This is a genomic window from Bizionia myxarmorum (genome assembly GCF_008086205.1).
Lineage (GTDB): Bacteria > Bacteroidota > Bacteroidia > Flavobacteriales > Flavobacteriaceae > Algorimicrobium > Algorimicrobium myxarmorum.
On record NZ_VSKK01000005.1, the window covers coordinates 57,672 to 143,403 of the forward strand.

Genomic DNA, 85,732 nt, shown 5'->3' on the forward strand with positions numbered 1-85,732 from the left:
GATGGGTTACGTGAATAAAGTACATGTAAACGTTGGTGATAAAGTAAACAAAGGTCAATTATTAGTATCTATTAATAATGCTGATTTGCAGGCTAAACAAGCCCAAGTTAATGCCGGTATTACAGAAGCAACAGCTGCTTTTAATAATGCTCAAAAAGATTATAACCGCTACCAAAGTTTATTTTCAAGTGCCAGTGCATCACAAAAAGAAATGGATGATATGACAGCTAATTTCGAAATGTCTAAAGCACGTTTGGAAGCTGCAAAACAAATGAAAAATGAAATTAATGCACAATTCGCTTATAGTAATATTACAGCACCTTTCAGTGGAACGGTAACCAGTAAAAGCATTGAAACGGGCGATATGGCCAATCCAGGCGTTCCATTAATTAGTATTGAAACGCCAGGTAATTTTGAAGTGATGGCTATGGTTCCGGAAACAGAAATTTCACAAATCAAGAAAGATTCAGAAGTTGCTATTTTGGTTAAATCCATTAATAAAAACTTAAAAGGAAAAGTGACCGAAGTAAGTAGTTCTGCCAAAAATACAGGTGGACAATATTTAGTAAAAATTGCTTTAGATAAAACGGATGTCAATATTCTTTCTGGCATGTTTGTTAGTGTTCAATTTCCAGTTGAAAAACAAGGAACAACAGAATTGGTATTAATTCCAACGGAAGCCATAGTTACAAACGGGCAATTATCCGGTGTTTATACGGTAACCCAATCTGAAACCGCTATGCTACGTTGGTTGCGTTTAGGAAGAACGTATGGCGATCAAGTTGAAGTATTATCCGGATTATCAGCTGACGAAGCTTATATCGTTTCATCAGAAGGAAAACTTTATAACGGCGCGAAAATTAGTATTCAGTAAACAGTCGCAGTCGCAGTCGCAATTTTAAAAAAATATTAACTAAAAATAGCCCATAAAATTTCTCTTTCCTTTGGAAAGGGTTAGGGATAGGAATATGAAAGAAGGTATCGCAGGAAAAATTGCCAAAGTCTTTATGCAGTCCAAATTAACAGTATTGTTAATGATTGTGTTTATGGTTGTTGGTGTCTATAGTTCGTTTTTAATTCCACGTGAAGAAGAACCACAAATTGATGTGCCCATGGCCGACATTTTTGTGGGGTATCCAGGTGCAAGTCCTACGGAAGTGGAATCACGTGTTATCAAACCTTTGGAGCAGTTAATTTCCAATATTAAAGGTGTGGAATATGTGTACTCTACCTCCATGAAGGAACAAGGTATGGTGATCGTACAGTTTTATGTGGGCGAAGATATTGAGCGTTCATTTGTGAAATTGTACAACGAAATTAATAAGCATATGGATCAAATGCCGGAAGGCGTAACGTTTCCGCTGGTAAAAACCCGTGCTATTGATGATGTTCCCATGCTAGGTTTAACCTTATGGAGTGAAAATTATGACGATTTCCAATTAAGCCAAATGGCCCAAGAATTGGAAGACGAAATCAAGAAGGTAAATGATGTGGCTATTACACATAAAATTGGTGGTAGAGATCGTCAATTGCGGGTGGTTTTAGATAAAGATAAATTGGCTGCAAGCGGTTTGGATTTCCTATCGGTTTCTGAAATGATTAAGGCCAATAATAGCCAATTAAGTTCTGGAAGTTTTGATAAAAATGACACTGAATTCCTCGTTACTACAGGTGAATTTTTAAAATCTGTTACCGATGTTGAAAACTTGGTAGTTGGTGTACAACAAAATCAACCAATTTACTTAAAACAAGTTGCAAGTATTATTGATGGTCCTGAAGTACCCCAAAACTATGTGAGTTTAGGTTTTGGTCAAGGGAGCGTAAAATCAAGCGATTATAAATCAGATTATCCAGCTGTAACCATTTCTGTTGCGAAACGAAAAGGTGCCGATGCTATGAAAATTGCAGAAGTAATTTTAGATAAAGTGGAACATTTGCGTACCTCTTTAATTCCAGATGATGTACACGTAGAAATTACAAGAAACTACGGTGAAACAGCGTCCGAAAAAGTATCGGAGTTACTATGGCATTTAATAGGATCTATTTTTGCTGTAACACTTGTTGTGATGCTGGCTATGGGATGGCGTGGCGGATTAGTGGTGTTTTTATCCGTTCCAATTACATTCGCATTGACTTTGTTAAGCTATTACATGCTAGATTACACACTTAACCGAATTACCCTTTTTGCTTTGGTTTTCGTAACCGGAATTGTGGTTGATGACTCTATTATCATTGCCGAAAACATGCATAGGCATTTTAAAATGAAACGACTGCCCTTTAAACAGGCGGCCTTATATGCGATTAACGAAGTAGGAAACCCAACCATTCTGGCAACCTTTACAGTCATTGCATCTGTTTTACCAATGGCTTTTGTTTCTGGACTAATGGGACCTTATATGGCTCCAATGCCAATAGGCGCGTCTATTGCCATGATCGTTTCACTGTTTGTTGCCTTAACAATAACACCTTATTTAGGGTATATTTTCTTAAGAGAAAAAGAGAAAAAAGGACAACCAATAAAAGTTGAAAAACCTTTAGAGGAGACGCGCATCTATAAAATATATAACAAGTTTGAGCGTCCATTAATGGAAAGCAAAGCTAAACGCTGGATATTTTTAGGTGGTACTTTCGCCGTATTATTAGGAACTATGGTTTTATTCTTTACCAATTCCGTAGCCGTAAAAATGCTTCCTTTTGATAATAAGAATGAATTTCAAGTGGTTATTGATATGCCAGAAGGCACCACTTTAGAACGTACAGGTGTGGTTACTCAAGAAATTGCGCAGTATTTATCAACGCGTCCGGAAGTGGTGAATTACCAAAATTATATTGGAACCTCTGCTCCTATTACATTTAACGGTTTGGTGCGTCATTACGATTTACGTGGTGGGAGTAACACGGCCGACATTCAAGTCAATTTAATTGATAAAAATAGTCGTAAAGCGCAAAGTCACGACATTGCTAAATTATTAAGACCAGACATTCAAAAAATTGCGTCTAAATATAATGCTAACGTTAAATTAGTTGAAGTTCCTCCTGGACCTCCTGTATTATCAACTATTGTGGCTGAAATTTATGGACCAGATTATAATGAGCAAATGAAAATTGCCAACAGCGTTCAAGATATCTTGAGAAACACAGATGATGTGGTAGATGTGGATTGGATGGTTGAAGCCGACCAAACCGAATATCAGTTTGAAATTAATAAAGAAAAAGCCATGTTGTACGGCGTTGCGCCACAGCAAATTGCTTATACCATGAATATGGCTTTATCAAATAGAGCCATAACCTCTTTATATGATGAAGATGCAAGTAATCAAGTGGGATTGATATTAACTTTAGATGAAAAAGAAAAATCTACCATTTCTGATATTTCCCAACTTAAAGTGACATCCAAACAAGGAAACATGGTGCCGATTGCGGATTTAGTTACTATAAATGAAACTACTAGTGCAAAAAGCATTTATCGTAAAAACCAAAAGCGTGTGGTTTATGTTTTAGCGGATATGGCTGGTGAATTAGAAAGTCCGGCGTATGCTATTTTAGGAATGGAAAAGAAATTAAAAGAAATTCCATTACCACCTGGTTATGAGCTTAATGAAATGTATTTAGGTCAACCCGATTTTGAAGATAATTACACCGTAAAATGGGATGGTGAATGGCAAATTACATTAGAAGTATTTAGAGATTTAGGAATTGCCTTTTTAGGTGCCATCATTTTAATATACATCCTAATTGTAGGTTGGTTCCAAAACTTTAAAGCTCCCATTGTAATGATGGTAGCTATACCGCTATCCTTAATCGGAATTATTTTAGGCCACTGGATTATGGGCGCTTTCTTTACAGCTACGTCCTTTATCGGAATGATTGCTTTAGCAGGAATTATGGTGCGAAACTCGGTTTTATTAATAGACTTTATAAATATAAGAACTGCCGAAGGTATTCCGTTAAAAGAAGCAGCTATTGAAGCTGGAGCTGTAAGACTTACACCTATTCTATTAACAGCCGGAACGGTTGTAATTGGAGCCTTTGTTATTCTATTCGATCCCATTTTCCAAGGATTAGCCATTTCGTTAATGGGTGGAACCATTGTATCCACAGTCCTAACTTTATTGGTAGTGCCGTTGGTTTATTATATGATAGAAAAGAAAAATTATAAATAAAAACTATAACACAGATAGCGCAGATTAATGTAGAATTTAGACATAAATCTGCGAGCTCTGCAGGAAATAAAAAAATATAAAATGAAATTAGTAATTGTAACTTCCGTAGAAGAATTTCAGAAGGATGTTTTGCAGCTCTTTAAACTAGCAAATATTGAAAACTTAAGCACTTCCGACATAGATGGTCATAAAAATAGTGCATCCGTTTTAATGGCATCTAGTTGGTTTGCCAATCAGAAATTCGGGAATGAATCGTGCTTATTTTTCTCCTTTACAGAAGATGAAAATATTCATTCACTATTCGATTTAATAAAAGAGTTTAATACCAATTTAGAAACAAACAATCCTATAAAAGCGGTTGTCGTTCCTATTGAAAAATTTATATAACCTTAAAATTTACTAGCTATGTTAAACACATATTTCAGAATTATCGTTGGCACAATGGTGCTAATAAGTGTATTATTAACGCAATATGTAGATCCTAATTGGATGTGGTTTACCATATTTATAGGCGTTAATTTAATACAATCAGCCTTTACCAGATGGTGTTTATTAGAAACTATCTTGATGAAACTAGGCCTTAAAAAAGGAGAAGACATTAGTTGTTCAGCCCCAATAAAACGTAAAGCATAGTTTAAAATAATATATCACATAAAAAAAAACCCTAATAAAATTAAGTTATTAGGGTTTTTTTTATGTGATATATTAATATTTGTATTAAACTTTAATCTTCGATAATCGGCTCATTTTCATAACCTTCTTTCAGTGGACTCAATCGAAGCATGACGTATCCTAAAATAGCGGCAATCAGCGAAGCAATCAAAATCCCAATTTTCGCCGAATCAATATATTCTGGAGAACTAGCAAAAGCCAAACTTGTAATAAAAATGGCCATGGTAAAACCAATCCCCGCTAAAAACGAAACACCTATAATTTGCATTTTCGTAATACTTTCAGGTATGGTTATTAGTTTAAATTTCTTCGCTAAAAACACAATCAATGGAATACCTATTCCTTTACCAAGCACTAAAGCAATGATAATATGAACAGTTAAGGCGACATCTAATTCTACATCACTACTAATCATAACGCCTGCATTAGCTAACGCGAAAACAGGAATAATAAAATAGGCCACCCAACCATGTAAACTATGCTCTAACTTCTGCAATGGAGATTTGAATTTACTAGACCAATCATCCAAGGTATGAACTTGCCTAAGTTGCTGTTTGGATAGAATTGGTTTAGATAACACATTCGCGTCCTTTATATTGCGGTATACATCTTCCAGATTCTTTAAAAATGTTTCTGTATGAATTTTTTGCCTAACAGGCACTGAAAACGCTAATAGAATTCCAGCGACGGTAGGATGAATTCCCGCTTTTAAAAATAAGAACCATACCGCTATTCCTACTATAATAAGGAAGACTGGTGAATAATAACCTTTATAAGAAATAAAATATACAAGTGCTAATAAAGCCGCCGCAATTAGCAGCAGTGTTAAGTTAATGGTGCCACTATAAAAAATAGCAATTACTAAAACAGCTCCTATATCATCGACAATTGCAAAGGCTGTTAAAAATATTTTAAGACTTAATGGTACGCGGTTTCCAAGTACATTTAAAACGGCTAATGAAAACGCAATATCTGTAGCCATTGGTATTCCCCAACCTTTTAAAGTCTCTGGGTTTTCATTCATTAAAACGAAAAATAATACCGGTACAATCATACCACCCAAAGCACCAAATAGCGGAAATGCTATTTTCTTCATGGAGTTTAATTCACCAATAAGTAATTCACGTTTAATTTCAAGACCAATTAGAAAGAAGAATATGGCCATTAAACCATCATTGATCCATAGAATCAGCGGTTTTTTGAATTCAAAGCTTTCCGTAACAATTCCTAAATCATATTGCCAAAGTTGCTGATAACTTGAACTGAAACCGGAATTTGCCCAAATAAGAGCCACTACTGTAGACATTAGAAGTAAAATACCACTAAAACTTTCTATTTTAATAAACTTTTGAAGTGGGGTTAGCAGTACTTTTTTAAGCATACGTTGGGTTTTGGTGAATATTTATTGATTTCAAAGATAAAGTATTGAATTTTCTTAAAAGAAAAAATGCGTCTATTTTAATATATATTTAAGAAATAAATCTCGAAAAGCTTTTATACATAAAGAGTTTTAGATTATTAAACGCTAAAATGAAACGATTTTTGCAAAAACACAATCATTTGACAACTTTTTGGAAAGAATAAGGTATAAATTATAAGATCGTTTTCTTGTGAAATAATAAATGCACAACAGCAATGGCAACACTTAATGCAATTCCTAAAATAGAAACGCCTGTCCAACCATAATACTGCCAAGCTACAGCACCCAAACTAGTACCAGCAGAGCCGCCAATAAAGAAACTAACCATGTATATAGTATTTACACGATTTCTAGCCTCTTCGTTCTTGGAGAAAATGATATTTTGATTTGTAATATGCAAGCCTTGCATTCCTAAATCAATTAAAATAACGCCAATAACTAATCCAATAATAGAATGTGGCGAAACCAAAAAGATACCCCAAGAAATAATCATTAAAACGATACCAAAGAGGATTAGTTTATTCTTACTGACTTTATTGTTCAATTTACCAATAACAGTTGCTCCTAAAGCGCCCACAATACCAAAAAGACCGAAAAGCCCGGTAATGCTGCTTCCGTATCCAAAGGAATCCTCCATTAAAAAAACCAAGGTTGTCCAGAATACACTTAAAGCGCCAAATGCTAAAGCACCCCGCAAAGAAGCCAAACGCAATGCGGGTTCTGTTTTAAAATAAAACCATAAGGATTTCATTAAAGTGCTATAACTATCTTTATATGTAGGTTTAATTTTAGGTAGTTTCCATTTTAAAATCACGAATAGGATAATCATCATAACAGCGGCTCCATAGTATACAACACGCCAGCCAAATTGCTCACCAATAAAGCCACTTAAAACCCGACTTCCTAAAATACCAATTAAAAGACCGCTCATAACAATTCCAATAGCGCGACCTCTCCCCTCTTTATCAGATAATTGTGCAGCTAAAGGCACAAAAAGCTGCGGAATTGAAGATGTAAATCCAATAGCAAAACTACTTATAATTAGCAACCACAACGCATTTGAAAGTGCTGCGGCAAACAAAGAAACAACCAAAATTAAAAAATCTATTTGCAGAATTTTGTGATTGGAAATTTTATCACCCAAAGGAATTATAAATAATAAACCAAAAGCATAGCCCAATTGCGTGGTCAACGCCACATTGCTAACCGCCGATTCGGTGACGTTGAAAGTAACCGAAATCAAATGCAATAACGGCTGATTATAATATAGATTTGCAACGACAAGTCCTGCCGAAATACTCATTAAATATAAAACAGAATTTGATAGAGATGACTTCATTTAATATACTAGTAATTAATTGATTATATGTATTAATTTTATGAATTTGAGCTACAGTAATGTTTATGATATCCTAAAGGATCTTTATTATTAATCTAGATTAATAATTTTGAGTTTTAGTTGTTCATTATAAATGTTAGGGAACTGATTGAAATGAAAATCCACAGAATTATACCCAAAGCAAATGGTTTAAATCCTGTTTGCTTTATTTCTGAAATGGATAACGTTGTTCCAACCAAAAACAAAGTCACTATTAATAATCGTTTTGAAAGCATAGTAATCCTGGTAGTTAAAAACTCTGGCAATGGTAAATAACTGTTTAATAAAATGGCTGTAATAAAAAATAGAATAAACCATGGAATTTTTATTTTCCCATCCTTGGATTTAAACATAAACATGGATAAAATAGAAACTGGAATAATCCATAATGTTCGTGCTAATTTTACAGTAGTGGCAATACGTAAAGCTTCATCTCCATATGATAAAGCAGCTCCAACCACGGAACTCGTATCATGAATAGCGATGGCAGCCCATAAGCCAAATTGATTTTGAGTTAATTCAAAAAAATGACCAATACTTGGGAAAATAAATAAGGCTACAGAATTTAATAAAAAAACCACGCCCAACGCTACCGAAATAATTTTTGGTTTAGCCTGGATTACAGGAGCCACGGCAGCAATGGCACTTCCGCCGCAAATGGAAGTCCCGGTGGAAATTAAATGACCCAATTTTAAATCAATTTTTAGTAGACGGGTTAAAATCCATCCCAATCCTAATGTAGCAATAATAGATAATACAGTTAATATTAAACCTTCTCGTCCTGTTTTTAAGGTTTCCATGAAAAACATGCCGAAACCAAGGCCAACAACAGAAATTTTGAGTAAATACTGAATGCCTAATTGTTTTAATTTTTCAAAAACGTTACCAAAAACTAATGTAAAAATAAAACCTAAAATGAGAGCAAACGGACTGCTTAAATAGCCACTTAAACATAGCGCAATACAGAGTCCGAAAACTACTTTTTTCATCTTATTTCTAAAATTATAAGGATTTATCGGACAAAGGTATTCAGTTTTGTGGAGCTGAACGTTATTTTACCTTCAAGATTATTTAAACTTTAATGTTCATTTGTCTAAATTAAATGAGAAACTATTCTTTTAAAATGTATAATTAGCAAACAAAATTTCAAAAAATCAGGAAATAGATTTTTAGTTAGTAAATAGTGATTATTCTAAATTAATTACTAATTCGTGAAATTTCGAATTAATAAAAATCACAGAAATAAGTTTTCCAGCCCCTTTAAAAATTCGAAATGATTAAAATATAAAATATGCCTTAATCTTTAAAGGCCAACATTAAAAATGGCACTTTAATGTTATAAGCAATTTGCTCTGTTTTATGATTTAGAAATAAATGTTCTAAAAAGCTATGCTGTTTGCGCATCATGCTAAATAATTCAATATCATTTTCTTCAATATAACTTGTTACCGTTTTCAAATAGTTAGCACCCGTTTTAAAAACAAATTGGTGATTTATATTTCTAAAAAAAGTCTCCAATTCTTCTTGAACAACTTTCTGTTTGGCATCCATTTGTTCTTTTTCGGTAACATGAAGCACATCTAGCTTATAATCGTAATGTTCGGCTAGGTCAATTAAAATCCCTAAATCTTCTAATTTGTAAGTCGATTGATATTTAGTAGTAAAAAGCACATTTTTAATGCGTTTAACGCCACAATCAGCAGGAATAGCCAAAACAGAAACATGACAGCGCTGAAAAACGCGTAGCGTATTACTCCCAAAAATTATTTTCTCCAAATTGGTGGCACCTTTAGTACCCATAATAATAAGGTCTATTTTATTTAATTCCACCGTTTGATTGATAGCTGCAACCAAATTATCATAATCTACAACTGGTTTAAAACTATGAAGAAGGTTGTGATGTTTATTTTCTAAAGTGCTGATTAGTTTTTCCACTTCCGTGTTTGACGATGCAATTAACTCTGAATACAAGGATTCTCCGGGCTTGCTTTGCATGAGATTGTCAGAGATAAATGTGGAGGATTTAACGACGTGCAGCAAATGAAACTCGCATTCGGTATAAGTAAATAATTCTAATGCATAATTGATAGCATGAATAGAATTTTCTGAAAAGTCGGTGGTCAATAATATATGTCTCATTTTCTGCTTTTATTTAAAAAATTACAAGATAGCATTTGAGAGTCATATTTAAAATGACAATTATCATTTTATTTTCTTAAAAATATTTTAACAAAAGTAATTATTTTCTTACAGAATAAAATTTTTTTTATTGCATTTCATCGATTAAAGTCATTTTTCTTTGATGAATTGCTATTTTTCGTATACGTTTGTTTAATCGAAATGTTAAAATTAACACATGAAACAACTTTAAATTATCAACTATTTGAAGCTGAATGAAAAAACAAATCCCAAATCACGTTTTTTCTGAAATCTGAAAATATCATAGCCTTAAACTAGCTATTTACCTATTAAAAAAATGAAACCACTTAACCTACTACATAAAAATAGTAATTATGTTATATGCCTAATGTTGGCATTCATAATGGTGTCGTGGGTTTCTAACGCTCAAATTACTATTTTAAAACCCAATATTGGTTTTCCACAAGCTTGTGCATCCCAGAGTTTTAATACTTACAATTTTACCTTTTCGTTTTATCCTACTCAAAATTTAGGTTCTGGCAATCAATTTATAATTGAAATGTCTGATGCTTCAGGAAGTTTCAGCAGTGCTACAACCGTTCAAACCTTAACAAACAATACATCGCCTATTTCAGGAAGCTTTGCAATTCCCACAGATACTTCTGGCGAAAACTATAAAATACGCGTTCGTAGTACAAATCCCGTTCAAACAAGTCCGCCTAGTAACGTGTTTTCCGCATACTACGCTATTCACAATCAACCTTATGCCATAAACAATTATAACAGTTCTGTTAATTTATGCGAAGGAGAATCCTTTTTAATTGAAGTGGATGATACCGGAACATCAAGTTCGCCCGTTTTTTATCCAGACTTAAATTATATTTGGTATAAAAATTTTGTTGAAATTTCCGGAGAAACAAGTTCTTCTCTTTCAGTCACCCAATCCGGTTCCTATTATAGTATAGTAGATTATGGCTCCTGTGTTATGGATTCTTATTCCAACATTGTAACTGTTAATGTAGCACCAGAAATTACCCCAACCATCCAAACTGCAGATGGTTTTTCTACGATATGTCCTGGAAGTACAAAAACTTTAATTAGTGTTTTGCAAAATCCAAATTACACCTATACCTGGTTTAAAGATAACATCGCTATTACAGGTAGTAATGCACCAACTTATATAGCTTCTTTGGAAGGTATTTATCATTTAGAAATAGAAAATGGTGGCTGCGTATTTACATCTAATGCTATTTTTCTAGAAGTAACGGATGTCGATTTATATTTAGATGTTATTTCAAACATGATGTTGGTTCCAGGCGAATCTCTTACTGTAACCGCAACTACAGATGCACAAACACCTACCATGCAATGGTATAAAGATAATATAGCCATTTCTGGAGCTACTAATTTAAACTATACTATAATCCAGCCAGGTGCTTATAAAATTGTGGTATCTCAAATAGTTCCTTGCGTTATTCAAAAAGAAGCGAGCGTAATTGTTATTTTTCCAGACACCATGAATATTGTTATCAATCCTGATGCCTCTTATGTAGCTTGTTCAAGTACTGCGACCAATTTATCGGCAACTGTTTTTGAAGCGATTTCGGTTTTAGAAACGCTGAACATTTTAAATAACAGTTTAGGTTATATTTATCAGTGGTATTATTATGGTTCACCAATTTCGGGAGCAGAATCTACAAATTATAATGTTTCAGGTCCTGAAGAAAATGGTCCTTACTTTTTAGAAGTTACCATTCCTGGTTTTGGTGTTATTTATTCAAATAATATTAATGTGAATTTAGGAATAGATGCTATAACCATTGGTAATGATCAAGATTTATGCAATGGACAAACCGTAACTTTTTCAAGTAATATAAACGCGCCAGAACATACGTATCAATGGTATAAAGATGGAATTGCTATTTCTGGTGCTACCCAAACAACTTATGCTACCTCGGATTCTGGAATATATTATTTAGAAGTTATAAATGGTACGTGTCAAAACACATCTAATTACATTAGCATTTCTAGTTCTAGCATTACCGTTACGCCAACTGCCGCTTTAATAGACCTAATTATTCCGGGTCAAACCAGAACTTTAAGTGTTTTAACTTCAGCAGCTACACCTACTTATACTTGGTTTAGAAATAGTGTATTAATTTCTGGTGCAACAAACGCTAACTATAATGCAACTTTAGATGGAAGTTATAAAGTAGTTGTGAGTCAATCAGGTGCCTGTTCTTTACAGGAAGAAGTTACATTTCAATTGGATTATCCTACAGGTTTTGATATTCAAATAACTGCCGATGCTTCTTATACTGATTGTTCTAGCACTTCTGCCCTACTAACTATTAACCAATTTTTAGCACAAACCAATGGTGCACCAATAAATATTCTTAATAACACGTATAGTTACGGCTACAAATGGTTTAAAAATGGCATCGCTGTTTCAGGTGCAACGGCAACGAGTTTAACTGTTAATAATGCCAGCGATAATGGTATTTATAAATTAGAAGTTACTATTCCAGATTTTGGAATAATTTCTACAAACACAGTAATTGTTAATTTAGCATTGGCTCCTATTACAATTGAAAATAGCGGTTCACTTTGTCCAGGGCAGTCCACAACACTTTCGGCTAACGTTTCAAGTGCAAGTTTTGCATACCAATGGTTTGTTGATGGCACCGTAATTTCAGGAGCTACTTCTCCTATATATGTTACAAATTTAGAAGGAACTTATCACCTAGAGGTTCAAAACGGAAGTTGTAATTCAACATCTAATAGCTTATCACTTGTTTTTGGTCAAATTAATATTTTTAGCTCCAATCCAGTTGCTGATGTTATTCTACCTGGCGAAAGCAAAATAATTACTGTTACTACAGATGCTTCAAACCCAGCTTACGAGTGGTTCCATAATAATGTACTTATTACCGGAGAAACTTCGGCAACATTCACTGCTGTAGAATCTGGTGATTATAAAGTAGTTGCTAGCCAAACTGTAGATTGTACGCTATATGCTGAAAAAAACTTCTTATTAGAAGATCCTATTAATTATAATATTGTAATTGCCATAGATCCGACTTATGATTCTTGCACAAGCAATAGTATGCCTATTCAACTAACCGTTTTTGAAGCAATTACTAATACGGGAACTATAGATATTATAAACAATCCAGACATCACTTTTACGGCGCAGTGGTTTAAAAATAGCACGAGTGTTTCTGGAGAGACCAACACTAGCATTAATTTATCGGATAACACAGATAATGGTAACTATTACTTACAATTAACAATTGCAGCCTTCGGAACTGTTAATTCCAATACTATTGCAGCAAACCTGAATACTAACCAACCATTAATTATTACATCTAGCGGCTTATTTTGTACTGGAAGTCCACAATTAGACATTAATAGTAATATAAACAATAGCCTTTACACCTATTCTTGGTACCATAATGGAGTTTTATTAACTACTAATAATAACGCCACATTAACGATTACTGAAATAGGAAGCTACAAATTGATATTGGATACAGGAAGCTGTATAAAAGAATCTAATAATCTGGTAATTGAAGAATCCTTTATCACCGTAACGCCAGTAACGGCATTAAACGTAACAGTTGTTCCAGGAAGCACAACCGATTTAACGGTAACGACCAACGCGCTTCAACCTAACTTTCAGTGGTATAGAAACGGTACCATACTTCCTGGTGCTAATATGGCAACATATACTGTAGATATTTCAGGAAGCTACCAAGTAATTGTAACCCAAACTATAGGTTGCATTATGGAGGCTGATGTTACCTTTACAGTTAGTCACCCAACTAATTTCCAATCGCTTATTTCTGCAGATGTTTTCCAAGATTGTGTTAGTTTAAATACAACCTTACGCCTTTCTGATTTTACAGCGGATGCTGCTAACGGCTTAATTGATTTAACTAACAATCCTTACAATTACGCATTCCAATGGTTTAAAAATGGTTTGCTAATGTCTGGTGAAACAGCATCAACTATTTCATTAGCGGACTATAATGCTAATGGCGATTATTATTTAGAAATTGATGTGCCAAATATGGGAGCTGTTCAATCCAATACCATCAGCATTAATTTAGGATTTTTAGATGCTGTTACTATTAGTTCATCTGATATTTTATGTGAAACCAATTCCGTAGCAACTATCTATTCCGATGTTACCGATCCACAATTTACCTACCAATGGTTTAATGCGGAAGACAATTCTACTTTAGGTACTGCAACCGAACAAGTGGTTACAGATGCCGGCAGTTATTACTTAGAAATTTATTTTGGAGAATGTTTAGTAAGGTCCAATACTATTGGCATCTCCGTTTTAAATGGTGACGATATAACTTTAAGCCATCCAGATGCCATTAACCTTATAGAAAACACAACTATTATAGTTACTGCTGAAGGTGCTGATAATTTTGAATGGTTTTTAAATGGTATTTCTGTTGGCATAACTAATTCACTAGTAATTTCTCAAGCAGGAACGTATACGCTAGTTGCACAAATTGGTAATTGTGAAGTAACAAAAACAATTGTAGTAACTGAAGTTGAAAATAATGCTGTTGCCATCCCGAATGTGGTAACCTTAAACAATGATGGAATAAATGACACTTGGGGATTACCTAACAAGTATGTAGCTAAAGAAAATGTGGATGTAATTATTTACGGTCCTAAAGGAGAAATCGTTTTCAGACAACGCAATTATATGAACAACTGGCCAGCAGCTGATTTTGAATTCTCTAATAAGCAACCTGTTTACTATTACACCATTTTAGAAGATAATATTATCACTGAAAAAGGTGCTATAACACTAATTAAATAATATGGTAAAAAACTACTTTTTTTTACTTCCTATTTTTTTATTAGTCGCTTTTTCAACCTTAAAAGCGCAAGAAATGCCTGTGTTAAGTTTTAGCATACCAACACAAAACCAAATTAAGTTTAACCGCTTTATACAAAACCCAACCTACTCATTTGTAGGAGAAGACAATACTTATATTTCCATGTACCACAGGAACCAATGGATAGAATTTAACGATTCACCAAAAGCTTATATGTTAAGTTATACCGGCCGTTTTAATGAAAAAACGGGTTTAGGTATTGGTATCTATCAACAAAACACTGGTGTCATCACTAGTTTTGGTGCTATTGGAAACTTTGCTCAAAATATCCGATTAAATGACAATATGAATTTAACACTCGGTTTCAATTTAGCGTATTATAGCAGTGGTGTGGACAACAACCGCACAATTACGGCTGAAGATGATCCGTTATTATTATCCTTCCGAAATACCTCTTTAGTAACTATAAAACCGGGACTTAATATTTCATATAAACAATTTGATTTAGGTGTTTATGCCGAAAATTTAGTGGATTACGATTTTAAAACCAGCCAAATGGCTTCGGAATATATAGATCGTACCTACTCTTCTCAATTAATGTATACGCACGATTTTAATGCAGCTACTGGTTTGTTTGAAGGCACCGATATGCGTTTAGCTATAAAAGCTGAAATGACGGAAACCTTCGGAACCGGTTTTGGAGGCTCCATTTTAACCAACTTTCCAAGAATGGGTTGGATTCAGTTAGGAGTTGATAATTATTACGGAATTGGCGCTGGTGCTGGCGTTCATATTAGCAAACGTTTATCCATAGGTTACACTTATGAGCGCACTATCAAAGAAGGTTTGGTAAATTTAGGTCCTACGCATGAAGTAAATATTGTTTTTGCTATTCAAGATGCTAGAACATCTCAAAAACCTGCAAAATCTGTAACGAAAACTAAAGCAACTAAAAGAATAACACCTGTAGTTTCTGAAACTGTAACAACTGGAATGGATGAAACAACTACAGTTACCACTACAACACAAACCACGCAAACCAAAACACAAACAAGTTCCAGCCAATCTGAAACAAATGGTCATGATAACGGATTAGAATCTCTTCGTAAAACGCAGCAAGAGCGAATTGCTCAATTACAAGCCCAATTAAAGGATGAAAATCAGTATTTATTGGATATTCTATTACAAGAAAATGAACTTAATAAATTAAAAAAGGCTGATTTAGAAACACGTATTCGTAATTTAGAAATGTATGTACAACGTCAGCAACAATCTATTTTAATTCCTGTTGAAGACATTCAGACTATAGTATTACGCTCCGCCAATCCGGTTACTATAAAAATTGACCCAAGAACTATGGACGATTTAAAATCTGCTAGAAACGGGTACTACTTGGTTTCAAAACCAAAAAATAGCACATCGAATAAAGATTTTAAAATCATTAATGGTTTCAGCCAATTGCCAGATGCTGTTTTAGCTTATAATATAAAATATGCTGAAGCTAAAAATGAGGATTTATATATTATCCACGTGGACAATCCGGAGTTTACAAATGCACCAACTAATTTTAGAGACCAACAAGTTTCAAATGCTTTAGCGGGCAATGCATCTGCTAATCCTCACTCTGACAATGTAACCTTTAGTGGTTTAGGTGAATTAACACCTCGTGCAACAAAAAGCAATGCAGGTACCGATGGAAATTCGCCCCGCCAAGAAGATGCTATTTCAAGAGATAAAGTTTTGGGTACACGTTTAATAACCACTTTACCGATTAATCAAGATAATTTGAATCAACTACCTGAAGTATCGCAAGATCCAATTGCGGTTACCGAAAAACCTACAATAAAAGAAAACCCTGAAACTACAAAGGAGAATACGATTAAAAAACTCTCTAACACCATTAAAAATGAAGAACCTAAAAGCCCACCTAAACCTAAAAAGGTTATCAAGCAGTACGATGATGATTATGATTTGGAAACACGCCGAAATACAATTAACCTAACATTATTAGGTGTGGAACCTGGTTATTATATAGTAGCCAATGTGTTTTCGCAATTTAGTAATGCTGAAAACTTTTTAGAGGATTTAAAGTCTCAAGGACTAGATCCATCCTATTTCAAAAACCCAAGAAACAAATATACCTACGTTTATTTAAAACATTTTAATGAATGGCGAGAAGCATCAAAGTCTTTTCACTCTAAATTAAATAAATCTTACGCCGGTAAAATTTGGATAATGAGTATCAATATTGATTAATTAATTATGACTAAATAAGCATGCCCCAAATGCTACAAAGCCTACAGTTATGAAAAACCCTATGTACCTCAAAATAACATTAAGTGTGTTATTTGCTATGTTCTACTTTACCAGTATAGCACAAAATTACGAACCTTTTACGCCACGTTTTGATGCGGATACTAAAGGTGATATTCTATTAATTGGAAACAACATCGTTAATAGGAGTACAAACTCTTATGGCCCAAATGTTCCTTATAACGGAACCAATAATTACAATTCCGATTATAGTATGCAGTATATTGATATTGATGGTGATCCTACCACCTTCAGTTCAAGTAGTGCCAATTTGGAAGCGCCTGGAAGTTGCTACAGCATTTTATATGCTGGTTTATATTGGGGGGCCATTTACCAAGAATCGGATAGAAGTCCTATTAATCAACTTAAATTTAAAATGCCGGGAGGTACTTATAGTGATATTACGGGGGAAATAATTTACGATGCCGCTACAACCCCTATAGGTGGTGATAACTCTAAACCATATGCGTGTTATGCGGATGTAACGGGCTTGTTACAAAGTTTAGCAGATCCTGCAGGAACTTATACTGTAGGAAACATGACCTCTAGTTTAGGTTATCACGGTGGAACAGGTTTATGTGGTGGATGGTCACTATTTGTGGTTTATGAAGATCCAGCATTACCAGGAAAAGCTATTGTGTCCTTTGACGGATTTAGTGCTATTGGTGGTACGACAACTCTAGATGTGCCAGTTTCAGGATTTAGAACAATTCCTGTGGGACCGGTTCGTGCTAAGTTTGCTTTTTCAGCTTTAGAAGGTGATTTTAAAATTACTGGAGATCGCTTGCGTATTAATGGAATTTCCATGAATACACCAGAAAGACCAGCTAATAACTTTTTCAATAGTAAGATTACAAATTTAGCTGGGGAATTTACGAATAGAGAGCCAAATAGTTTAAATACATTAGGCTTCGATGCAGGTATCTTGAATGTACCAAATGGTGGAAATAGCGTTATAAACAATGGTGACACTGCAGCAACCATACGATTAGCGAGTACAGGAGATGTCTATTTTTATTATTTCAATGCCTTTGCTGTTGATATTATTCAACCAAATATAACCTTAACAAAAAACGTTGAAAATACCGCAGGAGTTAATATCAATGACGGCGATGTGACGCTGGGGCAAGAATTAGATTATATCCTATCTTTTGAAAATATAGGGAATGATGACGCTATAAACTACACCATTACAGATGTTTTACCAATTAATGTAGATTTAATGTCTGTTAATTTAACCGGTGCGCCAGGTGTAACATACACCTATGATGCCGTGACGCATGCATTAACTTTTACAATTCCTAATAATTTAATAAACGAAGGTGATCCAACTTATACCATCAGAATTCGAGTAAAAGTAATTGAAGACTGCAACCAATTACGAGATGCTTGTTCTAATATAATTCAAAATCAAGCCTATCAAACCTATAGTAGTTTTAACTCTGGAAATGTAGTTGCTAATCAAGTACCGAGTGTTTCTGATATTGATGTTTGTGGTTTTCCAACACCAGGATCCACCAACTTTTTAGTAAATGTTGATGGTTGTACTTTTATTAGAGATGAAGTGCTTTGTGGAAGCAGTATTCAGCTTACCGCTGGAAGTGGCTATACAGCATACCAATGGTACCAAGGTGATGAAATGACAGGAACTCCAATTGGAGCAACTCAAACTATAACAATTACAACACCTGGTGTTTATACCAGTGTAAATACGGCAGCACAACCTTGCGTTTCTATCGTTGAAACTGTTAATGTCATTTTGTTTGGTGCAGATTTGCCAAATCCAATAACACCTTACGCAAACCAAGTGGTTATTTGCCCTATAAATGAAAAAGAATTACCAGAAATTTTCCTTTGTGGAGCTGGTGATGCGCAACTATTAGAAACCAATATCACGGATGCCATTAGTATTTCTTGGGCACTTTTAGATGAAGGAAGTTGTGGCGAAGCGCCAGCTAATTGTCCTAATACAAGTGCATCATGTACTTGGAACCAAGTTGCAACAGGACCTACTTATAATCTTATTGCTGCAGGACAATACCAATTAACGATTACTTATCAAAATGGTTGCTTTAGAAAATTCTATTTCAATGTATATCAGAATTTATTCACACCTACAGAAGTTCACCGCGATATTGTGTGTTCAACTGATGGTGAAATTACCATTAATGGCGTTCCTGCAAGTTATGAATACAGCATTAACGGTGTGGGCGGTCCATACCAAATTAGCAATGTTTTTCCTATAACAGTTGCAGGTGATTATACTGTTCATATCAGACCAATTGGTATTACTAATCCATGTATCTTCACAATAATAAATATTCCAATTCGTGCAAGAAATTTCACGGTAGATGTTATACCAAATCAACCCTTATGTTCTGGTGATAAAGGCGGCATAACAGTTCAAATGAATGATGTTACTGCTCAATATTACTATGAAATTTTACAAGGTGGTACCATTATTAGTGCAGCTGGACCAATTGCCGAAAGCGACTATACCTTCCCCGATTTAAACCCAGGGACTTATACTGTTAACGCATCAAATGACGCCGGTTGCACTTACACTGAAACGATAACGCTTGTAGAACCAGATCCTATAACTTTAACTGCCAATTTAACCCAACCGTTAACGTGTACAGATGGTGAAATTACTATTGTTGCTAATGGTGGCACACCTCCTTACTTCTACTATATTAACAGTACAACAGAATTCCAAACCGTTCCAGAATATGAAGTACTTACGGCAGGAACTTATGATATTACCGTTATAGATTTTAATAACTGTACGCAAACAACGCAAATAATAGTGGAAGCTTTAGAGCCGCCAACTTTTAACGTAACACACACGGATGTTTTATGTTATGGAGATGAATCTGCCGAAATTAATTTTAATGTTACCGGTTCTAATGGTTATACGTTAGCTTTTAGTATTGACGGTGGCAATACATATAGTAGTAATCCTATTATATCCAATTTACCAGCTGGAACTTATGAAACTTTAGTTCAGTATTCTATAAATGGTGAAGATTGTTTAACCACTGCTGAAACGGTTGTTATAACGCAACCAGATACGGCATTATCTGCTTCTGGAGGCGTTTCGGCTTTAGCAGGTTGTGGTCCTAATGGCGAAGGTGAAGTGCGTATTACAAACCCACAAGGAGGTATTGCACCATATCAATACAGTTTTGATAATGGTGTTACTTACGGTTCTGCAAATTCAGCTTATGTAGCACCTGGAACTTACACCTTATATATTCGTGATGTCAATGGTTGTATTTTCCCAATGGAAGTAACTATTAGCCCAGCTCCAACTGCCCCAACTATTGATATTAGTGATACAGATTTTAATTGTGATGGTTCAGGAAACTCGACAGTTACCGTAAATAACAATGGTGGAAACTTTGCATATACTTACGTTATGGATGGTGTTGAAAATACCAACGTACCGGACAATGTATTCGTAAATGTTCCAAGCGGAAACCATACAATTACCGTTCAATATGAAAACTTAAACATTCCTACCTATAGTAATTTGTTGTTTGAAGATTTTGGTCGTGGTGGAAACACTACAACTCCAGGAATTGCAGCTGCTTATTGCTTCCATGATCAAACTATATCACCATCACCTTGTGGACCAAGTGATTTGTTACAGGACAACCAATATGCTGTAACAAATAGAATTTTCCCTATTTACGGAACGTGGTTTGACTACCGCGATCACACATCAGGAGGTTCAGACCCTCAAGGTCGTTTTCTTGCTGTAAATATTGGTTCGGCAGCCGGTCCTTATGGCATTTTATATAGTAAACCTATTAATAATGTTTTACCAGGTCAAGATGTTATTGTAGACTTATATTTAGCCAACTTATTAAGTGTTGGTAGTGCCGGTGGTGCACCAGATTTTATTTTGGAATTAGTAGATGGTTCTGGAAACGTAATTGCTTCGGAAGCAACTGGCCCTATCTTGAATACTGTAAATGCATGGCAATTAAAATCAGTTCAATTAAACCCAGGAGCAAATACCGAATTAATCTTTAATATTCGATCTGGAAGTGTTGTATACAACGGAAATGATGCGGTTATTGATGATATTAATGTGTACCAAATTCCAAGAGTTTGTATCACGGAAGTAGAATTCCCAATTGTTATTGACTCCAATCAAGCATTTTCAGCGCAAGTTTTAAATGCATTTGATGTAAGCTGTTCTGGAGCTGCTGATGGGCAAATAACTATTGCAGCTAATAACTTTCAATTACCATATGGTTTTGATTACTCCACTGATGGTGGAACTACTTGGATAAATTCTGCTACATCGCCAGTGATAATTACAGGATTAGCGGGCGCTACATACGATGTTCAAATTCGTTACGACGATACAGCTGCAACCTGTAGTTTTTCATTTACCCAACCCGTATTAGAACCTAATGCTTTAATTGCAGGTGCTGTTATAGCAAGTCCTGCAACCTGTTTAAGCGGTGCCACTATTGAAGCTTCCGCTTCAAATGGAACCCCTAATTACACATTTCAATTAGAAAATTCAGTTGGGACCGTAATTGTACCATTCCAATCGGGAAATACGTTTAGTAACGTTATTCCAGGTGATTATATAGTGGTGGTTCAAGACGCTAATGGCTGTCAAGACCCAATAGATACTGCATTAACTATTGCAGCACCTACTACTCCAATTGCAAGTATTGATGCATCATCAGATATTTGTTATGATGCTGGAAACCTAGCAACTATTGTTGTAGGGGTATCAGATGGAACTGCACCTTATACCTATAGTATAAATGGCGGTACATTCCAATCCAATAATACATTTACCAACTTAACGCCAGGAACTTATTCCGTAATTGTTCGGGATGCTTACGGTTGTGAGTCAGACGCTATTTCGCAAACCATTGGTGGGGCATTAATTGGAACTGCCATATTAACCAAAAATTTAGATTGTCGCACGAATCCAAATGCGTCTATCCTTACAACTATTGCAGGCGGTATTGCACCTTATACATATGATGTATCGTATAACGGTGGACCATTTGCCGGAAATACAACCGTTGTTGGAAATGCCTTTGTTTATTCAACAGGAACCGATGGCACTTACACGTTTCTAATTACAGATTCATTAGGTTGTACCACTCAAACTTCGGTTATCAATATTATTCCTTTACCATTATTAGATGCACCAACGGTTACCGTTACGCAAAATAATTTATGTTTTGGGGATAACTCGGGAGCTATAACGGTTGTACCTTCTGGTGGATTATCACCTTATACTATTTTAGTTGAAAACACGACTACAGGAACTAATTATGGTTCTCAAACTACAGGTTTGGAAGCTGGTGTTTACACTATTACAGTAACGGATGCCAATACCTGTTCTATAACTGAAACAGCAACTATTACACAACCTGATGCCATTGCGTATGATGTTGTTAAAGTAGATATAACCTGTGATGTATCAGGAGGAACTTCTACTGGAACTATTACAGTAGAAAATGTTTCAGGAGGAACTCCAGAATACACATATTATGTGTCTAATAACTTTGGTTATTCGGCTAGTTACCCAACAACCTCTGGCGGGGAAGACCATACATTTACCATAATAGATTATGGTATTTATACCGTAGATGTCGTAGATGCTAATGGTTGCTCGCTTGTAACACAAAACATTACAATAGCATCTCCTCCAGGTAGTTTAGTTATTGATATTACGACACTTACCTCCGATTGTAGTACAGGGGGAACTGCTGTTATTACGGTGACGCCTGTAGTTAGTAGCGGAAACTATGAATTTGCTGTTCTGGAATATAATACAATTCCATACTCAAACAATTATCAAAATGCTGATTCAGGAACACCAGAAACATCAACTTTCACAGGTTTAACGCCAGGTGTTACCTACACTTTTGTAGTGCATGATATGTCAAACGATTGTTATTATTTTGAAACTGCAACAGGACCAATTGATTCATTATCCAATTTATCAGTGGTCTCTTATGATGTAAACAATGTAACCTGTACAGGTAATGGCGATGGAAGTGTGTCCTTTACTATTGATAATTATGATACAGGAGCCACAGGTGTTGCTTATGAAATATTTAATTTTCAATCAAATGTATCAACGGGAATTACAGGTACAATTTCTCCCCTATCAGGCGGTGCAGAAACGGTATCCAACGTTGGGCCTTTAGCATCTGGACAGTATTATATTTTACTATCAGAAATTGGTGGCGCTTATAATGATTGTTCCGCTGCTACTTCTGATTTTAATATTACGGAATCATCCAATTTATTAGCAATTTCAGCAAATCTTACAGCTAGTGATAACTGTAATGTTGATGCAGGTGTTATTACAGCAACTGGACAATTTGGAACACCGCCTTATGAATTTCAATTAAATGTAGCAGGTGATCCAGCTCCAGATACAGCAACATGGACAGGAGCTTCAACAAACATTTTTAATGTGGAAGGTGGGAACTGGGATGTGTATGTGCAAGATGCCTATGGTTGTATTCAAATGGCTTCAGTTTTCGTGCCAACGGATACACCACCGGCTATTACTTTAGCTATTGATGCCACTACAACTTGTAATGTTGAAGGAAACTTCAGTATGGTAATAACACGAGATAATACAGTTGGTGTCGCACCTTTCACCTACAGTGTTGATGGCTCTGCGTTTAATACGTATACCGAAGATGCTTCAAACTCTTTCACTATTACTGGATTAAACTCGGGTGCACATACGGTAACTGTTCAAGATGCAAATGGTTGTACAGACATCCAAAATATAATCATTTTAACCCCTATTTCTGGTTTATCAGCAACTAGTATTTCTGCTTCTCCTGATTGTGGAGCTTCAGACGGTATTATTACTATGACTGTTGATGGTGGTTCTGGAGTCTATGCCTATACTATTTTACCTAACGATCCTAGCATCACTTTAACAGGAAATATTTTTGAAAATGTGCCTGCTGGAGATTACACTATTACAATTACGGATTCTGGAACTTCATGTTCTATTGATGTTCCTGCTTCTATACAAGTGCCGGTTGCACCAAGTATAGCACCAGTTGCAACAGATGTTACTTGTAATGGAGGAACCAATGGTACTATTACAGTTAACCTAACAGGAACGAATGCAGATCCTGTATATTCTTATGAAATCACATCTCCTATTATCGTAGGTCCTCAAAGCACTAATACGTTTACAGGTTTAGCTGCTGGTGTTTATACCGTAGCAGTAACTTCTGGTCGTGGATGTGTGACTTCTGAAACTATTACTATTAATGAACCAGCTGTTATTGCAATAGCCACTACAACAGTTGTAGACTTTGCGTGTATAGTAGATACAAACACTGTTAACAATGCAACTATTACAATTAGCGGTGTTACGGGCGGTTCTGGAACTTATATAAACTATGAGTTTATTCAAGGTGCCACTACCCTACAATTTGGAACTAACAATGTTTATAACGAAACCAATCCTTTAGGTGGAACCTATACCATAAATGTATATGATAATAATGGTTGCGTTGGAACAACAACAGCCACAATTAATCCGTACACTGAATTATTAACGTCTACAATTAATATTGATAGCCCAATTGACTGTAATACTGGTGAAACCATAACAATTACAGCTAATTTTAACGGTGGAATACCTGCCATATTAAATTATACAGTAATTGGATTAAATGGAAACCCTTATAACCTAACACAAACAACGCCAACCTTCACAGATTTGACTGTAGGAAACTATAGTATAATTGTTGAAAATCCAGTTACGGGTTGTCAAGTTGAAACAGTTCATTATGTTTCTGACCCGAATACATTTGATGTGCTAGCGACAGTAGTTTCAAATGTTACCTGTTTTGGAGTTGCAAATGGAATTGTGCAAATTACATTTATAGATCAAAATACAACGCCAACAGATGACGCTGGCCCTTTTTACTATGTAATTCTTGATAATACAGGAACATCTGTTCAAACTGGATCAAGTCCAACTGCAGGCCCATTAACTATTACTAGTTTAGCAAGTGGCATTTATACTTTTGAAGCCACTTTAACAAACAACCCGTTCTGTCCTGCAAGTATTAATTTCACCATTACAGGGCCATCGGCAGCTTTAATGCTACAAATAAACAGTGCTCCTGTTACTTGTGTTCTTTCTGCCAATGATGGAAGTATTTCAGCATCGGCTAGTTTGGGTTGGGGCGCTCCTTATGAGTACCAATTAGAATTAGGCGCTACAGTTATTTCACCGTGGTCCGCAACCAATATATTTAATGGTTTATCTGCTGGAACTTATTTAGTAAGTGTTCGTGATGCTAATGGTTGTGTGGTTTCAGCTAATGAAACTCTAGTAGTTCCAACATCAATCAGTGGAACTTTAACTGCAAATCCTACAGATCTTGCCTGTTTCAATGATGCCAATGCAACATTAACAGTAAGTGCTATTTCAGGCGGCGCCGGTTCAGGATATTTATACACCTTAATTAATGAAGTGACTGGTGCTACTTCAGGACCACAAACAAGTCCTATTTTCACAGGAATTCCTGCTGGGACCTATCATGTTGATATTAGCGATGCATGGACTTGTAGCAATCCAACAAATATCGTAATCATTACACAACCTTTAGATATTGCAACGGGGATTGTTTCCTATGTAAATACCGCTACGTGTAATAATGATGCTGAAATTCACATTGAAGTATCAGGTGGAACACCGCCATACACGTACAGTACAGATGGCGTAAACTTTACGATTTTAAGTCCTACAAACTCATTTTTTGTAACAGCTGGAACCTATCAATATTACATTCAAGATTCCAATGGTTGTGATATAACATTAACGAATTCAATTACGGTAAACCCAGTAATACCTGTATTTGTTAATCTTGATTTATCAGGTTCAACTATAAACTGTAGCGGTGGTACAAACGGGACAATTTTTGCAACGGCTACCGATGGTTTAGGTAACTATTCTTATGAATTAATTGATACAGTTACTAACACTACTGTTCAAGGTCCACAAGCTAGCGGAACTTTTATAGGTATTGGCGCTGGAAACTACCAAGTGAATGTTTCAAGTGGAATAGATTGTACTGGAGTATCAGAACCTATAATTATTACAGATCCAGATCCGCTTATCGTTTCAACGCCTAAAACTGATATTAGCTGTTTCGGATTAACAGATGGTAGCATTACTATTGACGCTTCTGGAGGAACTGGAACTTTCCAATATGCTATATCTCCAAATTTAGATCAATTTCATAATTCAAATGTATTCGACAATTTACCAGCGGGTATCTATACCGTTGTTGCACAAGATGCAAATGGTTGTTTTGAAAGTTTCGAAATAGAAATTATCGAGCCAGATCCATTGCAAGCAACATTCGGAACCATTGGTAACGAGTTATGCTTAAATGATGGAAATGGAACCATTACCATCAATATTACAGGTGGTTCAGGAAGTTATTTAGTGAGTTTGGATAATACCAACTTCACACCGGTTGTTGGAAGTGAATATACTTTTACCGATTTAAGTGGAGATACGTTTTATCAAATATTCATCGTAGATTCTAACAATTGTTATGTGAATCCGCCTTTAGAATATTATATGCCACCTGCTGTTGAGGTTATTCCTAGTGTTGTAATTGATGTAACATGTATCAGCAACACACCAGGAAATATAGTTACTTTAAGTGTTAATCCAGAAGTAGATGGTGACGTTCAATATAGTACGGATTATATAACATTCAGCGCAACTAATGTCTTTACAGATTTAGCGCCAGGTATTTATACCTATTATGTGCAGCATACTAATGGATGTACTAAAGAAATTGAATTTACAATTCAGGACTTGGATCCAATCACAGCAAGCGCAGATGTTAGCGCAGATGTATTATGTTTTGGTGAAGCAACTGGAAGTATTACAGTTACTGCAACAGGCGGAACAGGGACTTTAGAGTATGCTATTTCACCTAGTTTCACATTCCAAACTGATAATATCTTTACAGGTTTAGAAGCTGGATCATATGACGTAATTGTGAGAGACACCATTACTTGTGAATTAACTATCTCTAATCTAATTATTTCGCAACCCGTTGCTGAACTTTCAGCTACCATTTCTGGAACAGTTGAAACTTGTTTAAACGCAGCCGATGGAACTATAAACGTTGTGGTATCGGGCGGAACACCGCCATACTTTACCAGTACGGATGGTATTAACTTTACGCAAGATGTGTTTGATTTTACGGGTCTTGCCGGTAATCAAACCTATACCATTTATGTAAAAGACGCTAATGATTGTGAAATCCTACCACTAACTTACTTCATTGATGAAGGTGTGGATATTCAAGGTGCTGTGGTTATTGTTGATAATTGTACAAATAATGTTGTTGGCAACGACGTAACCGTTACGTTTAACGCAACTTTGGCTGGCGACTTACAATTTAGTACAGACGGTGTAAACTATGTAACAGGAAATGTATTTACAGACTTTGCTTCTGGTAACCATACCATTTATGTACAACACACAAATGGTTGTATTCAAGAAATTGATTTTACAATTGATAACCTGGTTCCAATTACAGCTTCTGTAGGATCTACAGTAGATGTTTTATGTTTTGGTGAAGCAACTGGAAGTATTACAGTTTCGGCAACAGGCGGAACAGGGACTTTAGAGTATGCTATTTCTCCTGACTATGATTACCAAACTAGTAATACATTTGATATTTTACCAGCAGGAACCTATGACATAATTGTTAGAGATACCATTACTTGTGAAGTAACACTATCTTCAATAGTTATTGCAGAACCTGCAACCGCAATTACCGCAACAATTCAGGCAACTGTGCCAGAAACGTGTATTAATGCAGCCGATGGTGAAATAACCATTACAGTGTCTGGTGGAACAGCACCGTATTACACAAGTTTAGATGGTATAAACTTTACACAAGATTTACTAACTTTTACGGGTCTTAATGGTGGACAAACCTATACCATTTATGTAAAAGATGATAGTGATTGTGAAATAGTACCACTTACCTACACCATTGTTAATGGTGTGGATATTCAAGGTGCTGTAGTTATTGTTGATAATTGTACGGCTAACGTGGTTGGTAATGAAGTAACTGTTACCTTTAACGCTGCTTTAGCTGGCGATTTACAATTTAGCACAGACGGTGTAACCTATGGTGCAGGCAATGTTTTTACAGATTTTGCTCCAGGAAACCATACTATTTATGTGCAACACACCAATGGTTGTATTCAGGAAATCGATTTTAACATTGATAACTTGCTTCCCATAACCGCTTCTGTAGGGTCTACAGTAGATGTGTTGTGTTTTGGTGAAGCAACTGGAAGTATTACAGTTACTGCCACAGGCGGAACAGGTACTTTAGAGTATGCTATTTCTCCTGACTATGATTACCAAGCTAGTAATACGTTTGATGATTTACCTGCCGGAACCTATGACATAATTGTTAGAGATACCATTACTTGTGAAGTAACTATCAGTAGTGTTATTATTTCGCAGCCTGCTGCTGAACTTTCAGCTATCATTTCTGGAACAGCAGAAACCTGCTTGAATGCAGCCGATGGAACCATAAATTTAGTGGTATCTGGCGGAACACCTCCATACTTTACAAGTACGGATGGTATTAACTTTACGCAAGATGTATTTGATTTCACTGGTCTTGCCGGCGGACAAACCTATACCATTCACGTAAAAGATGCTAATGATTGTGAAATTCTACCACTAACCTATACAATTGAAGCTGGTTTTGATATTCAAGCAAGCGTTTCTATTGTAGATACATGTGTAAACAATGTTAACAGTAACGAAATTACTATAAATGTCAGTTCAACAGTAGTTGGCAATGTGCAGTATAGTTTAGATGGTATTTCATACGGAAACTCTAATGTCTTTACAGGTTTAGCTGATGGAAATTACACGGCTTATGTTCAGCACATCAATGGTTGTATAGACACGGCAGCATTTACCGTTACAAGTTTAGCAGCCATAACCATGAACTTAACTCCTACCAACGTTTTATGTAATGGTGAAGACTCTGGAAGTATTTTAGTTAGTGCAAGTGGCGGAACAAATAATTTAACCTACGCGCTTTCTCCAAACTATGTACAAACAGCAAGTAACGTTTTCAATGATTTAGTAGCTGGAAACTATACAATTCGTGTGTATGATGAAACAGGGTGCTATATAGAAGACAGTACTACTATTTCTCAACCAAATGCACTTCTAGCAACTTTAATTTCTACTTATGAAGAAATATGTGTTGAAGATGATAATGGTGAAATTGAGATAAGCATTCCTGCAGGTGCTGGAACAGCTCCTTATTTTACGAGTTTAAATAATGAAAACAACTATGTTCAAGACCAGTATATTTTTGATGGTCTAGATGGTGGTCAAACCTATACTATTTACATTAAGGATGGGAATGATTGTACAACTACTCTAGATGTAACATTACAAGCACCAACTTTTATTGATGCTTCTCCAGAGGTTATCTATACCTGTGATGACAATGTGGTTACTATCAATGTAGATCCAAGTGTCGCTAATGATGTGATGTACTTTTTAGATGGTGGAATCGGACAAGCTAGTAATGTTTATAACGGCCTGTCTGCAGGAAATCACAGTGTAGAAATTATACATGCAGCATCAGGTTGTTCAGAAACTGTTCCGTTCTTTATAAACACCGTTATTCCTTTAGGTTTAACAGTGGTTGAAACAGGAATTAATCAAGTTACGGCAACAGCTTCAGGTGGATCTGGTGGATATACCTACTTCTTTAACGGTTATGATAATGGAAGTAACAATGTTTTCACCTACTACGAATCTGGAACTATTGTAGTTCGCGTGGTAGACCAGAACGGTTGTGAAATTACACAAACCCTACAAGTTGTATTTGTAGATATTGAAATTCCTAATGTATTTACACCAGATGGAAATGGTCAGAATGATGAATGGGGTCCTGGAAAAACTGAAAATTATCCAGATATCCGCACACTTATTTATGACAGACATGGTCGTGTTGTAGGCACCTTAAGACAAGGACAAACTTGGAATGGTGAGTATAACGGAAATCCATTACCAACAGGTGATTACTGGTATGTTATCAATTTAGGAAGCGCTAAAGATAACCGTGAATTTGTTGGACACTTTACATTATATAGATAAACACTAAATCATGCCACAACTACCCCCAAACGGTTGTGGCATAATAAAACAAAGTTTTTAAAACGATACCTATGAAAAACTTATACCTACTTACTGCCTTGCTCCTTTGCTCCATTTTTGGATACAGTCAGGAATTAACAATACCTACTTATACGCAATACTTGGCTGATAACCCGTTTATTATTTCACCTGCTTATGCTGGTATTGGCGATTATGTGAAAATTAGAGCCAATGGTCTTACCCAATGGGTTGGCATCAAGGACGCACCAGATATGCAATCTCTAGCTGCCGATATGCGTTTAGGCGAACGCTCTGGTGTGGGCTTATTTCTATATAATGATAAAAATGGTTTTACAGAACAACGCGGATTTAGAGCCTCATTTGCACATCATTTAACGTTGGATAAAGGTCGTGATCAATTTGTTTCCTTCGGAATGTCCTATAACATGAATATCTTTCAATTGGATATTTCTAAATATAATGTTTCGGATATTTCAATAGAAAATGATCGAAAAATGATAAATCATAACTTTGATGTTGCCGCTTTATATCGTTTGGAATCTTTTTATGCTAGTTTCACTGCTAGTAACATCTTGGATAAAGATTTAGATAAATTCGGGATTAATGAGCCAGGTAAACTTCGAAATTACCAATTATACACCGGTTATGTTTTTAATAGAAGTCGAAATAGCGATTATGAAATAGAACCTTCACTTTACATTCAGTATTTTGAAGGTGATGGAAGATCAACTACCGATTTAAACCTAAAGTATAGAAGATTATTAAAAAATGACAACTATTTTTGGGCGGGACTAAGCTATCGTTTTTTAAATGATCAGATAATGGAACCTTTAAATATTGGTCCTATGGCGGGCGTTAAAGTATCTAATTTTTACTTTGCTTACTCCTACCAAATTATTACCAATGAGTTAATTAATAATAACAGTGGCACGCACATGGTTACCATTGGTCTTGATATTTTCCAAGGCGTCAGTAACTGTCGTTGTACCTTATAGGTATTTGGAAATCTTTGTTTTCTAGCCATAAAGTTATGCTTTATGGCTTTTTTTTATCCACTAATCATATTATTAGTATAATTTTACAGTCCAAAATATTTACGGCACAATAAATGCAACATCAGCCGTTATATAACCTAATTTTTAACTATGCGCTATTTATTAATTATTTTAAGTTTGGTGTTTTGCCAAATGGGCTTTGCTCAAAATACAGCCGTTTCAACTAATGAAACTTTAAAATTCACGGCAGCTTATAACATGTCTGGTATTATGACGGATTTGGCTGAAGTTTCTATGGAAACTGGTTTGGTAAAAACCTCCAAAGCCACCTTATTACGATTGAGATTAACGGCGACAACTTACAGTAAATGGGATAGCTTTTTTAAAATACGCGATTTATATGAAAGTTATGTAAGCCCAACTACCCTAACGCCATATTTGCATAAACGTGATATTAATGAAGGTGGCTATTATAAATTTATGCAATATAAATTTCAACATAAATCTAAAACCATTGCTAGTACCAAGAAAAAACGTCGTGGAGATGGCACTATTTGGGAGGAAAATAAAAGTCTTTCTGTTGGAAGTTCTACCAATGATATTGTTACCAGCATTTATAAAATTAGAAACTTAAATTTAGATGAAGCTGTTAAAGGAAAAACCTTTCCTATGACTATTATTTTTGATAATAAAGAATTTAAAGCGTCAGTTGTTTATTTAGGAACTGAAACCATAAGTACAGGAATTGGTAAAAAATTATGTCATAAATTAGCTATTTCTGTTAATAATAGTACTGTTTTAAAAGGTTCTAATGACAATTTATTGTGGTTAACGGCCGATGCTAACAAAATACCTGTTCATGCCAAATTTAAAATTGCAGTTGGTAATGGAGAATTAAAAATCAAATCGGCTTCTGGTTTAAAAAACTAATTATTTTATGAGAATTCTTTTTATAATTTTAAGTGTTATTTCAGCGGTATTAGCGGTTATTCTAGCTGTTTTACCACTATCTAATTTGGCTTTTATTCCGGCTTTATTAGCACTCATTTTTGGCGTTTTGGCATTCTATTTATCCAATAAACAGGAAAAACCGAAGCACACCATTAAATTGGCTTTCTTATTAACACTAATTGCAATTTCTTTTTCTACTTATAAAGCTATTTTTAATACCTCTGAAGTTGGAAATATTGAAAAGCTTGAAGAAACCCAGAAAAAATCGGAAGCTGAAGCTATTGAAGAATTGGAAGATTTGGATTTAGAAGATTTCGATTTGGAGGAACTTGAGATAGAAGAAATAGACATTGAAGAAATTGAGATAGAAGAAATAGATATACAAGATATAGACTTGGAAGATATTGATATAGAAATATAAAGATCATAGGTTTCAATCATTTAAAAAAGATAATACGTTGGTAATATCTTTTTTTTGTTTAATTTGAATGTAAAATTGCTATTAATGAAAGGACTTTTTATTGCTTCGGCATTGGCATTGGTTGGATCTTGTGCCAATACGCGCTATTCAACAAAAATTGAAAATATAAAAAACAATATCCAACTTTCGGATAGTACAACCGTTATGCGGTATGCCCAAACTATTACGTCCAGTGAATTAAAAACGCATCTTTACGCCTTTGCCTCGGAAGATTTTCAAGGTCGAAAAACAGGTGAACTTGGGCAAAAAAAGGCATCCGATTTTATAAAAAACTTTTACATTTCACAAGGAATTACTTCACCTATAAACGATAGTTTATATTTTCAAACCATTCCAAAAAATTTCTTACCAAATAATATAAATGCTTCTGAAAATGTTTTGGCATTCATAAAAGGATCTGAAAATCCAGAAGAAGTCCTTATTATTTCGGCACATTTAGATCATTTAGGTCTTGAAAATGATGAGATATTTAAAGGAGCAGATGATAATGGCTCTGGAACAACGGCTTTAATGGAAATGGCACAAGCCTTTAAAATGGCTGAAAAAGATGGTTTTTCTCCAAAAAGAAGTATCCTTTTTTTACACCTAACGGGTGAAGAAATTGGCTTGTATGGATGCGAATATTATATAGCAAATCCTATTTTCGACCTTAAAAAAACCATCGCTAATTTAAATATTGATATGATTGGTCGTGTGGATAACAAACATAAAAACAATCCAGATTATCTCTATGTTATTGGTGCGGATAGAATTAGTAAGGAATTGCATTTTATCTCTGAAAAAGTTAACGAGGCCTATTTCAACATAAATTTAGATTATACTTATAATAATGAAGAAGATCCTAATAAATTTTACTTTAGATCGGATCATTATAAATTCGCATTAAAAGATATTCCTGTTATTTTTTATTTCAATGGTGAACACGAAGATTACCATAAGGTTTCAGATACGCCAGACAAAATTGATTATGATTTATTAACCAGAAGAACCCAACTTATATTTGCTACCGCTTGGCATTTGGCCAATCAAGAAAATCCCTTAATCCGCAACGAGAACATCTAATCACTTGTTAAAGTTTGTTAAATGTAAATGCGGTATCCATTGAAATGCTAGGTTTTTTCGTAATATCGCATATTACACTAAAGTTATTTATATATTAACATTACTTACAAATAATTATGAAAAAATCTGTCATTCTATTAAGTGCTACCCTACTAGCATTTAGTTGTGGTTCCACACAGGAAAAACAAACTACAGCAAAAACTCCAGAACCTGCAAATCCTATTGAGTATGGAAACACCATTACATCAGCCGAATTAAAGGAAATGCTATACATCTATGCTTCAGATGAGTTTGAAGGCAGACTTACAGGTGCAAAAGGTCAAAAAATGGCTGTAGAATATTTAAAGCAACAGTATATTAATATGGATGTAAAAGCTGCCAAAGCGGACGGTAATTACTTCCAAGATGTACCATTAGAAATAATGGAAGCTCCAAAAGTAAACTTTACGGTTAATGGAAAAACTTTTACAATGGTAGATGATTACGTTTCGGCTTCATCTTCTAAAAATGGTTCTGTTTCTGTTAATGAAATTGTCTTTGCCGATTATGGTATTGACGATGAAAAATATGATAGTTACGCTAGTTTAGACGTAAAAGGTAAAGTGGTTTTAATTAGATCTGGTGAGCCAAAAAGCGCTGATGGAAACTATGTAATTAGTGGTACAGATGAAAGCTCAAGCTGGTCTAATTTCAGACAAGAATATTCTGCAAAACGTGACGCAGCTGAAAAGCGCGGTGCAGCAGCCGTTTTATTTTATTACCCAGAAGTATACGAAATGGCTTCTAAACGTTTTGGAGGTTCAAATGGTCGTATGTCATTAAAAGGCGAAGGTGAGAGTATGTATTATTTCTTAATCAATACAGATTTAGCCAAAGCTATTATGCCAAGTATTGAAACAGCTACTAAATCTAAAACTATTTCAGTTCCTATGAATATGGAGTATGTAAATTCTGCAAATGAATTTATGTCTGAAAACGTAGCGGCATTTATTAAAGGATCCGAAAAGCCAGATGAAATTATAGTTATCTCTGCGCATTTAGATCATGAAGGTATTAAAGATGGCGAAATTTACAATGGCGCTGATGATGATGGTTCTGGTACCGTAGCTATAGTTGAAATTGCTGAAGCTTTTAAAACAGCCGTTAAAAATGGACATAGACCTAAGCGTTCAATTTTATTCTTGCACGTTACTGGTGAAGAAAAAGGACTTTTAGGTTCTCAATATTATACCGATATGGAACCACTTTTCCCATTGGCAAATACCGTTGCAAACTTAAATATTGATATGATTGGTCGTACGGATCCAAAACGTACGGGTGCAGATAATTATATTTATTTAATTGGAAGTGATAAATTAAGTACAGAGTTGCATAACATTTCAGAAGAAATGAATGAAACGTACATGAATATTGAATTAGATTATACGTTTAATGATGATAATGATCCTAACCGTTTTTACTACCGTTCTGATCATTATAACTTTGCTAAAAACAATATTCCTGTTATTTTCTACTTCAACGGAACACATGATGATTATCACCAGCCAAGTGATACACCAGACAAAATTCGTTATGATTTATTAGAAAACAGAACACGTTTAGTATTTTATACGGCTTGGGAATTAGCCAACCGTGAAAATAGAATCAAAGTGGATAAGGCAGTAAAATAATTTACCACTCAATAATTTATAAAGCCTAATACGGAGAGCCATCTCTGCATTAGGCTTTTTTTTTGCTGAAGTATTTGCAGGTCGAACCATGACCGAACTGCACAAAAAAAGCCTTCCAGAATTCTGAAAGGCTTTTCAATTTTGGGTGGAAGACGGGATTCGAACCCGCGACCCTTGGTACCACAAACCAATGCTCTAACCAACTGAGCTACAACCACCATTTTAAATAGGTCTGCAAATGTAATTCTTTTCCTATTTGTTACAAACTATTTTTGAAAAATTATTTTAAATCAAATAAACTATTTACAGCCGGATACCGCTCCACGGTAAACCCTTCAGCGTAATTAACACCAACTATCCGCCCTAAATCTCGAGCCCTATAGTCCACACTATCAGTGAAATTCTTACTAGAAATAGGGGTTTCTGGCTCGGTACTTTTAGCGTCATAAAATTGGGTTTTATAAGCATAAACAGCCGCTATTTTCTTTTCCATAAAACCAGAAATATCTACTACAAAGTCCGGTTCCAGGTATTTCCATTGAATATAATGATAAACTTGCTTCGGTCGCCATGGTTTTTGCGGCGTATCAGAACCGTCTAAAGTGGTTTTCACTTTAATCAAACCACTTAAAAAGCACGCATCACTTACGGCACTACTCCCCTTTCCATGATCAATATGTCGATCAGTAATAGCGTTACACAAAATTATTTCGGGTTGGTATTTACGAATGACTTTAATAATTTCAAGTTGATGGGCTTTATCGTTACTAAAAAAACCATCGGCGAAGCCTAAATTTTCCCGTACAGAAACGCCTAAAATGCGCGCTGCTTCTGTGGATTCCGCGTCCCGCGTTTCTGCAGTTCCACGGGTTCCTAATTCACCACGGGTTAAATCAATAATGCCTACTGTTTTACCTTGGGCAATTTCTTTCGCTATAGTACCACCACAACCCAATTCTACATCATCAGGATGGGCGCCAATTGCTAAAATATCTAGTTTCATATATTAATATATTATGTAATATTTTTAAGAGCTTGTTCAATATCAGCCTTTAAATCCTTTATAGATTCTATTCCTACTGAAAAGCGTATAAGTTGATTGCTGATACCTATGGCATCACGTTCTTCCTGCGTTAAAAGTGCATGAGACGTCAAATAAGGCGATAAAACCGTGCTTTCTACACCAGCTAAACTCATAGAAGATTTAATTAGCTGTAATTGCTTTTGAAATTTTAAAGATTCAAGTCCGTCGCGCAATACAAAAGACATCATAGCGCCAAAACCGTGCATCTGTTTTTTAGCTAATTTGTGCTGTGGATGCGCTTTTAAGCCTGGATAATAAACCTGTTTCACATCGGGATGTTTATCCAAGTATTTGGCTAATTTTCTAGCATTCTTTGTTTGTACCTTTACACGCAATGCTAATGTTTTCATACTGCGTTCCAACATCCATACAGTAAAGTCACTTAAATTACCTCCAAAGTTTTTAGCTACGTGCCAAATTTCACCTATTAATTCATCAGAAGCTGCTAACGCACCAGCTAAAATATCACTATGTCCACCTAAATACTTAGTAGCCGAATGCATCACAATATCGATGCCGAAATCTATAGGCGTTTGGTTAATTGGGCTAGCAAAGGTATTATCAATACTGCTTAAAAGATTATGAGCTTTGGCCAATTTAGCAACACCTTCAATATCTGTTATCGTTAATAAGGGATTTGACGGTGTTTCAATATGAATTAACTTGGTGTTTGGCTGAATTGCAGCTTCAAAATCTGAAACGTCATAACCATCTGTAAAGGTAAATTCAATACCATATTTAGGAAATTCCTCCCGTATAAAGTGACTTGCACCACCATATAACGTATTCTGCACTACTAAATGGTCGCCAGATTTTAAAAAGGTCAAAAACATGGCACTTAAAGCAGCCATACCAGATCCAAAAATTAAAGCGCCTTCTGTATGTTCCAAAGCGGCAATTTTTTTAACCAAATGTTCTTGGTTTGGTGTATTAAAATAGCGTGGATAACGCTTGACATCTACACCCTCAAACTCATAAGAAGTAGACAGGTAAATGGGTGATACAGCGCCTTTAAACTGTTCATCGGTAACTTCACCAACATGGGTGCAAATAGTGTTAATACCGAATTTGGAATGCTTCATAAACTTCAATTTTTTGAGTTACTAAATTACGAATAATCTACTACTTCAACAACGCATTAATCAGTGCATTTTCAAAAAAGATTGAAATATTGTAGGAATTAATTTTAACGTAAATTAAATATAATATTGACTATCAGTCATTTAACATATTATTAAAAAATAATTGTAAAATTATAACTATCTTTACAATTATGACGACAACGGAAAAAACAGAAAGCGCGACCTTTTTAAAGGAATCCTTAAACTATCTCGAGAATTTAGGTTATGACAACATCAAAGCGGATGTTGAAGGCTATGAATCGCCAAAATCTTATCACAAAAAAGGTTCTGATATTACCATTACACCTAATATCGTTGCTGAAAAAGCAGGTAGAAAACATTATTTTGAAATCAGTTTAAAATCTGATGAACCTATTCTTCTTAAATCAAAATGGCGCTTTTTAGACGTTTTAACACGTATGAAAGATCACCGTTTTAGAATTATAACCCGTCGTGGTCATTATAAATTCACACAAGACATGCTTGATGATTTAAATATGGACAAAGATCCTATTAAATTATAAGCCCTTACTTTTAGATTTTAATAACGTATTCTGCTCTTCCACCAAATCAGTTAATTTGGTGAGGAGCTCTATATCTTTAGGCGTAGAAACAGTTTTGTTCTTTGGGTCTTGAGATTTGGTACGTAATCTATTGAGAAATTTCACTATTATAAAAATAGTAAATCCTACAATTAAAAAGTCTAAAAGCGCTTCACTGAAGGCGCCATATCCTATAGCCACTTCATCACCAATCTTTTCACCACTACTATTTAAAACCTCTTGACGCAGAATAATTCGTTTGTTGGATAAATTAACGCCTTCTACTAATAATGACAAAGGCGGTAAAAACACCTGTTTAACAAGCACATCTACTAGCTTGTTAAAAGCGGCACCGATAATTATACCGATAGCCATATCCATCATATTACCTTTTACGGCAAACTCTTTGAATTCTCTTAAAAACTTCACAGCTATAGCCTTTTATTTTTTATAGAACTTGGCATATTTTCTATACGCAAGAATTCCTAAAACACCAACAATAGCAAAAGCAATGGCTATAAATTTAACACTCACAATTTGATCTCCACTAGCATAAGAGTGCAGTCCAGCCAAGTAAAAGTTAACACCAAAATAAGTCATCATGATACTAGAAAACGCGATTATAGAAGCGAAATTAAAGCCAAAGCGACTACGTAATCCAGGAACTAAACGCATGTGAATTACAAAAGCGTAAATCATAATACTGATTAAGGCCCAAGTTTCTTTTGGGTCCCAACCCCAGTAACGTCCCCAACTTTCATTGGCCCACATACCTCCTAAAAAGTTTCCAATCGTTAGTAATACCAATCCAACGGTTAAAGCCATTTCATTAATAATGGTTAATTCTTTAATGTTGATTAGTAATTTATCCTTATTATCTTTTGTTGTAAAAATCATTAATAATAGCACAACTACACCTAATATCATACCTAATGTGAAGGGTCCATAACTAGCAACAATTACGGCTACGTGAATCATTAACCAATAACTATCCAATACAGGTTGTAGGTTGGCAATAGCAGGATCCATCCAGTTCCAGTGCGCCACCATTAAAATCATGGCAGTTACAAAAGCAGTTGCTGCAATGGTTAAATCACTACGTTTTCCAAAAGCCAATCCAAAGAACATCGTAGCCCAAGCTACATAAATCATAGATTCATAAGCATCACTCCAAGGCGCGTGACCCGAAATATACCAACGTACCGCTAAACCTAAAGTATGCAGCACAAAAAGCAGTACCATGATAACTTTGAATACATTTACTGATACATTGATGTACTTATTATTCTCCTTAAAAATTTGAATAATTAAAATAATGAACATCAACGCAGCCGCATACATATACCAGCTGTACAGGTTTTTAAAAATATCGTAATGGTTGTATAAGATTTCTGTTTTAACCTTCTGTTCAGAAAGCATAACATCACTTCCGTATTTTTGTTGTGTTTTAGTAAATGATTCTAATATTTCATCTGCCTGCTTAAAATTTCCTGACTTCTTCGCCATATTTAAGGTCATTAAATAGGCACTAAATCCGTTGTTAATAAAGTTTCCGTAAAGCGTATCCTTGATGTTTTCGCGGTGATTATCGCGTCTGAATTCTACAGAAGAAATCCACTTGTTATTATAATCATCTGGAATTGGGAAAATACGCAAAGCATAACCATCTATCGTGTTGTATAATAAATTTACACGCTGATCTGTTTCTTTAAATTCTTTTTGAAAACCATTCGGAATTTGCGCTTTGTATGCTTCTTCCAAATAAGGCGCTAATTTATAATCGCCTTCTGGTGTGAAAAAATCTACTAAAGGAATATAATTTTGATCTTTAGGAACGCCAATTAAGGTTCTTATGGAATCACCTTTTTGAGACTTTAAATATATGATTGGTACATTATACCATAATAATGGACTTTCCTGAATAGAAAGAAATACTTGATTTGCATCAAAATCTTCATAAGTATCATGTTTACTTAATTTACGAAGCATTTCTGATGCGAAAGTATTTACAGGCATCATTCGACCTCCAATATCCTGAATAACTAAATGTCCAAATTTATCGGCATGTTCTTTGGGCGTAATGTTTGCTCTTAAAACCGAATCAATTTGAGTTTTTGTTGGTCTTCCATCATTGTGACCATGTCCGTCATTTGGTGAATGCTGTTGCGCAAAACCAGTTAAAGTAAAGGCTAAGACTAAAATACTAGCAACTTTAGTTTTCAATCTATTTTTCTTCTTATTTTTTATGGCAGTAAGTCGTTTTTCTAAATCGCCAAAACGGGTGTTTTTATCAAATAATATAGCCATTAATCCTAAATATAATAACATGTAACCAATGTAAGTTACCCAAGTTCCAAGCATATCATGGTTTACAGAAAGTTTTGTTCCTAATTCATCAGGATCAAAACCAGCTTGGAAAAAGCGGTAACCACGATGATCTAATATATTATTCATAAAAATACGGTAATCAAAATCGCCATTTTCTTTGTCTATTATAGTTACTTCACTCGCAAAGGCAGAATAACTTTTATCTGTTCCTGGATACTTATCAGCAATAAAATCGTTTAACTTCACGCTAAAAGGAAGTTCTAAAACTTTAGAACCATATTTTACGGCTATATCTAAACCAGCAATATTAACTTGTTCAAAAGGTTTACTATAACCTTGACCACCTAAAAGTTTTACACGCTGCGTTTCGCCTCCTGAAGTAATTTTTAAAACCACACCATCTTCATCACCACGAAGCATTTGCGATTTTTTCACAATATCAAAATCACCTTTAACTACAGGTTTTGGAAATACCATTTGCATATTTCCAATAACGTAACGTGAGCGTAAAATAAGCGGTTGTAAACTATCTTTAACCAATAGCCCTGTTTTCCCAGTTGCCATGGTCATGTATTCACCTTCAAATGGCGACTCAATAGTTAGGTTACCGTCTTTATAGGTAATATTTACCGCACCTTTTTCAGGTTTGTTCAAGGAAAAAAGAACGTTGTGTAAACTTTGAACTTCACCCACTTTTAAAAAGTGATTATGAGGTGCGCCTCCGCCAGATTCTACTATTTTTAAGTACTCTTCACCTGTTTCATTTGGAACGACATCTAATTCCGCACCACCAACAAATCGTTCTAATTCTAGTTTTACTTCTTGACCATTATAATCCGTAGAATATGAAAAATCATTTTCTAAACGCGGAGAAAAATCAACTTCTTCTTCAATAATTTTGCGTTGCGCCATGCCATCAACCATAAAATCACCATCTATATAAGCGGTGATATAGGTTTTTTGCGTTAAGAATGAATTTTCAGTATCACCTTCACGAATGGCCATCATGCCTTCAAAACCAACATATCTGGTAATTCCCGCTCCTATAATAATTAATATAAAGGATAAGTGTAGTGTTAAAGTAGCCCACTGATTCCAACGTAATAGACGGTATTTTTTAATATTACCAATAAAATTGATAGCAAAAATCACCATTATGGCTTCAAACCACCAAGTATTGTAGATTAAATTTCGAGTGTAAGGCGTTGGCGATGTTTCTTGACCTGCATCCATAAATGTTCCAATAGCCATAGCGGCGGCAAAAACAATAAATAATACAGACGTTAATCGCGTTGAAAAGAGGATTTTGGAGAGTTTATTTAGCATAATATGAGACTCAAAAATTGAATTGTGCAAATTTAAGGCTTTTGTTTTATTTAAAGCAGTAAATAAAACAAGACTTTTTTAGATTACTGTTAAAACATTTGAAGAAGAGGTTTTGACCACCTTTAAGACTTTGATGGTCTGGCTTGAAAGATATTTAAATACATAAAGCTTCCCATTTTTCGAGCGCGATTTTTTGCGTTTTCAGCAACCTCACCTTCAAAATGTTCATCTAATGTTTGAAACCACAAATTTAACCAAGCGCCAAAATGGTGTTCGGTAATAGCATGGTCATTTTCTTTATCTACTTCCACATGAACAGCTAGCGGATTTCCGTAGTATTTTTTCTCTAATTTACGGGTCATGAATAGGCTCGTTTCCCAAAAAGTAGTTAAACGTTCAATATGGGCTTCCCAATCCGTGATAACGCGGTTAAAAAAAGTCCCTAAAAAATCGTCGGCGCGCACTTTATCATAAAATGTAGATACCAGAAGATAAACATCGTCTCGGTTTTCTATTTGTTTTTTCATATTATGTATTAAGATAATTGGTAAACATTAATAATAATTAATAAAACGTTTATAATGATGCTTGCCAAAAGAATTGGGAATATGATGCGCGTTTTAATTTGTGCAAAAATAAGCCCATTATAACCCATGGCCATTATAACACACAAAGTTAGTTCAAAAAACTTAAAGGATCCTGTTGGACTATTCATTAAAATATACATGGCTGCAATAGAACCAACGCAACTTTGTAAAATTATAGTTAGCGGAATGTATAAAATATAATTAGCGTTAAAGTCTGTGATGGCTTGTTTATATAAGGAATTCATAATGGTGTATTTTGTGTTGTAACAAAATTCTAAAAACTATCTTTGTTTCTTTATGATTCAAATCATACGCGATGATTCCAATAGCCATTTTAGAAGAATATGAAGCCTCTTTAAAATCATATACTAAAGACCAAGTGGTTTTTAGAGAACATGAACAGGCTCAATTTTATTACCAGATTAAAACGGGGAAATTAAAAATGTTCAACCATTCGGAAGATGGGAAAGCATTTATCCAAGGTTTTTTTGAATCAGGAAAATCCTTTGGCGAACCGCCTCTATTTCAAGACTCCAATTATCCGGCATGTGCTCAATGCATTACAGATTGCAGCATTTATATTTTACCAAAAGAACGGTTTTTTAGTTTGTTGAAAAATCATCCGAAAGAGCATTTGAAGATTACCAAAACATTGAGCAAACGCATGATTTATAAATCAAAAATCATTCAAGAGCTTTCGATACATCCGCCAGAACACCGCATTTTAACCCTCTTAAATCATTTTAAAGAAACGGCAAATAGCACCGATCTTTATGAGGTGCAACTTACCCGCCAACAAATTTCAGATATGACGGGTTTACGTGTTGAAACGGTTATTAGAACCATCAAACAATTAGAAAAAGACCATAAATTAATCTTGAAACGCCATAAAGTATTTTTATAATTATACGTATTTTAGCCCTATGATTACAGTTACTATACTTGGCGCTGGAAATGTTGCCACTCATTTATATAAAGCGTTTAGCGCGGCTAAAACCGTGAAAGTTGTACAATGGTATAACAGGGATATTAGGAAATTGGCTATGTTTCAAAATGATGTAGAAACTACTGACGATTTATCGCAATTAAAACCCGCGGACATTTACATTATTGCGGTTAGTGATGATGCTATTTCAGAATTATCAGAGCAGCTTCCTTTTGAAGATCGCTTTGTGGCGCACACTTCCGGTAGCGTTAGTGTTTATGATTTAGATAAAAAAAATAGACGCGGCGTATTTTATCCCCTGCAAACCTTTTCAAAAGATGTGCCTTTAGCTATAGAAACCGTTCCCATTTGTATTGAAACTATTGGTAAAAAAGATACCCCTTTATTAAAAGCTTTAGGAAAAAGTATAGGCTGCAAAACGCATAAAGTAAATAGTGACCAACGTCGCGCTTTACATTTAGCTGCTGTTTTTGTAAATAACTTTAGCAATCAATTGTACCGAGTAGCACATGAAATAACTGAAGCTGAAGGTGTAGAATTTGATATTTTAAAACCACTTATTTTGGAAACAGCCAACAAAGTTCAGCTAATTTCGCCCTATTTGGCTCAAACAGGACCGGCTAAACGCAACGATAAGAAAACCATTAAAAAGCATTTAAAGCTTCTAGAAAATGAGCAGCATCAAGCCATTTATAAATTAATGACTTCTGCCATTAAAAAAACACAAGGAGTAGATATGAGACCTGTAAAAAATTCAAAAAAATAATACAATATATTATGGAAACTAAAAGCTATAAAGAATATTTGGAACATATTACCACCTTTATTTTTGATGTAGATGGCGTTTTAACCGATGGAAATGTCACCATTTTAACTTCTGGTGAAATGCTCCGACGCATGAATATTAAAGATGGTTATGCCTTAAAAACTGCGATAGATAAAGGTTATAATGTTTGTATCATATCTGGTGGATCCAATGAAGGCATTCGTGCGCGTCTGGATGGATTAGGTATTAAGGATGTCTTTTTAAAATCTCATAACAAAATTGAACAACTCCATGTTTACTTGGCTCAAAATAAGCTTAAACTTGAAAACGTTCTATATATGGGTGATGATATTCCTGATTATCCTGTTATGAAATTAGTCGGATTACCATGTTGCCCACAAGATGCTGTACCCGAAATTAAAGCCATTTCAAAATATATTTCACATAAAGATGGCGGTCATGGCGCCGTTCGAGATGTTATTGAGCAGGTCTTAAAAGTTCAAGACAAATGGAGTGGCAATTTTGATGCGAAATATGATTAATTCGAAATAATCAAAACACACTAACTACCAAAAACTTTAGTACCCAAACATGCAAAGTATATTATCGCTAATACGTTGGAAAAACCTACTCATGATTGCCTTGGTGCAATTGCTTATTAAGTATGCCTTATTGGAACCTTTTGGCGCCATAATTACGCTAAACGGATTCGGATTTTCCTTACTAGTTTTGGCAACTGTTTGTATAGCTGCATCTGGTTATATTATAAACGATATTTATGATCAAGAAACAGATGCTATCAATAAACCAAAGCAGCAAATTATCGGCAAAAGCATTTCCGAAAAAACAGCCTATAACTACTTCATTGGTTTTAATGTAATCGGTGTTTTACTTGGGTTTTATATTTCCAATATGGTTGGTCGCAGCGGATTCTTTGCCCTATTTGTGCTAACTTCTGGTTTACTATATATTTACGCTACCTATTTAAAGCAAATACCAATAGTTGGAACTGTAATCATTTCCTTTTTGGTGGCTTTGAGTCTTATTATTGTTGGACTTTTTGAATTATTACCAGCCATCACCAGTAGAAATCAAGAACTTCAATTATTTTATTTTGAAATTATATTGGCTTACGCACTTTTTGCTTTTCTAATCAATTTTATACGAGAACTCATTAAGGACTTGGAAGATATTGATGGCGATTATAAAGCGGGAATAAAAACGTTGCCAATTGTTTTAGGAAGAGAACGCACAAACTTCATAGTCTTCTTTTTAACCTTTATCCCATTATTTGCCATCATATTTTACGTAACCACTAATATGTATAAAAACTTATTTATCGTGGGCTACTTTTTACTTTTAGTTATTGCACCTCTAATTTTAGCACTAATCTGGATTTTTCAGGCCAAATTAAAAAAAGATTATCACGCTATTAGTACATTACTTAAAGTTATCATGTTGTTTGGCATGCTGTCCATGGTTCTATATCAATATATTTAAAACACGACTCCATGCTGAATGAAAAGCTAAAAAACTTCCGACTTATTCTGGCTTCCGGTTCACCACGAAGACAGCAATTTTTTAAAGAATTAGGATTAGATTTTGAAGTGATTTTAAAACCGATTGATGAAGTTTTCCCCGAGCATTTAACCCATTTTGAAATTAGCGATTATTTGGCTGAACTTAAAGCCTTACCTTTTAAAGATGATTTGAAATGGAATGATATTCTTATTACAAGTGATACCATTGTTTGGCATAATAATAGGGCTTTAGGAAAACCAAAAGATGCTGATGATGCTTTTAATATGATTAAATCCTTAAGCAACTCCACCCATGAGGTTATTACCTCTGTAAGCTTCACGACAACAAAAAAACAAATAACTGTTAATGCAGTGACTAAAGTGACTTTCAAAGAATTAACCGACGAAGAAATTACGCACTATATAAGCACCTGTAAACCTTTTGATAAAGCAGGTGCTTATGGCATTCAAGAATGGATTGGACAAATAGGTATTACGCAAATTGAAGGCTCTTATTTTAATGTAGTTGGGCTTCCAACGCATTTGGTTTACCAAACGTTGCTAACCTTTATTTCTTCTTAAATAATATATAAATGAAACCTGTTTTCAACCTTTCTACTCTATCTTCGCAGTCTTAATATAATGACAGGTTATGCTTTATTTTGAAACATATAAATCGGAATTATTTGCAAGTTTTATATTGCTTTTAATTTTATTAATAATTCGTTTTTTGGCCAAAACACTTATCAAAAAAATTGGTCATAAAGCGGGTATTAATGACGCCCGAATTCATTTAATTTCGCGTTATGCTACCGTAACGCTATTCTTAATTTTTTTATTAATTGAAACCATCATTTTTGGCGCACAGTTTAAAGATTTAGCATTAGTTTTTTCATCTGTATTCGCCGTGATAGGGATTGCGCTTTTCGCTATATGGTCTATTTTGAGCAATATTACTTCAGGAATTATTATGTTTTTTAATTTCCCATACAAGGTGGGCGATAAAATCTTGATTCACGATAAAGACTTTCCCATTGAAGCCATTATAGAGGATATTGCTGCGTTCCAATTGCATTTACGCTTAGATAATGGCGATTTAGTTACTTATCCAAATAACCTAATTCTTCAAAAGCCGGTAACCTTACTTAAAAAGGATGCCATGATTTTCCCACAAGACGATGCCACCGATGCGCTATAGTTCTTTGAATTATTTGTTGTAAATTTCAACATTATGGCAAAAAAAAGAACATCAAAATATAAGAAGCACGTTGGCAAATCGCCAGGAACATTAACCTATACGGGTTATAAAGATTCACAAAAACTCTTCATTGAATCGTTTGACTACAGTTCGGATTTTATAAACGAGCAAGAACTTCAAAATATTGAAGATGCTTTTCAGTATAAATCTACTGATTCCGTTACGTGGATTAATATTAATGGACTAAATCACATTAATGAAATTGAAAAAATAGGTACGCATTACAATTTGCATCCGCTCGTTTTAGAAGACATTGTCAACATCTCGCAACGTCCAAAAATTGATGAGTATGAAGATTATATATTTGTGTCCTTAAAAATGCTGTATTATGATGCGGATGAAAATATTACCATTGAACAAGTCAGTTTTGTTTTAGGAAAAAACTACGTGCTCACCTTTCAGGAATCCGAAGGCGATGTTTTTGACACAGTTCGAGAGCGACTGCGCGGTGGAAAAGGCCGAATTCGTACGTTGGGTTCAGATTACTTACTTTATGCTTTAATGGACGCTGTGGTAGATCATTATTATATTGTGAGTGAAACCATGGGGAATAAAGTGGAAGATTTAGAAGACATATTGTTTAGTGGCAATGTTAAAGACGATTTAAGCCAGCAAGTATTAAGCCTTAAAAAAGAGCTTTTAAAAGTCCGACGCTCCATTTTTCCTTTACGCGAAATAATAAGTCGCATACAAAAAAGTGATAGTGATTTGATTCTTAAAAAAAATCTCCAGTTTTATAATGATGTTTACGATCATATTATTCAACTTTCCGATAGCATTGATATTTTCCGTGAAATGATTTGGAGTTTAATGGATATGTACATGACAACCATTAGCAACAAAATGAATGAAGTCATGAAAGTACTAACCATTATTGCTACCATTTTTATTCCATTAACTTTTATTGCTGGTGTTTATGGAATGAATTTTGACAACATACCCGAACTGCATTATAAAAACAGTTATTTCATTCTTTGGGGCGTTATGTTTTTGATTTTTATTGCTATGCTTTATTACTTTAAACGGAAGAAGTGGTTGTGATTTTAACCCCATTACTTCTCATACCAAAACCAATCATCCGTTAGTTTTTCAACAAAATCATAGCGTTCTTTCATAAAACTGTCGTTTGCTGCATCGTTATCTGCTTCATAGGGAAATACTGAAAATTCGCTAAAACTTATTATAAAATCATTTTGGTTGTTAAAGCCAAAACGAATTTGTTTTAAGGGCTTTTGCAGGTTATCTAAATTACATCCTTTTTCCAGATATAAGTTTCCTTTATAAACAGAGAAGCAAGTTTCACCATTTTTTAAAATGGTTTCTAAACCATCTCTATATGCATCATACTCAAATTTTGAATAAGCTGTTTTCCTGATCTCATTTAAATTGGCCCAGCTAGGACTATTACTTTGTTTACTATGGTAAATCAAAACATAATATCGTGGATATCCACCAATAATATGTTCATTATTTAATGTAACCCCTATTTTCTCTTCGGTTGGAAAACCATGTTCGCCTATTAGTTCTATTAAGCTTATGTCATTTATTTCAGTGATGGCAACAGCATCTGCATGACTATATTCACCTTTTGCTCGACCAACATAGTATTTTTGGTCTAAATCTACAATTGCTTTTAATTTTTTAATTAAAACAGTGTCTTGGGTTTTAAGAAAAACCTCATGAAAATCATCAAAATTATTAAGAAAATCCTGCCATTCTATTTGTTTTTCAATTCTATTAAAAATAGGCGCTTCAAAATAGGCTAAACCGACACCTTTCGCTACTAATTTTTCACTCCAAATAATAGCTGTTTTATAATCTCTGGAAAGGATAGCAGAACGAACAGCATTATGAATATCTCGAGCATACACATAGTGATTACTCGTTAAAAAATTATTATATTCCTTTGCAGCAGCACCATATTGCTTTCTTAAAATAAACTGCTCTGCTTTATCAATAACCTGGTAATATTCTGGTACAATAATCACTTTAGGTGTTTGCCATAAAACAGCCACATTTTTTCTAATAATAGGTGTTGGCTGTTTATCTTTGAATGCTATTGTTTCTAAATTTTTTATTTTTGGTTTATCATTCAAGAAAACCATGTCTCCAATATTAAAAATTTCAGCAAAACTACTTCCTAAACCAAACGCTAATACAGAATTTTCATTAATGGTTGCCTCTATAGAGAATTTTTCAATATATGGTTCGCTTGTTTCAAAACGAACCGTATTTTTTAAATAAAAAGCTTTAAGTGAGTCAAGTACAAGATCACCTTCAACACGCTCACCATGATAGGTTATGTAATTTTTTTCTTTAAAAATTGTATGTTCAACATGAACATAAGCTAATGTGTCTTTTACCTCGCCAATTGCTACCTGAATTTGATTATCCACTCCCTGCCATTGCCTATTAGATTTCACCTTTCCCGAAATTCTTATTTTATTATCATTTTCATCAAAACTACAAGACTCAATTTCAACATGAATATTATTCATCGTGAAATCTTCAATAAATGTTGTATTTCTCCCATCATGTAAATGAAACTCAACCTCATAGTTTAAAATACCTTTATAGTCTTTTATATCTACAAAATACGGTATAGAATCACCGTTTTTAAACAGCATATAATCATCCATATCCCACCAAAAATCATAGGTATCTGGTTTCATTTTGTGAGCGTCCAAATCATTTTGACTGAATGTTTTTAAGTTTTGAGAAGAAACAAATTGAAAAAACATCAATAAAATACTCGAAAGGATAAGCTGGTTAGTTATTTTCATGTTTAAAAATGATTAATAGTTTAATAATGAGGCGTAAAATTACTTTTATGAAATATTTTACTATCAATTTCCCTGCCAAAAGTTAAAAAACACTTAAATCCAATCATCTTGAAAACTGTTTATTATATTTGGTCTTTTAGCAAAATGCACTATGATTAAACAATTACGATACCTCTTTTTTATTGCAATAAGTACCACACTTACCTACGCACAACAACCCAAAAAACCTAATACTTCCGAAATTTACGAGTCTATAAAAAAATTGAAATTTTTAGGATCTGTTTTATATGTTGCGGCACATCCTGACGATGAAAATACCCGAATGATTTCATATGTGGCTAACGGTGTGAAAGCCCGAACCGCCTATTTATCCTTAACACGAGGCGATGGTGGACAAAATTTAATTGGTTCAGAAATTCGTGAACTTTTAGGCGTTATTAGAACTCAAGAACTTTTAACGGCCCGCGCTATTGACGGTGGCGAACAGTTTTTTACACGTGCTAACGATTTTGGTTATTCGAAACATCCAGATGAAACTTTAGAGATTTGGAATAAAGAAGCCGTTTTATCGGATGTAGTTTTGGCTATTCGTCAATTTCAACCGGATATTATTATCAACCGTTTTGATCATAGAAGTCCAGGGAAAACGCACGGTCACCATACCAGTTCTGCCATGTTGAGTTTGGAAGCTTTTGATTTGGCGGGCGATTCAAGCGTTTATCCAAAACAATTACAATCTACAGAAACTTGGCAAGCACAACGTATATTTTTCAACACGTCTTGGTGGTTTTACGGTAGTCAAGAAAAATTTGATAAAGCGGATAAAAGCAGTTTAATTGGTTTAGATACTGGGATTTATTTTCCTTCTAGCGGTTTAAGTAATCCTGAAATTGCAGCTTTAAGCCGAAGCCAGCACAAATCTCAAGGTTTTGGAAATACAGGAACGCGCGGTAGTGAAATAGAATATATTGAATTAATAAAAGGCACCATGCCCAAAGTTCAATCCAATTTATTTGAAGGGATTGATACCACTTGGAATCGCGTTAAAAATGGTGCTACCATTGGCATTATATTAAAAGAGGTTGAAGCAAACTACGATTTTAAAAATCCGTCAGCTTCCCTTCCCAAATTAGTAGAAGCGTATGCTGCCATTCAAAATCTAGAAAATGGCCATTGGAAAAGGATTAAAACTCAAGAAATTAAAGCCATTATTGAAGCCTGTTCTGGATTATATGTAGAAGCTGCCGCGCAAACCAATCAAGCCACAGCCAATGAAACTATAAATCTGAATTTGGAAATCATAAACAGAAGTACTTCCGCCATAATTTTGGAGTCTTTCATCAATCCGAATGGATTAATGATTGAAAAAAACATGGAGCTAATTAATAATCTATCTATAAATATAAAAGAGACTTTTCATATTCCTAGTCTGGATAAAGCGCATATTACAACACCTTATTGGCTTACTGAAACCGGAACTTTGGGTATGTACAAAGTATCTGATGCATCTTTAATAGGAAAGCCTGAAACACCAGAATATTTTGAGGTTACCTTTAACATAAAAATAGCTGGCATTTCAATTCCGTTTACCAAACCCGTTATTTATAAAACCAATGATCCTGTTAAAGGTGAAGTTTATAAACCGTTTGAAATTATACCAGAAGCTTCAGCCAGAATTGCCGAAAAAGTCATCATTTTTGAAACGGATAATTCGAAATCAATTCCGGTGAGTGTTAAAGCTGGCAGAAATGGTTTAGAGGGAACTATGAAATTATCAGTTCCTACAGGTTGGATTGTTTCACCTGAAAATCATAACATTAACATTGTTAATAAAGGTGCCCAACAAACTGTTTTATTTACTGTGACACCTCCAAATAATCAAAGCGAAGGCTCTATTAAACCCATCATTTCAGTTAATGGCAACACCTACTCCAACGAACTTATAGAAATAGATTACGATCATATTCCGTATCAAACGGTATTATTACCTAGTGAAAGTAAAGTGGTGCGATTAGACATTAAAAAGAAAGGTGAAAATATCGCTTATATTGCTGGTGCTGGCGACGTTGTTCCTGAAAGTTTGCAGCAAATTGGCTACAAAGTAACCACTTTGAGTCCGGATGCCATTACACCCGAAAATTTAAGCCGTTTTGATGCCGTAGTTATTGGCATTCGAGCATATAATACAGTTGAAACTTTAAAATTCAAACAAAAAGTGCTTTTCGACTTCGTAAAAAAAGGTGGAAATATGGTGGTTCAGTATAATACAAGTCGCGGACTAGTGACAGATGAATTAGCACCTTACCAGTTAGAATTATCTAGCGATCGTGTTACCGATGAATTTGCGGATGTCAAATTTCTAGCGCCAAATCATCCTGTTTTAAATATTCCAAATAAAATTACGGCATCCGATTTTGAAAATTGGACCCAAGAGCGTGGATTATATTTTCCCGATTCTTGGAGTAAAGACTTCACCCCTATTTTATCTATGCATGATAAAGGCGAATCTGCTAAAAAGGGAAGTTTATTAGTCGCTAAATATGGCGAAGGCTATTACATCTATACGGGTTTAAGTTTCTTTAGAGAATTTCCAGCTGGTGTTTCCGGCGCATATCGCTTATTTGCAAATATCCTATCTTTAGGAAAATAACACTAAAAACCTACAACGCCATGAAACCAGAAAAATACAAATGGGAAAGAATGTACACATTCGTGCTGGTGGCTAATGCCATCTATTTTATTGTATTTTATTTCATCATGCAAGCCTTTTAACTATGCAAACTCTCGATTGGATTGTATTATCCCTTACCTTATTCACAATTGTCGCTTATGGTACCTGGCAAACGCGTGGTAGCAAAAATGTGCAAGATTATTTAAAAGGAGGCAATACCTCTAAATGGTATACCATTGGTTTATCCGTCATGGCAACTCAAGCTAGTGCTATTACTTTTTTATCTACACCTGGCCAAGCCTTTAATGATGGGATGGGTTTTGTACAATTTTATTTCGGATTACCAATTGCTATGGTGGTGATTTGTATGGTGTTTATTCCACTCTATCACCGACTTAATGTATATACGGCCTACGAATTTCTTGAAGATCGTTTCGACTTAAAAACGCGCTCTTTAACAGCCATTCTATTCTTAATTCAACGCGGATTAGCTGCCGGAATCACCATTTTTGCGCCGGCGATTATTTTATCCGTTGTACTGGGTTGGAATCTCTTATTACTGAATATAATTATCGGAATACTCGTAATTATATACACGGTTTCCGGCGGAACAAAGGCAGTAAATGTCACACAAAAGCATCAAATGGTGGTGATATTCACGGGAATGATTATTGCTTTTATTTTAATTGTGAATAAACTTCCTGAAAACATCACCTTTAGTAATGCATTAGATATTGCTGGCGCGAGCGGCAAAATGGAGATATTAGATTTCTCTTTTGATTTGAATAATCGCTACACCTTTTGGAGTGGTATTATTGGTGGAACCTTTTTAATGTTGTCTTACTTCGGAACCGATCAAAGTCAAGTACAACGTTATTTATCTGGGAAATCTGTTAGAGAAATGCGTTTGGGTCTAATTTTTAACGGACTTTTTAAAGTGCCCATGCAGTTTTTTATTCTGTTGGTGGGTGTCATGGTTTTCGTGTTTTATCAATTTAATAAAGCACCGATAAACTTTAATCCTGTTGCTTCGGAAATGGTTTTAAATACAGAATATGCGGATGAATTTGAAGGACTGGAAGCAGAACAAGATCTTATTTTTGATACCAAACAATTGTTAATTGCCGATTTTATTGCCAATAAAAGTGAAGCGTCAATTGCAGGCGTCGCTTCGGCAAATGCCAAAAATGATAGTATTCGCGCTAGAGCCCGCTATTTAATTGATAAAGCTGGTGAGGTTAAAGGCGTTAAGGTGGAAAGTAATGATAAGGATTACGTGTTTATCAACTTTATTTTAAACAACTTACCTCGAGGCTTAATTGGGCTTTTATTAGCCGTTATTTTAAGTGCAGCCATGTCTAGCACCTCTAGTGAATTAAATGCACTGGCATCCACTACTACCATCGATTTATACAAACGGAACACCGCAGAAAAAACAGATGCCGAGATGGTAAAAGTATCTCAATGGTTTACTTTAGGCTGGGGCGTTATGGCTATTTTAGTCGCTTGTGTAGCCAATTTAGCGGAAAACTTAATTCAATTAGTAAATATTATTGGATCCATTTTCTACGGAAATGTGCTTGGTATTTTCTTGTTGGCATTTTTCGTGAAAGCTGTTAAAGGTCGTGCTGTTTTTATTGCAGCTATCATCACGCAAATGCTAGTAATTAGCCTGTTTCTTTTAGATCAGTACGAATATATTAATCTACCGTTTTTATGGTTGAATTTTGTGGGTTGTGCTATTGTTATGGGTATTGCCATCTTGATTCAGTTTACTAGTAGGAAGCCAGAATAAAGGTCTTTTCATTTATAATTTTTAAATTTTCAAAAATCTTAAATATCTAGTTTACATAACTTTTTGTAATATTTACTTGTCTAAATGTAAAGTTTATTTTACATTTGATAAATTAATTTAAAGTCGACAGTTATGAAAACAAATTTTTTACTACCTCATAAATTCAAGGTGTTTGGTTGGGTACTTCTTATTCTTGGTTTAATTTTAGGCATATTATTGTACGCTACAGATTTCGAACCAAACATTTTTACAACTAACGTTTTAAGTGTTTATAATGGTGATAGTCTTTTCACTGGACGTGACGAAGGCTGGTTTAAGATTATTGAAAATGGGATTATTGATGAACTTTCAGCTTTAGCTATTATTTTAGGAGGTTTACTAGTAGGTTTTACCAAAGAAAAGGTAGAAGATGAATTTATTTACAAACTCCGAACAGAATCCCTTGTTTGGGCCATTATTGTAAATTATACTGTTCTTGCATTGGCTATTATTTTCGTTTATGATATGCTATTTTTTAATATGATGATATTTAATATGTTTACTCCGCTTTTCATCTTTATTATACGTTTCAATTTCTTAAAACTAAAATCCTCTACCCATGACGAATAATCTTAAAGTAGAACGTGCAAGACATAATATGACGCAAGCAGATTTAGCAGAAGCGATTGGCGTTTCCCGACAATCCATAAATGCCATGGAAAAAAACAAATATGTACCATCAACAGTTTTAGCATTAAAACTTTCCAGACTTTTTAAAAAACCAGTGGAAGAACTATTCCAATTAGAAGCTGGAGATTAAAAATAAAAAAAAAAGCGACTCGGTTGTACCAAGTCGCTTTTACTATTCATAAACAAACTAGTTACTAGTTAGCTCCCCATTCTTTTAATGATGCCTCATTAAATTTTACATACTGCATGTTACCAGCTTCTTTTGATGCTTCTAACGATTTTTTAGCTAATTCAATAGCTCCTTTAGTATCGCCAGCTTTTGCATAAATTAAGGACTGTTGTCTTAATTGATAAAAAGCAGGTTTATCCATCATACTCATAGCTTTATCAATCCACTCTTTAGCTTGCTTAATATCTTTACCTTCACTATAATAATAAGCTGCAGATGCATAATAATCACTTGCTTTTGGATTGTTGTTTAAAGCTTCATTGATTGAAACTAAAACTTTATCATCCGTAGGAACTGTAAAAGGAACACCAACATAAGTATTCTCCCACATCATTTCTAAAGTCGCACCACCAGTTTGAATATTATTAATATCAATAGTAAACGTTTCTACCGTAAAAGGAATAGTCTCTGCTTTTACTTTAGCAATAGCAGCTACTTTACTATCATCCCATTTTTCTGGAGTTCCCCAGTTTTCAGTGTCTGTATAGAAATATATTTCCCACATAGATTCTCCTGGCTTGGAAAAAATAGCATAAGAACCTGGCTTTAATGTGTAATTATTAATGGTTACAGGATCACTAAAAGTAATTATTGTGTTTTTGTTAGCACCAGTTCTCCACATGGTATCGTAAGCTTCAAGGCCTCCAAATATTTTTCTTCCTTTTACTCCCGGACGTGCATATTCAATATTTATAGTTGTTAAACCTACCATTTGCTCCACTTTGCTTAATGGACTTGGCTCTGGCGTTGTAACTTGTGCTTGTATGCTAAAAGCCAATACAAAAGCCGCAAGCGTTAAAAGTGATTTTTTCATAGTAATACGATTTATTAAGTTGTTTTCTAAGATTTCAAAATTAAGCCGAATCGGCGTCAAGGCTTGTTAATAAAAGCCTAAATTAAATTATAGTTAGTTTTTGATGTATTCAAAATCCCATTTGCTATACACACTGCGTTGAATCTGACCAAAATTTTCTAAATGATTCACATATTGATCTGTTGTTAAAATAGTCTTCAATTCGCCATTCATTTTACCCACTAAAAGGTTGAATCTTTCATGAATCTCATCGCGCGTGTACTTTTTATCAGCATCATTTAATCGGCTCATATCAAATACATATTTGTTTACAATACGATCATAATCATCCCGTAAATCCTCATTTAATTTCATGTCATTAACCCGATCGTAAAACCAACGTTGCATATTAGCACGTTCTTCCATAGTATAAAGTGTATCCACTTTAGATTCTTGTAATTCAGTTTCTTTTAGCGTTTTATTTTGCGCGAAACTGACATGAGCCACCATTAAAAGAAGGCCAATGTGAAAAGTATTCTTTAGTTTCATTTATTTAAATTTTGAATACGAATATAATCAATTTTCCTATTGCTCATGCAATTATACACTATTCCCAAAAATATTGTTTAACTAATAACTGAAATCATTAAACATTTCGTATCTTTGTACTACAATTCAAGCATTATGGCAAAAAAGAAAAACATTACAGACACCAAGCTCATTTCCTTTTATATGGATTACGTTTTAACGCACAATCATGCACCAAAAACAGTGTATGCCTTTGCAAAAGACAATAATTTTGATGAAGCTGATTTTTATAAAAACTACGCCTCTTTTGACGCTCTAGAGAAATCTATTTTCAAAGTGTTCTTCTATAATTCAATTGAAATATTAGAAAAAAGTGAGGAATATCAACATTTTGACGCTAGAAATAAATTATTAAGTTTCTATTTCACATTTTTTGAAAACTTAACGGCAAACAGAAGTTATGTGGTTTATGCGCTTAAAGATAAAGGTATGAAATCTTTGAGTTCACTTTCAGAACTGCGTCACGCTTTCAAAAAGTATATTGATATGCTGGATATTGAAACTTTAGATATTAAGGAACCACGAATTGTTAAAATTCAGGATTTTTCCAAGCAAGAATCGTTTTGGATTCAGTTCATGATGATTATGAAATTTTGGTTGGATGATACATCGCCTTCCTTTGAAAAAACAGATATATTTATTGAGAAATCTGTGCATGCGGGTTTCGATTTAATGGATATTAAACCTTTAAAAAGTGTTATCGATTTGGGCAAATTTATCTTTAAAGAAAAGATGCAATAGAAACGTATGAAAACAATTGATAATATTCCGACAAGTAAAATACAACGTGCTAGCAAACTGGTAAAAACAGGTGCTAAAGTGGGTGTTAATTACTTGAAATATTATGGTGAAAAACTGACTAAAACAGAGTTGGAAGCCAAAGAAAATTTAAATAAAAACAATGCTGAAGATATTTATGATGGCTTAAAGCAATTAAAAGGAAGCGCTCTAAAAGTTGCACAAATGTTGAGCATGGAAAAGAGTATTTTACCACAAGCGTATGTGGAAAAATTCTCTTTAGCCCAATTTTCGGTTCCACCTTTATCGCCACCATTGGTTATAAAAACCTTTAAAAAATACTTCGGGAAAGCACCTGAAGCCATTTTTGATACCTTCAATTCATCGTCAGTTAACGCTGCCAGTATTGGTCAAGTGCATGTTGCCGAAAAAAATGGTAAAAAACTAGCGGTTAAAATCCAATATCCAGGAATTGCTGAAAGTATCCAATCAGATTTAGCTATGGTTAAGCCCATTGCCATTAAAATGTTCAATATTAAAGGAAAAGATTCTGATAAATATTTTAAAGAAGTTGAAAATAAATTGGTCGAAGAAACCAATTACATTTTAGAATTGGAACAAAGCCAAGAAATTGCGGCGGCTTGTGCTCATATTCCGCATTTAAAATTCCCAGAATATTACCCAGAATTATCATCTGAACGTATTATTACGATGGATTATATGACGGGCGATCATTTATCTGAATTTACAGCTAAAAATACGGATCAAGAAATGGCAAACCAAATTGGTCAGTCACTTTGGGATTTCTATATGTTTCAAATTCATAAATTGAAAAAAGTGCATGCGGATCCGCATCCTGGAAACTTTCTTATTTCAAAAGAAGGAAATTTAATTGCTTTGGATTTTGGTTGTATGAAAACCATTCCCGAGGATTTCTATGTGCCCTATTTTGAATTAGCAGAAGAAGAAAGCATCAATAATCCGGCTATTTTTCGCGAGAAAATGTTTGAATTAGAAATTTTACGCAAGGATGATTCACCGGAAGAATTAGAGTTTTTCTCCAATATGTTCCATGAAATGTTAAGTATTTTCACCCAACCGTTTCATTCTGAAATTTTCGATTTTTCAGACCTCTCTTTTTTTGGAAGAATTGCGGAATTAGGTGAGAAATATTCTAAAAATACAGATTTAAGAAAAATGAACGGGAATCGCGGTTCGGAGCATTTCATTTACATCAACCGAACATTTTTTGGTTTGTATAATTTAATGTTCGATTTAAAAGCGCAAGGTGTTAAAATCAATAATTTTCATACCTTATGATGACGCGGTTTAGTCATCAGGATATTTCAGAAATGGCATATCTTTATAAAATTAACCTTATTAATAGTTGTTCTGGTTTTAAATCAGCTAATTTAATCGGTACCAAATCTGCTGATGGACTGGAAAACGTTGCCATATTTAGTTCGGTGACACATTTTGGATCTAATCCGCCGTTATTAGGCGTTTTTATGAGGCCAACTACAGTAACGCGCGACACCTATGATAATATTAAAGAAACGGGTTTTTACACATTGAATCATGTGCATGAAGCTATCATTTCAGAAGCACATCATACATCAGCCAAGTATGATAAACATATTTCCGAATTTGATATGACGATGTTACAATCTGAATACAAAAACGATATAAACGTACCATTTGTAAGTTCAGCTCCTGTGCAAATGCACATGGAATTTGTTGAAGAATATTATATTAAAGCAAATGATACTATTTTACTAATTGGCAAAATAAATGATTTATTTATAAATGCCGATTTATTAGAAGGAGATGGTTTTGTAAATTTATCAAAAGGTCGCGTGGCCACCATTAACGGGTTAGATGGGTACGCCATTCCTGAATTAAAAACACGCTTGGATTATCAAAGACCAAAAACACAAATAAAAACGCCATAAATATGAAAATTCTTGTAACAGGTGCAACAGGTTATATAGGCAAACGCCTGATTCCACTCCTTGTGCAAGATGGGCATCATGTGGTTTGTGTGGTTCGCGATATTTTAAGAGCAGATGCCACTTATGTAGAAGAACCGCATATTGATTTTATTGAAGGTGATTTTCTAAATTCAGAAACGCTTACTAACATCCCAAAAGATATTGATGTAGCTTATTACTTAATACATTCCATGTCTAATTCCTCCAAAGATTTTGAAGAATTGGAAGCCAAATGTGCTGAAAATTTCAAAAATGCTATTAAAAAAACGGATGTTAAGCAAGTTGTTTATTTAAGTGGCATCACGAACGACAATAATCTTTCCAAGCATTTAAGATCACGTAAACAGGTTGAAGAAATTTTAAAAACCGACAGCTATGCGACTACTATTTTTAAAGCCGGCATTATTGTAGGTTCGGGGAGTTCTTCTTTTGAAATTATAAGAGACATCGTAGAAAAATTACCGTTTATGATTGCTCCAAAATGGCTTAACACCAAAACGCAACCTTTAGCGGTTCGGGATGTTTTAACCTATTTATCTAAAAGTGCGGGCGACGAGCGTTTATATAATCAGTCTTACGATATTTTCGGACCTGAAATCCTATCTTATAAAACCATGCTTTATAAGTTCGCTGAAGTTCGCAAACTCAAGCGGTATATTTTAACGGTACCTGTAATGACACCGAAATTATCATCCTACTGGTTGTACTTCGTAACCTCTACATCTTATAAATTGGCTTCGACTCTAGTGGACAGTATGGGCGTTCAAATTATTGGAAAACCCAGTAATATTAATGAGCTGCTAGGTGTAAAACCCATGTCCTATAAACAAGCCGTTTCGCTAGCTTTTGAGAAAATTGAACAAAATAGTATTATTTCCAGTTGGAAAGACTCTATGGTTAGTAGTGGCCGACTTAAAAACAGCTTCCACAAGTATGTTAATGTTCCCAAATATGGCTGTTTTAAGGATTATAAAGAATTACCTATAACAGATCCTGAAGAAACAATTCGTAAAATATGGGCCATTGGTGGTAGCACCGGTTGGTATTATGGTACGTATTTATGGCGTATTCGCGGTTATATGGATAAAATGGTTGGCGGTATTGGTTTACGCCGCGGACGAACTAGTCCTATTAATCTTAATGTAGGCGATTCTTTAGATTTTTGGCGCGTTATATTCGCCGATAAAGAAAAACAGAAGCTCCTACTCTATGCTGAAATGAAATTACCAGGCGAAGCGTGGTTGGAGTTTAAGATTGAAGATAATATGCTAAAGCAAACGGCCACTTTCAGACCTCGCGGAATTGCTGGAAGACTTTATTGGTATAGCGTTTTGCCTTTTCATGGTTTAATTTTTAGAGGCATGATTCGTAAAATTGCAACCTAAATTGAAAAAATCAGATTTACCCACAAAAACGTGTCCTATTTGTCAATTACCGTTTACATGGCGGAAAAAATGGCGCAACAATTGGGAGCATGTAACTTATTGTAGTGAACGATGCAGACGACACAAAACCCTTACACTTTAGTTTGGTTTTCCACAAATTTACGCATTCAAGATAATGCTGTTTTAAACCATGCATTACAATTAAATCAACCCGTTATTGCCATTTATTGTTTTGATCCTAGACGTTATAGTGAAATAAAATATGGTTTTAAAAAAACCGAGAAATATCGCGCTAGGTTTACTATTGAAAGTGTTCAGGATTTAAAACAGCAATTAGCTACTTTAAATATTCCCTTATTCGTCTTTAATGAGCAACCTGAAATAGCGATTCCTAACCTTTGCTCTATTTATGAAATAACAGATATCTGCTTTCAAAAAGAATTTACTCAAGAAGAATTGGACGTCTGCATGCATCTGAAATCTCATGTATCTGAAAACATGAAATGGCATGAAATTTTAGATCAATTTTTATTTCATCCAGATGATGTTCTGACAAAATTTGAGCAGATTCCAAAAGTTTTTACCAATTTTAGAAAAGTACTGGAAAAACAATCTCACGTGCGGCCTTTGATTTTTTCTAAAAAGCAAACGGCATTTCCAATAGAAAATTATACCAGGATTCCCTCTTTAGAAACTTTAGGGTTTTCTGATTTTGAAACGACTGTGCATTCCGCATTTCCATTTTCTGGTGGTGAAACAGCTGCTCAAAATAGATTAAATACCTATGTTTTTGAAACTAAAAAAATAGGGTTTTATAAGAAAACACGAAACGGATTATTAGGTGTAGATTATAGTTCTAAATTTTCTACTTGGTTGGCAAATGGCTGCATCTCTGCGCGGCAAATTTATTGGGCTATCAAAGATTTTGAAACCGAACATTTCAAAAACGAATCGACCTATTGGTTAATTTTTGAATTAATTTGGCGTGACTTCTTTAAATATATAGCTTGGCAACATGGCAATGCCCTATTTCAAATTGATGGCATTAACAAAAACACCTATGAATGGAAATCCGATCCAGAATTAATCCAAAAATGGTGTTCTGGAACAACGGCCGAACCTTTTGTAAACGCCAATATGATAGAACTTAATAAAACGGGTTGGATGAGTAATCGTGGGCGTCAAAATGTAGCCTCATATTTTTCAAAAACACTGGAATTAGATTGGCGTATTGGTGCTGCTTATTTTGAATCTTTACTTATTGATTATGATGTGCACAGCAATTACGGCAATTGGCTGTACGTGGCTGGCGTTGGAAATGACCCTAGAAATAGAACCTTCAATGTGAAATTGCAAGCAGAACGTTACGACGGTCACGGCAAATTTCAAAAACGTTGGTTACAAAATACCTTGTTTGAATGAAAACACTCCGACTCATATTAGGTGATCAATTAAATAGCAAACATCCATGGTTTAAAACTGTAGATGACACCGTTTTGTATGTCCTTTTTGAAATGCGCCAAGAAACGGATTATGTCACGCATCATATTCAAAAAGTTATCGGGTTTTTTGCTGCTATGCGCCAATTCGCTTCCCATTTAAAAGCGGCTGGACATCAGGTTATCTATTATAAAATCACTGATAAAAATAATACCCAAGATCTTGCAAAAAATCTTCAACAGATTTTAAAAGAGAAAAATTGCTCCTGCTTTGAACACCTCTATCCAGATGAATACCGCTTGGATAAACAATTACAGGATTTTGCAAAAACACTTACCATAGAAACAAAGGTTGCTGACACGGCCCATTTTTATACCAAAAGAGCAGATTTAAAAACCTTCTATACTGGTAAAAAGCAATTTGTTATGGAATCTTTTTATCGTGACATGCGCAAAAAGCATGATATTTTAATGGTTTATGGCAATCCAGAAGGTGGCAAATGGAACTATGACGCGACAAACAGAAAAAAATGGAAAAACGATCCTAAAATTCCTGCTTTTAAAAATTTCAATAATGATGTTTCAGAAGTTATTGCCGATATCAATTCAGCAAAAATAAAAACCATGGGGAAATGGGATCAGGAAACATTTAGCTATCCTATTTCGCGTGAGGAAGCCTTATCCCAACTTAAATATTTTTGTGAAAACCTTTTAAAACATTTTGGCGATTTTCAAGACGCCCTGCATACGGATGCTGTCTATTTATTTCATTCGCGTCTATCTTTCGCTTTGAATATTAAATTAATTTCAGCGAAAAATGTTGTTGATACTGTATTGAATTATTACAGAAAGCATGATGATAGTATAGATATTTCACAAGTTGAAGGTTTTATTCGTCAAGTCATAGGCTGGCGGGAATATATGCGTGGCATGTATTGGGCTTTAATGCCCGATTTTAAATCGAAAAACCACTTAAATAACACGAATAAGTTAGCCGATTTCTATTGGACAGGAAACACTAAAATGGCTTGTTTAAAACATGCTATTACCAATTCTTTGGATAACGCTTATGCGCATCATATTCAGCGTTTAATGATAACGGGGAATTACGCTTTACTTACGCAAACCCATCCAGATGCCGTGGACGCTTGGTATTTAGGGATTTATGCGGATGCTGTGGAATGGGTGCAATTGCCAAATACGCGTGGCATGAGTCAGTTTGCCGATGGTGGAAATATAGCTACAAAACCCTATGTATCTTCGGGTTCTTATATTCAGAAAATGAGTAATTATTGTGATGGCTGTCATTATAATTACAAGAAAAAGACCGAAGAAGATGCTTGCCCGTTTAACAGTTTGTATTGGAATTTTTTAGATGATAAACGCGAACAATTAAAATCCAATTTCCGTAGGAAAATGATGTATCATCATTTAAATAAAATGGATGCCAAGCAACTTTCTGCCATAAAAGAACGAGCCAACCATATTATAAACAATCAAGATGCTTACTAATCGTGAACCTATACATATAGTTTGGTTTAAACGCGATTTGCGCTTGGAAGATCATGAACCTTTGCAATTAGCCCTTCAGCAAAAAGAGCGCGTTTTATGCGTATTTATTTTTGAGCAATTACTATTAGAAGATCCACATTACAGCCAACGTCACTGGGATTTTATCAAAGAATCTATTCGCGATTTAAATCAGCAGCTTGAAGTTTATAATACTAAAGTACTGACTATAAATTCCGATATAATTTCGGCTTGCAATTTAATTTCCAATACGTTTCAAATTAAAACCGTTTACTCACATCAAGAAACGGGCATTCTAGTAACCTTTGATAGAGATAAAAGTTTTAAACGCTACTGTAAAAACAACTTGATTACCTGGAAAGAAAGTATTCATAACGGTGTTGTTCGTGGTTTAATTAATAGAGAAACTTGGTTTGAAAATTGGAATACCATCATGGCGGAACCTCTTATCACCTTTTCGGCCGCATCTTCAGATTTTCTAGATTTAGAGACTATAAAAACGTTAGAAACCCAATGTAAAGTGACTAATTTGGAAACTAAAAAAGAAAAGCCATTTCAGCCTGGCGGCACTTCTATAGGTTTAAAATATTTAAATTCGTTCTTGAAAGACCGCCATAAAAATTATATGTTTCACATTTCAAAACCCGATAAATCACGAAAAAGCTGCAGTCGTCTTTCGCCTTATATTGCTTGGGGCAATATTTCGGTTCGCCAAGTGTATCAAAGCACTAAAAATGCGCAAACGTCAACGAGCCACAAAAAGCAATTATCTGCATTTCGTTCCCGATTAAGATGGCAGGCTCATTTCATTCAAAAGTTTGAAATGGAACATATTATGGAAAGTTCTAGTGTTAATAAAGGCTATCATAAGCTTAAAAAAAATATTTCTGATGAATATCAAAAAGCGTGGCGTGAAGGACAAACCGGTTTTCCTTTGGTGGACGCCAGTATGCGCTGCTTAAATGAAACAGGTTACGTCAATTTCAGAATGCGCGCTATGTTAGTTTCATTTTTCACACACATACTTTGGCAACCTTGGCAAGATGCGTCCAAACATTTATCTCAACAGTTTTTGGATTTTGAACCAGGCATTCACTTCCCACAATTACAAATGCAAGCTGGTGAAACTGGCATCAATAATTTACGCATTTATAATCCCATTAAAAACAGTTTAGAGCATGACCCAGATGGCGTTTTTATTAAATTTTGGGTCCCAGAACTTCGTGCATTAGATTTACCGTTTGTGCATGAACCCTATTTAATGACCACATTAGATCAGCAATTCAATAATTTCGAATTAGGCGTTCATTATCCCATTCCCATAGTAGATTTAAAACTGAAAAGAAAACGGGCCAGTGATGTGCTATGGAATATGAAAAAAAATAGCACGGTAAGGTCTGAAAGCCTGCGTATTCTACAAAAACATACACTAAATAACCGTTCCAACTTATTGAAAAACGACGAAGACTAAAAATTTCCCTAAACAAGTGTTAATTTTTGTTTAACTTATCACTGTAATCGTTAAACATTTTGTATATTTGATATCAAATAAGAAAATTTTGATATTAAACAGCACTTATAACGACAAAGACCATAAGGAAATGATTACCGATTTAATTGGTAAGCCTTATAGCTTTTTTGAAGCCATTCGGTTAGGCGGAATAGGTTCAAAACGCATGATGATTAATGATGTTAGTCCTAATTTACAGAGTTATTTAAATTATGTAGACGATTTTAATTATGCCAATATTGAATTACGCTCTGGCGGTATTCTTATTTACATTAATAAAGGACTTAAAAATTTTACTTGGGTAATCCCTTTTTACCATTTGGTACTTTACAAAACAAATGGTGCTAGTATTCACGCTCAAGGGAAGTTTATAAATTTTAAAAACAATGTAACTTTTAGAGAAAACAAAGGATTTTTTAAACGTTTAATGGATATGAAAGTGGCTTATGATGAACGTTTCAATTTTATAGACGTATGAGCGAATTATCCATATTAGAAATAGACCGAATTATAGAAATGGCCTGGGAAGACCGGACAACTTTTGAAGCCATTTCATTTCAATTTGGATTGCAAGAACAAGACGTAATTAATTTAATGCGTCGCGAAATGAAACCTAGCAGTTTCAAAATGTGGCGAAAACGCGTTCAAGGTCGGAAGACTAAACATGAAAAATTACGTGTTTTTGAAGAAGGCCGATTTAAATGTAATAGGCAAAAACAAATTTCTCATAATAAAATTAGTAAACGATAATAGTGCTTTGACATATTTTAATACTATGGACAGCACAAATAAAAAGACACAATGAAAGCAGAAGTATTGACAACCGAAAACCAAAACACAAACGTTTTATACGGATTTCCAACTGAAACAATTGGAGACGACCACCTATATACTGGATTAGAAACCCCAATGAAAGCAGATGCTTTCAAGTTATCAGATTCAGAAAAAAAACAACGCATAGCCCTATTATTTGAAGAAATAATGGACGTAATGGGATTAGATTTAACAGATGATTCATTAAAAGGAACACCAGATCGTGTTGCTAAAATGTATATTGATGAAATATTTTCAGGTTTAAATCCTGCTAATAAACCGAAAATAGCTTTGTTTGAAAACAAGTATCGTTATAATCAGATGGTTTTAGAAAAAAACATAACCTTTTACTCTAATTGTGAACATCATTTTGTGCCGATAATTGGAAAAGCGCATTTGGCTTATATTTCATCTGGAAAAGTTATTGGTTTGTCAAAATTAAACCGAATTGTTCAATATTATGCCAAACGTCCGCAAGTTCAAGAACGCTTAACAAACCAAATTGCTAACGAATTGAAAATGACGTTAGAAACGGAAGATATTGCAGTAATTATAGATGCCAAACATTTATGCGTATCTTCGCGAGGAATCAAAGACGATACGTCTGAAACCGTTACAGCATATTATGGTGGTGCTTTTAATACACCTGAAAAAATAGCCGAATTACAAAACTATTTAAAACATTAAATTATGGATACAATAGAACGTGCTCTAGAATTTGAGCAAACCAAACTTAGATCTTTATCAACTAGCGATCGTATTGAAATTTCGAGAGAAGCTAAACAGCTTATTTTAGATTTAAACCAGATTTATAAAAAGAAGAAGGACGAGAGCATCATGGACATCATGAAACGCTTAACAGCCATTAAACAAAAAGTAGAAAAGCGTTTAAAAGGCAAGCCTTTAACTGCATAATTACAAAGCATGAAAACCTATATTATTGTTGGCGGTAGCAAAGGCATTGGCCGTGCTATTACCCAAAACTTATTGGAAAACCATAAAATTGTAAATTTAAGTCGTTCAAAACCAGATTTAGAACATGCAAATTTAACTCACTATTCTGTTGATATTTTAACGGATGAACTACCAGATCTTGAACAAGCTGATGGCTTGATTTACTGTCCGGGAAGCATCAACTTAAAACCTATTGGCAGATTGAAATTGGAGGATTTCCGAGCGGATTTTGAAATTAATGTTATTGGTGCCGTAAAAGCCATTCAAAAATATCAGGCCATTATTAAAAAAGGAGATAAACCCGCTATGTTATTTTTTAGTACCGTAGCGGCAAAACTCGGCATGCCTTTTCACACAAGTGTAGCTGCGGCGAAATCTGCTGTAGAAGGTTTGGTTAAATCTGTTGGTGCTGAATTAGCGCCAACTGTTAGAGTCAATGCCATTGCCCCAACGGTTACCGATACTGAATTAGCATCTAATTTATTGCGGAATGAAAAAATGATTGAGAATATTACCGATCGTCATCCTCTTAAAAAGTTTTTAAATCCAACGGAAGTTGCTCAAATGGCTGCTTTCCTTTTATCAGATCAGGCAGCATCTATTTCTGGACAAGTTTTTGAAATGGATTGTGGTATTGTTTCTTTTAAAATATAAGTTATGAAACCTATTTTAACCCTTATCATTATGTTCAGTTTATTTAATAAAGCGCAATCCCAAACTTCAGCAACCCAGTCTATTTATGACATTGCACTAACAGGTTTGAATGGCGACCCTATTCAATTGTCTGAATTTAAAGGCAAACACATCTTGTTTGTTAATGTCGCATCTAAATGTGGTTTTACGGGTCAATATGAAGATCTGCAAAAGCTTTACGATACGTATAAAGATAATTTAATGATTATTGGTGTGCCGTGCAATCAATTTGGGTCGCAAGAACCTGGAACGGCATCTGATATTCAATCGTTTTGTCAAGCAAATTACGGCGTGACTTTTTTAATGACGGAGAAAGTTGATGTGAAAGGAGACAACCAACATCCACTGTACAAATGGTTAACTAACCAGTCTTTAAATGGGTCTTCTAGTTCCACCGTTAAATGGAATTTCCAAAAATATTTGGTGGATGGTAATGGTCAATTAGTAAATTATTATTTTTCAGTAACCAGCCCATTAAGCGGAAAAATAACGAAACACTTAAGCATCTAATTATGTTCGGATTATTTAAATCTAAATCAGAGATTGAAAAACTTCAAAAACAATATGAAGTGATCATGAAAGACTGGCATCGACTATCTTCAACTGATAGAAAAGCGAGTGATTTAAAATATGCTGAAGCTCAAAAAATTGCTGACAAAATAGAGACTTTACAAAATATGTAATTATGAAATTTATCCCGCTACTGATCTTGTTTTTAGTCATTAATTTTGGCAGCCTTGCAGTTGGTAGTTGGCTTATGGGAAACGGCGCTTCATCATCATGGTACACGAATCTAAACAAAGCGCCTTGGACACCTCCAGGCTGGGTTTTTGGTGCTGCTTGGACTTTAATCATGATCTGTTTTTCCGTGTATTTAACGTATTTGTTTAAAGATTATAAATCCAGCGTGTTAATTGGTGTTTTCGCACTTCAGGTGGTTTTAAATATTGCTTGGAATTTTCTATTTTTCAATCAACATTTAGTATTACTAGCATTAATAGTGATTGCATTATTAACAGCCGTCATATTTTATTTCTTCTTCACATACCGCATGGATGCTATAAATTCATGGCGCTATTTATTAATACCTTATATGATTTGGCTCTGCATTGCAACCTCATTAAATCTTTACGTTTTACTTAAAAATTAATGAAAATATATACGCTTCATAAGAAACAAAGACTTCCCATTTCTGTAGAAAAAGCTTGGGAGTTTCTATCCGATCCTAAAAATTTAAAGGAGATTACACCCGACTATATGGGCTTCAACATCATTTCTGGAGCGGATAGACCTATGTACGCTGGGCAACTTATTCAATACATTGTAACGCCTATTTTAGGAATTAAAACGAAATGGGTTACTGAAATTACCCATACGGAAGATCACAAATATTTTGTAGATGAGCAACGCTATGGACCTTATGCTTTATGGCACCACAAGCACTTTATTCACGCTATTGAGGGCGGTGTGGAAATGGAAGACATTATAGATTATAAAGTGCCTCTAGGATTTTTAGGCCAACTTGTTCATCCTATTTTAGTAAAACCTAAACTAGAAGAAATATTTGCCTACAGACAGAAAAAATTAATTGAGTTATTCGGAAACTTATAAATATGAAGGAAACTTTAAATATATTTTGGTTTCGTCGGGATTTACGATTGGATGATAATCGGGGATTTTATGAAGCCTTAAAAGCTGAACATCCTGTGTTGCCTATATTTATTTTCGATTCTGAAATTTTAGATTCCTTACCGGAAGATGATGCGCGCGTTACGTTTATTTACAACACGCTTCAAGATATGCGCAACATACTTGAAGAAAAGCATGGCAGTAGTTTAGCAATTTATCACGGGACACCAGAACAAATTTTTAAAGAACTTTGTAAAACCTATACTATCAACACGGTTTTTACCAATCATGATTATGAGCCTTATGCCATGAAACGTGATGAAGAAATATCTACAATTTTAAAGGAAAATAATAACGATTTTAAAACCTTTAAAGATCAAGTTATTTTTGAAAAGGATGAAGTTGTAAAAAATGACGGTGATCCATATCGCGTTTACACTCCTTATATGCGTACTTGGAAGGAAGCTTTTAAAGCTATTGATTTAGAAATGTACTATACCAATTCATTTTTAGATAATTTAGTTAAAAACACGGAATTACCAAATGTGACTTTAGCGGATATTGGATTTAAAAAATCCGAGCAAACTATAGCTGCATATGATGTTACACCCACTTTAATTCAAGAATACGAAGACAGACGCAACTTTCCAGCTCAAGATGCGACGTCACGTTTGGGACCCCATTTGCGGTTTGGAACCGTTAGCATTCGTAAAATGATGAAAAAAGCCATTGCCGAAAAGAATGAAATATTCTGGCAAGAACTTATTTGGCGCGAATTTTTTATGCAGATTCTTTGGCATTTTCCGCACACACTTACAGAAAGTTTTAAACCAAAATACGACCTTATAAAATGGCGAAATAACGAAACCGAATTTAAAGCCTGGTGCCAAGGTAAAACGGGTTATCCGTTGGTTGATGCCGGTATGCGTGAACTAAATGAAACCGGTTTTATGCACAACCGTGTGCGGATGTTGGTTGGAAGTTTTTTATGCAAGCATTTACTAATTGATTGGCGCTGGGGAGAAGCCTATTTTGCTGAAAAATTACACGATTATGAAATGTCTAGTAATATTGGTAACTGGCAATGGATTGCAGGTTCTGGCGTGGATGCATCGCCTTATTTTAGAATCTTTAATCCTACAACCCAAATTCAGAAATTTGATAAAGATTTAAAATATATTAAAAAATGGGTTCCTGAATTTCAAGAACTCACCTACACTACTCCAATTGTAGAACATAAAGCAGCAAGAGAACGTTGCTTAAAAGTTTATAAAGAAGCCGTCAGTTAATACTGCTATTACTTACAATTTGAAAATATATTCAATAAAAAAATGCTTCTTTTAATAAGGAAGCATTTTTTATATAATTCAATCTGATTTTATTCTAATTTTATTCGTTTTCTTTAAGTCTTTCAATTTTAGCACCAATAGCACGCAAACGTGTATCAATATTTTCATAACCGCGATCTATTTGCTCAATATTATGAATAGTTGATGTTCCTTTAGCTGATAAGGCTGCAATTAATAAGGAAACACCCGCGCGAATATCTGGAGATGTCATAGTGGTTGCTTTTAGCTGCGATTTAAAATCGTGACCAATAACAACCGCACGATGCGGATCACACAAAATAATTTTGGCGCCCATATCAATTAATTTATCTACGAAAAATAAGCGGCTTTCAAACATTTTTTGATGTACCAAAACACTACCTCTAGCTTGGGTAGCCACCACTAAAATAATACTTAATAAGTCGGGTGTAAAACCGGGCCAAGGCGCATCAGAGATGGTTAAAATAGAGCCATCAATATAATTTTGAATTTCGTAACCATCGGTATGTGCTGGGATAAAAATATCATCACCACGTCTTTCAACTGTAATACCTAATTTTCTAAAAACATCAGGAATTTGACCTAAATCGTCCCAACTTACGTTAGTAATGGTCAATTCACTCTTTGTCATAGCAGCTAAACCAATCCAGCTACCAATTTCAATCATATCAGGTAACATGGTGTGAGAGGTGCCTCCAAGAGTCTCCACGCCTTCAATTATCAACATATTAGAGCCAATGCCACTAATTTTAGCACCCATGCGGTTAAGCATGTTGCATAACTGCTGTAAATAAGGTTCACAAGCCGCATTATAAATGGTAGATTTTCCTTCTGCTAAAACAGCAGCCATTACAATGTTAGCCGTTCCAGTTACGGAAGCTTCATCTAAAAGCATGTAAGCACCTTTCAGTTTTTTAGCTTCTACACCGTAAAAATATTCTTCTCTATTGTATCGGAATGTAGCCCCTAAATTAATAAAGCCTTCAAAATGCGTGTCTAAACGGCGACGACCAATTTTATCTCCTCCTGGTTTTGGAATATAGCCTTTGCCAAAACGCGCTAATAAAGGTCCAACAATCATAATAGATCCACGTAAACCGCGACCATCTTTTTTGAATGCTTCAGATTCTAAATATTCTAAATTAACGTCATCCGCTTGAAACGCATAGGTTCCTTGCTCAATGTGTTCAATTTTAACACCTAGATTTTTTAGTAATTCTATTAATTTATTAACATCCACAATATCTGGAATGTTATGAATAGTCACCTTTTCAGGGGTCAATAAAACAGCACATAAAATTTGTAACGCTTCATTTTTAGCACCTTGAGGCTGAATTTTTCCTTTTAATTGCTGTCCGCCCTCAATTTTAAATATACCCATACTGTTAAATTAGTACCTTTTTCTAGTTTTATTTGTGTTACTTTTTTTCTGGTAACTCTTTTTATTATTACTGCTGCTACTACTGTTTGTGCTAAACTGCTTTTTACTGCGCATTAAACTTGTAGCATCGGTTAAATCTTCTTCAGCATTAAGCAAATTAATTTTACCGTCAGATAATTCTCTTAAGTGTTCAAAAATCACATCATCTTCAACCGTGTCTTTATTCCAATTTAAAAAACACTTTTTCATGTGGTTTGCAATGGTATAAATAAGCGCTTCTTTAAGTTCGCCATCTTCCCAAGTGTTTGCCACATCAATCATGGTTTTTATATTATTTCCGTAGAAACGATATTTTGGAAAATTTTGTGGATAAGGTAAATGCGCTGGTGGCTCGTTAAATTTCTCTGGTAACGGCTTTTCATAAGGCGAATCTGCATCCAACTCAAATTTCGACATAATGAATAACTGATCCCACAACTTATGCTGAAAGTCTGGAACATCGCGCAAATGTGGCTGAATATTACCCATTACGGAAATAATAGCATTGGCTAATTTATTGCGTTCTTCTTTCGTTTCGCGTGATTTAGCATAATTAATCATCTTTTGAAGATGACGTCCGTATTCGGGAATAATTAAATGCTCACGTTCTGAATTGTATTCTAAATGATCTATCAAAATATGTGTATGTGTAGAGTTTACTTAAGGCACGTAGTTTTGTGCGTGCGCAAAGTACAAAAAAAAACTAAAGACTAATAACGCCTTTAACGTTTTCTGCAACTTCTTTATATTTTCCAACAACGTCTTCTGGAGTTTCCATTTTCACGTTAATTGAAACGCTAGTATATTTTCCTTTTTTAGATTCTTTGGTCTCAATTACGGCACCCATATTATTGAAAAAATTTTCAATATCCTGAACCGAGCTTCCTTTGGTTTCTACAATAAATTTATACAAATATTCAGATGGCCACGAAGACGTATCGTATAATTGACTTTTTAGTTTTTCGTAAAAAGCATCTGTTTTTTGATTCTCGTCCATTATTTTTTTTTATTAAAACAAAGATAGTATTTCCTTGTCATTTTTTAGTTTCCAATTTAATTCCGATTTTTACATCCAAAATCTTGCCAATTTGAATATAAAGAAAATAGTTATCACTGGAGGTCCAGGCACTGGAAAAACATCCATCATTAACGAATTAAAGGATCGAGGCTATGTTTGTCTGGACGAAATATCACGTCAAGTAACCTTAAAAGCTAGAGAAGACGGCGTAGAACAGCTTTTTTTAACCCAGCCTTTGCTCTTTAGTGAAATGCTTCTGGAAGGCCGTGAAGCACAATTTAATCAAGCCAATACCCAACATGAAAGCGTTGTTTTTCTAGATCGTGGTATTCCCGACGTTTTGGCATATATGGATTTTATTGGCGATTCGATACCCGGAAATTTCGAAGAAAGCTGTAAAAATCACTTTTATGACTTAGCTTTTATCTTAAAACCATGGCAAGATATATTTATAAGCGATAGTGAACGCTATGAAAATTTCAATCAAGCCGTTGAAATTCATGATAATTTACTAAAAACCTATGAGAAATACGGTTACAATTTACTAGATGTTCCGTTTGATACCATTGAAAATAGAAGTGATTATATATTGAATGTTGTTAAAAATTTATAATGCAACAGCCTATAGATATACTGGAGCGCTATTGGAACTACACCAGTTTTAAGCCGCTTCAAGAACGTGTTATTAATGCCGTTTTAGATGGGGAGGATACCTTTGCCCTTATGCCAACTGGCGGTGGAAAATCCTTATGCTTTCAAGTGCCTGCCTTGGCTAAAGATGGTATTTGCATTGTTATTTCACCATTGGTAGCGCTGATGAAGGATCAAGTGCAAGCCTTACAACAACGAGGTATTAAAGCCATGGCTTTGACTAGTGGTATTCATTACAACGAAGTGGATACCATGTTGGATAACTGTATTTATGGAAATTATAAATTTCTTTATTTATCGCCAGAACGTTTACAACAGGAATTAGTACAAGACCGGATTCGGCAAATGCCTGTAAATTTAATAGCTATTGATGAAGCCCATTGTATTTCGCAATGGGGAAATGATTTCCGTCCAGCCTATAAAAATATTAAGTTGTTGCGGGAGTTGCAACCCATGGTTAATTGCATTGCGTTAACAGCATCGGCAACGCCTGAAGTTGTTGAAGATATTATTAAAGAATTGGATTTTATTAGTCCCCAGGTTTTAAAACAATCTTTTAAACGGGATAATTTGGCCTATATGACTTTTGATGCCACGGATAAGCATTACCATTTGGAACGTATTTTAAAGAAAAACGACGCACCTTCCATTATTTATGTTCGAAATCGTTTGGCGACTATTGAAATCAGTCAGTTTTTAGAAACCAAAGGTTTTTCAGCTACTTATTTTCATGGTGGTTTATCCAATGCCGAAAAAGACACCAAATTACAGGATTGGTTACAAGAGAAAAAACTGATCATGGTGGCTACTAATGCTTTTGGAATGGGTATTGACAAGCCCAACGTTAAAACCGTTATTCATTTAAATTTACCAGAAAGTTTAGAGAGTTATTTCCAGGAAGCAGGACGTGGTGGCAGAAATGGCGAAAAAGCATTCGCTGTCATTTTGAAAAATAATACGGACAAAAGTAAATTAGAAGAGCAGTTTTTAAACGTGTTGCCCAGTGTAGATTTTATGAAACAAGTTTACCGTAAACTCTGTAATTATTTTCAAATTTCTTATGGTGAAGGTGTTGGTTTGGTTGAAGATTTCAATTTTAATCATTTCTGTAAAACCTATAATTTCAATCCGCTAATTGCATATAATGCTTTGCAAACTTTAGATAGAACCAGCATCATTGCTTTAAGCACCCAATTCAATAAGCAAACTAGTGTCCAGTTTATTATTTCAGACACCCAATTATTTCAGTATTTACGGACACATGAAAGTTTGAATATTATTGTCAAATCTATTTTAAGAAGTTACGGTGGTATTTTTGAACATGAAACCAAAATAAATACCAGTAAAATGGCCGATAAAGCTTCGGTAAGCGAGCCTAAATTAATTGAAGCTTTAAAGACATTGGAAAAAGATGAAATTATAAGTTTACAAATTTCTAAAACGGATGCACAAGTTACCTTTTTAGATCCTCGGGAAGATGAAAAAACCATCAACCGCATTACCCATATTATCAATCAGCAAAACGATTTAAAACATAAGCAAGTTTCTGATGTTTTAAAATACATTTCCAATAATGATGTCTGCAAAAGTGTGCAACTCCTCACCTATTTCGGTGAAAAAGATGCGACCGATTGTGGAATTTGCTCTGTTTGCATTGCACAAAAGACCAAAAAGAAAGCGTCGGCCGATTTCAAAAGCATTAAAAACGCCATTATTATGAAATTGGAAGAAACGGATTGTTCATCCAGAACTTTGGCAGAAACTTTAGGCTATTCAGATGAAGAGATTCACAACGCTATACAATTATTGCTAGAACATCAAATTATTGCCTTAACAGCAACTAACACTTACAAATTATCTCATTTATGAAAACCGATTTACGCATTGTATTTATGGGAACACCCGATTTTGCAGTAGCCACTTTAGACGCTATTCTTGCCGCCAATTATCAAGTTGTTGGTGTAATAACGGCGCCAGACAAACCAGCAGGACGCGGTAGAAAATTAAACGAGTCTGCTGTGAAACAATTTGCGTTAAAGCAGGGATTAACCATTTTACAACCTACCAATTTAAAAGATCCAGGTTTTTTAGAGTGTTTAAAAGCACTTCAAGCCAATGTGCAAGTGGTTGTGGCTTTTAGGATGCTACCTCAAGCCGTCTGGCAAATGCCGGCATTAGGAACCTTTAATTTGCACGCATCGCTATTACCAAACTATCGTGGCGCGGCACCTATTAACTGGGCCATTATAAATGGGGAAACTAAAACAGGCGTTTCCACATTCTTTATAGATGATAAAATTGATACAGGCGATATGATTTTACAAGAGTCTGTGGCCATAACTGACGAAGATAATGTAGGCACTTTACATGACACGCTTATGGAAATTGGCAGTCGTTTAGTGGTGGATACTTTAAAGCTAATTGAAAAAGGTGTTGTGAAAACAACGCCACAGCAGGAACATGGCGATTTAAAAGATGCGAACAAATTAAACCGCGACAATTGTAAAATAGATTGGAACCAATCTGCAAACCGCGTACATAATTTAGTACGCGGTTTAAACCCCTATCCTTCAGCTTGGTGTTATTTAAAAAATAATGACGAAACATTAGAGATTAAAATTTATGAAACGCGGAAAGAACTTATTTCGCATTCAGAAGAAATAGGTCAGATTACCGCTACTAAAAAAATACTAAAAGTTGCTGTCCCAGATGGTTATATTTTTGTGGAAAATTTAAAACTTCCAGGAAAGCGAAAAATGCCCATTATGGACCTTTTAAATGGCTTTGAATTTCATACGGATGCTAAAATGCTCTAAACCCTTATGAATGCTGATATTGGCAAAATATAGACAAAACAAGCCACCTTTATTAACAAATTGGTTAAGTTATTAACAAATTCACGTATTTCCCTTGCTATTACTTGCATGGTATAATAATCCGTATAATTTTGTAAAGGATTTAACAAAAATGTTTAACCAATAATTCATTAATAATTAAACTTTAAATTATGAACAAAACAGATTTAATCGATGCAATGGCAGAACACGCAGGAATTACTAAAGCGGCTGCAAAGAAGGCTTTAGAAGGTGCGTTAGTTGAAATTGAAGGAGCTTTACAAAAAGGTAACAGAGTTTCTTTAGTTGGATTTGGATCTTGGTCAGTTTCTAAGAGAGCTGCAAGAGATGGAAGAAACCCACAAACTGGAAAAACTATTAAAATTGAAGCTAAAAACGTAGTTAAGTTTAAGGCTGGTTCAGATTTATCTAGAGCTGTAAATAGCTAAAATATATCTCGATTTATTTTACAAAAAGGTCTTCTATTAGAAGGCCTTTTTTTGTTATTAATTGAAAGAATTGTTTGATTTTAACAAAAAAAATATTAGATTTATAATAGAAAATCTATAACTATATGATTTCAACAATACCTAAAAAAGGAAATTTGCTCATTGCCGAACCTTCAATTATTGGCGATACCTCATTTAACCGTTCCATTATTTTATTAGCAGATCACACGGAAGAAGGCTCTATTGGTTTTATTTTAAATAAACCTTTGGAGTACACTATCAGCGATTTAATACCAGAATTGAATGCTAAATTTAAGGTTTATAACGGCGGACCTGTGGAGCAAGATAATTTATATTTTATACACAAGATTCCGGATTTAATTCCAGATAGTGTAGAAATATCATTAGGCATTTATTGGGGCGGCGATTTTAATAAAGTAGCCGAACTTATTGCAAATAATCAGATAAGCGAAAAAAACATCCGCTTTTTCCTGGGCTATTCTGGTTGGGAAACCGATCAACTTATGGATGAGTTAAAAACTAACTCTTGGGTAGTAACAGAAAACATCTACAAACACGAAATTATTGAAAAAGACTATGAGTTTTTCTGGAAAGAAAAAATGATGGAATTTGGTGGTAATTATACTATTTGGTCCAACGCTCCAGAAGATCCTAGCTTTAACTAGACAATCTAATTTTTACTTGTAATTTCTGCAGAAGTATTTTTGAGACTGAATTAGTAAATTCTTTTTTACGGTATTTACTGATGGGTTGAATTCCCGTTATGACATTGGTAATAAACAATTCGTCTGCTTTTTGCAATTCAAAAGGAGAAATAGATTCTTCTTCAAAGGTATAATCTGGCAATTGCGCAATAAGTTCTATAATTTGTTTACGCATGACACCTTTTAAGCAACCATCAGCAAGTGGCGGCGTTTTAATAGTTGTGCCTTTTACCAAGAATATATTTCCATTTAAAGCCTCAATTACTTTTTTATCAGTATTTAGTAATAAAGCATTTTGTAAGTTGTTTTCTTCGGCATACACACTTCCAACTACATTGATAGCTTTATTGTTCGTTTTTAAGGTAGATAATAAACTAGGCGCTACATAGAAGTCTTTAAATAAATCCACTTCATAAGGAGCATCATTCATCAGGTAGAAATCGACTTCCAATGGACTAACGGCAATTACATAACCCACTTCTTTAGAGGTTGGCTTATAAAGTCCGCCTTCACCACGAAAAACGGTTAGTTTTATGCGCGATGTTTTATTAGAAAGCTCATTTTCAACAAGTATTTTCTGAATTTCACTCTCTAGGAATTCCATAGTAAAATTCATAGGGATTTCCATGCGCATGATTCGCATAGAAGCCATGAGTCGGAAATAATGATCCTCCCAAAATAACAGATTCCCATGAGAATATTTCAAAGTTTCAAAAACCGCGTCACCATAGGCTAGACCGCGATTATTAATAGATATAGAATTTAAATTGTCTGTAATATTTCCGTTGAAATTGATCATAAAAAAAGTCCCAAATAAATTTGGGACAAAGATAAGTTTTATAATAGAAAAGACCTTAAGCCGAACCTAATACTTGTTTTAAATCGGAAATCTGATTTTCCCAAAGCATTTTGGCTTCATCTACTTCATCTTCTTCAGCAAAATCGACAATCATAATGGAAACGTCTTTAGTAATTTCATCAACCTGAATACGGATTTCAAAATAGTAGGGTTGTCCTTCATCAGCATCCCAACGGAATTTGATACGCTCCCCACTTTTTTTACTTACCAAACTGGCTTCCTCTTCGGATCCGTCCCAAATAAATTTGAAAAACTCACCACGTGAATTTACATTTTCTGCAAACCACTCTGAAAGTCCAGAAGGTGTTGATATATATTGATATAATAATTGAGGTGAAGCCTGAATAGGGAACTCCATTTCAAATTTTACTTTCTCGTCCATAGTTAATTAATTTATTTGGTCAATATATACATTATATCAAGACAATTGAAACTATTTTAATAAATATTTTTAATTGAAATTAATTTGCACGGAATAAATTTGTTGTTATATTTGCACCCTTGAAAAAGGCGAGGTAGCTCAGTTGGTTAGAGCGTTGGATTCATAACCCAGAGGTCACGGGATCGTGCCCCGTTCTCGCTACAGACGTGTGACAGCACAAATAACGGTTTAGTTCACTCTAAACCGTTTTTTTTATGCTTAACTTAAATGAATTTCTTACATTTGAACACGAACGCGAGTGCAATTTTGAACACGATTTGTCAGACAAAAAAGTTTTTTCTACCCCCAAAATCTACATTGCCAATGGTAAGCTTACTAGCAGGTGGTATGTTTATTTTGCATTTCGTAATCCCATTACTGGTAAATTAGAACGTCAAAAGAACATCTACGGCGAAGCTAACAAGCTGAAAACCAAAAAGGAGCGTTTAATTACTCTAACGTTTTACAAGAAAAAACTTCTTGAACTTTTAAATGAAGGCTACAATCCATACCAAAATAATTTAGAGCGTTTTTTGGCTGAAAAACCCAAAACGTGTGCACCTATGTCCCCTGGTTTTTTAGCTCCAAAACCAGTTGTTATAGAACCAAAAGTGATTCCTCATCCATTTTTACAAAGGTCAAATTTACAAGCGCCAATTCCTGAAAGAAGACAACCAGAACCGATTCCTGTTTATCAACAACCAGAACCGATTCCTGTTTATCAACAACCAGAGCCAATTCCTGTTTATCAACAACCAGAGCCAATTCCTGTTTATCAACAACCAAGAGAAATCTATCCACCAAAAGTAGAACAACCAATTTATGAAACGCCTCCTACTCCAGAATTAGAACCTGGAGAAAAGGATGATACCAAAATGAGTTTGCGTGAGGCTTTTGATTTTGCTTTAAGCATGAAAGAGAAATTGGTCAAGCCACGAACACTTGTAGATTATAGAAATAGATCTAAAGTTTTTATAAAATGGTTAAATGAAGAATATCCACATGTAGAACATGCCAATCAGATTACGCGAAAAATAGCGATGGGCTTCTTAAATCAACATCTAATTAAAAATTCACCACGAAGTCGAAACAATAGCCGTGTGGATTTAGGGAGTATGATGCAAGTTTTAGAGGATAACGAAATTATTCCTGTAAACGTCATACGGAAAACGCCTGTTTTAAAAGCCAAACCAGAACGTCATAAGCGTTATGATCCAAAAATGTTGGATGCTATTTTTATGTATCTGGAAAAAGAAGACCCTGTCCTCCTATTGTATATCAAGTTTATCTCCTATAATTTCATGCGACCAATTGAAGTTAACCGTTTACTTGTTAAGGATTTAAACATGGATACGAAGACGTTGTCATTTAAGGCAAAAAATAGTCCGTTGAAAACCAAAATTATTCCCGAGATTATTTCGGAAGCCTTACCCGATTTGTCTTTAATGGATGGTGACAGTGTATTATTTACGCCTGATGGAATTGGCAAGCCTTGGACTACCAAAATCGATAACAGACGTGATTTTTTCTCAAAACGATTCAAAAAGATAGTCAAAACGAAATTTGGACTTAATACTAATTATGGTCTGTATAGTTTCAGACATACGTTTATTACCAAATTATACCGAAAATTGGCTGAAACAAGTTCGCCTTTTGAAGCCAAGAGTAATTTAATGAATATTACAGGACATACAACTATGACCGCATTGGAACAATACTTGCGTGATATTGATGCTCATTTACCAACTGATTATTCTGATTTATTGAGATAATATGGATAAAAAGAATCAGGTTTTTAATACCATTCGTGATAATCTGTTTAGGAGCTATATTTTTTATGTTCCTAAACAGTTTTATCATTATATAGAACCTACGTTTTTAGCCAATATTATAAAGCCCGAAATGGTTAATATAATAGCCTATTCCAATTTAGATAGAGAAATTACCACAATACCATCACAAATGGATGGATTTGGAATGTTGGGTAAGGGCAACTTATTAAATGAGAATTTAGATTGGTTATTAGAACAACAAGAATCACTTTCTAAAAAAGCTTTCAATCGCTTTTTAGATCAATATTTAGAGCATGTAGGCATGTATTGGGTTTTTAGTTTATGGATGTCTAAAAACGTGGGTATTGATTTACCAGAAACAACTACTGTCCTCCAAAGTATTTTTGATTTGCAACATCAAGCTTTCGACAAACATTTGGATGAATTAGACAGCTATTTTGGTGAGCAAATTTCGCAAGAATTAAGTGATCCCTATCAGTACATTGATATGGTTTCTGATGTGATTGAAGATGTTCCAATAAAGCAAATAGAAACGTCAGATATAGCACCTGAACAAATTGCAGAAGAGCCACCCAAAATTGAGCCAAAAGAACCTGAAATAGTTATTGAAAAAGAAGAAAAAGAACCACTGATGACAGATGCCAAGGCAAGAAACTTTTTGTTGGAAACCGTGTTTGGTATTGATGCAGAATATCTGGAATAAAGAATTGCATAAGATTTGAGGTGACTACAACTGTTGTCAAATAGGTGACAGTTGTAACCTAAATTAAAGTTGAAATAAGAATTAAGCGTCAAACAAACGTTTATTTAACGCATAAATAATGGAAACAGAATTTTACACTTGTGAATATTGTTATAAGGAATTTGAGCCAAAAAGACGTCGTGTCCAAAAATACTGTAGTAATACGTGTAGATCAAAAGCACATCATGCTAGAAAAACCACTTCTAAAATAACGAAAGTTGAAAGTCTTGAAATAGTTCCAATTGAATCAGCAAAAATTGATAAGCCAAGCATTGGCAAAATAGACAAAATGAGTGCTTCTGGTGTTGGAAATTCCGCCATTGGAACTTTAACTGCTGACACCTTAAAACATATTTTAACTGCACCACAAAACAGACCATCAACCAAAGGTGATATTGCCAATTTAAAAGCGCTAATAAAACGCTACCACAAGGTTAAAAATTTACCACCTAATACCCAAGGTGCTCTCCCCTATTTTGACATAGAAACTGGCGAAGTTAAATATTCGTTTATGCCATTTTACGGATAACCGTAGTTTTCTTAAAATCAGCTTCATTATATTTATGAAAAATAAAGCATGACTTTAAAATTATCTATTTACACGTATTTTCAAAGGAATTTATATTTCTATATTGTAGATTGAAATGTGATGGTATTTGTGGTGTATATATTACGGATATAAACACACCATTACCCATACATATACGTTGCCCACAAGCTAAAAAACATCCCAACTAGAATGATAATTATAGAATTTTTGAAATCCATTTGGTCATTTGCATTTACAAAAGAAGGTGCGGAAATGGAAAAAATGACAGAAGCTGAATATAATAATGCTTTTATAAAGGATAAAACTTACGACCAAATAAAAGTAACATATGATAAGGCTTGGAATGCTAAAAATTTTGAAATCGAATTGTATTGGAAAAGAGCAAATTATTTTTGGGCATTCCAAATTGCATCATTCGCAGGATATTTTACGATAATTGGTTCAGATGCTTATACAAATAATCCACAAGTCCTTTACTTCATAGTTTGTATTGGTTTTATAACTGGACTAGCTTGGTCTTTCACAAATAAGGGAAGTAAAGTTTGGCAACGTCATTGGGAAATACACGTAGATATGCTGGAGGATAAAATAACTGGTCCATTATATAAATCAGTAACATCACCAAAAACATTTTCGGTTTCAAAAATAAATGAAATTGTGAGCAGATTTATCTTATCAATTTGGTTTATATTAGGCGTAAAGTATTTTTCTGAACATATAATTATTTTTACAAAGGACTTTAGCCAAATTGATTATCAAGTTTGGTTAAGTAGTATTTTTGTAATCTATTTTACTTTTGCGATGATTACTGGATATGGAAGAGGAAGATTCGGGGAAAGAGAAGTTCAGTTTTATAAAAGAAAATTTTCTGTAAATCAAAACTCTACTACTAACTAATGGTTAAAAATATTACAAACTTCATAAATGAAATAAAAAGACTAGGAATAGTTGACCAATACGAGAATTATTATCGTGGACATTCTGATATTAACTTCGAACTTAAACCAAGTATTTATAGAGATGGACTTATTTACAATGAAGATAATATCTTTAAAGAATCAATTTCACGAGTTCCTCTTGAGTTTATAAATGCAAAATCTACAGTTGAGAAATTGGTCAAAATGCAACATTATGGCATTCCAACTCGCCTTTTAGATATTACTGCAAACCCTTTAGTTGCTTTATATTTTGCTTGTAATAAAGATTTCAGTAAAGATGGAGAAGTTGTGTATTTGCGAATACCTAAAAATCATATAAAATATTATGATAGTGATGTAGTAAGCGTATTATCTAATATAGCAAAAAGACCTGAAAATTTTGAAATTGACACAAGTACTTCTAAAATTTCAGAATTTAATCAAACAACACCAATTGAATATTTGTTGCACGAAATCAAAGAAGAAAAACCATACTTTCAAAATTTGATTAATCCTAAACATATGGAGCAAGTATTTGCTGTTAAGGTTAAACTTGATAATGAACGAATTTTAAAACAAGAAGGAGCTTTTTTAATTTTTGGAATTGACGCTAATAAAATTAGACCTGCCAGAGTTCCAACTGATTGGATTTTAAACAGGACAACAAAAGTAAAACTAGAAATTGCTGCGAATCGAAAACGTGCAATTCTCAAAGAATTAGCAACTTTTGGAATTAGTAATAGAACATTATTTCCCGAACTTGAAAATCAAGGTATATTCTTAATTGACAAATATAAAAGAAAAACGAGCTGAATAGAAAAGCCAATGGGCAACACCGTGAATAATTAATGGCTGGTTCTCGCCTACTTACGAAAATCCTCGCGGATTTTCTATTCGGTTTTTTTTGCTAAATTAGGTGCTTAAACACGCCACTAATCATACACAAAACCGTTACCAGCAATTAAAAAAAAACCGAACCAAATGATATTGAATTTATCTGAAAGACAAATCGAAGATGTTTTTGAAATTTTTCACGAGCAATTACTTGAAGGAGGTTTAGAACTAATTTCCCGTCAACATATTTTAGAAAATAGATTAAGAATTGATTTGCTTTTTAAAGACAAAAATGGAAAAAATGTTGCGGTAGAACTCAAAAAAGATGCGATTTCAAGAGAAGATGTTGGACAAGCAATGCAATATGCTGGTCTGATTAAAAATAGTCGTGTGATTTTAGCAGCGCCAATTATTGCAACGAGTATAAAGAACGCATTTGACCATTATGGTATTGAATATTTGGAATTTGATTTAAGCGAAATTCAAAAATTATATGAACAAATTAAAGATAAAACAAGAGAACAAAATATAACGATAGCTAAAGAATTTAAACTACCTCAAAATGTCATAAAAGAGCCACTTTCCTCAAAATCAAAAAAAGATGGAAATATTGCATTTAAAGTAACTTATACAGATTCAAACTGGAGCGGAGTATGTTCACCAAATGTCGCTTCCTACAATTTTCGACATAGAACTTGGTGTGGTATTCAGGCTGATTTTGATATAAACTGTCAAGATATTGAGTATTCAAATTCAAACGAACTATCAACCGATTTTATGCCTTGTCACGATTGCATTGCGCAAAAAGAACTTGTTTTTTACGCAGGACATTATCACGGAGAAAAACACGATAATGAACCTATACAATGTTTAGGTGCTAAAGTTGGAAAGATTGGGGTATTCACATCAAGAGAAATTGGAGAACCCGAAAATGAAAGATTTATTTTCGCAATTGGGCAAATGAATTATTTTGAGCCTGTTAATGATGGAAATAATGACTACGAGTTATTCCATTGCGACAAAAAGACTGCGTTGATTTTCAACACAAACCGTCCAAAATATTGGAAATATTACAGCAATGCTAACAATCCAGAACGAATTGCTTGGAATACAGGATTATTCAGATATTTAGAGGATGATTTAGTTGTAAACTTATTAAGAGATATAATTGAAACTAATCGTTATCCGAACAAGGTTAAGGAAAAAGCGAAGTTTCTACTAAACCAGATATGAGAGAAAAACTGCTGTCAACAAAGTATATAAGCTATGGCTTGGTATGTGCCTACTTGGAAAATCCTGCGGATTTCCCAAAGCCAGTTTTTATCTGAATAGGTTCTTACTGAAACACGCCACAGCTCATATACATAAACGTTGCCCACAATTTAAAACCAAGACATGTGAATGAAATCTTGTGATAGATGTAAAAAGGAAATGTGCGTCGCCTACGAATATGAAAATGGATTTGGAAAACTTTGGTTTTGCAGAAAATGCGGATTACCAAAATATGAATTTATTGAATGCGAACACGAATTTGAAATTGCAAAATACCAATATGAAAGCGGAGTAATTCACGTAATTTCAAAATGTATAAAATGTGATAGATTCTTAAAGTCTTATAAGAAAAGAGATGTGGATTTTGATAATCTTCCATTTAAAAAATCTTCTGATAAATTAGATTATAACCAAAAGCTTCGAGAATGTTACAGAGTGTTTAATGACAAAGTAGAAGAATTAAAGTTTGATCGAAAAAAAGATACTAATGAATGGACAATCCAAAAATGGTATTATGGTTATTTGGAAAGTAATATGTGGAGGAAAAAAAGAGAATATGTTTTCAAAAGAAACAATTATAAATGTGAACGTTGTGGTGCACAAGCGGAATTTGTACATCATTTAACTTACGAAAGAGTTGGATATGAAAAACCTGAAGATTTAATGTCGGTTTGTAAAAGTTGTCACGGAAAAGAACACGGAGAAAATAAAAATCTGAATATAGTTTCACAGTTTAAAATTCACGATATTGAATAAAAAACTGTGGGCAACATCGTATCCTATGAAAAGCACTAGCCTAGTTCTCCAAAGTTAATATTTATTTTTTAATTATCTCATATTGATGATGGTGTGGTGTTGAAATGTTGATAATTCCGATAGGATTATCAATATTTC

The 85,732-nt window shown here is 34.4% G+C and carries 72 protein-coding genes and 2 tRNA genes (1 of these 74 running past the window's edge); 55 read left to right on the forward strand and 19 right to left on the reverse strand.

The features are described from left to right. The 4 genes from ES674_RS14215 to ES674_RS14230 form a co-directional block, all read left to right on the forward strand. Positions 1-874 carry the 3' portion of an efflux RND transporter periplasmic adaptor subunit gene (locus ES674_RS14215; RefSeq protein WP_148405125.1) on the forward strand. The gene continues 206 nt to the left of window position 1, outside the view, so only the last 874 of its 1,080 coding nucleotides appear in the window; the start codon falls outside the window, past its left edge; its stop codon occupies positions 872-874. A 94-nt stretch (positions 875-968) separates the two neighbouring features. Continuing rightward, positions 969-4,163 (forward strand): efflux RND transporter permease subunit, encoded by a 3,195-nt coding sequence (locus ES674_RS14220; RefSeq protein WP_148405127.1) that lies wholly within the window; start codon positions 969-971, stop codon positions 4,161-4,163. A gap of 81 nt (positions 4,164-4,244) precedes the next feature. Beyond that, a complete protein-coding gene (locus ES674_RS14225) occupies positions 4,245-4,550 on the forward strand; it encodes a hypothetical protein (RefSeq protein WP_148405129.1) in 306 nt (101 codons plus the stop codon). A gap of 18 nt (positions 4,551-4,568) precedes the next feature. After that, positions 4,569-4,796 (forward strand): YgaP family membrane protein, encoded by a 228-nt coding sequence (locus tag ES674_RS14230; RefSeq protein ID WP_148405131.1) that lies wholly within the window; start codon positions 4,569-4,571, stop codon positions 4,794-4,796. Positions 4,797-4,887: 91 nt separating this feature from the next. Here ES674_RS14230 and nhaA read toward each other — a convergent pair whose 3' ends face one another. The 4 genes from nhaA to ES674_RS14250 form a co-directional block, all read right to left on the reverse strand. After that, positions 4,888-6,216, reverse strand: coding sequence for a Na+/H+ antiporter NhaA (nhaA, locus tag ES674_RS14235; protein WP_148405133.1), 1,329 nt, complete (start codon positions 6,214-6,216; stop codon positions 4,888-4,890). Between the two features lie 211 nt (positions 6,217-6,427). Further along, complete coding sequence (locus tag ES674_RS14240) at positions 6,428-7,594, reverse strand: MFS transporter (protein WP_148405135.1); 1,167 nt, start codon at positions 7,592-7,594, stop codon at positions 6,428-6,430. 116 nt (positions 7,595-7,710) lie between these two features. Beyond that, positions 7,711-8,622, reverse strand: coding sequence for a YeiH family protein (locus ES674_RS14245; protein ID WP_148405137.1), 912 nt, complete (start codon positions 8,620-8,622; stop codon positions 7,711-7,713). A gap of 307 nt (positions 8,623-8,929) precedes the next feature. After that, entirely contained in the window at positions 8,930-9,772 is an 843-nt protein-coding gene (locus tag ES674_RS14250) for a universal stress protein (protein ID WP_148405139.1), read from the reverse strand. 337 nt (positions 9,773-10,109) lie between these two features. Between ES674_RS14250 and ES674_RS14255 the strand changes: the two genes are divergently transcribed. The 8 genes from ES674_RS14255 (at position 10,110) to ES674_RS14290 (ending at position 35,337) form a co-directional block, all read left to right on the forward strand. After that, a complete protein-coding gene (locus ES674_RS14255) occupies positions 10,110-14,618 on the forward strand; it encodes a T9SS type B sorting domain-containing protein (RefSeq protein WP_148405141.1) in 4,509 nt (1,502 codons plus the stop codon). Position 14,619: 1 nt separating this feature from the next. Continuing rightward, positions 14,620-16,893 (forward strand): PorP/SprF family type IX secretion system membrane protein, encoded by a 2,274-nt coding sequence (locus tag ES674_RS14260; protein WP_148405143.1) that lies wholly within the window; start codon positions 14,620-14,622, stop codon positions 16,891-16,893. A gap of 49 nt (positions 16,894-16,942) precedes the next feature. Beyond that, a complete protein-coding gene (locus ES674_RS14265; RefSeq protein ID WP_148405144.1) occupies positions 16,943-30,157 on the forward strand; it encodes a T9SS type B sorting domain-containing protein in 13,215 nt (4,404 codons plus the stop codon). Positions 30,158-30,228: 71 nt separating this feature from the next. Then, the gene (locus ES674_RS14270) at positions 30,229-31,173 is read left to right on the forward strand and encodes a PorP/SprF family type IX secretion system membrane protein (RefSeq protein ID WP_148405146.1); all 945 of its coding nucleotides are present in this window, start codon (positions 30,229-30,231) and stop codon (positions 31,171-31,173) included. Between the two features lie 150 nt (positions 31,174-31,323). Then, positions 31,324-32,103, forward strand: a complete 780-nt coding sequence (locus tag ES674_RS14275) for a DUF3108 domain-containing protein (RefSeq protein ID WP_148405148.1) — start codon at positions 31,324-31,326, stop codon at positions 32,101-32,103. 7 nt (positions 32,104-32,110) lie between these two features. Then, on the forward strand, positions 32,111-32,545 hold the full coding sequence (locus ES674_RS14280) for an FUSC family protein (RefSeq protein WP_211359301.1): 435 nt from the start codon (positions 32,111-32,113) through the stop codon (positions 32,543-32,545). 84 nt (positions 32,546-32,629) lie between these two features. Continuing rightward, entirely contained in the window at positions 32,630-33,667 is a 1,038-nt protein-coding gene (locus ES674_RS14285) for a M28 family peptidase (RefSeq protein WP_148405150.1), read from the forward strand. Between the two features lie 116 nt (positions 33,668-33,783). Continuing rightward, positions 33,784-35,337, forward strand: coding sequence for a M28 family peptidase (locus ES674_RS14290; protein ID WP_148405152.1), 1,554 nt, complete (start codon positions 33,784-33,786; stop codon positions 35,335-35,337). 143 nt (positions 35,338-35,480) lie between these two features. On the opposite strand, the gene ES674_RS14295 is transcribed toward ES674_RS14290, so the two are convergent. The 3 genes from ES674_RS14295 to ES674_RS14305 all read right to left on the reverse strand — a co-directional run bounded on the left by ES674_RS14295 (position 35,481) and on the right by ES674_RS14305 (position 37,503). Then, positions 35,481-35,556 (reverse strand) — tRNA-His (locus tag ES674_RS14295). A gap of 61 nt (positions 35,557-35,617) precedes the next feature. After that, the gene (gene bshB1 / locus ES674_RS14300) at positions 35,618-36,340 is read right to left on the reverse strand and encodes a bacillithiol biosynthesis deacetylase BshB1 (RefSeq protein ID WP_148405154.1); all 723 of its coding nucleotides are present in this window, start codon (positions 36,338-36,340) and stop codon (positions 35,618-35,620) included. A gap of 11 nt (positions 36,341-36,351) precedes the next feature. Then, entirely contained in the window at positions 36,352-37,503 is a 1,152-nt protein-coding gene (locus ES674_RS14305) for a trans-sulfuration enzyme family protein (protein WP_148405156.1), read from the reverse strand. A 191-nt stretch (positions 37,504-37,694) separates the two neighbouring features. Here ES674_RS14305 and ES674_RS14310 point away from each other — a divergent pair, with 191 nt between their 5' ends. After that, positions 37,695-38,066: a hypothetical protein gene (locus tag ES674_RS14310; RefSeq protein ID WP_148405158.1), complete on the forward strand. Its 372-nt coding sequence runs from the start codon at positions 37,695-37,697 to the stop codon at positions 38,064-38,066. Here ES674_RS14310 and mscL read toward each other — a convergent pair. From mscL to ES674_RS14330, 4 genes are all read right to left on the reverse strand, one after another. Further along, the gene (mscL, locus tag ES674_RS14315) at positions 38,061-38,513 is read right to left on the reverse strand and encodes a large conductance mechanosensitive channel protein MscL (protein WP_148405160.1); all 453 of its coding nucleotides are present in this window, start codon (positions 38,511-38,513) and stop codon (positions 38,061-38,063) included. The genes ES674_RS14310 and mscL overlap by 6 nt on opposite strands. 12 nt (positions 38,514-38,525) lie before the next feature. Continuing rightward, complete coding sequence (gene ccsA, locus ES674_RS14320) at positions 38,526-41,738, reverse strand: cytochrome c biogenesis protein CcsA (RefSeq protein WP_148405162.1); 3,213 nt, start codon at positions 41,736-41,738, stop codon at positions 38,526-38,528. A 122-nt stretch (positions 41,739-41,860) separates the two neighbouring features. Then, the gene (locus tag ES674_RS14325) at positions 41,861-42,265 is read right to left on the reverse strand and encodes a group III truncated hemoglobin (RefSeq protein ID WP_148405164.1); all 405 of its coding nucleotides are present in this window, start codon (positions 42,263-42,265) and stop codon (positions 41,861-41,863) included. Positions 42,266-42,273: 8 nt separating this feature from the next. Then, a complete protein-coding gene (locus tag ES674_RS14330; RefSeq protein ID WP_148405165.1) occupies positions 42,274-42,570 on the reverse strand; it encodes a hypothetical protein in 297 nt (98 codons plus the stop codon). 71 nt (positions 42,571-42,641) lie between these two features. On the opposite strand from ES674_RS14330, the gene ES674_RS14335 reads away from it, so the two are divergent. The 7 genes from ES674_RS14335 (at position 42,642) to corA (ending at position 47,856) form a co-directional block, all read left to right on the forward strand. Then, positions 42,642-43,229 (forward strand): Crp/Fnr family transcriptional regulator, encoded by a 588-nt coding sequence (locus tag ES674_RS14335; RefSeq protein ID WP_148405167.1) that lies wholly within the window; start codon positions 42,642-42,644, stop codon positions 43,227-43,229. Between the two features lie 19 nt (positions 43,230-43,248). Then, positions 43,249-44,037: a Rossmann-like and DUF2520 domain-containing protein gene (locus ES674_RS14340; RefSeq protein ID WP_148405169.1), complete on the forward strand. Its 789-nt coding sequence runs from the start codon at positions 43,249-43,251 to the stop codon at positions 44,035-44,037. Between the two features lie 11 nt (positions 44,038-44,048). After that, a complete protein-coding gene (locus tag ES674_RS14345) occupies positions 44,049-44,579 on the forward strand; it encodes a KdsC family phosphatase (RefSeq protein ID WP_148405171.1) in 531 nt (176 codons plus the stop codon). Between the two features lie 49 nt (positions 44,580-44,628). Continuing rightward, positions 44,629-45,537, forward strand: a complete 909-nt coding sequence (locus tag ES674_RS14350; RefSeq protein ID WP_148405173.1) for a geranylgeranylglycerol-phosphate geranylgeranyltransferase — start codon at positions 44,629-44,631, stop codon at positions 45,535-45,537. A gap of 11 nt (positions 45,538-45,548) precedes the next feature. Next, positions 45,549-46,139 carry a Maf-like protein gene (locus ES674_RS14355; protein ID WP_148405175.1) on the forward strand — a complete coding sequence of 197 codons (591 nt, stop codon included), beginning with the start codon at positions 45,549-45,551 and terminating at the stop codon, positions 46,137-46,139. Positions 46,140-46,209: 70 nt separating this feature from the next. Next, positions 46,210-46,755 (forward strand): mechanosensitive ion channel domain-containing protein, encoded by a 546-nt coding sequence (locus ES674_RS14360; protein ID WP_148405177.1) that lies wholly within the window; start codon positions 46,210-46,212, stop codon positions 46,753-46,755. Positions 46,756-46,788: 33 nt separating this feature from the next. After that, complete coding sequence (gene corA, locus ES674_RS14365; RefSeq protein ID WP_148405179.1) at positions 46,789-47,856, forward strand: magnesium/cobalt transporter CorA; 1,068 nt, start codon at positions 46,789-46,791, stop codon at positions 47,854-47,856. 11 nt (positions 47,857-47,867) lie between these two features. Here the strand turns inward: corA and ES674_RS14370 are convergent, their stop codons facing one another. Then, complete coding sequence (locus ES674_RS14370) at positions 47,868-49,598, reverse strand: hypothetical protein (protein WP_148405181.1); 1,731 nt, start codon at positions 49,596-49,598, stop codon at positions 47,868-47,870. A 151-nt stretch (positions 49,599-49,749) separates the two neighbouring features. On the opposite strand from ES674_RS14370, the gene ES674_RS14375 reads away from it, so the two are divergent. The 4 genes from ES674_RS14375 to ES674_RS14390 all read left to right on the forward strand — a co-directional run bounded on the left by ES674_RS14375 (position 49,750) and on the right by ES674_RS14390 (position 54,863). Beyond that, positions 49,750-52,248, forward strand: coding sequence for a PIG-L family deacetylase (locus ES674_RS14375; RefSeq protein ID WP_148405183.1), 2,499 nt, complete (start codon positions 49,750-49,752; stop codon positions 52,246-52,248). 124 nt (positions 52,249-52,372) lie between these two features. After that, on the forward strand, positions 52,373-54,064 hold the full coding sequence (locus tag ES674_RS14380) for a sodium:solute symporter (RefSeq protein ID WP_148405185.1): 1,692 nt from the start codon (positions 52,373-52,375) through the stop codon (positions 54,062-54,064). Between the two features lie 132 nt (positions 54,065-54,196). Next, positions 54,197-54,673: a hypothetical protein gene (locus tag ES674_RS14385; protein ID WP_148405188.1), complete on the forward strand. Its 477-nt coding sequence runs from the start codon at positions 54,197-54,199 to the stop codon at positions 54,671-54,673. Beyond that, positions 54,663-54,863, forward strand: a complete 201-nt coding sequence (locus ES674_RS14390; RefSeq protein ID WP_148405190.1) for a helix-turn-helix transcriptional regulator — start codon at positions 54,663-54,665, stop codon at positions 54,861-54,863. The genes ES674_RS14385 and ES674_RS14390 overlap by 11 nt, the downstream gene beginning before the upstream one ends. Before the next feature lie 64 nt (positions 54,864-54,927). Here the strand turns inward: ES674_RS14390 and ES674_RS14395 are convergent, their stop codons facing one another. Together ES674_RS14395 and ES674_RS14400 are read right to left on the reverse strand one after the other, a co-directional pair. Then, positions 54,928-55,776, reverse strand: coding sequence for a DUF2911 domain-containing protein (locus ES674_RS14395; protein ID WP_148405192.1), 849 nt, complete (start codon positions 55,774-55,776; stop codon positions 54,928-54,930). A 93-nt stretch (positions 55,777-55,869) separates the two neighbouring features. Beyond that, positions 55,870-56,304, reverse strand: a complete 435-nt coding sequence (locus ES674_RS14400; RefSeq protein ID WP_148405194.1) for a hypothetical protein — start codon at positions 56,302-56,304, stop codon at positions 55,870-55,872. Positions 56,305-56,439: 135 nt separating this feature from the next. Here ES674_RS14400 and ES674_RS14405 point away from each other — a divergent pair, with 135 nt between their 5' ends. The 18 genes from ES674_RS14405 to ES674_RS14490 all read left to right on the forward strand — a co-directional run bounded on the left by ES674_RS14405 (position 56,440) and on the right by ES674_RS14490 (position 70,314). Next, complete coding sequence (locus ES674_RS14405; protein WP_148405196.1) at positions 56,440-57,084, forward strand: TetR family transcriptional regulator C-terminal domain-containing protein; 645 nt, start codon at positions 56,440-56,442, stop codon at positions 57,082-57,084. Between the two features lie 6 nt (positions 57,085-57,090). Then, complete coding sequence (locus tag ES674_RS14410; RefSeq protein WP_148405198.1) at positions 57,091-58,401, forward strand: ABC1 kinase family protein; 1,311 nt, start codon at positions 57,091-57,093, stop codon at positions 58,399-58,401. Continuing rightward, on the forward strand, positions 58,401-59,033 hold the full coding sequence (locus ES674_RS14415) for a flavin reductase family protein (protein WP_148405264.1): 633 nt from the start codon (positions 58,401-58,403) through the stop codon (positions 59,031-59,033). The genes ES674_RS14410 and ES674_RS14415 overlap by 1 nt, the downstream gene beginning before the upstream one ends. A 2-nt stretch (positions 59,034-59,035) precedes the next feature. Beyond that, a complete protein-coding gene (locus tag ES674_RS14420) occupies positions 59,036-60,457 on the forward strand; it encodes an SDR family oxidoreductase (RefSeq protein WP_148405200.1) in 1,422 nt (473 codons plus the stop codon). A gap of 1 nt (position 60,458) precedes the next feature. Next, on the forward strand, positions 60,459-60,599 hold the full coding sequence (locus ES674_RS14425) for a DUF2256 domain-containing protein (RefSeq protein ID WP_148405202.1): 141 nt from the start codon (positions 60,459-60,461) through the stop codon (positions 60,597-60,599). Next, positions 60,569-61,879 carry a DASH family cryptochrome gene (locus ES674_RS14430; protein WP_148405204.1) on the forward strand — a complete coding sequence of 437 codons (1,311 nt, stop codon included), beginning with the start codon at positions 60,569-60,571 and terminating at the stop codon, positions 61,877-61,879. Before ES674_RS14425 ends, ES674_RS14430 begins: the two co-directional genes overlap by 31 nt. Beyond that, positions 61,876-63,408: a cryptochrome/photolyase family protein gene (locus tag ES674_RS14435; RefSeq protein ID WP_148405207.1), complete on the forward strand. Its 1,533-nt coding sequence runs from the start codon at positions 61,876-61,878 to the stop codon at positions 63,406-63,408. Before ES674_RS14430 ends, ES674_RS14435 begins: the two co-directional genes overlap by 4 nt. Continuing rightward, a complete protein-coding gene (locus tag ES674_RS14440; protein WP_148405209.1) occupies positions 63,398-64,897 on the forward strand; it encodes a cryptochrome/deoxyribodipyrimidine photo-lyase family protein in 1,500 nt (499 codons plus the stop codon). The genes ES674_RS14435 and ES674_RS14440 overlap by 11 nt, the downstream gene beginning before the upstream one ends. Before the next feature lie 88 nt (positions 64,898-64,985). Beyond that, complete coding sequence (locus ES674_RS14445) at positions 64,986-65,414, forward strand: hypothetical protein (RefSeq protein ID WP_148405211.1); 429 nt, start codon at positions 64,986-64,988, stop codon at positions 65,412-65,414. Continuing rightward, the gene (locus ES674_RS14450) at positions 65,411-65,686 is read left to right on the forward strand and encodes a TIGR03643 family protein (RefSeq protein WP_148405212.1); all 276 of its coding nucleotides are present in this window, start codon (positions 65,411-65,413) and stop codon (positions 65,684-65,686) included. The genes ES674_RS14445 and ES674_RS14450 overlap by 4 nt, the downstream gene beginning before the upstream one ends. A gap of 51 nt (positions 65,687-65,737) precedes the next feature. Next, a complete protein-coding gene (folE, locus tag ES674_RS14455) occupies positions 65,738-66,436 on the forward strand; it encodes a GTP cyclohydrolase I FolE (RefSeq protein WP_148405214.1) in 699 nt (232 codons plus the stop codon). A 3-nt stretch (positions 66,437-66,439) separates the two neighbouring features. Continuing rightward, positions 66,440-66,664 carry a hypothetical protein gene (locus tag ES674_RS14460; RefSeq protein ID WP_148405216.1) on the forward strand — a complete coding sequence of 75 codons (225 nt, stop codon included), beginning with the start codon at positions 66,440-66,442 and terminating at the stop codon, positions 66,662-66,664. 9 nt (positions 66,665-66,673) lie between these two features. Further along, positions 66,674-67,357 carry an SDR family NAD(P)-dependent oxidoreductase gene (locus tag ES674_RS14465; protein WP_148405218.1) on the forward strand — a complete coding sequence of 228 codons (684 nt, stop codon included), beginning with the start codon at positions 66,674-66,676 and terminating at the stop codon, positions 67,355-67,357. 30 nt (positions 67,358-67,387) lie between these two features. Continuing rightward, a complete protein-coding gene (locus ES674_RS14470) occupies positions 67,388-67,906 on the forward strand; it encodes a glutathione peroxidase (RefSeq protein WP_211359302.1) in 519 nt (172 codons plus the stop codon). A 2-nt stretch (positions 67,907-67,908) separates the two neighbouring features. After that, positions 67,909-68,079, forward strand: coding sequence for a Lacal_2735 family protein (locus tag ES674_RS14475; protein ID WP_148405222.1), 171 nt, complete (start codon positions 67,909-67,911; stop codon positions 68,077-68,079). Positions 68,080-68,081: 2 nt separating this feature from the next. Beyond that, on the forward strand, positions 68,082-68,546 hold the full coding sequence (locus ES674_RS14480) for a TspO/MBR family protein (protein WP_148405224.1): 465 nt from the start codon (positions 68,082-68,084) through the stop codon (positions 68,544-68,546). Beyond that, the gene (locus ES674_RS14485; protein ID WP_148405226.1) at positions 68,546-69,007 is read left to right on the forward strand and encodes an SRPBCC family protein; all 462 of its coding nucleotides are present in this window, start codon (positions 68,546-68,548) and stop codon (positions 69,005-69,007) included. The genes ES674_RS14480 and ES674_RS14485 overlap by 1 nt, the downstream gene beginning before the upstream one ends. A gap of 2 nt (positions 69,008-69,009) precedes the next feature. Beyond that, positions 69,010-70,314, forward strand: coding sequence for a cryptochrome/photolyase family protein (locus tag ES674_RS14490; RefSeq protein WP_148405228.1), 1,305 nt, complete (start codon positions 69,010-69,012; stop codon positions 70,312-70,314). A gap of 100 nt (positions 70,315-70,414) precedes the next feature. On the opposite strand, the gene murA is transcribed toward ES674_RS14490, so the two are convergent. From murA to ES674_RS14505, 3 genes are all read right to left on the reverse strand, one after another. Next, positions 70,415-71,734, reverse strand: coding sequence for a UDP-N-acetylglucosamine 1-carboxyvinyltransferase (gene murA, locus ES674_RS14495; protein WP_148405230.1), 1,320 nt, complete (start codon positions 71,732-71,734; stop codon positions 70,415-70,417). Between the two features lie 9 nt (positions 71,735-71,743). Then, on the reverse strand, positions 71,744-72,409 hold the full coding sequence (locus tag ES674_RS14500) for a DUF4290 domain-containing protein (protein ID WP_148405232.1): 666 nt from the start codon (positions 72,407-72,409) through the stop codon (positions 71,744-71,746). A gap of 67 nt (positions 72,410-72,476) precedes the next feature. After that, positions 72,477-72,770 carry a DUF493 family protein gene (locus ES674_RS14505; protein WP_148405234.1) on the reverse strand — a complete coding sequence of 98 codons (294 nt, stop codon included), beginning with the start codon at positions 72,768-72,770 and terminating at the stop codon, positions 72,477-72,479. Positions 72,771-72,861: 91 nt separating this feature from the next. On the opposite strand from ES674_RS14505, the gene ES674_RS14510 reads away from it, so the two are divergent. The 5 genes from ES674_RS14510 (at position 72,862) to ES674_RS14530 (ending at position 77,411) form a co-directional block, all read left to right on the forward strand. Further along, positions 72,862-73,404, forward strand: coding sequence for an AAA family ATPase (locus tag ES674_RS14510; RefSeq protein WP_148405235.1), 543 nt, complete (start codon positions 72,862-72,864; stop codon positions 73,402-73,404). Then, on the forward strand, positions 73,404-75,311 hold the full coding sequence (locus tag ES674_RS14515; RefSeq protein ID WP_148405237.1) for a RecQ family ATP-dependent DNA helicase: 1,908 nt from the start codon (positions 73,404-73,406) through the stop codon (positions 75,309-75,311). Before ES674_RS14510 ends, ES674_RS14515 begins: the two co-directional genes overlap by 1 nt. Further along, positions 75,308-76,258 carry a methionyl-tRNA formyltransferase gene (gene fmt, locus ES674_RS14520; RefSeq protein WP_148405239.1) on the forward strand — a complete coding sequence of 317 codons (951 nt, stop codon included), beginning with the start codon at positions 75,308-75,310 and terminating at the stop codon, positions 76,256-76,258. Before ES674_RS14515 ends, fmt begins: the two co-directional genes overlap by 4 nt. A 191-nt stretch (positions 76,259-76,449) precedes the next feature. Further along, positions 76,450-76,725, forward strand: coding sequence for an HU family DNA-binding protein (locus tag ES674_RS14525; RefSeq protein WP_148405241.1), 276 nt, complete (start codon positions 76,450-76,452; stop codon positions 76,723-76,725). A gap of 125 nt (positions 76,726-76,850) precedes the next feature. Beyond that, positions 76,851-77,411: a YqgE/AlgH family protein gene (locus ES674_RS14530; RefSeq protein ID WP_148405243.1), complete on the forward strand. Its 561-nt coding sequence runs from the start codon at positions 76,851-76,853 to the stop codon at positions 77,409-77,411. Here the strand turns inward: ES674_RS14530 and ES674_RS14535 are convergent. Together ES674_RS14535 and ES674_RS14540 are read right to left on the reverse strand one after the other, a co-directional pair. Next, positions 77,404-78,249 carry an aminotransferase class IV gene (locus ES674_RS14535; protein ID WP_148405245.1) on the reverse strand — a complete coding sequence of 282 codons (846 nt, stop codon included), beginning with the start codon at positions 78,247-78,249 and terminating at the stop codon, positions 77,404-77,406. The two genes, ES674_RS14530 and ES674_RS14535, sit on opposite strands and share 8 nt — an antisense overlap. Before the next feature lie 55 nt (positions 78,250-78,304). Continuing rightward, positions 78,305-78,691: an START-like domain-containing protein gene (locus ES674_RS14540; protein ID WP_148405247.1), complete on the reverse strand. Its 387-nt coding sequence runs from the start codon at positions 78,689-78,691 to the stop codon at positions 78,305-78,307. 127 nt (positions 78,692-78,818) lie between these two features. Between ES674_RS14540 and ES674_RS14545 the strand changes: the two genes are divergently transcribed. The 8 genes from ES674_RS14545 (at position 78,819) to ES674_RS14580 (ending at position 85,594) form a co-directional block, all read left to right on the forward strand. After that, a tRNA-Met gene (locus ES674_RS14545) sits at positions 78,819-78,892 on the forward strand. Between the two features lie 53 nt (positions 78,893-78,945). Next, positions 78,946-80,502, forward strand: a complete 1,557-nt coding sequence (locus tag ES674_RS14550) for a tyrosine-type recombinase/integrase (protein ID WP_148405249.1) — start codon at positions 78,946-78,948, stop codon at positions 80,500-80,502. A 1-nt stretch (position 80,503) separates the two neighbouring features. Beyond that, positions 80,504-81,226 carry a hypothetical protein gene (locus ES674_RS14555; protein WP_148405251.1) on the forward strand — a complete coding sequence of 241 codons (723 nt, stop codon included), beginning with the start codon at positions 80,504-80,506 and terminating at the stop codon, positions 81,224-81,226. A gap of 118 nt (positions 81,227-81,344) precedes the next feature. Further along, positions 81,345-81,794 carry a lysozyme family protein gene (locus ES674_RS14560; RefSeq protein WP_148405253.1) on the forward strand — a complete coding sequence of 150 codons (450 nt, stop codon included), beginning with the start codon at positions 81,345-81,347 and terminating at the stop codon, positions 81,792-81,794. 210 nt (positions 81,795-82,004) lie between these two features. Continuing rightward, positions 82,005-82,712, forward strand: a complete 708-nt coding sequence (locus tag ES674_RS14565; protein WP_148405255.1) for a RipA family octameric membrane protein — start codon at positions 82,005-82,007, stop codon at positions 82,710-82,712. Continuing rightward, positions 82,712-83,545: an FRG domain-containing protein gene (locus ES674_RS14570; protein WP_148405257.1), complete on the forward strand. Its 834-nt coding sequence runs from the start codon at positions 82,712-82,714 to the stop codon at positions 83,543-83,545. The genes ES674_RS14565 and ES674_RS14570 overlap by 1 nt, the downstream gene beginning before the upstream one ends. A gap of 168 nt (positions 83,546-83,713) precedes the next feature. Continuing rightward, positions 83,714-84,799 (forward strand): endonuclease NucS domain-containing protein, encoded by a 1,086-nt coding sequence (locus ES674_RS14575; protein WP_148405259.1) that lies wholly within the window; start codon positions 83,714-83,716, stop codon positions 84,797-84,799. Between the two features lie 168 nt (positions 84,800-84,967). Beyond that, on the forward strand, positions 84,968-85,594 hold the full coding sequence (locus ES674_RS14580; protein WP_148405260.1) for an HNH endonuclease: 627 nt from the start codon (positions 84,968-84,970) through the stop codon (positions 85,592-85,594). The last annotated feature ends 138 nt before the right edge of the window (positions 85,595-85,732 follow it).

Coding starts and splice junctions, on each gene's coding strand:
- ES674_RS14220 (WP_148405127.1), top strand. CDS start 969: ATGAAAGAAGGTATCGCAGGAAAAATTGCCAAAGTCTTTATGCAGTCC.
- ES674_RS14225 (WP_148405129.1), top strand. CDS start 4,245: ATGAAATTAGTAATTGTAACTTCCGTAGAAGAATTTCAGAAGGATGTT.
- ES674_RS14230 (WP_148405131.1), top strand. CDS start 4,569: ATGTTAAACACATATTTCAGAATTATCGTTGGCACAATGGTGCTAATA.
- nhaA (WP_148405133.1), bottom strand. CDS start 6,216: ATGCTTAAAAAAGTACTGCTAACCCCACTTCAAAAGTTTATTAAAATA.
- ES674_RS14240 (WP_148405135.1), bottom strand. CDS start 7,594: ATGAAGTCATCTCTATCAAATTCTGTTTTATATTTAATGAGTATTTCG.
- ES674_RS14245 (WP_148405137.1), bottom strand. CDS start 8,622: ATGAAAAAAGTAGTTTTCGGACTCTGTATTGCGCTATGTTTAAGTGGC.
- ES674_RS14250 (WP_148405139.1), bottom strand. CDS start 9,772: ATGAGACATATATTATTGACCACCGACTTTTCAGAAAATTCTATTCAT.
- ES674_RS14255 (WP_148405141.1), top strand. CDS start 10,110: ATGAAACCACTTAACCTACTACATAAAAATAGTAATTATGTTATATGC.
- ES674_RS14260 (WP_148405143.1), top strand. CDS start 14,620: ATGGTAAAAAACTACTTTTTTTTACTTCCTATTTTTTTATTAGTCGCT.
- ES674_RS14265 (WP_148405144.1), top strand. CDS start 16,943: ATGAAAAACCCTATGTACCTCAAAATAACATTAAGTGTGTTATTTGCT.
- ES674_RS14270 (WP_148405146.1), top strand. CDS start 30,229: ATGAAAAACTTATACCTACTTACTGCCTTGCTCCTTTGCTCCATTTTT.
- ES674_RS14275 (WP_148405148.1), top strand. CDS start 31,324: ATGCGCTATTTATTAATTATTTTAAGTTTGGTGTTTTGCCAAATGGGC.
- ES674_RS14280 (WP_211359301.1), top strand. CDS start 32,111: ATGAGAATTCTTTTTATAATTTTAAGTGTTATTTCAGCGGTATTAGCG.
- ES674_RS14285 (WP_148405150.1), top strand. CDS start 32,630: ATGAAAGGACTTTTTATTGCTTCGGCATTGGCATTGGTTGGATCTTGT.
- ES674_RS14290 (WP_148405152.1), top strand. CDS start 33,784: ATGAAAAAATCTGTCATTCTATTAAGTGCTACCCTACTAGCATTTAGT.
- bshB1 (WP_148405154.1), bottom strand. CDS start 36,340: ATGAAACTAGATATTTTAGCAATTGGCGCCCATCCTGATGATGTAGAA.
- ES674_RS14305 (WP_148405156.1), bottom strand. CDS start 37,503: ATGAAGCATTCCAAATTCGGTATTAACACTATTTGCACCCATGTTGGT.
- ES674_RS14310 (WP_148405158.1), top strand. CDS start 37,695: ATGACGACAACGGAAAAAACAGAAAGCGCGACCTTTTTAAAGGAATCC.
- ccsA (WP_148405162.1), bottom strand. CDS start 41,738: ATGCTAAATAAACTCTCCAAAATCCTCTTTTCAACGCGATTAACGTCT.
- ES674_RS14325 (WP_148405164.1), bottom strand. CDS start 42,265: ATGAAAAAACAAATAGAAAACCGAGACGATGTTTATCTTCTGGTATCT.
- ES674_RS14330 (WP_148405165.1), bottom strand. CDS start 42,570: ATGAATTCCTTATATAAACAAGCCATCACAGACTTTAACGCTAATTAT.
- ES674_RS14335 (WP_148405167.1), top strand. CDS start 42,642: ATGATTCCAATAGCCATTTTAGAAGAATATGAAGCCTCTTTAAAATCA.
- ES674_RS14340 (WP_148405169.1), top strand. CDS start 43,249: ATGATTACAGTTACTATACTTGGCGCTGGAAATGTTGCCACTCATTTA.
- ES674_RS14345 (WP_148405171.1), top strand. CDS start 44,049: ATGGAAACTAAAAGCTATAAAGAATATTTGGAACATATTACCACCTTT.
- ES674_RS14350 (WP_148405173.1), top strand. CDS start 44,629: ATGCAAAGTATATTATCGCTAATACGTTGGAAAAACCTACTCATGATT.
- ES674_RS14355 (WP_148405175.1), top strand. CDS start 45,549: ATGCTGAATGAAAAGCTAAAAAACTTCCGACTTATTCTGGCTTCCGGT.
- ES674_RS14360 (WP_148405177.1), top strand. CDS start 46,210: ATGCTTTATTTTGAAACATATAAATCGGAATTATTTGCAAGTTTTATA.
- corA (WP_148405179.1), top strand. CDS start 46,789: ATGGCAAAAAAAAGAACATCAAAATATAAGAAGCACGTTGGCAAATCG.
- ES674_RS14370 (WP_148405181.1), bottom strand. CDS start 49,598: ATGAAAATAACTAACCAGCTTATCCTTTCGAGTATTTTATTGATGTTT.
- ES674_RS14375 (WP_148405183.1), top strand. CDS start 49,750: ATGATTAAACAATTACGATACCTCTTTTTTATTGCAATAAGTACCACA.
- ES674_RS14380 (WP_148405185.1), top strand. CDS start 52,373: ATGCAAACTCTCGATTGGATTGTATTATCCCTTACCTTATTCACAATT.
- ES674_RS14385 (WP_148405188.1), top strand. CDS start 54,197: ATGAAAACAAATTTTTTACTACCTCATAAATTCAAGGTGTTTGGTTGG.
- ES674_RS14390 (WP_148405190.1), top strand. CDS start 54,663: ATGACGAATAATCTTAAAGTAGAACGTGCAAGACATAATATGACGCAA.
- ES674_RS14395 (WP_148405192.1), bottom strand. CDS start 55,776: ATGAAAAAATCACTTTTAACGCTTGCGGCTTTTGTATTGGCTTTTAGC.
- ES674_RS14400 (WP_148405194.1), bottom strand. CDS start 56,304: ATGAAACTAAAGAATACTTTTCACATTGGCCTTCTTTTAATGGTGGCT.
- ES674_RS14405 (WP_148405196.1), top strand. CDS start 56,440: ATGGCAAAAAAGAAAAACATTACAGACACCAAGCTCATTTCCTTTTAT.
- ES674_RS14410 (WP_148405198.1), top strand. CDS start 57,091: ATGAAAACAATTGATAATATTCCGACAAGTAAAATACAACGTGCTAGC.
- ES674_RS14415 (WP_148405264.1), top strand. CDS start 58,401: ATGACGCGGTTTAGTCATCAGGATATTTCAGAAATGGCATATCTTTAT.
- ES674_RS14420 (WP_148405200.1), top strand. CDS start 59,036: ATGAAAATTCTTGTAACAGGTGCAACAGGTTATATAGGCAAACGCCTG.
- ES674_RS14430 (WP_148405204.1), top strand. CDS start 60,569: ATGCAGACGACACAAAACCCTTACACTTTAGTTTGGTTTTCCACAAAT.
- ES674_RS14435 (WP_148405207.1), top strand. CDS start 61,876: ATGAAAACACTCCGACTCATATTAGGTGATCAATTAAATAGCAAACAT.
- ES674_RS14440 (WP_148405209.1), top strand. CDS start 63,398: ATGCTTACTAATCGTGAACCTATACATATAGTTTGGTTTAAACGCGAT.
- ES674_RS14450 (WP_148405212.1), top strand. CDS start 65,411: ATGAGCGAATTATCCATATTAGAAATAGACCGAATTATAGAAATGGCC.
- folE (WP_148405214.1), top strand. CDS start 65,738: ATGAAAGCAGAAGTATTGACAACCGAAAACCAAAACACAAACGTTTTA.
- ES674_RS14460 (WP_148405216.1), top strand. CDS start 66,440: ATGGATACAATAGAACGTGCTCTAGAATTTGAGCAAACCAAACTTAGA.
- ES674_RS14465 (WP_148405218.1), top strand. CDS start 66,674: ATGAAAACCTATATTATTGTTGGCGGTAGCAAAGGCATTGGCCGTGCT.
- ES674_RS14470 (WP_211359302.1), top strand. CDS start 67,388: ATGTTCAGTTTATTTAATAAAGCGCAATCCCAAACTTCAGCAACCCAG.
- ES674_RS14475 (WP_148405222.1), top strand. CDS start 67,909: ATGTTCGGATTATTTAAATCTAAATCAGAGATTGAAAAACTTCAAAAA.
- ES674_RS14480 (WP_148405224.1), top strand. CDS start 68,082: ATGAAATTTATCCCGCTACTGATCTTGTTTTTAGTCATTAATTTTGGC.
- ES674_RS14485 (WP_148405226.1), top strand. CDS start 68,546: ATGAAAATATATACGCTTCATAAGAAACAAAGACTTCCCATTTCTGTA.
- ES674_RS14490 (WP_148405228.1), top strand. CDS start 69,010: ATGAAGGAAACTTTAAATATATTTTGGTTTCGTCGGGATTTACGATTG.
- murA (WP_148405230.1), bottom strand. CDS start 71,734: ATGGGTATATTTAAAATTGAGGGCGGACAGCAATTAAAAGGAAAAATT.
- ES674_RS14505 (WP_148405234.1), bottom strand. CDS start 72,770: ATGGACGAGAATCAAAAAACAGATGCTTTTTACGAAAAACTAAAAAGT.
- ES674_RS14515 (WP_148405237.1), top strand. CDS start 73,404: ATGCAACAGCCTATAGATATACTGGAGCGCTATTGGAACTACACCAGT.
- fmt (WP_148405239.1), top strand. CDS start 75,308: ATGAAAACCGATTTACGCATTGTATTTATGGGAACACCCGATTTTGCA.
- ES674_RS14525 (WP_148405241.1), top strand. CDS start 76,450: ATGAACAAAACAGATTTAATCGATGCAATGGCAGAACACGCAGGAATT.
- ES674_RS14530 (WP_148405243.1), top strand. CDS start 76,851: ATGATTTCAACAATACCTAAAAAAGGAAATTTGCTCATTGCCGAACCT.
- ES674_RS14535 (WP_148405245.1), bottom strand. CDS start 78,249: ATGATCAATTTCAACGGAAATATTACAGACAATTTAAATTCTATATCT.
- ES674_RS14540 (WP_148405247.1), bottom strand. CDS start 78,691: ATGGACGAGAAAGTAAAATTTGAAATGGAGTTCCCTATTCAGGCTTCA.
- ES674_RS14550 (WP_148405249.1), top strand. CDS start 78,946: ATGCTTAACTTAAATGAATTTCTTACATTTGAACACGAACGCGAGTGC.
- ES674_RS14555 (WP_148405251.1), top strand. CDS start 80,504: ATGGATAAAAAGAATCAGGTTTTTAATACCATTCGTGATAATCTGTTT.
- ES674_RS14560 (WP_148405253.1), top strand. CDS start 81,345: ATGGAAACAGAATTTTACACTTGTGAATATTGTTATAAGGAATTTGAG.
- ES674_RS14565 (WP_148405255.1), top strand. CDS start 82,005: ATGATAATTATAGAATTTTTGAAATCCATTTGGTCATTTGCATTTACA.
- ES674_RS14570 (WP_148405257.1), top strand. CDS start 82,712: ATGGTTAAAAATATTACAAACTTCATAAATGAAATAAAAAGACTAGGA.
- ES674_RS14575 (WP_148405259.1), top strand. CDS start 83,714: ATGATATTGAATTTATCTGAAAGACAAATCGAAGATGTTTTTGAAATT.
- ES674_RS14580 (WP_148405260.1), top strand. CDS start 84,968: ATGAAATCTTGTGATAGATGTAAAAAGGAAATGTGCGTCGCCTACGAA.